This window comes from Vibrio aerogenes (assembly GCF_024346755.1).
Classification (GTDB): domain Bacteria; phylum Pseudomonadota; class Gammaproteobacteria; order Enterobacterales; family Vibrionaceae; genus Vibrio; species Vibrio aerogenes.
Genome location: NZ_AP024862.1, coordinates 807,403 through 922,745, shown reverse-complemented (window position 1 = coordinate 922,745; position 115,343 = coordinate 807,403). Strand labels below are relative to the sequence as shown.

Below are 115,343 nucleotides of genomic sequence, written 5' to 3'. Positions count from 1 at the left end.
TTTTTTTCAATCAGATAATTGGGTGGTAATGCCGAAAGAAACCACTATAAATGATATGGTTTCATCTGGGTTGTTAAATGGTTGTTTGGATTATTCTAATGCATCCTCTTTTGAAAATGATTTGATTTATTCTATTCCTGATAAGAGTAAAATGTGTGAAATTATCAGGTTGACTGTAAGTCGTATCAATATAGATGAATCTTTTGTTTTATACCTTGCGCAAAAAAGATTAGTTAATATTTTATATGAGCATCATCTGTTATTTGGCTTTATAATTGTTGAACAGCCACTTATAGTTAATTATTATAAAACACTTAATCATGATGAATACCTGTGTACCAGCAAAAGTAATTTACTTGATACCGGTAATGATACCTATAAAGGTATTTGGTTAATAGATAAACTAAAAAAGAATTTTGATCGGTTAAGTTATGATGGATATATGGATAGAGTACTATCCAATGAGAATGTTAATGATAGTGTAAAATTAGAGGTTTTAAATGTCTGATTTTTATCATAATTTCTTGTGTTATCCAAAAGCTGTTATGCTATTATTAATCTCAGTTATTGTGATTTTTTGGGTCTTGTTTTTTATTTATAAGCATATTAATAATAATGTTTACTTATCAGAAAAAGGAAATATATATTATATTCTTTATTCAGTTGGATTGTTTATTTGGATTTTAACAAATAGTTACTTTCATTCTAAATATTTGATTATTTTTCCTGAACAGTTTTCTATTATTGTGGCCAGGATATCAAATTTATCTGTTTATATAGGATTTATATGTGCTTTTTTATTTTCTTGTTCCATTAGAGAATATTATATCAAAGAAAAAACAAGTAGATGGAAGTTTGTTTGTTTGTTTATCGTTTCACTTTATTCTATTATCGTCAATATTGTTCCGGGATTGGCAATAAAAGGGATTACTATTCATTCACCAAGTAACTTTATTTTAATTTTTGGTTTTTATTCATATGTTTTTTTCTTTATCTTTTACTTAGTTATACTATCAACACTGGTTAATGTTTTTTTCTTACATAAGCACGGAATTAATAAGTTAAACCAAACGAGAATTAAATACATTGTATCTGGGATGATTATTTTTATGTCTTCAACAATCACCATTCAATTCTCGATGACTTCATTATTAAAAGATTTTTCTTTAACATGGTTACCTCCAACACTTTCTATCAGTGAAATGTTAATGGTCGGTTATGCATTGATTACTTCTCGATTCTATAGTGGTCGTTATGTAATGTATATTTTTTCCTCTGTCATAATTACTTTTTTACTGTTCCTGGAAATATTTAAATTTATTTCATATCTAAATATTGACTCGACATTCATTGTTTTTTCTTATGCGCTTATAGTGGGTTTATTATGGAAAAAAGTATTTAATTTATTAAGAACATATGTAAGTCTTATTTTTTACTCTTCTCGTTTTACTCCAGTTGATAATATTTATTCTCTAATTCATGAGTTTAAAGTTTCTCCTAATACAGCTTTAGAGAAAACTGCTAAACTGTTGAATGTACCAGATAAGCAAATGTTCTTGATGAAAAATAACAAAGACGATGATGTTTTTGATAACTATTTTTCAAATAATAGGGATGTCTTAATTATAGAAGAATTAGTGGATAAGATTAACAGGACTGGAGATGCAAATAATCTGAATCAACTCCATGATGAAATGGATAAAAATGACATGGCTATGGTCATGCCTATGTTTAATACTAATGATAACATTTCTCATTTATTAATTTCTTCTCATAAAAGTAATGGAAGGCTGTTTTCCAACGAAGAAATTGTGGCATTAAAGAAAGTATTTACGGAAGCACAATATTATATTAATGCCGATGTGCGCTTAAAGCAATCTCATGCTCTTGCCCATTCAATTGCCCATGAAATGAAAAATCCCTTAGGTCAGTTACAATTGCATTTAGAACAGATAAAAACATATTCTCAATATCAGGAGACTCAGGGTAAATTACTAAAAGAAGTTGATGATGCACAATCTGCAATTAAACAGGGAAAGCAGTTAATTGAAATGATTCTTACAGAAGTCGCCAATTCTTCATTAGAGCAAGAGCCGATGTCCGTTTCGTCGATTCAGCGGTTAGTACTTCATGCCTTCCATCAATTCAGCTTTTCCACAGAGTTAGAAAAGTCGCGTGTCCATGTCCAGATAGATACTGACTTTTCTATTCGGGTGAACGATACATTATTTAATTTTGTGATCTTTAATTTATTGAGAAATGCGATTTACTACTTTCATGATTATCCTGATAGTGAAGTTGAAATTAAAGGAATCATAGGAAAACAACATAACAGGCTTGTTGTCAAAGATACTGGCCCGGGAATTCCTCCAGAAGTGAAAAGCAAGGTTTTCGAAGATTTCTATAGCCATGGGAAAACGGGAGGTAGCGGTCTTGGCCTTAGCTATTGTATGCGCGTAATGCGCTCTTTTGGTGGAAGTATAGAATGTTATTCTGAGCCTGGTTCATATACCGAATTTCATCTGGTTTTTCCTGCTCTGGAGACTGAGATGATGACTCCTTCATGTCTTCAATTTGTAATTGCCGAACCTGCACCACAAGAAAAAATAGACAACAGCACCGGGTTACAACGAAAAACAGCTCTTGTGGTTGATGACAATAAAGTACAAAGAGCACTCGTTCGCTTGTACCTTTGCCAGCTGGGCTATGATGTGATTGAAGCGGTCAACGGTTTGAAAGGAGTAGAATCTTTTAACCAGCATTCTGTGGACTTTGTTATTATGGATATTCAAATGCCCGTTATGAATGGATTCGAAGCGACGGAACGAATAAAGATATGCAATCCGGAGATACCAGTGATTGCTCTGACGGGGGAGTCTGGAGATGCTGAGCGTGAGTTGATTCAGAAATTGATGGATGCGCATATTGTAAAACCAGCTTCCCGAGCCGATCTTCTCTCTGTATTGAGAGAACTGAATATCATGTCGACTCATTCAGAGAGTACAAACTCAATCGTTTCTCCAGCCATTTGAAAAATTAAGAATAGTTGTTATACCCAAGGTCAGCCCCTAAGCATTCAATACTCAAAAGTATTGAATGCTTAGATTTCTTTAGCTGCCCAAAAACCAACCAGCAACCGCACCAACAATGCAACTCCGGCGAAAAACAAACAGAAAAATAACATTTGACACAAAATGTTACATTATTAAAATGAGAACGGTTATTATAATGAGAATTATTATTATGTTTTTTGTTCCATATTTGATCATGTTGCGTGAAGGGTTGGAAGCCGCTTTGATTGTGGTTCTGATTGTCAGTTATCTGAAAAAAACCGGGCAAACGCAGTGGATGAAATTTGTTTGGATTGGAGTATTTTCAGCCGCTGCTTTATGCCTGATAGCGGGAATTGTGATTGAAAAAACCAGTGGTGAATTTCCTCAGCGGCAGCAGGAGTTATTCGAAGCGATTGTCGGAGTAATTGCGGTGATTATGCTGACATACATGGTGTTCTGGATGCAACGTGCTGCAAAAAATATCCATGTCCAGCTCCGGGAAGCGATGGATCAGGCACTTAGCCGGGAACAGGGAAAAGCGCAGGCGCTAGTCTTGATGGTTTTTCTTGCTGTGGCCCGGGAAGGGCTCGAATCAGTATTCTTTTTGATTGCCGCCTTTTCTCAGGACGTCGGTATTATGGCACCTGCCGGTGCTGTGAGTGGACTCATCTCCGCAGCCTTAATTGGCCTGGTGATTTACCGGGGAAGTATACGTTTGCCGCTTGACGCTTTTTTCCGCTGGACAGCACTATTCATTTTGTTTGTTGCAGCCGGACTGGCGGCAGGTTCTGTGCGTGCTTTTCATGAAGCCGGTTTGTGGAATCACTGGCAGGATGTCGCCTTTAATGCCGGTCGTATTCTGACCACACACTCTTTATTTGGCACATTAATGGAAGGGATGTTCGGCTATCAGGAGGCACCCAGTGTCAGCGAAGTAACCATCTACTTTGCTTATCTTATTCCCGCACTTGTCTGGTTTATGTATCGCTCAACAAAACAAAAAGCGTAAACCCGTCGATAAGCATTACAAAAATATAAATTACATGAAGCAAAACAGGGCAACAACCTGAAAAATATATGAAAACAAGGAATGACCTCTAATGAATTTAAAGTCCAGAAAATCCTTCTTGCCTGCCATGCTGCTGCTCATCTCAGCACCTTATGCCAGTGCAGCTCAGAATACCAGCATGTTGGTTGAACCGATGACTGAGTACAAGCTCTATGTGATTGATGAAGTGAATGAGCTGGTCAGGGACACTCAGGCATTTGCTCAGGCATTTGAGCGTGGTGATTTGAAAAAAGCTGAACAACTTTATGCGCCTGCACGGATTCATTATGAACGGATTGAACCTGTTGCTGAGCTATTCTCTGATCTGGATGCCAGTATTGATGCCCGTGAAGATGATTACGAAAAAGGTGTCAACGATCCAAAATTCACCGGATTCCACCGGCTTGAATATGCAATCTGGCATGAGAAATCAAACCATGGGATGCAGAAATATGCGCAGCAACTGGTTCGTGATGTGAAAGATTTACAGCAACGACTGACCAATCTTGCATTTCCGCCCAACGATGTGGTCGATGGTGCTGCTGGTCTGATCGAAGAAGTTGCATCCAGTAAAATCAGTGGTGAAGAAGATCGTTACAGCCGGACAGACTTATGGGATTTTCAGGCCAATGTTGATGGGTCGAAGAAAATTGTTGATTTGCTTCGCCCGACACTGAAAAAAATGGAACCTGCATTTTTAGCCAAGATCGACAAAAATTTTCATCAGGTTGACAGTATCCTTGCCCGCTATCGTCAGGGAGAAGGATTCATGCCCTACGAAAATCTGACCAAGCATGACCGCAAAGCACTGCAAGGACCTGTGACAACTTTGGCAGAAGATTTGTCGCAGCTGCGTGGTATTTACGGTTTGAAGTAAGCTTTTTTATTCCCGTTGCTATAAAAAAAGATATAGGTCCCCCCACCTGTATCTTTGCGACAGGCCCATGTTAACGGGCTTGTCGCACCCCCATAAAGGAAATCAATTGAATGAAGTTATGGAACCAGGCATTGTCTCTGTTCTCCGGCTGTTTAATCAGTGCACTTGCATATGCAGCAGAAATTCCTCAGATCAAAGTGACCGTGACAGATAAACAGTGTGAACCGATGCAACTGACAGTACCAGCAGGTCAGGTCCGGTTTGTCATTACGAATAAAAGTATGCGTGCGCTTGAGTGGGAAATTCTCAATGGCGTGATGGTTGTTGCTGAGCGGGAAAACATTGCCCCCGGTTTTTATCAGAAGATGACCGTTGATCTCGAGCCCGGAACATACGAGACCACATGTGGCCTGTTAACAAACCCTCATGGTTCACTGGTTGTTCAAAGTCATCATCACAATCCGTATCAACTGAAAGTTCAGGATAAAATACGCATTACTGCTGAGTATAAGTTTTTCCTGATCCAGCTGAGTCGCCAGTTAGACAAAGCGGCTGACAACTGGAACAGAGCATCGATCAACCCGGCACAACGAACTCTGTACTATCAGCTGCAGACGCTGGCCGGTGCTTTTCAACGGGCCGATGATCGGGATCTGGCTGATATGGCCGGAAAGGACCGGCTCAGCCAGATTAAAGCCTGGACACAACTGTTCCGGGGACAGACATTACATCTCGGGATGCTCCTCTCCCGGTTTGAAGCCCTGTTAGGCCAACAGACGCTGAATCATGATCATCAGCAGGCAATTCAAACCAACCTGAATAAGCTGATTGAACTTGTCAAACCTTTGCTCGACAAAGCTGATCCGGATTTATCCGAAAAACTGGCGAAAGATTTTTCCGTTTGGCAATCAGATGATACTCAGAATAACCAGCAAAGACTCCGTCAGGATTTACAGAAATTACACCTCTTCATTGATCAGGGAGAATCATAAAATGTCTTGCCCATTTCACTTTCTGACGAAATCATCGTCAAAAGAAGACGCCACGAATCAAGAACCTCAGCAAGGCAGACGAAGTCTGCTGAAAGGCGCTCTGGGAGTTGCCGGCGGGATGCTTGCATCCGGTGCAGTGGCTCGTACCGCTTCAGCAGAGGAGGCGATGATGCCTTCAATGCATGATGAGCAAGCTTTTACCAGCGAAATGAAAATGCAGCCATTTTATGGCAAACATCAGAGCGGAATCAGCACGCCTCAACAGGCGCATCTTGCGCTGGTTGCCTTTGATGTGATTGCTCAGGATAAGAAAGATCTGCAGCAGCTGTTTCAAACTTTGACAGAACGTTGTGAGTTTCTGATGAAGGGAGGGCGTGCAGAAACAAGAGACAGCCATTATCCACCGATGGATTCCGGAATTCTTGGTCCGGTCATTCATCCGGATAACCTGACAATGACGGTTTCGGTCGGTGAGTCGCTGTTTGATGACCGCTATGGCCTGGCAAAACTGAAACCCAAACAACTGCAGCGAATGGCTGAGTTTCCTAATGATGGCTTGCAGGCAGACTGGTGTCATGGTGATTTGTTGATACAAATTTGTGCAAACAGTGCTGATACTACCTTGCATGCACTCAGAGATATTATCAAACACACGCCTTCATCCCTGATGGTTCGCTGGCGACGGGACGGTTTTATTTCTTCACATGCTGCAGCTTCTGTGGGGCAGCGAACTCCCCGAAATTTACTTGGCTTTAAAGATGGCACGGTTAACCCGAAAGGGTCTGATGAAGCAACTTTTAATCAAATGATCTGGGTTGGTGATCAACACACGGATGAGCCCGACTGGACGAAAGGCGGCAGTTATCAGGCCATCCGTCTGATACGTTTCTTTGTTGAACACTGGGATCGTACACCGTTGCAGGAGCAACAAACTATTTTTGGCCGTAACCGTGATACAGGTGCGCCTTTGGGTAAGCGGTATGAACATGATGACCCAGACTACGCTTCAGATCCAAAAGGTGAACGGATTCCACTGGATGCGCACATGCGGTTAGCTAATCCCCGTACCAAAGACTTCCCTGAATTTCTGCTGCTGAGACGTGGTTATAGTTATTCTTACAACACCAGCCCTTCAGGACAACTGGATGTCGGGCTCGTATTTATTGGGTATCAGGCTGATCTGGAAAAGGGGTTTATTGCAACGCAAAACCGGCTCAATGGTGAGCCACTGGAAGAATATATTAAACCGTTTGGCGGTGGTTACTTTTTCGCTTTGCCGGGGGTAAAAGATAAAGGCCGTTATCTGGCACAGGAACTCTTTGAGTCTGCGTAAATCCGGGTGAAATGGTTTTCAGTCTGAAGAAAAAACAGGGCGCTTCATGAAGAAGCGCCCTGTGATTGATTGAAGCCTTAACAAATGATTGGAAATATCACCGTGCTGGTTCCGAATTGACATCCGGATCTGGTTCGTGAGTGATCCGGTTGCGAAGATCCCGGCGAATAATTTCAATCGACCAGAACCAAATCAAATGGCCGACGATTTCAGACACATGCTCATACCAGGGCAGGCTGAATAGCGGTGGCGTTAATCCCATCAGCGGGAATGAAATCATATGGACAAATAACTGAGCCAGTGCGCCAGCCAGTAACCCCTGCCAGAGCTTAAATTTTGGAAAACGTTCTGTAACCACGCAGTAACCGACAGCAAATACAATCGAAAAGATAATGTGTGTCACGCCAACCCAGTTAAAAGCATGTCCGGCAAATGTATAAACCGCTTGATTGGGGTCTGTCACTCCCAGCCAGTCCCGCAAAAACACGTAAGGCGGGTTCAGAAAATTTCTGGAGCAGTCAATCTGGTTTGCTGCTCTGATCAGCGCTTCCGGCGGACATGCGGCCTGAAAAATATCCGCGGGACTTCGGGGTGGTAATGGATGTTCAGCCCCCCATTTTACAAAAGCAGAGACAATACCAGCAATCAGTCCAATAAATGCAGCCAGGCCATAGCGCCGGCGTGATGGATCAGTTTGGATGAAAAAATTCATAGAATTTCCGTAAAAAGTGTATCAAAAAGAGAATTCAACCCTATCATGCTGAAGCACATAAATTTCGGGTACAGATCAAAGTAAAATTAAATCATGAGATAACAAAGAGTTGACTGACTAATTTTCATTCGACATGTGAACGCTGAGTATATAAGTAATTCCGCCTTAATTTTATTATTACATTCAGCAAATCAATCACTCAATAAAAAGCGCCTTTGCAGGCGCTTTGAGTACACGGGAATATATTGGCATAGTTGGTTGTTTAAAGTTTTGAAACGTCAGATTCAGAGACGTTACAGCTGGTGCTATTCCATGCTTCCCCGATTTTTTCAGATTTACCGTCACCTTTTTCAACGCCAATGTATTCAACACAGACTTTCGGACTGCCTGATTTATAATCTTTGATTTTCAGATTTCTGATTTTTGCCACATCGCCATAGTTGGTGTTGACGCCGACTATGCTATCGATATCTGCATCGACTTCGACATCATCAATCACAACTTTTCTTGGGCCACCGTTATTGGTACAGTCACCACAGGAACGCCACAATTTGCCGTGAACGCCTTCCAGTGTGAATCCGCCTTTGATGGTGGTCGTTGTGCTGTTTTTTGCATTGTGCTGGAATACTTTGTCCGGTTTTCCGCCAGGACCATTTTTACTGTTGTATGCCATACCACCGACAATTGTCAGAGATTTGGCTGTTTTCGTCAGAGTGGCAGCATCTTCACAGATGTCTTCCCAGATCACGTTTTTAATTGTACAGCTGCCTTCTTTACAGTGAATCCCATCGGCACCACCATCTTCGGCAATGCGCAGGTTTTTCACGGTTGCATTTTTGAGGGTGATGATTGGATCCTGATCTTCATCATCGCCGTCACAGCTCGTTCCCAGCGTAATACCGCCACAATCAACGGTTTCATCTTCGAATGTTGCACCAGCAACACATTTACTGGAAGCCGACGTGCTCACCAGTGCATCAAGTTGTGGCAGAGTGCTGGATGCATTGGACAGGATAGTTTCACCATTATCTTTGTAAACTTTGACCCAGTACCAGTAATCTTTTTGTTCTGCGTTTTCATCTTCAACAACAAAGCGTTTTGATCCGACAGCGGAAATTTGCTTTGCATCTGCAAATGAACTGGTTTCACTCCGGTAGACTTCCTGACGGGAAACAGAATCAGCTTCCGTTGACCATGTTAAGAAATTGTGACCTTCTTTTTGAGTTAACATGAGGAAAGCGGAATCAGCGGCAAAGGTTGCTGCTGAAGCCGACATTGCCACGATAAGTGAAGCAACTTGAACTGACGTTTTTAATAGTTTCATTGGTTATACCTCCATTTGAGAAACGTTCTCAATATGAAAGATTGATCGTGTCAATGTAAAGCTGTTTTTTATTTAAATAAATAAATTTGTGGATACACAAAGTAAAAATATTCATTCATATTGATAAAGATAAATATAATAATGTGCGGATGATCAAATTATTATATTTAACCTATTTTTGTATGCGCTTTTAGAATATTTACTCAATAATTAAAATGATTTTTTAAACTTTTTGTTAAATATGAACAAAAAGAATTCATATTATTTGTATAGACATGATTATATATTTTAATCAATATTAAAATAACAACATACCAAAACTTATCAATCAATTATTTATTTTATTTTTGTTTTAAATCAATATCTTATGTATTTTGTTCTCATTGTTGTTTTATGTTTTATCTGATTGTTTTTATTCGCGAATAAAAATAACCTGACAACTGTGTAAGTTTTATGATGCCACTGATATTTATTTTTTCAGTATTGTGTGTTTTTTTGTTTTCATGATTTCAATTTTGATGTGATGTTTTTATTTATATTTCATCTGTGAAAAATACCTTGTGTAAATTAATGTAAAGATTAAGAGTTAATAAAGTCATTAAATTTATTAACTTCATGAATATCTTATTGGATTTATTCACAGAATGCACCGGAGCCAGTGAGAAAATCACCGGATGTAAATTTGTATGATTCCGAAACCAGACAGCGGTTTGATGGCATTTTCATTCTGCCCGGATAAAGATAAATATACCCACATATGGGTATAAGTACCGGAAAGGTGCATGATTGAGATTGTTTGAGTACAATCACTGTGGTCAATGTTCCGGTGAAAAGCCTGAGCAACGCCGGATAAAATCATGGATATAAGTGATTTCCGGATAACAATTCACATCATATAAACGAATATACAACACGACAGAGGCAGTTATGCGTCGTTATTTATTGATTTTTTTTGGTGTTTTCTTATCTGGCTGTGCTGCAGGGCCGGGTTATAAGTACTATGTCGAGCCCACACCACTGAAGCAGAATGTCACCAGATATCGTCTTGGTGACGTGAAAGTTGTACTCACACGTACCGGCTATATCAAACCTGATTCCCGTTTTGCTTCTGCATCGGAACTTCAGCAGACGTTTATGGCTGATATCCGGTCCGGAATGCAGCGGGCAGGTATTCTTGCTGGTCCGGAGATGACTGAGAGTCCTGTAGTTAGAGTGACCGTTGATTATACCAGACACATCAATCTGGGAGGGGTCTCTTTATATAAGTCCAAGGTTTCACATTATGTGGTAGTTTCTCTGGGAGGGAAAGAGCTGGCAGAATTCCGGACAGATACTTATTCCCCTCAGTATCCTTATCTGGAAGAGCCAGGGGTGAATCTCAAAATGGCTGCTTTTTTGTGGAATGAAAAAGATGAGCCCAGAGATGTTGCACTCATCTCTGGTGTGATTGTCAAAGATCTGGCGAAGTTAGGCCATTAACTCATCGTTGAATAAAGCTGTGACTCTATAAGAAGCTTTTGTCCCGGACTGGTCGTTTGTCTGCTTTCTTTGGCGGTTTACGCCGGGTGTTCATCTTGTAAAGACCTGAAAACAGAGACGATATTTTTATGGCATTTGTGCTCAGGGCAGGTACACTCAGTTGGATATAAGATTCAGAAAGCGAAAGGGAAAATCATGCTGAACACACGTTATCTGGCGAAAATCCGGCACAGAATTGATCAAAAAACCAAACCCGCCGGTTCTTTAGGCGCACTGGAAGATATCGCACAACAACTGGCTTTGATTCAGTCGCAGGGAAAAGAAGACGCGGTGACTCAACTGGAGATCCATCAACCGACTGTGATCGTTTTTGCCGGCGATCATGGTGTTGCTGATGAAGGTGTGAGTATCGCACCGAGCGAAGTCACTTATCAGATGGTGATGAATTTTCTGGCAGGCGGGGCAGGCGTAAACTGTTTTTGTCGCAGTGCCGGGGTCGGAATGAAAGTCGTGGACTGCGGTATTATGATTCCGGTGGAAGCACCGCATCCTGACTGCTTTATCCAGCAGCGTCTTGGCAGCAGAACCAATAATTTTCACCTTGAACCGGCGATGACAGAAGCGCAGGTTACTCAGGGAATTAAATATGGTCAAAATGTGGTGACAAAGACGATTGAGGCGGGTTCGAATCTGGTGATGTTCGGGGAAATGGGGATTGGAAATACGACCAGTGCAGCTGCGATTCTTGCCTCGCTGACCCAGATAGATCCGCAGATGTGTGTTGGTCACGGAACCGGTATTCAGCCGGAGCAATTCATGAAGAAAACCGCGATCGTGCGCCAGTGTGCTGAAAAACTCCGGGGTGAAAACGCAATGACAGTGCTGGCTGGTGCCGGAGGTTTTGAGATTGTGCAGATGGTCGGGGCATTTATTGGTGCGGCACAACGGGGTGTGCCTGTGATTGTCGACGGGTTTATTGTCACCGTTGCGGCGTATGTAGCGACTTTGCTGGAGCCAGCCTGCAGAGACTATATGATTTTTGCCCATCAGTCGGAGGAACCCGGACACCAGCGGGTTCTTGAAGTCTTGTATGCCAAACCATTACTCCACCTGGGGTTACGTTTGGGAGAAGGCACGGGTGCCGTACTTGCTGTACCACTGATTCAGGCGGCCTGTGAGTTTTACAACACCATGGCCAGTTTTGATGAAGCCGGGGTGACCGTTTAATGTTTGCCCGGCTTAAATATCAGCTGGAACTGTTTTGGCTCTCTCTGAGTTTCTTTTCCAGAATTCCTGTACCACGTTCGACCCCCTATTCAGAAGTACGGATGAATCAGTCTTCCCGGTATTTTTCGGCGGTTGGCCTGTGTATTGGTGCGCTTTGCCTGGTCATTTTCTGGTTGATGGCGAGGGTGGTGCCTGAAGATATTGCTGTCTTTTGTATGATGTGTTTCAGTCTGATGCTGACGGGGGCATTTCATGAAGATGGTCTGGCTGATATGGCAGACGGAATCGGTGGCGGGATGACAGTGGAAAAGCGGCTGAATATCATGAAAGACAGCCGGATTGGTACCTATGGGACGGCTTCTCTGATGATGGCTTTGCTGGGTAAGTATCTGTTGCTGACACATCTTGCCGCTTCTGCAGTCTTTGTTCCTGTTGTATTACTGGGCCACAGCCTGAGCCGGGTACTGGCAGGATCGGTCATTTTCGATACCCCTTATGTCACGGATTTAAATCAGAGTAAAAGTAAACCACTTGCGTCTGAGCAGGCGACAAAAGAATTAGTGATTCTGAGTGTGATCGGGCTGATTCCGGTGATCTTTCTGCCATTCGGCTTGAGTGTGATACTGATAGTTTTGTGTCTGGGCCTCCGGTCTTTGTTCCGGCGTTGGCTGATAAGTCGTTTGGGAGGATTTACCGGGGACACATTAGGCGGGATTCAGCAATGTTTTGAGTTGTTCATTTATCTCTTTTTTCTGGCCTGTATTCATCTGGGCTTAAACGTTCAAGGAGGATAAATGAAGTCTTTGACGAAATCTGATGTCTGGCTGCTTCGTCACGGGAAAACCACCGGGCCTGCAGCATTGAACGGGCAGACTGATGCTTGTGTGGCACCACAGACTCAAACGCAAATCACACAGGTTTTGGCCCGGCAGAACTTGCCTTACCGGCAGGTGATTAGTTCACCCTTATCGCGGTGTCTGGATTTGGCCACACGTCTGACAGATGACGATAAAGTGATGATTCAGCCGGACTGGAAAGAGATGAATTTCGGTGATTTTGATGGTGTGCCTTTTGAGCAGATCCCGCCGGAACGCTGGGCAGAACTCGAGAAATTCTGGGAGAATCCGGTGCAATACCCGCTTACTGGCGCAGAGACTCTCGCAGCATTTTACCAACGGGTTTCGGCATGCTGGACACGTTTTACCGGTGACCTGCAAACCGATACCCTGGTGGTGACTCACGGTGGTGTGATCCGGATGATACTGGCACAGGTGCTTAATTTAGACTGGAGAAATCCTGCGTTATTTACCCGGCTCAATATTGCGAATCAGAGCCTGACTCATTTAGAAGTCGTGACGGGTGAGTATGATTTTGTTACGGTAAAATCGGTTGGAGTACAGTTAGCGAAATAGTGGTCTGTTTCGGGGCTGATGACCTTTGGTTTTTTCACAGAAGGAAGATGAAATGAGTGACTATGGATGTCAAAATATGGCCGGGAAAATGACGCGGGTGCTGATGCGCCGTCCGGCGCAAAGTCTGAGAAATGCTGACCCAAAGCAGTGGCATTATAATCACTTATTTGATGCAGAGCAGGCGATTGAAGAGTATGAAGCATTTGTGGGTTTGATTGAAACATCAGGTGCAGATATCGTCTGGATACCGGATGATAACGATGATTTAGCCGATGCGATGTTTACCCGCGATGCGTCGCTGATTACCAAAGCAGGGGCGATATTACTGAATATGGGGAAGCCCCTGCGGGCAGAAGAACCTCAGTTGCATGGCAAAATTCTGACTCAGGCCGGTATACCTGTGCTGGGTCATTTAAGTGGTGATGCCCGGATTGAAGGGGGCGATATCATCTGGCTGGATGAGAATACGCTGATTGTTGGCCTTGGATTTCGTTCTAACCGCACTGGTGTTGAAGTGTTGCAGACGTTACTGAATCCGCATGGGGTCGAGGTACTGGGATTTGACATGCCGTACTGGACCGGTGAAGCGGCTTGTTTACACCTGATGTCGGTGATATCGCCTTTGACTGAAACCAAGTATCTGGTTCATCCGCCTTTGATTCCCGCAGCGTTGTGGACATTGATGAAATCCCGTGGCATTGACATGGTGATTGCTCCGGCTGATGAATTTGAAGCTTCGTTTGGTCTGAATCTGAATGTATTACCAACACAGCCGGATCGCTGCATTATGATCGATGGGTTTCCCAAAACCAAAGCCGTGATGGAAGCGCATGGCACTCATGTTGATGTCTTTCCGGGAAATGCACTATGCATGGCATGTGAGGGCGGCCCGACCTGTCTGACCAATCCGGTGATGCGTCAGGCTATTCAGGAGAGATATTGATACTCATGTATGGGCATCATGCATCCGGATACAGGATATAAAAGGGAAACCCGGTGATTTCCCTTTTCCTTTTCCGGATAACTGAATTGACGCGGACCTAAGCTTTATTGACGCGGGCCTAAGCTTTGGCAAAGCAGTAAGTCCGGTAACCACCAATCAAATTTCTTGCCTTGTAACCATGATTCACCAGTTGCCGGTAAGCCACATTGCCACGTAAACCCACCTGACAATAGATGATGATCTCCTTGTCTTTCGGCAGTTCATGCATCCGCTGGCGAAGTTCATCGACCGGGATATTGACTGCACCCTCAATGTAGCCCACGTTTTCCAGTTCGCCAGGGTTACGGACATCCAGCAGCAACTGATTGTCAGACAAATGGTCAATTTCATCAAAGTGAATCGGGGTTGCATCACCTTTCATGATGTTGGTTGCGACAAATGCGGCCTGATTGATAACATCTTTGGCACTGCCATACGGTGGTGCATAGGTCAGCTCCAGATGTTGTAACTGCGCAACGGTCATCCCCGCTCTTTGTGCAACGGCAATCACATCGATTCGTTTATCGATGCCATCTTTTCCGGCTGCCTGAGCACCAAAAATCTGACCGGATTGTGGATCAAACAGCAGTTTGAATGAAACAATTTCGGCCCCTGGATAATATCCGGCATGACTGGCTGTGTGGACGAAGACTTTTTCATAAACAGTACCGTCACGCCGGAGCTGTTTTTCATTTTTACCGGTTGATGCAATGGCAAGATCGAATATCTTACAAATTGCGGTGCCTTGTGTTCCCTGATAGGTTTCGTTTCTGCCCAGCATATTGTCTGCTGCCATGCGGCCCTGACGGTTGGCCGGGCCAGCCAGTGGTACCAGCGTGGGTTGACCGGTGACAAAATCAGCGTCTTCAATTGCATCACCGACGGCATAAATAGACGGGTCACTGGTTTGCATCGATGGATTGACCTGAATGCCACCCAGCGGACCGGTTTCCAGCCCGGCTTCTGTCACCAGCCGGGTTTCCGGGCGGACACCAATTGCCATGATCAGAATGTCCGTGGTGAGCAAGTCGCCGCTACTGAGGGTCAGATTTAATTTACCTTCCAGATGCTGGTGTTGGTCAGACTGCCCGGCATCTTCGCTGGCGACGGTCATGTTCGGAATAAATTCAGCAGCACTTAAAGCTGTTTTTAAACGTAAATCGATCCCTTTGTGACGGATTTCGGCATGGGCAAATCCTGCCATTTCCCTGTCTGTCGGGGTCATGACCTGATCGGCCATTTCCAGCAGGGTGGTTGGAATACCAAGCCGGTGAAAGGCTTCTGCCATTTCCAGGCCGATAAACCCACCCCCGACAACCGTGGCATGTTCTGGTTTATTCATCTGGATCGTTTGGATTATTTTATCCATGTCCGGAATATTGCGCAGCGTATGCGTCAGAGGGTTGTCGAGCCCCGGAATGGGGGGAACGACCGGAGCTGCGCCCGGACTGAGCAGTAAAAAGTCATAATTTTCAGTATATTCACTGCCATCTGTCAGCCGTTTGACTGTGACAGTTTTTGCTGTTTTGTCGATGTGCGTGACTTCGTTCATGACCCGGACATCGACATTAAAGCGGGCAAGGAAACTGTCCGGGGTTTGCAGTAACAGTTTACTTCTTTCCTGTATTTCTCCACCGATATGATAAGGCAGGCCACAGTTGGCGAATGAAACAAAATTACCCCGTTCCAGTATAATAATTTCAGCCTCTTCACTCAGGCGCCGGGCCCGGGCAGCGGCAGATGCGCCACCGGCTACACCACCGACAATCACGATTTTGGTCATAAAATAAGCCTTTTTTCAGTCTTGGTCATATTTATCCGGGTTTACATTGATCCGGTTATAGCCGCGCAGGCAGACAATATGACGGCCTGCGCGGCTGCGATGTTGGGGATGATTTTATGGTGTCATCCCCATTTTTTTCAACACCATCCCGGCAGGACAAAAGCCGGTGAATGCACTTTGAATCAGGTTCAGGCCAACAAATACGGTAAGCCACACAAAGCCGGGATGAACGAAGTAAGTCAGAATGACAGAGAGAAGAACCATGCTCCCTGCGACGATTCGGATACCATTATCTACTTTCATATCATATTCCTTTTGATGAGCTGATCTGTGTCAACCGGAAGTTACTATAGAATGAATTATTAGAAATGTCTAATTTAATTAAATCTAAATTTGTTATTGCTAAATAAGAAAAATCTAATATTATATGGAAGTATCTCGTGATAAATGGTCAGGGGGAAGTGTGACAAATGAAACAATGACAGAGATTGAGCAGATGCAGAAGCACGCACAGGAAGCTGCTGATTTTCTCAAGTTGATGGCGCATCCTGCCCGATTAATGGTGCTATGTCAGCTTGCTGACGGAGAAGTGAGCGTTGCTATGTTACAACGTCACTCTGAGCTGAGTCAGTCTGCTTTCTCTCAGCATTTGAAAGTACTGCGCGAGCATGGACTGGTTGTCGTGAGAAAATCATCTCAGCAGGTGTTTTACTCTCTGGCTGATCATCGGGCAACTGCGATTATCTCAAGCTTACAGCAATTGTTTTGTCACGAATCACCGACCTTATCGTAAGGTTCAAACGACCTGAATCATACATCGTCAGGTCGTTTGGGTATCAAGGCATTGGTCGAATATAAGGAGAGATTAATTTTATGTGGACACACATACCGTGGTTTTCACTGACAGGTGGCATGTTCATTGGTTTATCAGCGCTGATGTTACTGTTTTTAAACGGAAAAATTGCAGGGATCAGTGGCATTCTGACCGGCATATTCCGCCCGCAGCATCCGGATGCCGGGTGGCGGTTATTATTTGCACTCGGGTTGATTGCCGGTGGTGCTGGTGCGTCATACGGGCTCGGTTTTGAGATGCCGGACACACTGAATATCTCTGGAATTGATCTGATGACGGCTGGTTTGCTGGTCGGCATTGGGACTCGTCTGGCCAATGGCTGTACCAGTGGTCATGGAATCTGTGGTGTCGGACGTTTGTCTCTGCGTTCAATCGTTGCCACGGTGACTTTTATGCTTGTTGCTGCTGTCACTGTGTATTTCCGTTTACACGGATAAGGGAAATCATCATGAAAAATAAAATGGTTGCATTACTGTCCGGGGTCTTGTTTGGGGCGGGATTAACGATATCCGGCATGGTGTTACCCGCTAAAGTCGTCGGATTTCTTGATGTTGCCGGAGACTGGGATATGAGTTTGGCTTTTGTGATGGGCGGAGCGCTTCTGATATTCATGCCGGGCTATTTTTATCTGGTCAAACCGCGTTCCCGGTCTGTTTCTGGCGGAGAATTTATGTTGCCGTCTTATCAGAAAATTGATCTGAGATTGATCACCGGTGCTTCTGTATTTGGTGTCGGCTGGGGGCTGGCTGGTATTTGTCCCGGACCGGCGATTGTAAATTTAGTCACCGGACAGACAGGTATCTGGATGTTTTTTGCTGCGATGATGGTTGGGTTGGGTGGAACCAGCTTCGTGCTATGTAAGTTACAGACAGATAAAACGGCCAAACAAACGGCATAAAGACATCCGGTTGTTTCGGTATATAAGCTGCCAGCCGAATACCGGTATTGCAGGAGGCATGTATGAGTAAAGTTTCGGTTTGGATTGTGATTGGGTTGAATGGGTTACTGTGTACTCCGGTTTTTGCGCAAGAAAGCTATACCGTATCTGAAACGACGATACCTGTTGTGGTTACGTTTGATGGTGTGGTTGAACCTGTGAACCAGGGGACCGTTGCTGCACAGACATCTGGCCGGGTAGTGGGCGTCTATGCCGGGGTGAATGATTATGTCAAAGCCGGATCGGTATTGTTAGAAATCAGTGCGACGCAGCAAACCGCCGCATTCGATGCAGCGAACGCACAGCTTAGTCAGGCGGTGGCACAAAATCGTGAAGCTCAGGCGCAACTGCAACGATATCAGCGCTTGTCAGATCAGGGCGTTGTGACGCAGGATCAACTGGACTCTGCCGATGCCAGAGCCCGTTCTTCTGCTGCATTAGTTAAATCTGCACAGGCTGCTGTGACAAAAGCAAAAGATGCATTGGGCTACACCCGTATCCGGGCGCCTTATGATGGTATCGTGACAGCCCGTCACGTTGAATTGGGCGAAACGGTTTCTCCTGGTACGTTATTATTCAGTGGTTACGGGCTGGATTCACTGCGGGTGAAAGCCGGGATACCACAGCGCTACCGGACGCGGGTAAAAATGCTCAATCAGTTTCGTGTTGAAACGCCGGACGGCATTCTCAGGCAACCTGCTTCTTTCTCTTTATTCCGTTATCTGGATCCACAAACTCATACCTCGACGGTCCGTTTATATTTATCTGATACGGACAGCCGGGAACTGACACCGGGGATGTGGGTGAAGATCCGCTTTGAATCCGGTAAAAAAACGGTCATTACCGTACCGCAGCAAGCCATTTTTTTCCGCGGAGAGCTCAGTGCTGTTTACCGGAAAACAGTAGAAGGTTTGATGCTGACACCTGTCCGGCTTGGGCCGGTGTCTGGCCATCAGGTTGAAGTTCTGGCCGGGCTGGAAGTGGGTGATCAGGTTTCGCTGAACACTTCTCTGTTCAAAGGAGAATGATATGGAACCAAAAATGGGCATCTCCGGCCGTATAGCCGCACTGTTTCAGCGGTCGGCAATGACACCATTGCTGGCTTTGATTGGTATGCTCATGGGCATCTTTGCTGTGATAGTGACGCCAAAAGAGGAAGAACCACAAATCGATGTGACATTTGCCGATGTATTGATTCCTTTTCCCGGTGCTTCGCCAGCGGAAGTTGAACATCTGGTCACAACGCCGGCGGAGCAGGTGCTATCAGAAATGCAGGGTGTTGATCAGATTTATTCTTTTTCCCGGCCTGACGGGGCACTTATTGTGGTGGTTTTTAATGTAGGCGTTTCCCGAAATGATGCCGTTGTGCGCACCTATAATAAACTCTATTCAAATAAGGATTGGCTGCCTGCTGGAACCGGGGTGGGTGAGCCGGTCATCAAATCAAGGGGAATTGAAGATGTCCCGGTGGTGACACTGACGCTGAGTGATACAGACGGTAAGGTTTCAGTACAACAGTTAACGCAGATTGCCCACGGGCTGGAAACCGAGCTGAAAAAAATCGAAGGTACCCGTGATATTTATACCGTTGGCGGGCAGAATCAGGTGATTGATGTCCGTCTGGATCCGGTAAAAATGAACAGCTATGGGGTGACCATTGACCACTTAAACCAGATACTCCGATCAGAAAATACCCGTTCCACTTTATTGTCTTTGACGTCAAACAATCAACGGATTCCGCTGCGTATCGGGCAATTTTTAACCCGGACAGAAGAGATCGGGCATCTTGTGGTTGGTTTACACCAGAATGCTCCCGTTTATTTTGCTGATATTGCCACGATTTCATCAGGGATAGATACCCCGGTGCAGCGGGTCTGGACGAACCGGTTGCATGATATGTCTCAGCCGGTGCCTGCGGTCACTATTGCTGTTGCAAAGAAAGCCGGTGAAAATGCAGTCGATGTTGCCAGAGAAATCAATCAGCATCTGATCGGGCTGAAGAATCAAATGATTCCTCCGGGGGTGGATGTGGAAGTGACCCGAAACTATGGACAAACAGCCGCAGAAAAAAGCCGGACCCTCATCGGCAAGTTGATTTTTGCCACGCTGGCCGTGGTGGTGCTGGTCGCGGTGACAATGGGCTGGCGGGAAGCGATAGTCGTCGGGGTTGCTGTTACGATCACTCTGATGGTCACACTGTTTGCCTCGTGGGCATGGGGGTTTACCATCAATCGGGTATCCTTGTTTGCTTTGATCTTCTCCATTGGGATTTTGGTGGATGACGCGATTGTAGTGGTGGAAAATATCCACCGGCATATGTCTTCCCGGACATCTTCGCTGTCTGTGCCAGCCGCTGTCGATGAAGTGGGCGGGCCGACAATTCTTGCGACGTTGACTGTGATTGCAGCATTGCTGCCAATGGCTTTTGTCAGCGGACTGATGGGGCCATATATGAGTCCGATTCCAATCAATGCCTCAATGGGAATGCTGATCTCGCTGATGGTCGCCTTTGTGCTGACGCCCTGGCTGGCGGTAAAACTGCTGCGTCCACATGATATGGTTCAGCATCATACCAGCGATAATCTCCGGCCGTCCGGCAGCTCGTTTGTTGAACGAATCATGACACCTTTTATTTTATCGTCAAAGCAACGTCGATACCGCTGGTTGCTTGGCACCGGAATTCTGGTGCTGATTGGCGGTTCATTGTTATTACCGGCTTATCAGGCAGTGGTGTTGAAAATGTTGCCTTTTGATAATAAATCTGAGTTTCAGGTGGTTCTGGATATGCCGGATGATACAGCGCTGGAAAAAACGGAACGGGTCTTGTTTGAGATGGGCCAGGCGCTGACGAAAGTGCCGGAGGTTCGCAGTTATCAAATTTATGCCGGCACTGCGGCACCCATGAATTTCAACGGATTAGTCCGGCATTATTATATTCGCTCCGGGGCTTATCAGGGCGATATTCAGGTGAACCTGAAGCCAAAACATGAACGCGGCAGAAACAGCCATCAAATAGCAGCGGCTATCCGGCCGGTTTTAAATCAGATTGCCAGCCGTTCCGGCGGGAAAGTCAAAGTGGTTGAAGTGCCGCCGGGGCCACCGGTCTGGTCACCGATTGTGGCCGAAGTATACGGGCCTGACCATCAGAGCCGGACGGAAGCAGCCCGGCAGATCCGCCAGATATTTCAGACCAGCCAAGATATTGTCGACGTCGATATCTATTTGCCGGAGCCACGTCAGCAATGGCAGGTGACGATTGATCGCAGTAGAGCGGCGCAATGGCAGGTGCCTTATCAGTCGATTGTTCAGACACTGGCGGTGGCAATCGGCGGGCAGCCTGCAACTTATCTCCATTCAGAACATCATAAATATCCGGTGCCGGTGCTGATTCAGGCCCAGGAACCGGCCAAAGCCGGGATGGAACAGCTTCTGATGATGCAGGTTTCCGGCCGGAACGGGCAACATTATCCGCTGGCTGATTTAGTCACCCTCCACAAAACAGCGGCAGAAGATTATATCGTTCATAAAAACCTGAGACCGATGGTGATGGTGGTTGGTGACATGACCGGTGACACCGATAGTCCACTCTATGGTATGGCTGAAATAGCCTCAAATTTCAGCCAGCTGTCTTACCCTGTGGCACAGTATCTGATTCATCAGCCAGTCACATCGCAGGGAATTTCTGTGCTCTGGGACGGGGAATGGAAAATTACTTATGAGACCTTCAGGGATATGGGGATTGCTTATGCTGTTGGCATGGTTCTCATCTATTTGCTGGTTGTCGCGCATTTTAAATCCTATTTAACGCCGTTGATCATTATGGCGCCGATTCCGTTGACAATCATTGGTGTGATGCCGGGACACGCGTTGCTGGGGGCTCAGTTCACGGCGACATCGATGATTGGCATGATTGCCCTGGCTGGTATTATTGTGCGGAATTCGATTTTATTGGTGGATTTTATTCATCTGCAGGTGGCTGAAGGGGAAGCATTTTTCGCAGCGGTGATCAATTCAGTGAAGGTCAGGGCGAGGCCGATCATTCTGACGGCACTGGCGGCGATGATTGGTTCTCTGTTTATTTTAGATGATCCAATTTTTAATGGTTTGGCGATCAGTCTGATTTTTGGTGTGTTCGTCTCGACCCTGCTGACGCTGATCGTGATACCGGTGCTTTATTATGCAATGATGAAGCAACGATTTATCCGCACTGAGCATTAGTTTTCGCATTTGCGTTGATGCATTATCATTTGACTCTTTTACCTTTCCGGTTTCCTGAAAACAGCAGGAAACCGGTTCGTTTTTATCCGGTTGCATAGATATTATCCGAACCGGATGAAGTGTTTTTTCTTATCTGTTTATCCAAGCCTGTTCTGTTCAGGGATGTGATAATTTCAAGTCATTTTTTCGCGTAAAAAACAAATATTTTTCTTGCATCGGGATAAATGAGATCTGCTGATAAATATCGTAGTTATCTTGGTCACGGGGGATGTTTTATTGATTTGGATCAAAACATTTGACCGATGCTTCTCGTTTAATGCCCTACAATATATTGTGTCTGATACGTAACTATAAGCCCTATATCATGTGTTTTGTGCGAATTTGCATATGAGTCCGGGTTAAGGAGATAACATGAAGCCCATCGTAATTAAACGTGATGGTTCAAGAGCAGTATTTCATCGCGACAGGATTCAGGCAGCGGTCGAAGCGGCAGCTGAGCATGTTGATAAGGAAATCGCTATTTATGCATTAAATGTAGCGTTGGCTGTTGAACTGAAACTGAAAGATTACGAGGAAGTTCATATCGCTGAAATTCAGACGATTGTCGAAAATGAATTGATGCAGGGTCCGTACAAATCTCTGGCACGTTCTTATATTGAATATCGTCATGATCGTGATATAGCCCGCGAAAAACAGAGTGCATTAACCAAAGAGATCGAAGGACTGATTAATGAAAGTAATGCAGATTTACTGAATGAAAATGCAAATAAAGATGGTAAGGTTATTCCAACTCAGCGTGATTTATTAGCAGGGATTGTCGCTAAACATTATGCAAAAACCCGGATTTTACCAAGAGATGTTGTTCAGGCGCATGAAGCTGGTGATATTCACTATCATGATCTGGATTATGCGCCATTTTTCCCGATGTTTAACTGTATGTTGATTGACCTTAAAGGTATGTTAACGCATGGCTTTAAGATGGGAAATGCTGAAATTGATACACCGAAGTCAATTTCAACAGCAACGGCAGTAACCGCACAGATTATTGCGCAGGTTGCCAGCCATATTTATGGTGGAACAACCATTAACCGGATTGATGAAATTCTGGAACCTTATGTTCAGACCAGCTATGACAAACATCTGGCCGTTGCGCGGGAATGGGATATTCACGATCCGGAATCTTTCGCCAAAGCACGCACAGAAAAAGAGTGTTATGACGCATTTCAGTCGCTGGAATACGAAGTCAATACCCTGCATACCGCAAATGGTCAGACTCCCTTTGTAACCTTTGGTTTTGGTCTGGGGACGAGTTGGGCATCACGCCTGATTCAGCAATCAATTCTGAAAAACCGGATTGCCGGCTTGGGTAAGAATCATAAAACAGCAGTATTCCCGAAACTGGTTTTTGCGATTAAAGATGGTCTGAACCATCAGCAGGATGATCCGAACTACGATATTAAACAGTTAGCACTTGAATGTGCGACGAAGCGGATGTATCCGGATATTTTGAATTATGATCGCGTGGTTGAGGTGACCGGTTCGTTTAAAACCCCGATGGGTTGCCGGAGTTTTCTGTCTGTCTATGAAGAAAACGGCGAAATTGTTCATGATGGGCGGAATAACCTTGGTGTTGTCAGTCTGAACCTGCCACGGATTGCGATTCAGTCTGGTGGTGATGTCGGCAAATTTTATGAAATTCTGGATGACAAGCTGGCACTGGCACGCCGTGCGCTCGAAACCCGGATTAGTCGTTTGGAAAAAGTACGGGCCCGCGTTGCGCCAATCTTGTATATGGAAGGTGCGTGCGGAGTTCGCCTGAAAGCCAATGATCCGATTTCTCACATCTTTAAGAATGGCCGGGCTTCTATCTCTCTCGGCTATATTGGGGTTCACGAGACAGTCAATGCATTATTCGGGATTCAGAAGCATCTGTACGATGATCAAATGCTTCGTGATGAAGCGCTGAAAATTATTCAGCATCTGAAGGATGCGACGACGCGTTGGGCTGAGGAAACTGGCTACGGCTTCAGCCTGTATGCAACTCCAAGTGAGAACCTGTGTAATCGCTTTTGCCGGATCGATGCGAAAGAGTTTGGTGTGATTGATGGCGTGACAGATAAAGGCTATTACACCAACAGCTTCCATCTGGATGTTGAGAAGAAGGTCAATCCGTACGATAAAATTGATTTTGAGATGCCATATCCGGAAATCTCCAGTGGTGGTTTTATCTGTTATGGTGAATTCCCGAATATGCAGCGTAACGTTGAAGCGTTGGAAAATGTGTGGGATTACAGCTATCAACGTGTGCCTTATTACGGTACAAACACACCGATAGATGAATGCTATGAATGTGGCTATACCGGTGAATTTGAATGTACCAGCAAAGGCTTTACCTGTCCGAAATGTGGCAATCACGATACCACCAAAGTGTCCGTCACACGCCGGGTGTGTGGTTATCTGGGCAGCCCGGATGCCAGACCATTTAATTTCGGAAAACAGGAAGAAGTGAAGCGCCGGGTCAAACACTTGTAATATCTGGAGAAGCCCTCTTAAATCAGGGGATTAAGGCTGATGAACTATCATAAATATTATCCAATTGATGTGGTCAATGGTCCCGGAACGCGTTGTACACTTTTTGTGTCTGGGTGTGAACACCAATGCAAAGGCTGCTATAACCAGAGTACCTGGTCTTTAAACTCTGGCTTTCCTTTTACGGATGAGATGGCCGATCAGATTATCAGCGACCTGAATGATACACGTATCTACCGACGGGGCTTGTCCTTGTCTGGCGGGGATCCACTGCACCCGGCGAATATTGAGTCTGTACTGGCTCTGGTCAAACGTGTGAAAGATGAGTGTTCCGGTAAAGATATCTGGCTCTGGACCGGATATCTTCTGGATGAATTAAGTGCAGCGCAGCGCGAAGTTCTGGCATGGATCGACGTCCTGATTGATGGCAAGTTTGAGCAGGACAAAGCCGATCCGTCACTGGAGTGGCGGGGCAGTGCCAATCAGCTTATCCATAAATTTCATTTGAATTAACACAAACAGTTTGACTTGTCATCAGGTGATTTGGGCTGTCTCAGGCACAAATCACCTCAATTCAGGCGCGCATCCTGGCTACTTTCCTTTATATCAAAAAATATCATTTCCTGGCCCTCATCTTCAGGAAATATCCATATATTGGCTGGATTAGGTCTATCTCTGAAATATACAAAATCAGCTATTTTTTAAACAATCTGACACGTTTATCCACTGTATTTAATGGTGTAATAATGCTGGTTTCACCTGATTTAATTTTATTCCAGGGTATAAAAACATACATAAATTCTGAATTATTTGAGAATTTAAATATAAATTACATTCTGAGTCTGATTTTGCAGATTAATTATTTAAATCAATTTAATTGTAGTCATTTATATTGAATGGTTAATTTTAAAATGGTATTTTAATTTTGATTTTCAATATAACTCATTGATAAATCATCATTTTAGTGCGTAGTGACACATTTTGGTGCAATTTTAATTGATTGTTTTATTGAAAGCATTTGATGCAGGTCGTTTATTTGACTTGTTTATTTTTTATATTGTTAGGTTAAAAAATTAAAGATGTGATGCTTATTTTTTGCTCAGTCTGGATGAGCTTGATTTAACAGTATCTCGTTTTTTTCACAGATGGAATGAATAGAAATATGGAAATAAAAAAACGTGTAATAGCAACATGGATTGGTTTATCACTTGTGAGTATGGGAGCCGTCTCAGGAGAATTGAAATCATTGACCAGTGAAGTTCAGCAGCGTGAATTCAGAGATGGTTCAGCACATACGGAATGGACTCTTGGCAAGGGCTCTTACACGATCAACGATGATTACAGATTCTGGTTTGATGTGGATAAAGATTATTTTGATAACAACGATTCAGCAAATCAGGACGGCTGGGATACAGAATTTGGCATTGGACAAAAAGTTGGTGAGCTTGCCGGGTATGATGTGACCCTGAATTATATTTACCGGTACGATGCCAGATGGGAACACGGCAATAGCAACAAAGGCTGGAACCAGGGGCAGTATATTTTTTCTCCTTTTCTGGATAAAACAGTTTCTCTGTTTGGCAAAGAAATGGACTTTGGCATTGAGCTATGGACTCAGGTGGGGACTGTTGATGAAAACAGCCTGCAAGATATCAGCGGCTGGGAAACAAACTTTTATCTCTCCGGTGATTTATCAGACTCCTGGAACTTAAGTCTGGCATTGTACAACTTAAATTATTACGACAAGGCTGAAGATGAGTACGACTATCAGGCCGGTACTGAAAACTATCTGACCTACTCGTTACCGCTTGGCGCTGGCTTCACCTTTAAAATAGAGAACTATATTGAGGCATATTATACGCCCGATTCTGAATATACATGGGTAAGTGCTCATATTGAACCCGCGCTTCACTTTAAAGAGAGCTTTAATGAGCATGTTTCATTCCATGCGAAAGTCTCATATGAAGTGGTTGACTGGGAATACAACAGTGTGAACAACGTGACGGCTTACAATGATACCAGCAATAATGAAATGCAGGTGCTGATAGGCATTCATGTCAAGTAATTACAACGCTGTTCCCACAGATTCAAGGGTGAAGACGGCAGAAGACAACTGACGCAAACCCGGGGAATTGAAATGACCGGCAGATGCCATCAAAGGGGGAAATCAATGATCGCATCTGCCGGAATGAGTCGGCCCGGCGTCATACAATGCAGTCGCAGATGACTTGCAAAACAGCGCAGGGGAGTGGTTACCTGAGCGCTGACAACAAAAAATACTTTTGGTTTTTTAAAATCTGGTGTTTACTTGAGAATTCAGTGATAAGTAATCAGAGGTTGTGTGTCCCATGTTTTCTCATCTTCCGGATCCGGTTCTGGATCCTATTCTCTCTCTTTCTTCTGCATTCCGTGAGGACAACCGTCCGGATAAAGTCGATCTTGGTATTGGTGTATATCGTAATAATCAGGGGCAGACGCCGATCATGCGTGCGATCCGTTCTGCAGAATCCCGTCTGATGGAAACACAGACCACCAAATCCTATGTCGGGCTGGCCGGGGATGAGGTTTTCAATCAATGTATTGCCAGACTGGTGCTTGGCGAAGCGACGCCTGTCTCTGACAGACTTGTGGCAGTACAAACACCAGGTGCCAGTGGTGCTTTGCGAATGCTGGGCGATCTGATTCATACCGCACAGCCGGGCTCGACCGTTTGGTTGAGTGACCCCAGCTATGTCAATCATCGTCCGGTGATGGAAGCCGCGGGGCTGAAAGTGAAACAGTATCAGTATTTCTGCCGGGAAACCAAGCGTGTCGATATCCCGCGTATGCTTGACGATTTGTCAAAAGCGGGATCTGAGGATATTGTTTTACTGCATGGATGTTGTCACAATCCTACGGGCGCAGATATTGATTTTGCTGCATGGCAGGCAGTGACGGAGCTGGCTCAGAAGAATGGCTTCACTCCATTTGTGGACCTTGCTTACCAGGGCTTTGGTGATGGCCTTGAAGAAGATGTAAAAGGTCTGCGCTGGATGGCTGAACGGGTTGAAGAGATGATGATTACGTCATCCTGCTCGAAAAATTTTGGTCTTTACCGGGAGCGGACCGGTGCTGCCATTGTGATCGGGAAGAATGCGTCTGATGCAACGAATGCCAAAGGAAAAATCCTGACACTTGCCCGGGCAACGTACACAATGCCACCAGATCACGGCGCGGCTTTGGTGCGCACTGTGCTTCAGGACCCGGATTTGAAACAGTCCTGGCATCAGGAACTGGCAGAAATGCAGCAGCGTTTATTGAATCTGCGACAAATGTTGTGTAAAACATTAAGAGATGAGCAGGGCACTCAAGCGTTTGATTTTATTGAATCTCATAAGGGAATGTTTACCGTAATCGGCTTTTCAGCGTTGCAAATGGGTCAACTGAGAAATGACTATGGTATCTATGGTGTGAACGATGGCCGGATTAATATTGCCGGGTTGAGTGAATCCGATATTTCCTATGTCGCGAAGGCAATTGCTCAGGTTGCGAATCAAAAAATATAAACTGGTGACTGAATGATACGACAATGGAAGCGTAGTGTTCCTCTGGTATTGGCTGGTGGGTTGGCAGCCTGTAGCTCAACTGTACCTGTGCATCATACCAGGCTGGATAGCCTGACGCTTCCTCCGGGAGGAACACAAGAAATTGTGCATCCTCAGCTTCTGGAGGAGAGCCAGCCGCTGATTCAACGGACAGCGCCTCCCCATGGCGCTGCTATTGATCAATCAGTTCATCATCGATCAGTCACGCAGGAACAAGCCACCCTTCAAGAAGCAATACCGGATTTTGTTCAGCCAGAAATAAAACCGCAACCCCGCAAGCAACCCCAGTTAAAGCAACAGCATAAGAAAGAAATACCCCACTATACAATGATGGGAGACGGGCGGTTACTTCTGGGACAGACTGAGTGGATATGGCTTCCGGGCATTGATTTGCCCCTGAAAGCCAATATGGCGACAGATCAGCAGTTATCTTCGATTTATGCTGCGGAAGTTCATTATTTCAAACGCAATGGACAGCAGTGGGTCACTTTCCATTTGTTGCCGAAAAAGCCACAAGCGGCAATGAGTTTGCCGGTGAATTACTGGATAAAGGAGAAAGCTGATCGCTCAGTGGAGCGTATTCCTGTGATTATCAGCTGGATCGAAATCGGGGAAGTGAAGGAGCCGGTTGAGTTTAAACTCTACCATGAACAGCGTGTATCACCAGTGACAATTGGCCGTAATTTCCTGAAAGATAATGCTGTTGTGGATCAGGGGCGTCGTTATGTTCAGCCAAAGCCGGAGATTCCGGAGACTGAACAGTAGAAGCAGGTCATCCCCGCTTGCATTTTGTCACGGGGAATAACAGTCTGCCTGAAGTGAAAATAAGAAAAGCCGGATTATCTGTCCGGCTTTTCTTATTCAGGGTTTTCTAAATCATGGCTTTTTAATACCATTCTAAGTCATTTTCTGATCCGGATATATCTGGTTCCGCAAACCGCTCAAGCCATCCATGGGCGCTTCAACAAGGGCATTCATGCCCTTGTATGTTTGCTCCACCAGACACATCCAGATGATCAGTTTATTTTCCAGATTGGTATAAATCATGGCCTGGGGGTGTTGTTCAAATAAAAAAGCCAGTGGGGGTAAACACTGGCAAATGAGGCCCATCAATGACAGACCTCATTAACAGGGCTTATGCTGCTGCTTTTTCTGCGCGAGGCTTAAACAGGGCGTAACCAAAGCCTGTGACTGCTGTACCCACAGCAATTGCAACCAGATACATCAGGACTGGTGAAATTGCATTCGGGATGAACAGAACAAACAGACCGCCGTGAGGTGCCATCAGCTTCGCACCGAACAGCATTGACAATGCACCTGTGATTGCGCCACCAACCATACATGATGGAATCACACGCATTGGATCTCTTGCCGCAAAAGGAATTGCACCTTCAGAGATAAAGCACAGACCCAGCACAAAGGATGCTTTACCGGCTTCACGTTCACTGTTATCGAATTTGTCTTTCGCAATGAAGGTTGCTAGGCCCATACCCAGGGCAGGAACCATACCCGCAGCCATGATTGCAGCCATTGGCAGATACTGTTGAGAGGCAAGCAGACCCACGCCAAATGTGTAAGCTGCTTTGTTCACCGGACCACCCAGATCGAAACACATCATTGCGCCAAGGATAATACCCAGCAGAATCGCGTTTGCAGAGCCCATGCTGTTCAGGAAGTCAGTCATTGCACTCATCACTGAAGCAACAGGTTCGCCCACAATGTAGATCATGACCAGACCGGTAAACAGGGTTGCAATAAACGGAATGATCAGGATAGGTTTCAGGGCTTCCATGGACTGTGGCAGCTGTACTTTATCGGCAATAAGTTTTGCAGAGTAACCGGCAATGAAACCGGCAGCGATACCACCAAGGAAACCAGAACCGATAGAACTCGCCAGCATACCACCGACCAGACCTGGTGCCAGCCCCGGACGGTCAGCAATCGAGAAGGCAATATAACCAGCCAGTACAGGAATCATTAATGCGAAGGCTGAACCACCACCAATCTTCATTAATGCCGCTGCCATCGTGCCTTCTTCTTTAAAGGCTTCGATACCAAAGACGAAAGACAGTGCGATGATTAAACCACCGGCAACCACAACCGGCAGCATGTGAGAAACACCGGTCATCAGATGTTTATAGACGCCTTTTTTCTCTTCTGTTGCAGGTTGTGCTGAATCCCCACCCTGAGCTGCGTAGACAGTTGCTTGTGCGAAAGCTTTTTCAATCTCTTCCTGAGTTTTCTTCAAAGCCGGGCCTGTTTTGGTCTTATACAGCTTTTTACCATTGAAGCGATCCAGAGGTACATCAATATCCGCTGCGATAATAACCAGATCAGCGGCTGCAATTTCTTCTGCTGTCAGCTGGTTTTTCGCACCAACGGAACCCCGGGTTTCAACTTTGATTTCATGGCCCAGTTTTTTCGCTGTATCTTCCAGTGCTTCCGCAGCCATAAAGGTATGCGCAACACCCGTCGGGCAGGCTGTGATTGCCACAATTTTCTGAGCGCCGGAGGAAGGTGCAGTCGCTGCCGGTGCTGCTGTAGTCACCTGATCCTGAGACAGCGGCTGAGCTTTTTCTGCCGCAGATTTCAGGTAATCAGCAGGGGAAGCTGTACATTCTGAAATATTGCTTTGATATACTTTTTTGCCGACAAAACGGGAGGTATCAACCGGGCAGTTTGCAGCAATCACCACGGCATCTGCTTCAGCAATATCATTGTCAGTGAGCGTGTAGCCATCAACAACAGAAGAGTGACATTCAACAGTTGCTGACCAGTTCAAGGATTTTGCCGCCTGTTCTAACAGACCGGCAGCGAGAACGCTATTTGCAACGCCGCTTGGGCATGCGGTAATAATGGCAATTTTCATAGTTACGACCTTTGTCCTTAATTACTAGCCTGAGGGCTATACGGTTGTAATTGGATTTTCTGTTGTAGGGTTGCTAATTCATTTCTGTCCGGAACGCCGACACCGACCTGCGTTACCGCGAGTGCAGATAAAGCAGTTGCAAATGTAAGCAGTTCCTGTTTTTTCATTTCCTGCATGTGGCCCCAGCACAAACCGGCAACCAGTGTATCTCCTGCACCAACCGTACTGATAACTTCCATACGGGGTGGTTTAGCATGCAGCCATTCATTGTTATGAAGCCACATCACACCATCTGCACCCATCGACACCACGATATTTTCAATCTGTCTCGAAGCGAGCTCCGATGCTGCACTCTGGCACTCAGATACTGTGCTTAGTGTTTGACCAACAAAGTGAGAAAGTTCTTCATCATTTGGTTTGATTAGCCATGGATGTGCATCGAGACCAGCGGCCAGCGCATCTCTGCTGCTGTCAAACAAAACTTTTTTACCCAGTTGATGGAGTTGCTTTATCCAGCCAGCACATTGCTGGGGTGAAACGCCTTTCGGCAGGCTGCCGGCAAGGACGAAATATTCGTGATCTCCGGCCAGCCTGAACAGCGTTTTTTCAAAAGCTGCAATCGCTTCTGATGAAACTTCTACACCCGGAAAATTGATATCACTGACATCCCCTGAAGATTCAACCAGTTTGACATTAATTCTGGTTGCACCAGCAACGCGGATGAATTCATCCTTTGCGCCGATAGTTTCAAAGAGTTGGCAAAAGACATCCTGATTTTCCTGGCCTAAAAAGCCCGTGACTGTCACTTCAGCACCTAAATCACTCAGCACCTGAGCAACGTTGACGCCTTTTCCGGCTGCATGTAGCGATCCTTCGCGGACCAGACTCACAGAGCCCTGATTGAGAGTGTCAAGGCTGCCGGTTAAATCAAGGGCAGGATTGAGCGTGATTGTGACTACTTTCTTCGTCATCCTGATGCTCCTTAGCTTTCACCCAGACCGGCTTCAATAGCAGCCCCAATTGCTTCAACAGCCTGTGCTGCATCTGCACCTTCGGCCGTGAATTCAAGCTGGTGACCACATTTCACGCCCAGAGCAATGACTTTCATCAGACTTTTCGCATTGACAGCTTTACCGTCACCGTCCAGATTCGCAATCTTGATTGTTGCATCGAATTTTTTGGCTTCAGCAACTAACATTGCGCCAGGACGGGCATGTAACCCATGTGGATTTTTTACTTTGAATATGGCTTTTACGACACCTGCAGCGTCTGAAGGTGCAGTTTCTTCAGCCAGACCGAACTGAGCCAGTACACCATTTTTATCTGCTGACAGCAGGTTTGCCTGTTGTTGGTTCAATACGAATTCAGACAGTTTAGTCATCAATGGCTGGTGAGATTTGTTGCATGCTGCAACGACGATTAATCCCTTCACCGGTTGTCCCTGATGGTTGAAACTTTCCTCAGCAGTGATAAATGCTAATCCAGTCCGGGAAACCGCAGTTTGGCTGCCTGCAAGCCATAAACCCTGACCAATATGTGTCGCTTCTTTGGCAACAATATCAGTGACAAATTCACTTTGAACGCATGCTTTGTTTTTCAGCAGACCGGCAGCAACAGCCAGTAGCGGTGCTATTTCAGTTGCCGGGAAGTTGAGCTGAATCAGTGACTCATCGAAATCAGCTTCCAGCTGAACATCACCGTTCAGTAATGCAATGATGTCTGTTGCCTGTTTAGCTTGCTTCAGGTTTTGTTCGACGCCATCAGCAGATAAAACTTTGGTCAGTTGTTTCAGAATGCCCAAATGCTCATCGGATTTTGCTGCAATACCAATTGCAACGTAGACGGTATTACCATCACCCCAGTCGACTCCTTCAGGGAAATGATGGATTGCAACGCCTGTCTCTTTGACCAGAGAGCGGGTATCTGTTGTGCCGTGAGGAATCGCGATACCGTTACCCAGAAAAGTTGAGTTCTGGGCTTCGCGGCTTAGCATTCCTTCTACATAGCCGGCATCAACCAGACCTTTCGTATTCAGGTGCGTGGCTATTGCCCGAATGGCTTCTTGTTTATTTGGTTGGGATTGTCCTAGTTGAATGTCATTAGGAGTTAGTTGCAACATATTTAGCCCCTTTGCCATAAAAATGGCTTAATTTATTATCCGGACACAGGCTGTTGTTTTCTAAAGGAAACCTGACAGTCTAAGTGATGTGTCCTGTGATGCTGAATCGTTTCAGTTTGTGATTGAAAAAAACTCAGCAAAATGTCTTCAAAATTCATAAAATATGAAGATAAATAATGAATAGCTCATAAATATATGTTTTGCCATTATTTGACATTCTGCTGAATCATTTCAGCTTTTATAGTGAATCGATTCAGCATATAATGCAACTTCACTGTAGAGCAAAATGTGTATTTCTTTGAACCGACGCACATTAAAAAGGGCAATAATATGACACTGGATGAAGTGGCGAAGTTAGCTGGTGTATCTAAAACGACGGCGAGTTATGTCATCAACGGGAAAGCGCAAAAATACCGTATTAGTGAAAAGACTCAGCAAAAAGTGATGGAAGTTGTTAATGCATATGATTATCGTCCGGATCACACCGCTTCGGCACTAAGAGCCGGAAACAGCCGCTCTTTCGGGTTAATTATTCCTGATCTCGAAAATACCAGTTATGCCCGCTTATCCAAGTTGCTGGAGCAAAATTCAAGACAGGCCGGATATCAGATATTAATGGCTTGTTCTGATGATAATCCTGACACTGAAAAAACAGTCGTGAATGCTCTGGTAGCCAGGCGAATTGATGCGCTGTTTGTGGCAAGCGCCATTCCCCAGGCCAGTGAATACTATATGCGGCTACAAAAGACGGGAACACCGGTGATTGCGATTGACCGCCCGTTGGATGATGAATATTTTGCATGTGTTGTGAGTGAAGATTATACCGCCGCACATGATTTGACTAATTCAGTTTTAGAGGGCTCAGTGACTTCGGTCGGATTAATAGGTGCGCTGCCTGAGCTGAGTATTTCTAAAGATCGTCAGCTTGGTTTCGAATCTGCGATTAAATCAAAAGATATTGAAGTGATACAAGGATATGGCCGTCATTTTAACCGGAGTGAAGGACGACGCGTTTTTCAGCAATGGGTGGAAAAAGGAACGGTGCCTGATGCCGTTGTTGTCACTTCATATACCTTACTTGAAGGGGTGCTGGATGTTTTGCTTGAAAACATTGAACTGATGGGACAGATTCAGCTGGCAACGTTTGGTGACAATCGCTTACTTGATTTTCTGCCACTTAAAATCAATTCTATGCCACAGCAATTTGAGTTGATCGCCGATAGCGCTTTGGCAACTGCATTGAATGCGACAGCAAAACGGTATCAGCCCGGTATTGAACTGGTTCCCAGAAAATTGATTGTACGCTCAGCCTGAACAGCCAAAGGTTTGGTTTAGCTGACTTTATTTGGGTTATTTGGCTTCAAGGAAGGGGCGCATTTGTCTGGTTCAGCCATTCAGCAGAAAAACATTCAGCAGAAAAACGTAGAGGATTGGTGTCTCTGATTTGAGACACCAATCCTGTTATTTGCTATCAGATTATTGGTTATCAGAAAAATTTTAATGTCGTACTTGATTATGTCAAAACGTCGTGACAGGTTCTTTCAACATCAGATCCGGGTGTTCAAATAAAGCGACGGTTTCTAATAATTGTTTGCTGAGTTTATTCTTTTTCTTAAATAATAAAACAAATTTAGGTAATATACAGATTCGTTTTATTAATTTATTTATTTTTAATAAGCTTTCCCAGTTCTCATCTGAAACCTCAGATTTCCATATCAGTAATGCATTGACTTTTTGTTGAATATTAATGTCTTCTCTTCGGTAAAGTTCCATTAACAGGATATAAATATCTCTCGCTTGTAATGTCGGATTTGCATCCATCATTGATTCTTCAAAATCAATGAGTGTCGGGATATTATGATCATTAATAATAATATCCCGGAGAGCAGGCCGGCCATGCGCAATGTTCTTTTTGTGTAATTGTGCAAATGTCAGAAAAACTTTATTTAAAAGTGTCTGACTAACCCGTGTATTATCCAGTTGATTTAATGGGATGCCCTCATCATGAGTGACAAAGTATCCCGGCCCCTCAAGATCAATATCGGGTACACGAAAATTTTGTTGTTTCAGATAGTGCAACATCGCTTTCTCATGTTCAAAGCGCTCCAGACTGTCTATCACTGATTGCGTATGAAAGAGTGAAAATAAGCTGATTCTTGAGATGACCGAAGATAATTTTCTGATCACCGTTGATTTATTCTCGCCATGAATTTTTAGCCAGTATGTATTCCCATCAACAATAAGTTTTTTTACTCCAGGCTCACTTTCTGAAATAATTTTATTACATTCATCTGTTAGCATGACTGTGATCCCTTTTCAAATTTTCAGAAATTTTAATGATCACTATTTTCTATTTCAAGTCATAAAATGTCAGAGAAAATAAAAATTTATCTAAAAATTATAATAAATTCTCTGATTCACCCTATGATTTATAATGTCAGGTTAAATGTATTAATTAAATAAATAAAAACAGATGTGTTATTGATCGCAAATAAGTAATTAGTCGATTATCATAAAAGAGCTTCAGGTTAAGAATTTTATCAATTCTGTTTTGTAGACATACCCAGATGACCTCAAGTGACATGTTTGTTGAGAAATGCTCAGAAACCAATCAATTTCTTCCTTCGGTAGCCTGCCATCCGGTTTATTTTTGCGCCTTGATCGAGCGATTTGCAGGCGGCTACAGGTCAGGCAGTAGAAGATAAACACATCCCAGCCATCCCTTCGGTCTGCCGCATCGGTTTTTGTACCGGTTTTTTCAGGTCTTCATCACTAAAAAATTATTTTATATTGAAGTTGTCACCTGAAAAATAACAGGATAGCGACTAAACTAAACCATAGAATTATTGAATACATGAGTTGTAATCAATTAATTTTATCATTAAAAGTATTATTTACCGGTTGTTTTATGAAGGCTTGGTGTCTCATGCGGCTTAAAAGCTTAATTTTGTAAGGGATAGATAAATAGGTGTCTGCATGTTTTTCAACAAAATACGACAAGAAAATGTTCATTTGCAAGAACAACTGGAGTTAGTCAACTCAGTGCTCGCTTCGATTAGTCAAAGTATGGCTACAATAGAATTTAGTGTTGACGGGCATATTCTCGAAGCAAATGAGTTGCTTTTGAGTTGTATGGAATATCAAAAATCCGAAATTATCGGGCAGCATCACCGGATTTTTTGTTTTGATGAAGATAGTTTTTCATCCGAATATAAGGCTTTCTGGAGTAATCTGGCCCGTGGAGAACCGCAGAAAGGGACATTTCGCCGAAAGAAGAAATCCGGAGAACTGGTCTGGCTTGAGGCGACATACTTTCCTGTAAAAGTGGATGGCAAAGTTGAGAAAGTGATGAAAATTGCCAGTGATGTTACTGAGCAAACTGAATCCCGTCATTACATGGAAAGTGTGCTATCTGCATTGGATCGCTCATTAGCAATTATCGAGTTTCAACCGGACGGAAAAATTATCAGAGCAAATGATAACTTCCTGAATACGGTTGGGTACAGAGCAGAGCAGCTTCGGGGACAGCATCACCGGATGTTTTGTGATCAGACTTTTATTGATGAAAATCCGACTTTCTGGGCTGATTTGGCGCGCGGTGAAACGAAAAGTGGCCGGTTCTTGCGTCTGAATAGTTACGGTGAGCAGCTGTGGCTGGAAGCAACATATAATCCTATTTTGGATCAGCACGGTAAAGTGACAAAAGTCATCAAATTTGCTTCTGATGTCTCTGAACAGGAGAAAAAGAATATTGCAGTGAACCAGGCAACTGAAATCGCTTATTCTACCTCGGTGGAAACCGCTCAGATTGCCAAAGAAGGCGCGCAAAAGCTTTCTGATTCTGTTGCTGTTTCTGAGCAGATTTCCGGTCAGGTTCAGGATACCGCGACAAAAATCAGGCAATTGAATGATAAGTCACAAAGTATTGAAGAAATCGTCTCAACTATCCAGGCGATTGCAGAGCAAACAAATCTGCTGGCACTGAATGCGGCAATCGAGGCTGCAAGGGCGGGCGATCAGGGCAGAGGATTTGCCGTCGTTGCTGATGAAGTCCGGCAACTTGCTTCCCGCACGGCAGAGTCGACAGCAGAAATCACCGAAGTCGTGACCGAGAATAAGCAGTTGACCCAGTCTGTGACCACATCAATGGAAGAGGTGATTGAGATCTCAGACAGAGGGGTAAACATGATTGTGGAGGCTTCTTCTGTGATGGATGAAATCTATAAAGGGGCTGAGAATGTTTCTCAGACAGTGAACTCCCTGAGTGACTCATAAGCACGGCTTGATACTAAATACATGATAAAGTAAATGAAAACCACCTGACTCAGGTTCAGGTGGTTTTTCAGTTATAATAGCAGTGAAACCAACGGGTTACTGTTGGTTAATAAACTTTTTGAAGCGGGCTTTAGCTGCTTCATCAGCCTGCTCATACCAGTAGTGCAACATTGTTTCCGGAGTTGTTGCACCTTTTGGTGCTGGTTTGCCGGGTTGAGTTGTCCGGACCGGTTGATATGACTGGACTTGTGGATTTTGCGGAGCGTATGCAGCAACTGCGGCTGGTGCCTGAGACTGATTATACACAGCAATTTCTGTCAGATAGTTTCGGCCAATCTGCATGCCTTCTTTCAGCAGTTTATCTTCTTTGAGCTTTACCTGATTATTTTGTTTGTCGACCAGTGACCACTGAAGATTTTTGATATATTTTTGCGCGTCTTTCGCATGTCTGTATTTAGGTAGTTTGAAAGACAGATCCTTATCAGCTGCAGTAAAGCTGGCGACAATGGCATCACTTTCCACACCAATATTATCTTTTCCCTGAGCAAAATATGGCTTATATCTGAAAACAATTTGCTGCTGTCCATCTGCAAGGCTTAATGTTTTTTCATTATCAAATACGCCACCGGTCAGATGAGGCTTGATGGCATTTGCAACCAGAATTTCAACGTCACCCGGAACTGAAATGTTCACTTGAGCCAGAGATGATGCACTCAATACCATTAAACCAATGAATGAAGTTGCCCTTAATATATTCACGCTGTGTATCCTTTATTTTCAGATGTTTAACTGTACCTGGGCGATGAAAGATAAACACGCCCTCAATCATGTTAGCCGAATTGTTGCTTCCGGTATATGCTGATGATTGATTTTGACAAAATGATGATTAACGAACGGTTAACTGATTCCGGCATCCCAGTAGGGGATATCCTGACCATATTTTTGCTGTAGAAATTCAATGAACATCCGGACTTTATTCGGCAGATATTTTCGGTCCGGATAAACAGCATAAACTGCGTGCTCCGGTAAATGGTAGCCGGTCATTAACGGTTGCAGTTTTTTTTGTGCAAGGTCTTTACCCACAATAAATGTGGGGAGCTGTGCAATGCCGAGGCCATCAAGTGTTGCTTTCCGGATTCCCTCACTGTTGTTGATGATCAGGTTACCTCGCGGCAATACTTTAAACTCTTTATCTTTTTGATAAAAACGCCATTCGCTGCCGCGAAAATAAGCATAAGTCAGGCAGTTGTGGGACCGTAGATCTGAAGGATGCCGGGGCTCTGGATTGCTGGACATATAATGCGGAGCTGCGCAGAGAACGCTTTTACAGACAACCAGCCTTTTCGCAATCAGGTTTGAAACCGGTAAATGCCCGATCCGGATCGCCATATCGAACCCGCCCTGAACCAGATCCACCATTTGATCTTCAAGCTGTAAGTCGATCTCAATTTTCGGATATAAACGCATGAACTCTGCGATATAAGGGGCGATATGACGAACACCGAAAGACATGGGGGCGGTGATTTTCAGCACTCCCTGTGGCTGCCCCTGAAGTTCAGCGACAGCATCCATGCCCAGTTGTGCGCACTGATATGCCTGTGAGGCATGAAAGTAGTATCGCTGACCAGCTTCCGTCAGGTGAATGGTTCGGGTTGTTCTGTGAAAAAGTCTGACGCCAAGGACACTTTCAAGCTGTGTTAAACGTTTACTGACCGCTGATTTAGTAATATTCAGCCTTTGTGCGGCTGCTGACAGGCTGCCAGATTCGACGACAGCAATAAAAACCGGCAATGATGAAAATGGATGACTTAGCATAGATTGTAAACTTTCAGGAAACAGTTAGTTTCATTTTTAAGAGATTATATCAAAATAAAAAACAGTATAAACTCTTATCTGATAGCAGGATCTGATGATCCGGAAATAATTGATAAATTGGATGTGTTTATGAAATATGATTGGATATTGTTTGATGCGGATGAGACTTTGTTTCGGTTTGATAATTTTTCTGGTTTGAAAACCATGTTTTCCCGGTTAGGGATTCACTTTGGACAGGAAGAATATCTGGAATACCAACGCTTGAATAAACAGTTATGGATTGATTACCAGGATGGAAAAATTGATTCGGCGACCCTGAAGCATCAGCGTTTTATCCGCTGGGCTGAGCAGTTGTCGGTCACGACGGAAGAGCTGAATCTGCGTTTTCTGGATGCAATGGCTGAAATATCGGCGTTGCTTCCCGGAGCTAAAAATCTTTTAGAGTCTCTGTATGGGCGGGTAAAACTTGGCTTAATTACCAACGGAATGGTGCACTTACAATCGCAACGTTTGGAAAAGCATCAGGTCCGGCACTTTTTCGACCATGTTGTGATTTCTGAAGCGGTGGGGAAAGCCAAACCTGATCCTGCAATATTTGATTATGCTTATCAGCAGATGGGACAGCCCGACAAGTCCAAAGTGCTGATGGTGGGTGATAATGTTCAGTCTGATATTCTTGGTGGTTCCCGTTTTGGCTTTATGACCTGTTGGCTGAATCCGGCTCAGGATGCGGTGCCGGAAAATATTGTTGTGGATTATCAAATACAACACTTGTCTGAATTACATGATATGCTTTCAGTATCTGCCTGAATGTGTTGTGATTCGCGGGAATTCTGGCTTTAGCACCTGCGCTATCAGAGAAGCTGACACAGGCATGCCATACCGGATATTTTTCAGATGAAGGTTATATGTGCAATATATAAAAATTAAAGAAACGATAGAAGAACAAATTCTGCAGGGAACGTTATCCGCCGGTCAGAAATTGCCATCTGAAAGACAGCTTGCAGAATCATTTCATACAACCAGAGTAACACTCAGAGAAGCACTGTCTTTGCTTGAATCCGATGGCCTGATATATCGTGAAGACCGGCGGGGATGGTTTATTTCCCCTCCGCGTTTGCGGGTCCCTATCTCAAGCGCCAGCACTTTCCGGGCGTTAGCAACAGCGCAGGAACGTCAGCCGGATATCCATCTGTTGAAGCGTGAAAAAAGACTGGCGGATAAACATGCGATTCAATTGATGAAGCTGCCGCCATTTAGTGAACTCTACTATATTCAAACATTAAGACTGTTGGAAACCCGGCCGGTTGCTTTGGTCACTTACTGGATGAATTTACAAATTTGCCGACATATTGTTGAAAATGAGAGCTTTTACGATTTTTTTGAAGCTCAGGCGCAGGATCCGCTCATCACAGTTTCTGATATCCATGATAGTATTTCTCTTGGCAGTTTAGTTGGTGAAACGGCATTCAGCCTGAGAGCAACAGCAGGAACACCTGCTATTTTTCAACAGCGCCGTATTTTTTGCGGTTCAGATGTCATTGCACTTGAATTATCAACCTGGCGACATGATGCGTTGCTACTGGAATCTCTGGTTGAGTGATGGCAGAAAAGCAACAACGGTCTGAAAAGGGAACTAAACCCATGATCGTGAGTCATTTTTACAGAGTGGACCTTTTTCAATGATCAGAAAATACAGAACGTGGGATTGAACATATCGCGGTGTCCGGGATAAAGGGGATAAACAGGGATCTTTTTTATGGGAAAAATTAAGTCAGTTATTTTGGGCTGTACATTATTATTGCTAAGTACAGCAGGCTTTAGCAAAGTGATTACAACCACACATCTGGTTGGTTTCGGTCAGGCAAAATATGCGCCGGGTTTTGAGCATTTTGATTATGTCAATCCTGATGCCCCCAAATATGGAAAGGTTGTTTTTGGTGTGATCGGTACTTTTGATAACTTTAATCGCTATGCTTCCAGAGGGGTTGCAGCGGTTGACTCCGAAACACTTTATGACGCACTGATGTATTCCCCCAGTGATGAAATTGATGCTTACTATCCACTGATCGCAACAAAAATCCGTTATTCCGATGATTATTCATGGCTCGAAGTGGATATCAACCCGAAGGCGCGTTTTCATGATGGTGTCCCGATTACTGCGCATGATGTGGCGTTTAGTTTTCAGAAATTCATGAAGGAAGGTGTCGCACAATTCCGGGTTTTGTATAAAAACTTTACGGTGAAAGCCTTGAATGACCATACGGCCAGGTTTGAAATGAAGAACCCTGACAGAGATAAGTTATTTGGTCTGGTCGAAAGTTTGCCGGTGCTGCCTGAACACTTCTGGAAAGATAAGAATTTTTCTGAGCCACTTAGTAAGCCACCTGTCGGCAGTGGGCCTTATAAAATTGTCAGTTATAAAATGGGTCAGAGTGTGACTTATGGGTTAGTTGATGATTACTGGGCCAAAGATCTGCCCGTCAACGTCGGACGAAATAACTTCAAATTAATGCAGTACGATTATTACCGGGACGATACGGTGATGTTGGAAGCTTTCAAAGCGGGTGAATTTGATTTCAGGCTTGAAGGACAGGCAAAACTTTGGGCCACGGCGTATACCGGACCAAACTTTGAGAATGGCTCTATTGTGAAAGAAAGCATTGAGCATCACAAACCCGCTGCGACTCAGGGGTTTATCTTCAATACGACCCGTCCTGTATTTCAGGATCCAAAAGTTCGTGAGGCGCTGACTTATGCGATGGATTTTGAGTGGATGAATAAGAATCTTTTTTTCAGCCAGTACAAACGAACCCGGAGCTATTTTGGTAATACGGAGTTTGAAGCAAAGGGGCTGCCTTCTGAAGCGGAACAGGAAGTTTTGGCACCGTTTAAAGATCAATTACCGCCTCGTTTATATACACAGGAATTTAATCCGCCGGTTACGGATGGCTCTGGCCGGATTCGTCAGCAGATTCGTCAGGCTTTCCGGTTGTTGAAACAAGCAGGCTGGGCGGTGAAAGATGGCGTGATGACCAATCAAAAAACAGGAAAACCTTTATCGTTTGAGTTGTTGATTACGAGTCCGGCAACGGAACGAATTGCGATCCCCTTGCAGAAAAACCTCAGGAAAATGGGAATTGAAATGAAAATCCGTACCGTGGATACCACTCAGTATACGAAGCGTATGCGGGATCGGGATTTTGATATGATTTCTTCTGTGTATGGGGCGCATGCATTTCCGGATCATAGTCTCATGATTATCTGGAATTCCCGTTACCTCGACTCAACTTATAACCGGGCGGGTGTGACGTCACCAGTGGTGGATCAACTGACAGAACAAATTGCTGCCAGTCAACAAGATCCGGATAAACTATTAGTGCTGGGCCGTGCTTTTGACCGGGTATTGCAATGGAATTTCTATATGATTCCACAGTGGTATTCAAATCAGTACCGGGTTGCAATGTGGGATAAGTTTGAGCGCCCATCTGTGACGCCACAATACGATCTCGGGCTGGATACCTGGTGGATTTCCAAACAGAAAGAGAAAGCATTAAAGCAGAAAAAGGATCGCTGATTAGATTATGGCTGCATACATTATCCGTCGTTTGCTGCTGGTGATCCCGACATTATGGGCCATTATCACCATTAACTTTTTTATTATTCAGATAGCCCCCGGTGGCCCGGTTGAACAAGCGATTGCACAGGCTCAGGGGCTCGGCTCTGGTATCATGGAACGTTTTACCGGCGGGAGAGATGATATCGCCGGGGATACGTTACAAAAAAGTGAGCCAGGTACAGGATATAAAGGTTCCCGCGGATTAGATCCGGAAGTTGTTGAAGCGATTAAACACCAGTTTGGCTTTGATAAGCCGATTCTGGAACGATATACCGATATGCTGAAGAACTACGTCACTTTCCACTTTGGTGAAAGCTTGTTCAGAGGCGGCAATGTCATTGATTTAATCAAGGACCGGTTACCTGTTTCTGTGTCTTTGGGGGTGTGGAGTACGCTGATTATCTATCTGGTGTCGATTCCTATGGGTATTGTAAAGGCGATTCACCATGGTTCCCGGTTTGATGTCTGGTCGAGCGCCTTAGTGATTATTGGTTATGCTATTCCGGGCTTCTTGTTTGCGATTCTTCTGATCATTGTGTTTGCCAGCGGAAACTACCTGGACTGGTTCCCGCTCCGGGGACTGGTTTCGGATAATTTTGATCAGCTAACCTGGTATCAACAGATCGGGGATTATTTCTGGCATCTTGCACTGCCGGTTACAGCCATGGTCATTGGCGGATTTGCAACACTCAGCATGCTGACGAAGAACTCTTTTCTGGATGAAATTAATAAGCAATATGTGGTGACAGCCAGAGCGAAAGGGTTAGATGAAAGAAGCATTCTTTATAAACATGTATTCCGCAATGCTATGTTAATTATTATTGCTGGTTTCCCCAGCGCTTTTATCAGCATGTTTTTTACCGGCTCGATGTTAATTGAAGTGATGTTTTCACTCGATGGTATCGGATTACTTGGTTTCGAATCGACAATTCAGCGCGATTATCCGGTGGTATTCAGTTCTTTATATATCATGACGTTACTGGGACTGATTTTAGGCATTATTTCTGATTTAACTTATACATGGGTTGATCCCCGTATCGATTTTGAGGCTCGTTAGTTCCATGTTTGCAAAAATTATCCGGACGAATCCGGTTTATGCAGAGCGCTGGCACCGGTTTAAAAACCATAAAAGGGGTTATTGGTCGCTGTGGATATTCAGTTTACTGTTTTTGCTGAGTCTGTTTGCTGAAGTGATTGCAAACGACAAACCACTGCTGGTTTCTTACGATCATCACTTCTATTTTCCTGTGGTGCACTCCTACCCGGAAACAACTTTTGGCGGTGAATTTCCGACGGAGGCTGATTATACCGATCCTTATGTGTTGGAGTTGATTCAGGAGAAAGGCTATGTGATCTGGCCTTTAATCCGTTTCAGTTACAATACGATTAATTTCAATGTGACGAGTGGGAGTGTGCCGTCTGCCCCTGATGCCGTAAACTGGCTGGGCACTGATGATAAAGGGCGGGATGTGTTGGCCCGGATTATTTATGGTTTCCGGATTTCAGTGTTGTTTGGGTTTGTGCTGACGATCATCTCTTCTGTGATTGGTGTTTTTGTCGGGGCAACGCAGGGATATTATGGGGGATGGATTGATCTGCTCGGCCAGCGTTTTATTGAAGTATGGTCCGGAATGCCAACACTGTTTCTGCTGATCATTTTGTCCAGTTTTGTCGAGCCAGACTTTTGGTGGCTGCTGGGTATTATGGTGCTGTTTAGCTGGATGAGTCTGGTTGGTGTGGTCCGGGCTGAGTTTCTTCGCTGCCGGAATTTTGAATATGTGAAAGCGGCACAGGCGCTGGGTGTGTCTGACAAACGAATTATCTGGCGGCATATGTTACCCAATGCAATGGTTGCTTCATTAACAATGATGCCTTTTATTTTGTCTGGCTCGGTGACAACACTGACCTCGCTGGACTTTCTGGGATTTGGTTTACCTGCGGGGTCTCCTTCTCTGGGCGAGCTGTTGGCCCAGGGGAAAGCGAATTTACAGGCGCCGTGGCTGGGTATCTCAGCATTTGTTGTGTTGTCGGTGATGCTGACTTTGCTGGTTTTTATTGGCGAGGCTGTTCGTGATGCCTTTGACCCACACCAGTCCGGGAGAAAATCATGACTCAGGTACTAAAGATTGAAAATCTCTCGGTCGGATTTGAACGCCGCGGAAGCATAGAGCAGGTCACTCATCAGGTTTCTCTGGCCGTGAATCAGGGAGAAACTCTGGCGCTGGTGGGAGAGAGTGGTTCAGGGAAGTCGGTGACCGCCAATGCGATCTTAAGGTTGCTGCCCGCGAAGGCTGCCCACTATCTGGAAGGTGATATTCAGTTCGGTGATGTCAATACACTGACATGCTCTTTACGGCAGTTAAGAGGGATTCGTGGCGGCAGAATCGGGATGATATTTCAGGAACCAATGGTGTCGCTAAATCCGTTGCACCCTGTTGGTCGTCAGCTGGTTGAAACGCTTTCTATTCACAAGGGCCTTCGTCAGAAGCAGGCTGAGTCAGTTGCTGTTTCATGGCTGGAGAAAGTTGGAATCCGGAATCCGGCACAGAAAATATCTGCCTATCCGCATGAGTTATCCGGTGGTGAACGCCAGCGGGTGATGATTGCGATGGCGTTGATTAATGAACCGGAGCTGTTAATTGCCGATGAGCCAACCACAGCACTTGATGTTTCTGTTCAGGCGCAGATCCTTGATTTACTCAAAGCGCTGCAAAAAGAACTGGGTATGGCCATGTTGTTTATCACGCATGACCTGAGTATTGTGCGGAAAATTGCTGATCGGGTTGCGGTGATGCAACAGGGGCGGTTAGTTGAAACACAAGAGACTTCACTTCTGTTTCACGCGCCGGAGCATCCTTATACACGTCAGTTGATTGACTCTGATCCGAAAGGCGGCCCGGTTCCTGTGTCTCAGGAATCGCAGATGTTGCTTCAGGCCCGGCATTTAAAAGTCTGGTTTGAGATTCGCAGCGGTGTTTTTCGCCGGGTGACTGACCATGTCAAAGCGGTCACCGATGTCGGCTTTGATTTAAAAGAAGGACATACAATTGGTATTGTCGGAGAAAGTGGGTCGGGTAAATCGACCACGGGTATGGCGATACTGCGGTTAGTCAATTGCGAAGGGATGATTCGCTATCAGAATACAGAACTGCAAGCACTCGACCGGAAAGCGATGCTGCCATTCCGGAGCCGGATGCAGGTCGTATTTCAGGATCCGTTTTCTGCATTGAATCCGCGAATGTCTGTGGCAGAGGTGATTGGTGAAGGCCTGTATGTGCATCAGCAACTGAGTAAAGATGAAGCTGAAATCCGTATTTGTCAGGTGATGGAAGAAGTGGGACTGGATCCACAAACCCGTCACCGTTATCCCAATGAGTTTTCCGGAGGACAAAGACAACGGATTGCGATTGCAAGGGCGTTGGTCTTAAAGCCGAAATTTATTCTTCTGGATGAGCCGACATCCTCACTGGATCGAACGGTTCAGGCGCAGGTTCTGGAATTACTGAAGTCTTTGCAGAAGAAGTATGGGCTGTCTTATCTGTTCATCAGCCATGATCTGAGTGTCATCAAGTCATTGTGCCATTACACGATTGTGATGCGGCAGGGGCAGATTGTCGAACAGGGAAATACCAGTCAGTTATTTTCTGCCCCACAACATCCATATACCCAAGAACTTGTTGCACTTTCTTCCGTGTGATAATTATTTCCCTCTGTCACAGCGGTCTTTTGAGCCGGAATCTTTGGGATTCCGGCATCCTCTTCCTGCATCGTATCTTTCCTGAATCAGTCTTTGATCTCAAAATCTGGTACTGCAAACCACGCAAGACATCCGTTTTTCGTTTATAAAAAAGGCGCTTAGGCATTGGTATTCATACCATTCTAAGTAACTTTCTGATCTGGATATATCTGGTTCCGCAAACCGCTCAAGCCATCCATGGGCGCTTAAACAAGGGCATCCATGCCCTTGTATGTTTGCTCCACCAAACACATCCAGATGATCAGTTTATTTTCCAGATTGGTATCAATTCTTCGTCTGGATTTTACGCACTGTATTATGTTAAAAGTATGTAAATGAATGTAAACAAACTTGTTTCATATTGGCTGGTGATTATTCTTATCGATGAATCTCAACAACAAACATAAGGAAAGAAAATGAATAATAATGATGAGAAATGTCAGCTGGAACGTCGTAAGGCGATGAAAACGATAGCGTCACTGGCTGCCGTCGCAGTTGCTCCTGTTGTCATCGGGCGTGTGAACGCAAATGAATTTCTTGCCGGACCTCCGGGGAAACCTGATCGTCCTGATCGTCCTGATCGCCCTGACGGACCTCCGGGCGGACAATCCGGTGAAACTGCTGAACCCGCAGAAGGGGGCGATAATCCATCAGCAGACTGGTTGTCCGGCGGGACTCAGGCTATGACCGCAGGGTTTCCGGATGACAGTATCTTTACCTCTGCAGCAGCATGCACCGTGGCTTTGACTGAAGAACGAACTGAAGGGCCCTGCTACTTCGACAGTGTTTATCGTGAGGATATTTCAGAGGGGCTGAGCGGATTACCGATGCAGCTTTGTTTTCAACTGACGGATGAAAGTTGTGAGCCTTTAGCCGGTTATGAAATTGAAGTCTGGCACTGTAATGTTGAAGGTGTTTATTCTGGTGATACTTCAGATGCTTCGGATACCGGCAGATTTAACAGCAGCTATTGTACAGGAGATGCTGAAGATGCTTTGGCTTCTCAGTGGTTTCGCGGGATCGCGGTCACTGACAGTTCGGGAAGAGTGAACTTTAAAACATGTTTCCCGGGTTGGTACAGCAGCCGGGTCATTCATATTCATTTCAGAGTCCGGACTAATAATTCAGATTCTGTTGTATCCCAGTTTGGCTTCAGCGACTATTTCTGCCAGAACATTTGTACGACGCATGAAGACTATATCAGCCGGGGTGAACCAGATACGTACATGAACAATGATACGGTCTTTGATGGGCCTGATGAGACATATATGTTCCGTTTGCAGGCCAACAGTGACGGTTCTCTGCTTGCTTACAAGCGCCTGATGATCAGTGAGTCTTAATGATTACCAGACATTAAAAATCCCCCTGACTTCTGAAGCCGGGGGGACTGAAAGGTTCTGTTAACCGAATTGTTCAGCAGTGGGATGGATTATCAGAACCAGGTTTCCATTTGAAGGGCAAAGAATGCTTCTCCGCCATCACCCAGTGTTTTGGTCGCACCATTGATCGAATAACTGCCATCCAGTTCATTACTCCAGTCAACATAGCTGACGGCAAAACGTAATTCAGGACGGTCAAAGAATCCACCGGCGGTTGATAGTTTGAATGTCGGCGCTACAGTAGCTTTGTAGAAGCTGCCCTTCGCTTCATCAGAAGCATTGTCCAAATCCATATACTGATAAGTCCCTTCATAGACCATTTCAAAGTTATCAGTAAACTCCTGAGCTAAACGGACGTTCAGTGTTGCCCAGACAAACTTGTCATTTTCCTGATATTGATCTTTGCTGTATTGCGTCATGAATGCCGGTGCAATACGCCAGTTATCCGCGAAACGGGTCACGCCGTATGTGAAGAAACGAACAGATTTTGCATCATCAGTCAGGTTGCCATCTGAACCAATATTTTTGACTTCAGCACCTAAACCATGTCCGGCAATCACACCTGTTTTAGAAAAACCATCACTGATACCATAGAAACTGTCAGCATGGTAGGCGAGCAGGGCATGCAAACCATTTTCAGCATCATTTGTACCATTCTCTTCATTATCTTTTGCGATAATGCCATTGACCATCAACTGCCATTGGCCAATGTGGTTATTCATTGTGACCGTATAACTTTCAATATCATTACCATCGACATCGCTGAAGTCGTGGCCATAGACAGAAAAGTTTGATTTCCAGTTATCACCAAGTTGTACGTCGTAAATACCTGCTCCCGTACCTGCCAGATAAACTATGTCAGAGTCCAGAAAGTGAATGTCAAAGTTATCTCTGTCGAATCGTTTACCAGCCCAGATTTTTGCATCTTTAAAGGCGCCGGAGAAAGAACTCAGGTTAGAAAATTCAGCAAATGCCTGCCTTACGTTGACTTGCGAACTGTCAGCTGTCCATGGATTTTTACTTTCCTGTCCATCTGCCAGCATGATTTTGTAATAAGCTGAAGAGCCGTTATCTGCAGTCCGGCGATGAATCAGATTTGCTTCAACATAGGTATCATCTTCCACACCCAACCGGCCGATGTGACCACCCAGCCCGCCAACGGGTGTCATACCGACACCGGTGCCCTGTGCACCATTAAAATCATCGTTTGCAATTAAACCGCTTCGTGCATAGCCAGTGAATTCAAATGCGGCTGCATCCTGCTGAGCTTCCTGTGCCGTTTTTTCAGCAGAAGCAACACGGCTTTCCAGTTCATTAATTCTGGCTTCCAGGGCCGATAAGTCTGATTGTGCCATCGCGAAATGCGCTGGTAACAGAATACTGGTGATCGTTATTGCTAGCTTGGTTCTTTGTCTCATCTTGTTACTCCACGTAAGAATGAATTTAAATATTTGCAAACGTTCTCAATCTTTATTTGTGTGTTAATAAACACATATAAGTATTATTGTGATTGAAAAATACTCTTATTTAGGTGTCGTTAAATAATATATCGTCTTTTTGTTGGGAACGATCCCATTAATGTTTGTTTTTCTAATTTGATCACAAAGACTCCCGCTCTTTTAATGAGTTTTTATGATAAATATCTCACTTTTATACCTAACTGAACTCAAGAGGAATGGTGAGGGTCAACAGACCCTAGAGCGTGTGCATCTTTCAGGCGACTACAGGTTAGGCTATGAAAGATAAACACGCTCTGAGACTATCCCAAATATGAAGTGATCTGTTTAACGGGCAGCTTATAATTTACTGTAATACGGTATAGAGCTGAATGTACCTGCGAACCAATTGCTGATCTTTTGAACGTTTTAAGGGGTGAGTGTATTTGATATAGCAAGGGGTAAAATCGTGAATCGACTCAAGGCTTTTCAGAAGTTTCGAATCACTTTTGTGTAGTGCGATGCCCTGTGCATTGTATGCATCCATTTCATCCGGCAGCTTTCCTGTCCACCAGTAAAGCAGCTCCCGGCTTTTGGAATCACGTGTCATCCAGTGATCAGCCAGCAGGAGCAAAATATCCGTTGGCTGAATTGCATATCCATACTCATTTTTCCACAGAGTAATATCACGGAAAATCTTATCTTTGGAAGCCTTGTTTGCACTGACCATGTGATGCGTTAATATCCAGACGGTACCGATGTCAGAAGAAACCCGGAAGTGATGCGGCAGTTCAGCAGCAATATGTAACTCAACCGGATGTGACTCACATGTATGTCCGAATTCCACAAGTGTTCGTTCAAGTCTTCTGGAAAAAGCTTTTCCCAGATGATGCTCCGTCATGCCCTGATTATGAATCGCAGGATAATGTTTGTTACATAATGCCATACAGTCAGACTGGAACTCATTCACGCTTTGGATCAGGATATCTAATAACAAGAGAGTTCTCCGGTTAAATAATGGCTTTCTTTAAGTTTCCGTATTACTACTTTTTTTTGTCTTTGTCTAATATATAGTACAAATTTTTCAACATCTTAGAGCATGGTTCATAGTGACAGGCCGATACGATACATATTCTTCTTAATCGGAATCACGATCGATTTGCTGAAAAAAACACGCTCTGGGTTATCAGAGTCCAAACATATTCAAAATTTTAGAACAAGTTCATCAATCTGATCAGGTACCAGTAATATAAATTATAATGAATACTCAAAGAATTATTATTTAAATGCAATTAATCCCTTATCTGCCAGATTTGAGGAGGAAGTTTAAGAGTAAGAGGTGTAGCAATGGGCAATGCTGTAAAAAATTATAACCTGATTGCAAGGTTAATGCACTGGCTCTCGGCCATTATTGTATTCGGGATGTTTGGTGTCGGAATTTGGATGGTTGATTTGTCTTACTACAGCCACTGGTATCACGAAGCGCCGTTTATCCATAAGTCAGTGGGTATTCTTTTTGCGTTATTAACTATTTTCAGGGTGATCTGGAAAGCATCTACTTTATCACCCAAAGTTGAAGGATCCCGCTTTGAGCAGGTCGCTGCAACGGCGGTTCATCACGCAATATATCTTGATCTATTCATTATTTTTATTTCCGGATATCTCATTTCTACGGCTGATGGCCGGGGGATTGAAGTATTTAACTTGTTTACGATTCCCGGGGCCGGAGAACTTTTTGAGGGGCAGGCTGATTTGGCCGGTACCATTCATACAATTGCCGCATGGTCATTAATCATTATGGCTGTCTTACATGCACTGGCGGCATTAAAACATCACTTTATCTCTAAAGATGATACCTTACGTAAAATGATAGGAGCTTCAAAATGAAGAAAACATTAATTGCTGCAGGACTAGCACTGTCAGCGTCATTGTCTTTTAGTGCTGTAGCAGCAGACTATGTGATTGATACGGAAGGCGGACATGCTTCCATAAACTTTGAAGTGAGTCATTTGGGATATAGCCATATTATTGGTCGTTTTAATTCATTCGAAGGCGGTTTTTCCTACGATCCAAAAAATATCTCAGCTTCTGAAGTTCATGTAAAAGTCGATACCTCAAGTCTGGATTCAAACCATGCCGAACGTGATAAGCATTTACGGAGTGGTGATTTTATCAATACCGGTAAGTATCCTTCTGCTGAGTTTACCAGTACTAAGGTGATTGATAAGGGGCAGGGTAACTTTACAATTGAGGGGAACCTGAATTTGTATGGAAAAACCAAACCAATCAGTATCGATGCGCATTTAGTGGGTGCCGGAAAGGACCCGTGGGGTGGTGAACGTGCCGGTTTTGAAGGAAAAACCCGTTTAACACTGGCTGATTTTGGTATTAAAGCCAAAGGTATCGTTCAGTATGTTGATATGAACTTGCAGGTTGAAGGGATTAAAAAGTAATTTTTGCTTTTCACTTCTAATTAGAAAAACACCCGGAAAATTCAATCCGGGTGTTTTTTTATCAGATGAATATTTACAGACTATGGGTCGGATTATTTGATTGCTGCGAATCAACCTTTGCAGCCTGTTTCTTTTTTGGGTAACTGAAGACAAACCAGTTCGACATACCAACCAGGAATGCACCGCCAACGATATTGCCCAGTGTTACCGGAACAAGATTTTTCAGCACAAAATTTGCGATGGTCAGGTCGGCATAGTGACTGGCGTGAACACCTGTGTCGTGCCAGAAAGAAGCGGGCGCAAAGCTGTGAATTGTGATACCCAGCGGAATCATAAACATATTTGCCACACAGTGCTCGAAGCCTGATGAAACAAACAGTGTAACAGGCATAATTGTCATCAGTGCTTTGGTTGCAGCGTTATGAGAACTGAAAGTCAGCCATACAGCCAGGCAAACCAGTAAGTTACACAGAATACCCAGTGCAAAGGCCTGAATAAAAGTGTGGTGTAGCTTATGTTGAGCGATATTCAGTGCATTCAGACCCCATTGGCCATGTGCACCAGAATAAAGACCTGCTGCCGCAACCAGGACGAGTAACAGCATCGCGCCAAGAAAGTTTCCAATATAGACTTTGCCCCAGATGGAAAGCATTTTAGTGGTTGTGATTTGTTTATTGGCTCTTGCGAGAATGGTCAAAACAGAGCTGGTAAACAGTTCACCACCGCAGATAACGACAAAGATCAGGCCAAGACTGAAAGCAACGCCGCCTGCCAGCTTACTCAGCCCCCAGGCAACATTAGAAGAGCCGGTGGTTACTGTAATATAGAAAATAAATGCAAGACCGATGAAAAGGCCAGCCATCATCGCCAGACCAAGTATGGTACCGGTTGATTTCTTTGTTTTACCACTGGCATATTTCTCTGCCTCAACCATCATCTCGGCTGGATTAAAGTAGTCTGTATTTTGAGTCATTTGCGCTCTCCACTACTGTATGAAGCGAATTATAAATCTGGTGCTTTTGTTGTCGCACATTATTAACGTGTAGAATAACGGATTTTACTTTGTACGGTAAAATGGGAAATTCTGAATTTAAGTATCAATTATATTGATACTTAAACCGGGTAAAGTAGAATGAGAACGAATTACCTTTCAGGACGATAGTAAATCAGGATCATCTGTGAGATATACGCTTAAACAGATTGCAGTATTTGATGCAATTGCTGAATGTGGCAGTGTCAGCCTGGCTGCAGATAAGCTTGCTCTGACCCAATCCGCGACAAGTATGTCGCTTTCTCAGCTCGAAAAGGTGATGGGACGGCCTTTGTTCGAGCGTCAGGGAAAGCGGATGTCACTGACTCACTGGGGGCTATGGCTGAGGCCCCGGGCCAAACGCCTGTTGCAGGATGCCCGGCAAATCGAAGCAGGATTTTTTGCTCAGCAAAGTCTGAGCGGGGAGTTATCGGTATGCGCCAGTCAGACACCGGCAGAACATCTCTTACCCGAACTCGTCAGCCGTCTCGATCAGACTTTTCCTGAAGTTCAGGTGAAGGTTTCGGTCAAGAGTTCTCACTCCGTGCTGGAAGATGTGCTGAGTTATCGTTGTGATATCGGTATCATCGAAGGACGTTGTGATGATCATCGTCTCCGGCAGGAAGTCTGGTGCAACGATCACTTAACGATAGTTGCTGGTGCCGATCATCCATATACCCAATTGCCTTTCGTTGATTTCAAGCAGCTTGAACAGGCACGCTGGGTGCTGAGGGAAAGTGGCTCCGGGACAAGAGCTGTGTTTGAAAGTGCAATTCATCCGTACCTGCAACAACTGGATGTCTGGCGGGAATATGATTTTGTGCCGGTGTTAACCCGTTTGGTGATGAATGGAAATTATCTGAGTTGTCTGCCTTATCTTGAAGTGAAACCACTCATAGAAAAAGGTGTGCTGGCAGAGTTGAATGTCCCTGAGCTGATGATGAACCGCACTTTATCATTCATCTGGCGTAATGATATGAATGACTATCCTCTGGTTGATTGTGTCATTAAAGAGGGACTCGATATGATGAAAGGACGTTCAGTACTCACCTAAATACCTGTTCCTAATTGTAGGTCACTCAGGCAGATATCGAACACAGACACGCATAAACCCATAAACCCATCCTTGAGGCTCTGCCGCGCCTTCCCTGGCGCGGAAGGTCTGCTTATCGATATCTGCCTCGTTGCCAAAAGTGGAGCATATTTAGGAACAGGTAGTTTTACATCCTTTCTTTTTCACTCAGGTATTCTCTTTCGCCATTAAAACGACCCGTTTAATCGTTTTTCGCAGCAAGGGAGGAATGACGTCGGTGCCCTGCTGCTCACAGTAAGATAATATTGCCAGTGCCAGATCCGGTTTGGCATATTTTTTCAGAACCTTGATGACGACTTTTTTGGCCGGAATCGGGTGGTTATGCGGGATTTTCAGTAAATCTTTAAAGAAGAACTCAAAACCATTGTCATAAAGGTAATGCTCGATATCTCTGTCCGGCAACGTCGTCAGCCTGTGGCTTTCAAGATCCTGACTCAGCTGCTTTCTGACTGTGGTCGCATATTTTTTACCGGCTGAATCTCCGTCGGTAATGACATGCCAGTCAATCGCAAGCGCTTTGGCTATTTTTATCAGAGGCCGGAGACCTGACTGGGCAAATTCAATAATCTGAATGCCTTCTGCCATCAGGTTGTAGCCACATTGTCTCGCTAATTCGCTGAATAACCAGACTTCGGTTTCTCCTTCAACCAGCAGCCAGCACCGGGCAAACAAGGCATTAGAACGGTGAAACCGGATATGAAAGCCAATCCGTCGCAGCTCATCGGGTGACAAAATATTGTCCGGAATGGCCAGCGTATGAGTTTTATCCGCATAGCGGACCAGGCGACGAATCGAGTTGATTGGCACAGCAGCGAGCAGCTCACCACTGTTTGTTGTCAGGATCTTCTGCATGGGTAAAAACTGAAGCAGACTCCAGGCTCTGGCAAGATGTGTCGGGTGGAGCCGCCCTTCGGGGTCTTCAATAATTAAAACCGGTCTTGCACAGCGTCGCAGATCTGTGGGTCCTTTGGCCTGCAGATAAGCATTCATCAGAATCATCAGTAAAAGCCGGGTCTGCCGGTTTTTGGTTTCCTCAACAAACTGGCTGAATGTTTTTTCGCTGGAAGGGCTGGCGTAAATCAGGCTGGTATAATCCTGTGGTGCCGGCTTATTACTACGGTTTTTAAATGAAAAATAATGCCCGACCAGAGCACTGACAGCATTCAGACTGCTCTTCATTTCCCCTTTATTAACATGTCCGGGAATCGCCAGCAGCCGGCGGCATGTATTGTTGATTCGTTTTTCAGTGCGGACATTCTGGCTGGTATTTTTTTTATCAGAAACCAAATACTTTTTATCAGCAACCGAATGAAAGCGGCGTGAGTCTTTCATCCTGAGTACCGGATGCAAACTACTCAGTTCCTGAGCCAGTTTTTCTGAAGCATGCAGTGCGAGCTTATCACCGTTTAGATCCATGAAACTATACTGAGTCCGGATATGTTCATCTTCACGTGTCCCGGTGATACGGTAGATAATCCGCGATTGTCCGTTTGCCAGCTTTTGCCAGACAGGCTTGAGTTTTTTGTATCGGCCGGAATGAATTTCACCTTTCTCTGTTGTGATAAAACTGAGCACAATCTGCAGAGATTGTGTTTGAGGAAGTGAAATGGAGTAATCAACATGAAAATCCCGGATCGTAAACTCGTACAAGGCGCCATCCGGTGGCAAGGCAATAGTCAGTGCATCAAGTAAAGATGATTTCCCCCAGGTATTCTCACCAATGAGTGTTGTGAGTTCATTAAAGTTTAATGATAAACGGCGGATACCACGAAATCCGGATATCTCAATGCGTTCCAACTGCATAAACAGTTCTCCTGAGTAGATGATAAATTAAGAATAATACAAAAAGCCTTTATATTCTCGTTGCTTACCCTCATTTACCGGTTTTAAATTTCTTTGAAACCAGCGGCATACTTGATTTATCTCAGAAGAGGGCGCATCCTGACGGGTCTTTATGATTGCGTAAGCAATGAATGTGATTATCCCCGGTCGAATGTCATATGCCTGTCATGCTTGAGTGACTATGATCTGAAGAAAGTGGAAAAAAGAGGTGTCATGTCTAATACGAACCATCCCCTGTCTGTAACGATTGCCCATCTGAATGATACCCATTCATATTTTGAACCTTCATCATTACAACTGAATCTGACGATTGATGGAGAATCAGTCTCACCTTATGTCAGTGCCGGAGGTTTTGCCCGTATCGCTTCGCGTGCAGGGCAGCTCAGAGCCGAAGCCGCTGAGCGTCAACGGGGGTTTTTACTACTTCATGCCGGTGATTGTTTTCAGGGCACTTTATATTTTTCTCTGTTTAAAGGTGAAGCCAATGCTGAATTGTTAAATGCACTCGGTATTGATGCCATGACTGTTGGTAATCACGAATTGGATCTGGGGAATCAGAGTGTTGCCCGGTTTGCCCGGCGGATTCATTTCCCGCTGTTGTCAGGTAACTGGGACTTGAGTCAGGAAGACCCTGAAAAAACTGATCCGCTGGCATCTTGTCCGAATGTATACAGCTATGATGATACGGCTCAGACTGCGCGGTGGATGGTTAAAACAATCGATCAGGAACCCGTTGCTATTTTTGGCTTATCTCTGGATCGGATGGATGAAATTTCGAACCCGGACCCGGACACGCCATTTGTCCTCTCAACTCAGGTCGCTGAAAACACCGTGAAAGCTATCCGTGAACAGGGGATCAATAAGATTATTTTGCTGAGTCATCTGGGTTATGAAGCGGACTTACAGCTGGCAGAATCTGTTTCAGGAATCAGCTTAATTATCGGCGGACATTCTCATATCCTGCAGGGTGATTATTCAGATATCGGACTGGATAAAGCCGATCCCTATGGTGTCCGTATCGGGCAGACATATATTGTCCAGTCGGGTCTTCATTCTCTGGCGCTCGGGCACTGTCATATTGATTTTGATGCTGATGGACAGGTTATCCGTTTTGAAGGTAAAAATGAGCTATTGATTGGTCGCCGGTTATTTGTTGATGCTGCCCGCGAATCTACGATTGATGAACAGGTGTATGCAAAAGCGGAAGCGTATTTAGCCCAACATCCTCTGATTGCAACATGCCCGAAACACCCTGAAATTCAGGATATTTTGCACCGACGTTATCTGCCGGTGGTCAGACAACAGGAAGTGGAAAAAATCACTATTCTGGAAAATGCGCTGCATCATACCAGAATTCCGGATGCAGAAGGCGGCAGCGAGATAGCTCCCTTAGTTGCAGAGTCTTTTGTTTATGTCATGAAACAGCAGGGATTCCCTGTTGATTTCGCGATTCATAACGCAGGGGGTGTCCGGTGTTCTTTACCTGCCGGAAATATTACGGTCGCCGATGTTGCCGGTAAATTATTGCCATTTGCGATTCCGATTGGCGTTTATTTTATTACGGGTGAAACATTGTTAAATACGCTCGAAGGCGCAATTGATAACGCGTTAGATAATGGTGTTATAGGAACCGGAACGGGAAGCTACCCGTATTGTTATGGGCTGGACTTTCACTATGACCCGGATCAACCTGCAGGAAAGCGGATTTACGGTTTAAAGATATATCGGGATAATCAATGGATAAATGTTGAAAAATCAGATATTTATTGTGGAACGTCATCCGCTTATACGATGAAAGGCAAAGAAGGATATGATGCGATCGTCAATGTGGTCAGGCCGAAATATATTTCTCAGTATTCAATGGCGGATGCGTTTATCGAATGGTTAAAAGATTGTGCCGGTTCACTGGCTGTGAGTGAACCAAGGGAGATATCCCGGTCATCTTAAGATTATGATACTGGTATAAAAATTGCTTTGTTCTGTGGTGATTTCTCTTCTGCAAACAGGAGGAGCTGTGGGACATCATAACTGGTTAGATATATTTGCCATCATCAGCTGGATTGGTATCTGGTCTTTGCTGGCTTACCTGCTTCCTTATTTAACACTTTGAATAAGGACCTATTGTCGTATGAACCGGCAATATTTGACAGATTATCGTGAGGGCTGTGCAGACACTCTGTATGGCTCTCAACCTGTTCATCCATTTGTTTGATTCATCAATCATTTTCCTGTCATCTTTTGTTGTATTTTAAGCTTTCTTCCGGCTCATATAGGGTGTGGTTTGACTATCTTATGTTGAATCGCTAACATGCTGTCGCTTTCGGTCAACTTTGAGAGAGACATCATAAAAGCCGGGGTTTCCGGTATTGTCCGGATGTGACCGGAAAGAAGGCAAAAGACCATCAAAGAGACTGAGTATTCTGTATTGGTCAGTTCATATATATCCGTTTATCAGATGATACGGATGTATGATTACTTTCGTTAGCTAGGTTATTAAATAACAATGAATATATTAAAGATGAATAAATGGATGACACTGTTTTTTCAGGTCGGCATAGCACTCGGAACAATATCATTTTTATCATATTGCTCCATCGTTGACTTTTATCCGCAAAATATACAGTTTGGCGACGGAATCTTTTTGCTGTTTATTTTGACAGTTGCGGGAATTCTTGTCGTATTAAATATTGCCGTTTTTTCAATATCCGCTTCTGCGCTGGTCAATTCAGTTGTTATTTTATACCGGTTACCTGCATTTTTACTGAAGTCTCTTTCAGTCACAAAGAAAGAGAAACAGTTACGCTGGATGGTATTGTCCGGCATGATTAATAAATTCATCAAAGACAATTCAATTTCTTCAGTTTATCTGGCTGGCCTAATCAGTTTCATCATCCTGACCCCCTTTATTTATCATTATGCAGTGATTCAGGAACTGAATGCTTTCTCAATTGTTAAAATTGTTCTCTGCTTCATGTATACCGGAGTAGCCTGCAGAATATATGCAGCCTATAAACATAAAAATATTCCGGTTACATTAGTGGCGATGGCTATTTTGATCTCCCCTTATTTTGTGGTGAATCATGTTTTTCATCATGCACTCATCACAATGATGGAACATACAGGCATCAGAAATACCAATGTTTCCTTAATTGTCGATCAGAAATATTTGCCGGTTGTGAATGAGGCAATTCAAGAGAATGAGCTATCAAAGTACACGGTGAAGTCCTCGAGCCAGGGCTTTGGCCGGTTGGATCATGTCGATGTACTCTTCACTGGTGTTGGTGATACAAGCTTGATCAGCATGAAAGACCAGGACCGTAAAGTCAGTTTGGTACTACCGTCAAAAGGTTTTCATATGGAAAAAATGCAGCTCAACCAGGATGTCAGCGATCTGATTGATGATATCCAGTCTGCTTGTGCTGCTGTCTTCGAAAAAGAGAACGTGATTTTTGATAAGTCGCTCATGCAACTGAATTACCATGGCGCTTATGGCAATTTTAAAGTGGGTGAATATGAGGTTTCCCCGAAGTATAAGAGTGTACTTACCTCAACGTTGCAACCTCTGTTTAAGGTATTGTCTGAACATGATGATCTGGTTCAGTCTGTTGAAATTATCGGGCTTTCAAGTGAAGAGTGGAAAGGTTCCAAAGATGATTCAGATGCTTACCGTTACAATTATGATCTGTCTGTAAAACGGGCCTTAGCTGTATCAGATGTAATTTTTGAAAACCCGGCACTGAAAACTTATGCCTCCTGGCTGGGTAAGAAAATGATCATTCGTGGAGAGTTATCCAACCATGAAAGTGACAGCCGGAAAGTCATGATCAGAGTTAATTTGCAGCACTAACCTAACCCATATTCTGCCGGCAATAAAAAAGCAGCCACCTGAACTGGCTGCTTTTTTTGTATCTGTTTCCGGATGTGTTGCCGGTTTTCCTCAAGAGAATTGAGTTCTGATAACAAGCCGTGAAAGACGGTGGATAACACTTTGATTTTATATTGAACGCTGACTACGCTTTAGCTGAGTATCGAATATAGCCATGCTTCCTGCGGTCATTTGATATAGATAACCGATGAAGAACAATCTGAATGCAGTATTTTCAGGTTGTTTGTGTATATCCCGACTGCATATCAGTTTGGGCCTCCGGTGATATCTCATCAGTGAAAAATCTATCATTTACAGAGGATCTTTTGTGATAAGAAAAAGTGTTTACCGGAGATTTATACTTTATTTCATCATGTTTGGCATGTGTATTATCACTCTTTTTTTATTTCTGATTAGCCAGAGTGAGAAACCTATACTGGAAAACTCAATCAGAGATGCTGTTGCTTTCCAGCAGAAACACATTTTTTCTGTTCTGCAAAAATTCTCCTTTTCTGCAACACACGTTGTGGATACATTAGTCAATAGCCGTGAAATTAATAACTATTTATCGGATCCTGAAAAAGCTGAGTTAGTACCGGTCAATCGTTTGATAAAGAATATTATCGGTATTGACCCGTCTTTTTACCGGGCTGAGTTACTTGATAGAAATAATGAGGTATTACTATCGGTCTACCGTCAGGATCCGCGCCTTCAGGTTCAGGACGATATAACCCGCAAAGGTGTGTCACTTCAATTTATTCCCAAACTGTCTTCTAAAGTCAGCCATCAAATCTGGTTTTCAGAAATCATCGCCAGTCAACATCTTTTCAGCGATAGTGCTTTTTTTCATTTGCTGTATGCCAGTTACCCCTTGTATACCAATCATCAATATGCGGGGAGTGTCGTGGTTTATTTCAACATTGATAACCTGCTGAATTTTTTAACTTCAGATGATCGCCTTGATATCTATATAACGGACCAAAAAGGGAAAATTTTATTTTCTTCAGATCAAATGGACTCGGTGACTCAGGGAGAAACTCAATTTTTTCAGAGTACATTTGAGGTCAGTGATATTCGTTCAGAACAACAGCTAAAGCAGAAAGGTTTTTCTTTCATGCCATTGGGTGCTTTGTACAATGGACAGGGACTGCTGCTTTTTTGCCGGGCAAGCTCGTCATTTCTTCAGGAAAAATCTGACTGGTACAACGCTGTCGTGGTTGAAATCTTTGTGATTGTGATAATTTTCTCGTTTTGTTTTGGAATCATTATTGCGATTGGTCCGTCTCGCACGGTTGAAAAGTTAAAGACGGTTTCAAAAGAGAAAAATAAGTATATGCGGTTATTGGATCAGTATGTGCCGGTTTTTGAAACAGACAGGCATGGTGTGATTACCCGCTGTAACCAGGCGTTTTGTTTACTCAGCCAGTTTAGTGAATCTGAGTTGATCGGAAAACCATCAACGATACTGAATTTTAATCAGGCAGATTCCAGTATAGCGCATATCAAAAGTATTTTAGACGCGGGCTTACCATGGCAGGGGGAAGTGCACTATATTTCTAAACGCGGAAAAGAATTCTGGCTGTTCAGCACGGTTATTCCGATTTACGGCAATCACCGTGAATTGATGGGATATATGTCTATCTCAACTGATAAAACAGATAAAAAACAGCTTGAAGTCATGCTGGAAATCGATTCTCTGACAGAAATTTACAACCGGTCAAAACTCAATAAATGCTTAAGTCATGAGTTTGAACGAACGAAACGATACGGAACTGTCTGTTCTGTGATCATGATTGATATTGATTTTTTCAAACAGGTCAATGATAACTTCGGACATTTTATGGGTGACAAAGTACTTTATCAATTGGCGATTCTTCTGAATCAGTCGACCCGGATGATAGATGAGGTGGGCCGCTGGGGCGGGGAAGAGTTCATGATTGTCTGTCCGGAAACGACTTTAGAAGATGCACTGATACTTGCCGAAAAAATCAGAGCGACGATTGCATCCCATGACTTTTCTGATGTGGGCCGGCTGACGGTGAGTCTCGGGGTCGCAGAAATGGAGCCGGAGAAAACGTTGCAAAGCATTTTAGAGCAAGCCGATTACTATCTGTATGAAGCGAAAAATAAAGGCAGAAATTGTGTGATGAGCCGGATGGGGTACTTTCAGATTGCTGATAAAAACACCATTTAAAATTATTGGTTTTCTTATGATTTGACAATGTTATTATTGCGGCGCATATGACTTTTGCTGCCGTAAAAACCGGTAGTGATTCACTTCAATTTTCTTCTCCCTGTACTGAGGTTATTTATGGGAAAGCGTATTTGCGCCTGTTTTACCTGGCTTATCCTTTTTTTATCATGTCTTGCTTCAGCCCGGACAGAGCCACCAAAAGTGACATTTATTGGTCCTTACAATTATCAGGGAAAATCTGCCTTAATGATTCAGTTTGACCGGCAGATACAGACAACAAAAATTGCCCGGATTTTTTCTCTTCAGGGAGATCATGATGACCTTCACGAGGTCCGGCAGGATGGCCGCTGGTTTTTCAATGAATCGCATACGGCTGTGATTTATGATCAGGTGAAGGTGAATCAGCGATACCGGATTCGTTTATTACCGGAAATTAAATCTGCTGATGACATTGACCGGGAAAAAGATGTGACCGTTTATGAACGTCAGCCTCAGGTTCATCTGATTGGACGGGGGCCTGTGGTTCCTTCGGGAGGCAGCCGGACCGTACCGGTTTCTGTCATCAATGCCAGCCAGTTAACGGTCGAAGTTTTAAGAGTACAAAAGCCCGCACGTCTGCTGAGTCAAATCTACTACAGCTCAGGGACAGACAGCTGGGCGCTGGGACGTCAGCAAAAAAATTATCAGGCTGTCACGACACTCAGTTTTGATGTGCCGGAAGCAGACATGAACCAGGAAGTCCGGACAGCAATTCAGTTGCCGGAAACGCTGACGGATGGCTGGTATATTCTGCTGATTAAAATTACCGGTGATGTTTACCAGAGCAATCAGGTTGTTGCGCATGTATTACTGACGGATACAGGTATTCAGGCAAAAGTATTCCGCAATCGCTTAAGTGTGCTGTTGAATTCGCTTTCTGGTAACACTGTGATGACCGGTGCACAGGTCAGTATTTTACGTGATGATAAAAGTATTGAGCTGGGAGTGATGAATGCTTCACAGCACACTTTTGATTATCAGGTTCGTAAAGACGATATTTTGGTTGTCCGGCAGGGAGCCCGGATGAGTGTGCTGCCACTGAAAGAAGTACCGCTTGATTTGTCTGACTTTCAGGTGACCGGGCGGGACTGGCAGCAGACGGAAGCGTTTGTCTACTCAAACCGGACATTGTTTAAACCCGGAGAAGAACTGCCCCTGAATATTGTGTTGCGGGATCAGGATGGTCAGTTGCTGAAAAAACAACGGCTCTATGTTGAATACCGGCAGCCAGATGGCAACGTTGCCGGTTCCCGCTGGTTAGACCCAATCAACCAGACGGATGGTTTCTATCAGAACCGGTTCCGTATTCCGACCAGTGCACCATTAGGACAGTGGACCGTTTACATTAAGTCAAACAAAAACGCTGAACGGGCGATAAATCAGTTTTCATTTAATGTCAGTGAGTTTGTCCCGGAACGGATGGATATGACCGTCGATCTGGCTGGTGGGCTGCAAAATAAGACCGAATCATTACCTGTATCCGTTGATGGTAAATATTTATTCGGCGCGCCGGCAGCCGGTCATCAGGTCAATCTTTCGGCTTATTATCAGGTTCAGCATCATTTTGACGGCGCATATCAAGATTTTTATGTCGGTCAACCATTCAGAATTAGCAGCTGGAAAGATTTGCCGGAGCTGAAGTCATTTAAACTGGATGAGAACGGTCATTCTCAGTTTCAGTTGCCGCTGATCCGGCAGGCTCTGTTACAAGCTCCGGTTTTGGCTAAATTTAATTTTGAATTGCTGGAAACAGGTGGTGCCAGCATCCAGAGAAATAAACCTGTCATGTTATGGACCGGAAAGTCTTTGCCGGGCATCCGTGCGAAAACCGATGAGATAAATGCATTCAGTCAGGCTCAGTTTGATGTTGGTCTGATTGGTGGTCATGGAAAACAGCTGCAGGCAGGGCGTATCCAATATTTACTGGAAAGAAACCGTGGTGGTTATTACTGGACATATACAGAAGCGGATGGATGGCAGCTGAAACATGATAATGACTGGCAACCGGTTCAGTCAGACTTTATTCAGGTTCAGAAGGGCAACACCAGTCCACTGGCCGTTGATGTTGAGTGGGGACGGTATCGTTTAATTTTGAAGCACGGAGAAAACCAGGTCACCCGCTATGAATTTCGTGCCGGCTGGGACGACAACGATGGTCAGTTAAAACCGGTTAAACCGGATCAGCTGACGATGACTCTGGATAAAAAAGCGTATCATGACGGAGACGAAGTTCAGGTCACAATCAAAACGGATGTCGCCGGGAAACTTCATCTTGCTTTAGAGTCTGATCACGTTGAATGGCATCAGGAACAGCAGATTCAGAAAGGGGAGCACCAGTTTCATGTCCCGCTGAGTCAGCTGACCCGTCATGATTTGTATATTTCAGCGACATTAATCAGCCCGGGGCATGGCAGTCCCCGCCGGTTATTTGCTGTTGAGCCTGTTAAACTGGACAGAGAATCGCGGCGCCTGAATGTAGAGATAGAACCTTTGCCGGTATTGCTGCCCTCTGAAGGTACAGATATTACCGTCAGGCTGAAGCAGCCGGTGAAGCAACCGACATGGGTGACGTTGTCGCTCGTGGATAAAGGCATTATTAACTTGTCCCGCTATCAGGTGCCGGATATTCATGAGTGGTTTTTTGGTCAGCGCCGGTATCATGCTGATGTGATTGATTTGTATTCGCGGTTATACCAACAGCGCCCGGATTCATTTCTGACTCACAGATACGGAGGGGATACAGAACTCAGTGTCAACGGACACCTTGATCAGACTGTTGAAGCGAAGACGATTACTCTGATGTCTCGTCCGGTTGCTTTTGATCCGGATGGAAAAGCGGTCATTCATGTTGATATTCCTGATTATAATGGTCAGGCGCAGGTGGTCGCTATGGTTTTTAATCCCAACCATTATGGTCAGGCTGTCACGGATGTCAGAATTGCGTCGCCTGTTATCTCAGAACTTGCGGTGCCGCGTTTTTTGACGCCGGGAGATACCAGCCAGACCTTACTGGAAGTGTTCAATCAGACTGATGTGATGCAAAACATCACGGCTGAAGTATCGCTTGCTTCACCGCTTTCTACGCAGCAGCCAACCCGCAAGACATTTCATCTTTCCCCCGGGCAGCGGGACTTTGTCGCCATCAATTATCATGTTGATGCGATTCAAACGGCCACAGTCATGACAGCGCTGAATCTGAACGTCCACGCGCAGGGGGCGGACGGAAAAATATTTAACCAACAGCGACGCTGGCAGGTGCCTGTTCGCCAGGCCCGTCCTGTTATCAGTAAGCAGACTTTGAAAACGCTGCCAGCCAGAGCGGAAAACGATCAGTCCGGACTTCCTCAAATCAGGCTTACAGAAGCTTTCTGGAAGGGGCTTTCATACCAACAGCCTGGCCCGGCGCTGATGACATATTCGTATGCGCCCCAGTTGGGTATTGCTGAATATGCTGATCACCTGTTTGGCTATCCATACGGGTGTGCAGAACAGACAACCAGCAAAGCGGTTCCCTGGTTGTTGAAGGACGACTCGCTTCAATCACTGAAGAAGAGCGTTTCGGACGGGCGTTCTGACCGGAACATGCTAAAAAAAGCAGTCACCCGGCTGGCTACGATGCAGAAAGGAAACGGAAGTTTTGCCTTGTGGGACAAACACGGTCGTGAACGTCCGTGGGTCAGTGTTTATGTGACCGAATTTCTGATCCAGACTGCGCAGTTGTATCCGGGGCTGGTGCCGGAACAAATGCTGAAAAAAGCACAGGCAAATATCGCCCGTTATCCGTTGAAATCATCCCTGAATGCCACCCGGTACTATGCTGCCTGGGTGAGCGCCAAAATGAAAAAGCTGGATTACAGTACGTTATGGCAGTTGCATCATGACGCTGAACATCATCAGTTTCAATCACCTTTATCAGCGGCTTATCTGGGCGCAGCCTGGCTGTTGCAGGGATCAAAAGAAAAAGGTGAAAAATTCCTGCTGCAATCAGAATGGATAAAACGGGAATACCGGTACGATGACTATGATTATGGTTCTCAGTTGCGTGATCAGGCTAAAATACTTGCCTTACTGTCTGAACTGGAAAAGGTCATTCAGTTCAGCACAGAGCTGACAGATTTCCGTAACCGGCTGGCCAAAAGAGTCATGATCAGGGCGACCCGTGATTCGTATCTCAGCACACAGGAAAGAATCGCACTGGTGCAGGCAGGAATTGCGCTGAAAACGCTCAACCAGAAACCTGTAGAAGTGGTTGTTGAACATGAAGGACATCGGCGCGGGTTGAAAGCGAGCGGAAGCGGACACTTCACTGTGATGAGTGGAGATATTGTGAAAAATCCGAATAAATCGCCGCTTTTTGTACAGGTGACGACAACGGGCCTTGCCGGGCCTGAAAATCTTCATTCATCGATTGAAACAAAAACAGTCCGGCGGGAATACCGGCGTAGTGACGGGAAGGTGTATCAGGGTGAAGCGCTGAAGATGGGTGAAAAGTTAATCGTGACTGTGACCTATCATCTCAAAGAGCGAATCAGGAATGCGATGATTGTGGAATATTTGCCGACCGGATTCGTTCTGGAAAATCCAGCCCGGAGTAATAGTGATGATCTGATTCGCCGGGCAGGTCTGAAATCGTCCTCCCGCGCAGAAAAAACGGAATATCGTCATGATCGTTTGATGGCTGCACTTGATATGAACAGTGATGAGATCTATCGTTTTAATTATGTCATCCGGGCTGAAACACCCGGAAAAGCGATAGTACCGGCTTTGTATATGGAAGATATGTATCATCCGGAATGGTTTATTTATCAGCCTTCATCGTTGAAAAACCTGACTATCAAGAGTCAGTTGTAATCAGATGATGAAAAGGTTTTGTCAGATTTGTTTGATAACAGTGGGCAGTTTGTGCGGACTGTTTGTTGTGCTGAATCTGGTTTACCCGCTGGATATTAACCGGCAGGCTGGTCCGACGGTTTCAGTGTACTCTGCAGAAGGTGATGTGCTGCGTCAGTTTGCCAGTCAGGATGGTGTGTTCCGGATTCCGGTGACACGCAGTCACGTTTCTCCTCTGTATTTGGCGGCCTTACTTGAGTATGAAGATAAATATTTTTTCTCCCATCCCGGATTTAATCCGTTCTCTTTAGTCCGTGCGCTGGTTCAGCAGATATATTATGGCCGGGTGATCTCCGGTGGTTCAACACTGACGATGCAGGTGGCCCGGAAGTTTTATCCGCACCCCCGGACTTACCGGGGAAAACTGATGCAGATTTTCAGGGCGTTGCAACTGGAACTGCATTATTCCAAAGAAGAAATTTTGTCACTTTATCTGACCTACGCTCCGATGGGAGGTAATATCGAGGGGGTGGAAGCAGCCAGTCAGCGTTACTTTGGTAAGCACGCCAGTGAATTATCCCTGACAGAAGCCGTGATGTTGGTTGTCGTGCCGCAGCGTCCCAGTTTGTACCGGCCCGATCGTTTTCCACAGCGGGCCAGAAAAGCAAGAAATAAAGTACTGAAACGGGTCGCAAAGATTTTTCCTCTCTCCGGCGCTGAGCTGGAGAGGATGGTTCGTTCCCCCATGCTGGCGGGTTATTATCCGGCACCTTTACATGCGCCTCTGCTTGCCCGTCGTTTACAACAGCAACATCCGGAGCAGTCAGATATCCATACGTTTATTGATTACACGGTTGAGTCTGATCTGGAGTCGATTATCGGACAAAGAACAGCGCGTTGGTCTACGCCACTTTCTGCCGCTGTGATGGTGATGGATAATCTGAGCGGGAAAGTGATCGCCTATAAAGGGTCGGCTGATATGAATGACCCGCTTCGGTATGGCTATGTTGATATGGTGCATGCATTACGTTCTCCCGGCTCTGCTTTGAAACCATTTATCTACGGTCTGGCGCTTGACCAGGGACTGGTCCATTCTGCCAGTCTGCTGACCGATGTTCCCCGGCAGTTCGGTGATTACAGTCCACATAATTTTGATCATCTTTTTCAGGGTCCGGTTCGTTTGGATCATGCATTGCAAACGTCCCGTAATGTCCCGGCGGTTCAGTTGTTGAGCCATATCGGCCCTGAAAGATTTCTGCAATGGCTGACAAATGCCGGTATTCATCTTCATGTACCAGAAGCGAACCTCGCGCTGGCTTTGGGAGGAGAAGGGATTCGGCTGAAAGATCTGGTGACCCTGTTTTCGGCTCTGGGCAGAACCGGTGATATGATTTTTCCGCGCTTTTCCTCTGATGATGATGTCCGGACTGTGCCTCTGTTTTCACCGGCAGCCAGCTGGATTATCCGCTCTATGCTGATGGATATAGCCCCGCCTGACCGGGTCAAAGCCGCTCACAACCGTCCTGTGGCATGGAAAACCGGTACCAGTTACGGCTACCGGGATGCATGGGCGATTGGTACCAGCGCTGATTATACGGTGGGCGTCTGGGTCGGACGTCCGGATGGTGCACCATTTGTAGGACAAACCGGTGCAAATCAGGCCGGGCCACTGATGTTTGATGTATTCGATTTATTACCGGAAGATCAGCGGACTTTAAGCCGTCCGGATAGTGTGACGACTTCGGTGATCTGCTGGCCCGGTGGTATCGATGTTTCTCTGGTCCGGCCGCAGGACTGTTTACAACATCAGCAGGCATTGACCATCAACCATTTCACACCGGCGACACTCAAGCATGAACAGGAATTAGCTGCTTTGCATCAGTGGCCGCAGCCGTTGCTGGACTGGTCAAGAAAAACGGGTCATACACTGGTGAATGAACCTGAATCACAGGAAACGGGCAGGTTAAGAATACTTGTACCGAGGCAGGGGACTCAGCTGTTTCCTTATCCGGGGCAAATGTTGAATCTGATGGCTACAAAGCCTTCGGTGTCTTGGTTTTTGAATGATCAGCCACTTCACGGCAGTCAGATCCCTTTAGATACCTTATCGGCCGGAAACTATCGCCTGACTGCTTGTATCACCCGGTGTGATACCATTGACTTCGCTGTTTACTGAATCCCATACGTTTTTCGAAAATGTCTCTTCCAAACCAAACCAAACCAAACCGAATCATGCCTCTTCATGCGATTTAAGATATACGTGGCTGGATTTAAAATCTGACGCACTATAACTTATTGGTTTTGTCACTGATAGTGAAAGACGGTAATCAGCCCAAATTATACCGTGTTTTTTGTGAAACATTCATACCGGCACAGTTTCGAAGTTCAGCGCCCATTGCTACAATGTCGACTAAAGCAATTTACAATCGTGCCGCTATTAGTGAATACAGGCGAATCGCATTGCGGAATTCATCAGATACAACCGGAGATAAACAAAGAGTGGTCGGGTATGTCAGCTACCTCATTTCTGAAGCCTAGTCATCAGGAACTATTAATGTTGTTAGGCGTTGCCCGTGACGCAATTCACAGCATATTCAACAGCGGTCGCATGCAGCCACCGGAGCTGTCTCAATATGATGATCATCTGATTCGTCGCGGTGCTTGTTTTGTGACGCTCGAAGTCAATGGTGTATTGCAGGGATGTATCGGTTCTGTGGCTCCCAGGGAGCCATTGGTGCTGGATGTCTATGAAAAAGCTTATGCGAGTGCTTTACAGGATCGCCGCTTCATGCCATTGACCGAAGATCTGCTTGAGGGTTTGACGATTGAAGTCTCTGTGCTGAATCCACCGGAAATTGTCAGGGTTGAGACTGAGCAGGCTCTGCTTGAGCATTTGCAGTCTTATCCTGAAAACGAAAGACCCGGTTTGATCATGGCTGAATTCTTATCCGGATGTCCCCGGCAGGCCGTATTTTTACCGCAGGTCTGGTCACATCTGCCAGAGCCAAAGGATTTTGTCCGCCAGCTGAAATTTAAAGCAGGGTGGGATGAAGATTACTGGTCCTCCGGATTGGTCGTGAAAATTTTTACTGTCAGCAGTGTAAAAGCACCTTATCAGGAGGGCGTGTAAATTCTGAGCTGTTGTATTTATTTTGTTAAAAAATAGCAAAAAACTTCCATTTTAATGGCTTAGCAGTTATAAGATTGATTAAGTATATGTTAATTGACTGATCTGTCATATTAAGGTGGGATAAATCACACTTTATTCATATCCGTTCTTTAAATCTATGTATCCTTCTGAAATGTATACTATAAATTAATTAATTCGGGTCAATGTGCAGGCGGATAATGTCAATTCATAAAAGTCATCAGTTTCTGTTTTTATGGTTCATATTTCAGTTGGTGTTTGTTGTTGCCTTGTATTACTTCACCGAGGAACAGGTACACAAGATCTATATTGAATCCAAAAAAGGTGAAATCGGCAATATTCTTGATATGGTGCATCATCACGCCGAGTTGATTATCCATCAATCTGATCAGGGCAGTCCTGAAGCCCGAAAAATTGCTGAGCAAAAAATTATCAACTATCTTGAAGGTTTTCATTCCGGAGATTTGTATTTTTGGGCGAATGATCATAATGCAATTGCCAGAGTTCATCCCAGAGACAGTGTTGTTGGGCAATTTCAGAATTCATATCTCCGGCACTTGAACCAACTTGAATCGCATGACTTATTTTTTGAAACCCGGCTTAATTTGAATCCGGTGACTGACGAGTTACAGGTCAAAATTAACGGTATTATGTTGCTGAAACCATGGAAGTGGGTTGTGGGCTATGGCAGTTACATCGACAGGTATCAGATTATGGAAAAAACGATGTATCTGATGATTATCCCGGTTGCTGGTTTATTGTTGTGCAATGGATTCATTGTGCTTTACGTTCGGCGGATGACAAACAGTAAGATGTCTTAATTGTTCGATTGAAACAGGTTTACTGAAATAATAGCCCTGGCCGTAGGCGCCGGGAATTTTATGGGTCAGGAATTTACACTGGGATTCTGTTTCCACACCTTCGAATACTTTTTTGACATCCAGTCCGGAGAGAAAGTCGATAATATTTTCCAGGACGTTATTGGCGATAGAGTTGGTTGAAATAGACAGAGTAAACATTTTATCAACTTTCACTTCATCCGGGTTGAGCAAGCTTATTCCGGATAAATTGGACATGCCGGTTCCGAAATCATCAATGGATATTCTGTAGCCACTTTCTTTCAGGTGCTTAATCGCTTCCATCATGGGTTCCGGCTTGCCTGATGTTCTTTCTGTAATCTCAAGCATTATCTGACAAGGATTAAATTTGTATTTGGCTATTTCCTGATCCAGATATTGTCTGAGTTCAGGATTCATCAGCGATGACGATGCGACGTTTACTGAGGCGGTTAAGGCTGTATTCTGTTCCAGTAATTCAGAAAGCTCTGCAAATGATTTTTCTATGACGACTTTGGTTAAGTCATCTATCAAATGGTTCATTTCGCATAACTGGATAAAAATATCCGGGGGTACATAACCGTAGAATTTACTGCGCCACCTTGCCAGAACTTCAATGCCAACTACCGAATGATCGCTCAGTTTATATTGCGGCTGGTATACAACCGAAATGTGCTTCTTGTTGATAGCGGTTCTGAGTTGTCTGACAAAACCATTGAGTCCGGTTTTACTGAGCCAGCCAATATAACAAATCAGTAATCCGGCAAACAGACCGATTGTCAGCGACATAACGACAGCCGTTTTGGTCATACTGAAAAGGCCTGTTTGTGTGTCTACCACCGTGGTACAGATATGGAATAATGAACTACACCGGGTTTCAGTAATCATTGCATGACCATGTGGAAAGTAATCAATCCAGGATGATTTGTGAGCCAGTGCCTTTTTGGCAATCGTATTATTAATATCACCAAAAATTCTGTAAATATTTTCCTTATCTTCATTGTGAATAATTGTACCAATACCATCTTTTTTCATTGCGCTGAGCTCAATATCTGCGGTGTAAGCTTTATCAATAAATACGATGATGTCGTGATTCACAAATGCCAGATCGCTGTGCCTGACCTGCAAATGACGTTCAAAATTTAAGCTATATGTCTGGTGGCCGAAATTCCCGGAACGATTTGTGCGGTCAAGGGAAAATGGTTGAGTTTCTAAAATACTGCATTGAACCTGATGACCTGCTATTCTGCCAATATCGCTGATGTAAATGTAGTCTTTGATCAATGAGCGGAATTGGGCAAGGTCTGCTTCCTGACAGGGCATTGCTTCACTTTTTTCTATCCGTTTGAAACTTCGTTCAACCTGAAAGATGATGCGCCTGGAGAGTTTAAACCGTTCATCTAAATAATTATCCAGCGACGGTTTATCTAAATAGATAACCAGCAAATGAGAGGAGATGAGACTCAGTACACAAGTGATCAGACAAACAATGGCAATTTGAATGGCCGAGAGGCGCCTCTTGTCATTGACGGTCATAAACTGAATAATACTGCTTGCATCGTTATTCATATGAATCCACCTCTGGTTACATCAGCTTAAAATATAGGCACAGATTCTGATATCTGTATAACAAATACCAGGTGTAGTATTGTTTCTGTTGTTAATATAACCGAATTCCTCTGACAAAGGACAGCGTGACTGGTCTGATCAGATGTGGTTTAAGTTGTTAAACTGAAGACAGGCCTGCTCACAATCTTACGTTAAATGATCTTCACGGGCTTTCTGTCTGAACTTTTCTGCTATCCCTACAAAATAATTCATTGGTCACCCTTTGTATTCTGCCTGATTTAACGCAATACGTTTCACTTGTCCCAATTTGGCTATTTGATTGAAATCCGGCATTTTTTTTAAGAGATGGCGTTATATGCTTGAGCTGTCCGCGGCATAACTTACCGGACAAATGAAAACAACTTTATGAGAAATCAACGTTATGAGAAATAGCTGGGCTGAGCTGAGGTTGGTTGCCGGAGGTAAACGATGAAATGTCAGGCCAGCTTTGGCGAAAGGATAATTTTATGAAAATTTTACCTCTGACTCTGCTCGGACTGACTGCAATCAGTACCGTGACTCAGGCTGAATGGTTTTTTCGTGGCACTCCCAATGAGTGGGGGGCGACAGCACTGACCGGGGTGAGCAATACACAATATCAGACTTGTCAGAAATTTACGGCAGGTGATAACAATGGCGGCCCCAGATTCAAGATTGATAAAAATGGTGACTGGAATGAAAGCTATCCGGCGAGTGATTATCAGGTCGATGCAAATCAGAGTTATCTGATTACGTTTTCTGCTGATACACATTCGATTGATGTAGAATCAGTCAGTCAGTGTCAGGATGATACCAGCGAGAATGAATGGTTTTTCCGTGGCACCCCCAATCAATGGCAGACGACAGCAATGTTGACTTCAGATGGTGTGAATTATTGTCTGGATCAGCCATTTGGCAGTGATGACCCCCGCTTTAAGATTGATCGCTATGGTGATTGGAAAACATCTTATCCATCAGAAGATTACCGGGTCGAGGCAAATACGACTTATCACATCTGCATCGATACCCAGACCAATAAAGTAACCGCTGTCAAAGAAGGTAGTCATGGTGAGGATACACAGGCCCCGATTGTGACAGCAAGCCCTGCTGCCGGAAACTATACTGACAGTCAGTCTGTCACCTTATCTGTCTCCGATGATCAGGATGATGCCCCCATATTGTATTACACAACGGATGGTTCCGTACCAACAACCCAGTCTGCAAAATATCAGGGAGAGACACTGGCTGCCAATGATAATGGTAACAGTGCAGATCTGGTCATTAAAACACTGGCCGTCGATGCCAGCGGTAATCAGCAGCAGCAAAGTTTCAGTTATTACATTGGTTCAGTGCCGGTATCCGGTGACTTCCGTGAAGAAACGATTTATTTTCTGCTGACAGCCCGTTTTTATGACGGTGACAGCAGTAATAATTACTACAACCGGGACCGGATTAAAATCGGTGATCCGCAGTGGCGGGGAGATTTTAAGGGGTTGATTAACCATCTGGATTATATCAAAGACCTTGGCTTTACAGCCATCTGGATAACGCCACCGGTAGAAAACCGTTCAGGTTTGGATTATCACGGCTATCATGCTTATGACTTCTATCGTGTTGATCCCCGGCTGGAGTCAGATAATGTGACTTATCAGGATTTTATCAATGCCGCGCATGAAAAGGGTTTGAAGGTGATTCAGGACGTGGTGATTAATCATTCCAGTCAGTATGGATTACGGGATCAGGTCTGGATTAATCATCTGCCGGTGAAATACTATGTCCCGGCAGGAAGCGAGCAGGGCAGTATCAGCAATGACCCATACTTCGGCAATCTGGGAGATTATCAGTCAGCGAACCGGGATGATAATGATAACAGTGTTGCGCCCGACTGGTTTAAAGAGCGTCATGCCTCTGATCCGGAAGGTATCAAGCCCTTGGTTGATCCGGTAACAGGGGAAACGGTACCCAAGGCCGGATATAACCCAAATCGTTTCTTTGGTATTGATGCGCAGAATCTGGATCCAAAGTGGTATCATCAGGATGGTTTTATGTCTGGTGGTGACTGGGAAAATCCGGAATCACTGCATAACAAACATATGGCGGGTGACTGTATTGATTTGGCAACTGAAAACCAGAATGTGAAAGACTATATCAACGGTGCGATTCACAAGTACCTCGATATGGGAATTGATGCGATCCGTCTGGATACACTCAAGCATATTGAACGCAATGAGGTGCTTGAATATGTCAATGACTGGAAAGCTTACAAGCCCGGATTATTTGTTTTTGGTGAAGATTTGGTAAAAGGTGCCGGATTTGGTTCTGAACTAGGCAATGACAATGCTTCAGCAGTCATTCGGCCATGGTGGTATACCAGAACGACGTCTGACCCATCGAATCCGTCTGGCGGAGGTGACTCTGGTTTATCTGTACTGGATTTTCCACTGTTTTCTACATTTCGTGACAACCTGACCAAAGGCAGTTTTGGTGGGTTAGGCAGTATACTCGGCTGGGACTGGGTCTACGGTGATGCGACCAAACTGGTCACCTTCTTCCAAAATCATGACGTTGGCCCGGACAATGATTTTAAATATCGTTACGGGGGAGAAGAAGGTAACGCCGCCGTGGCTTATAACTTCATGTGGACAATCCGGGGCATCCCGACATTGTATTACGGGGAAGAAGTGATGTTTCAGGGCGGTAAGCCTCAGGATATTTCCGGAAATAATGATACGCTGGATATGACAGGCCGGGCTTATTACGGGGATTATCTTGATAATATTCAGCAGACTCAAAGTCACCCTTTATACCAGCACATTCAGCGTCTGAACCAGATTCGTCATGCGATTCCTGCTCTGCAAAAAGCACCGACGACTCAGGTCAGTGAATGGGGCAGCGGCATGAGTTATGTCCGGGATTATAATCATGGACAGAGCTATGCGGTGATCGGTCTGGCAAATGCCGGAGAGCAAACTATCACCGTGAATGATGTTCGTAATGGCACTTATACTGATGCGGTAACAGGACATGCAATTACGGTGACGAATGGGACGCTGAGTTTTACCGTGAAAAGTGACAGTGCCGGGATTTATGTGCTGGACGGTCCGGGAAAAATTGGTACGGATGGTAAATATTTACGTTGATCCAGATTTTTACACGAATCGCTGACAATCCTGCCGGTTTCCGGCGAAAAGACCTGCTTTCCGGCAGGTCTTTCACTTCTCTGATGTCACTTCTTTTTCTCAGGGGCGGTGATAAGTCTTTTGGCAGTGACCGCCTCTTCGGATGAGCGTGATAAACTTAATGAATTTCAAGAAGTTTGATTTCAAAAATAAGGCAAGAGCCTGGTGGTATTTTGCCAACCTTACGCAGTCCATAAGCGAGTTTGTAAGGGATATAAAAACGGGCCTTCTGTCCCACTACCATCAATTGCAATCCTTCCTGCCAACCGGAAATAACCTGTTTCACCCCAAAATCGATTGGCTGGTTTCGTGTATAAGAGCTGTTAAAAACTTCACCATTGATCAGCTTGCCTTCGTAATGCACTTTGACTTTGTTCGACAGTGTCGGATGATTTTCACCGGTGCCTTCTTCAAGGATCAGATACTGCAAACCGCTCTTGGTGGTTATCACTCCCTCTTCTTTGGCATTTTTTTCCAGGAATTCTGAGCCTTCCTCAATATGCTCTTTAGCGATTTTATGCCGTCGGTGATTGGTATAAAACAGAATGCCGGCAAAGATAAACAGCAATACGGCAAAAATATAGTTATTCTCCATGAATGGTTCCTCAGTCAATTAGTTGTTACGGCGCCGGATGAGGGGAAGGGCGCTGTGTTTGTTTGGATATACCCGGATATGGGATATTGGACAGAATATTAACAGGATTGGCAATATTTCTGATGCGATACTGTCTACAATAGTCTAATGAATAAGCGATAATCTTAAAGTTTCCGTAAGTTAGCCGATAACTTGGATGATATCAGGTGAACAAGTGGCAGAATAATGAAGTATATAACATGTCTTCTTTTAACTTTATTTCTTTCAGGATGCGGGACGTTAGTATCAACTGAACGATTATTTGATGATAATTTATTGAATACCGCACCAAAAACAGACCGGGATGTCAGATACCCGGATTGGGGACGTGCATCTGATGCATCGGAGGCAACACAGGTTGGGAATGCTTCTTCCCGGACGACGACAATGCAGCGTCGTATGCAGACACAAAGCTATTTGCAGCTGGAAGAGTTTTTGAGCGCAAACGGTATTGATTATGAAGTGTTGCCGGGCAAGTATCTGATTATCCGTGTCAAGAGAACGATTAAGTTTGAAACAGGGTCCAGCAGAGTCTCTGTGAGTTCCAGAATGTGGTTAGGCAAAATTCGTCGTTATCTTGAGACAGAAGCCTCCCGTGATTTAGAAGTTGTGATTGACGGTCATACGGATGATATGGGCAGCACCCGGCTGAACGAACAGTTGTCGAAGAAAAGGGCTGATTCAGTAAAAGCTTTGCTGGTGAGTGGCCGGGTGTTTGTGGATTCAATTTATACGCGGGGTTATGGGGCCGTGGTTCCTGCATGTTCAAACCAAACCCGTCAGGGGAAAGCGTGTAACCGTCGGGTTGAGCTGTTTTTCATTTTGCCTTCTTAGCAGACCTTCCGGGATAAATTTTGATCAAGAAAAACGCCAGCAATTTGAGCTGGCGTTTGAGTAGGGAAAACATTTTAGTTGGGAAAACGTGAGAAAATATTCGAAATCAGGCGCGCAACACCGACTTCGCCACCTCAACCACATTGTCAACCGTAAAGCCAAACAGCTTGAACAGCTCGCCAGCCGGCGCTGATTCACCGAAGCTGTGCATACCAATCACCTGACCGTTCAGGCCGGTATACTTATACCAGTAGTCCGCAATACCTGCTTCAATTGCTACACGGGCTGTCACTGCCGAAGGCAGAACGGATTCACGATACGCTGCATCCTGTTTGTCGAACACGTCAGTGGCCGGCATAGAAACCACACGCACCTGCTTGCCTTCTTCTGTTAATACAGCCGCAGCCTGAACTGCCAGTTCCACTTCAGAGCCAGTCGCAATCAGGATCAGTTCCGGTGTCCCCGCACAGTCTTTCAGGATATAACCCCCTTTGGCGATATCAGCCACCTGTGCCGCTGTCCGCGCTTGCTGAGCCAGATTCTGACGCGAGAAAATCAGTGACGTCGGACCGTCCTGACGCTCAATCGCCAGTTTCCATGCCATCGCAGATTCCACCTGATCACACGGACGCCATGTACTCATATTCGGTGTTAAACGCAGCGAAGCGATTTGTTCAACCGGCTGGTGCGTCGGGCCATCTTCACCCAGACCAATCGAGTCATGGGTATAAACCTGAATGTTTTGCACTTTCATCAGTGCAGCCATCCGCATCGCATTGCGGGCGTATTCCATAAACATCAGGAAAGTGGCGCCATAAGGAATGAAACCACCATGCAGCGCAATCCCGTTGATGATTGCCGTCATGCCAAATTCACGCACACCGTAATGAATGTAGTTCCCGGATGCATCGTCAGCCGTCAGTGATTTCGAACCAGACCACATGGTCAGATTTGATGGTGCCAAATCCGCTGAGCCGCCCATCAATTCAGGCAGCAGTTTGCCCAAGGCTTCCAGGGCATTCTGAGACGCTTTACGTGAAGCGATATTCGCTGGGTTCGCCTGCAAATCTGCAATGATTGCGCTGGCTTTCTCTTCCCATGCTGCAGGCAGTTCACCGCTGACCCGGCGCTTGAATTCGGCCGCCAGCTCCGGATGTGCTGCTTCATAAGCGGCCAGTTTTTCCTGCCAGGCTGATTCTTTGGCTGCGCCGCTTGCTTTCGCATCCCATGCTTCATACACATCGGCAGGAATATCAAAAGGACCATGTTCCCAGCCAAGGAATTCACGGGCTGCTGCGACTTCATCATGACCCAGCGGTGCACCATGACAATCATGAGAGCCGGATTTATTCGGCGAGCCGAAGCCAATAATTGTTTTCGCACAGATCAGGGTTGGGCGCCCTGTTTCCGCTTTTGCGGCCTGAATTGCGGCATCAATCGCTTCCGGATCGTGGCCGTCAACCGCCGGGATGACATGCCAGCCGTAGGCTTCAAACCGTTTGGGTGTATCGTCGCTGAACCAGCCTTCGACATGACCATCAATCGAAATGCCATTGTCATCCCAGAATGCGATCAGTTTGCCCAGTCCAAGGGTTCCCGCCAGCGAGCAGGCTTCATGAGAAATCCCTTCCATCAGACAGCCATCACCTAAGAAAGCGTAGGTGTAGTGGTCAACAATGTCGTGGTTTTCACGGTTAAACTGCGCAGCCAGTGCTTTTTCAGCCAGTGCCATCCCAACCGCATTGGTAATGCCCTGACCCAGCGGACCTGTGGTGGTTTCAACACCCGCGGTGTAACCATATTCCGGGTGACCCGGTGTTTTTGAGTGAAGCTGACGGAAGTTTTTCAGCTCTTCAATTGGCAGATCATACCCCGTCAGATGCAGCAATGAATAAATCAGCATAGAGCCATGACCATTGGATAAAACAAACCGGTCACGGTCAGCCCAGTCGGGGTTTTGCGGGTTATGATTGAGGTGAGAGCGCCAGAGCACTTCTGCAATATCCGCCATCCCCATTGGGGCACCAGGGTGGCCGGAATTAGCCTGTTGAACACCATCCATGCTCAGTGCACGAATTGCATTAGCAAGATATTTACGTTCCATAATAAGTCCAGATAAAAATTGAGTCAGAGTGATTGAATCACGGTTATTGAATGATAACGTGACTGAATAAAGCAGAAGAGGACGCTGTGCGTCCTCTTAGTCCGGTTTTTATAGTTGTTCTTTGATCATGGTTTCCAGTTTGCCCTGATCAATGGCGAAGTTGCGAATCCCTTCAGCCAGTTTTTCCACGGCCATTGCATCCTGATTGTGCTCCCACAAAAATTCAGCGTGTGTCATTGCTGCAGGTGCTGGCTGGGTTTCAGTTGCAGGGCGTAGTTTTTTCTCAACCGTTCCTTCAGCTTCTTCCAGTGCCTGTAATAGCTGCGGACTGATTGTTAAACGGTCACACCCGGCAAGTTCCAGAATTTCTCCTGTATTACGGAAGCTGGCGCCCATGACGACGGTGCTGTAACCATAGGTTTTGTAATAGTTGTAAATCTTAGTGACTGACAATACACCCGGATCTTCATCTGCTGCAAAGTCACGGCCTTCTTTTGCTTTGTACCAGTCCATAATCCGGCCAACAAACGGCGAAATCAGATAAGCGCCGGCTTCAGCACAGGCTCGTGCCTGTGCAAATGAGAACAACAGTGTCAGGTTACAGTTAATCCCTTCTTTCTCGAGGACTTCAGCCGCACGAATCCCTTCCCAGGTTGATGCAATCTTGATCAGAATCCGATCGTTCTGAATCCCTGCTTCATTGTAGAGGCGGATGAGTTTCCGTGCTTTTTCAATTGTTTTTTCAGTATCGAAAGACAGACGCGCATCTACCTCAGTAGAAATACGGCCAGGAATAGTTTTCAGTATTTCTTTACCAATCGTCACAGCCAGCATGTCGCAGGTATCTTCCAGCTGCTGAGATTTCTCGTTGCTCTGAGATTGAGCATAGGTGATGGCCTGCTGAATAAAAGGGGCATATTCAGGCAACTGAGCGGCTTTCAAAATCAGTGATGGGTTTGTTGTTGCATCTTGAGGCTGGTATTTTTTGATGGCGTCTATTTCGCCGGTATCAGCGACTACAGTTGTGTATTGACGGAGTTGATCTAATTTGTTGCTCATGTTCTGTCATCCTCTTTTGGATCGGTCAGGCTGTCCGGAGCACCGGTATTTATGTTTTTATCCGGTCTGCTGTGTACTCTGAACATTTGTTCAATATGTGAGTAAATGATAAGTCCATATTTATCTGAACTTTCGGTAATGTCAATCGATAAGAATGAATTATTTTAGGTGATGTCGCTAATTGTATGATTCCTTGTAAACCAATGCCAAAAAACACCAAAGGCGAGTAAAAAATATGCATCTTTCCGGAAGAAACAGGGCAAGAAGGACATTGAACATTTGTTTTGATTGTGAGCAAATGTTTAGTTGTCGCTGCAAATGCTTTATGATGCAACGTCAAGTATTGACGAAAAATTGAATGGGTGCCTGATGAACTCAAAACATATCTCAGTTGAAGATTCTGATTTGCTGACTGAAATTTCGGTCGCTTACTATCAGGATGGGGCGACACAGGAAGAAATCTCCCGAAAGTTTTCTGTCTCACGGGCAAAGGTTGGGCGTATGCTCAAACAGGCCAGGGATGAAGGTATCGTTGAGATTACCGTCAAGTATCACCCGGTGTTTAGTGCCAAAGTTGAACAGCGGTTGATTGACCGTTTCGGTATCCGGCGTGCGTTGATTGCTCTCGATGAACCGAATGAAGAGAAACAACGGGATCAGGTGGCCGGACTGGTGTCCCGCTATTTGTCAGGAAGTTTGAAAAATGGTCAGGTGGTTGCTGTCGGTCAGGGACGGAATGTCTCCGCTGTGGCGCATCATGTGGGAGTGATTCCTGAAAGAGATGTCAAATTTGTTTGTAGTATTGGTGGTATTCACCCGAGAGGCGGGATGTTTAATGCCGATCATATTTGTCGGCAAATGGCGAAAAAATATGGCGGAACATCAGAGACGTTGTATGCACCGGCTTATGCAGAGAACCGTGCTCAGAAACTGGTTTTCATGGAAAATGAAACCGTTAAGCAGACATTGGATCTGGCCCGGAAAGCTGATGTGGCACTGGTGGGTGTTGGTGACATGAGCGAGCACAGTTATATGGTTGATCTGGGGTGGTTTACACCTGAAGAAGTTGTTCAGTCCCGCTTGCAGCAAGGTGTGGTCGGAGATTTTGCCGGTTATGATTTTTTTGATGTTCAGGGAAAGATCGCACAGACAATGATGAGTGACCGGATTATCGGGCTGAGTATTGATGAATTCAGGCCGATTGCTGAAGTCATTGCGATTGCGGCTGAGAACAGTAAGCCACTGGCATTGCTGGGAGCATTAAGGACAGGTGCGGTGGATGTGATTGCAACCAGTGTTTCGAATGCACTGACGGTTCTGAATCTGGATGAGCAGATGTCGGTCGTCAGTGCCCGTTGATTTTGGTTATGCGGTTTCCAGTGGGTGCTGGCTTTGGCCCCATTCGGTCCATGAGCCATCATATACGCTCAGCCTGTCATATCCGCAAATATATGCTGCCAGCAGGATGATGCAGGCCGTGACGCCGGAACCACAACTAAAAATATATTCACTGGCGTGGTCTGACAAGACAGAGGAAACAACAGGTTTCAGTGACTCAGCTGATTTGAAACAGTGTTGATCCATGACCTGAACGAAAGGAAAGTTTGTGGCACCGGGAATATGTCCGCTTCGTAGTCCTTCCCGGGGTTCCGGGATTTGTCCGGCGAAACGTTCAAAGCTGCGCGCGTCAAGTGTCTGGCTGGATTGATCACTGATTTGTTGCAGCACATAGTCCGTATTCACGAAATATGTCTGGTCTAACCGGCCGGAAAAATTTCCGGGTGCTGCTGGCGCTTCATAAGTTTGAGAGAGCGGCATATTCTGTTTTTTCCATTCTGTCAGTCCGCCATTCAGTACATAAACTTCCTGATGTCCCATTGCTTTGAGCATCCACCATGCTCGCGGAGATGCGAATGTGCCACAGTTATCGTAGACGACAATCAGGGAGTCCTGATTGAGCCCGAGTGCTTTGGCCTGTTGGTTGAATCGCACTTCATCAGGCATCATGTGGGGCAGGGGATTATCCGGGTCACAAAACACATGATCGTAATCAAAGCGTCTGGCACCTGCGATAACGTTGGTTGTATCTTTTTCCGGTGCGGCTGGAATCTGGAATTCAATGCTGGCATCCAGAATAACGAGGCGCGGGTCAAACCGGTTTTGATACAGCCATGAGCAGGAAACAATCGGGGACATTTTCAATTTCCTCTTGAATAAGTTGATAATCAGGAATTCGATTCGAATCGTTCTGAATTTATTGCTGAGCACATACCGGGCATGCCGGGTTTTGCGGTAGTTTCATTTCCCGCCAGCTCATTTTAAATGCATCGAACAATAATACTTTTTGCCGGAGTGGCTGCCCGTAATTTGTCAGCACCTTAATGACTTCGAGCGCCTGCATACTGCCGATGATACCAACCACGGGAGAGAGCACGCCATTCTCGGCACAAGTTGGGGCGTGGGCACCAAAGAGATGACTGAAACATTGATAACACGGTTCATCATCATGATAAGTGAAGACACTGAGAAATCCTTCCATCCGGATTGCTGCCCCTGAAATCAGGGGCGTTTGATGGCGGTAGCATTGTTGATTAATTTGATTCCGGGTATCCAGATTATCACTGGCATCAATGACGGCATCATGTCTCTGAATCAGCTCAGATAGTTCCCCGCTGGATAAACGTTGCGCCACTGTCCTGATATCGATATGCGGGTTTAACTGTTGAAGTGAGGCTTTAGCCGATTCAACTTTCAGCCGGCCAATGTCATTGTCAGTATGCAATACCTGACGCTGTAGATTGGATAATTCAACCTGATCGTCATCGACCAGCGTGATTACACCAATTCCGGCACATGCGAGGTATTGGCTGGAAGCACATCCAAGACCGCCGGCACCAATGATCAAAACGCGGCTGCTTTTCAGTGATTCCTGTCCGGAAAAGTCGAAGCCTTTCAGGCTGATGTGTCGGTTATACCGGAGAATCTCTTCATCTGAAAGTTCAGCGATGTCCTGCTCCGGGGTTTTCTGTTTTTTCATGGGTTCCTTTTTCCTTCCGGCAAATCGTGCTCAATAATATAAGCTGGTATCAAAAGGCTGAATCTGAACGGTTTCTCCGGGTTCAACGCTTGCCCGTTCCCGTTCGAGAATGATAAAACAGTTGGCGACACTCATGGCCTTAAAAGCACCTGAACTCTGGTTGCCTGCATTCCCGACACAGACCTGGCCGTCCTCAATCGTATAAATTCCCCGCTGATAATCCGTTCTGCCCGGCGTTTTTTTCAGACGGGACTTTGTGATTGCCGGTAATTGTGGTTCTGCCTGCCACTGGCTCCAGCCGGAAAGTTTGGCCAGCATCGGGCGCACCAGTGCATGCAGGGTATTGACCGCTGAAACCGGATTGCCGGGCAGACCGCAGAATAGTGCATTCTCTAATTGACCAAACGCAAAAGGCTTGCCGGGCTTCATCGCAATTTTCCAGAAATTGATTTCTCCCAGTGATTTGAGAACCAGCTTGGTATAATCCGCTTCTCCAACACTCACGCCACCGGAAGTAATGACAACGTCAGCTTCTGACTGTGCTTGTTGAAAGGTTGCGGTTAACTGCTCAGGATCATCCGGCATGATACCCAAATCAATCGCTTCGCAGCCAAAGCGTTCCAGCATCGGGCGGATTGCGTAACGATTGCTGTCATAGATCTGACCTGCTTTTAAGGGATGTCCCGGCGGACATAATTCATCACCCGTGGAGAAGAAGGCGACTTTGGGTTTTTCAAAGACCCTGACTTCACAGATTCCCAGAGACGCCAGAACCGGTAAGTGGCGCACTGTCAGTTTTGTTCCGGCCGGAAAAATTTCCTGTCCGGCCTGCATGTCGTCTCCCTTTGGACGAATGTTGGCCTGAGGTTTTACCTGAGTGGTCAGAAATCTGATTTTATCGCCAATGACTTCTGTTTTTTCCTGCATGATGACGGCATCGCACGCTTCCGGCACCGGTGCTCCGGTCATAATCCGGATACATGTGCCTGAAGGCCAGTGACCTTCATAGGGTCTTCCGGCATAGGCTTTACCACATAGTGATAGTGTATCCGATATGTCTAAGTCACTGCGCCGGACAGCATAACCATCCATCGCAGAGTTATTAAATGGCGGTACATCACAGGGAGAATAAACAGAGTCGGAAAGAACAAATCCCAGTGCAGCCTGAAGAGGCAAGGTTTGAATGCGGTTGACGGGAGAAACTGAGCTCAGCATGAGCTGAATGGCATCTTCGACAGGAAGCATACCGTTGGTATCACAACACCCCATATCTGAAAATCCTGTTTTAATGTTGATATTTCAGCCGGCACTTTACCATGAATTGCGTTGCACGATAATGCCCGGTCGTAAAATGTGGATGTAATTATGACAAATTGCGAGTATTCTTGTCAGCCATCCGGGAAGGATAGAGGTAACAGAGAGGTAATGTAATGTCAGGTCTGAGCGAGGCAGCGCTGCTCGTTAAAAATGCACTTGAGAGTCGTGGACTTGAAACTCCTATGTGTCCGAATACTGTGGGCCGGAGTGAGAAAAAAGATAAAATTGAATACCATATGCGCGAGATTCTTCATTTACTGGGGCTGGACCTGACGGATGACAGTCTTGAAGAAACACCGCATCGTATCGCCAAAATGTATGTGGATGAGGTGTTTTCCGGGCTGGATTACCATAATTTCCCTAAGATCACTGTGATTGAAAATAAAATGAATGTCAGTGAAATGGTCCGGGTAAAAGATATTACCGTGACCAGTACCTGTGAACATCATTTAGTGACTATTGACGGGAAAGCTGCGGTAGCTTATATCCCACGCGGAAAGATTATCGGGCTGTCCAAAATCAACCGGATTGTTCGTTTTTTTGCTCAACGACCTCAGGTTCAGGAGCGGATGACACAACAAATTCTGGTCGCTTTACAGACTTTACTTGAGTCGGATGATGTTGCGGTGACGATGGATGCCACGCACTATTGTGTTAAATCCCGCGGTGTGATGGATGCAACCAGTGAGACAACAACAACAGCACTGGGTGGCTTGTTCAAAACAAACCCGGCGACTCGTGCTGAGTTTTTACACGGACTTAAAAGTTAAAACAATTTTACGCCACTAAATCATCAGGCCTCTGAATTTATTCAGGGGTCTTTTATTTATATAGTTAATGATTATGCGAATAATGCCAAATGTATATATTCCGCTAATTATAATTTTAGATCATAAAATTCATATGAATTATGTTTAATTTAATTCCATTTTATGCAATTTTTTGCATCGCCGTCAGACTTTGACAATCATAATTTGCATCTCCCAGTGGCTTAATGCGAAATAAATTCAGCAATAAGCGTTTTTCTCCTGTGCACAGATACAGTGCGTCATATTGTTTAACATACTGAATATACTTTGTTTTTTGACAATCAGCTTGTTGAAAAACATGGTGCAATCTGACAGCCTGATTGTTTATCAAAACAATGAAGTGTGTACTTGTATGCAAGAGAATTGCCGGGAGAAAAGGCGCTTATTGTCTGATGATATCTGCAGGGAAAACAGATCGGGATTTGACATTTCCATCTGCACTTCCGGGCGGATGTCCGTTCGTTGGCTAAATTTATATGAAAGGAAAGGTTATGTTCGCGAATAAGATAAAAAGATGTTTGTTTCCGCTTAAGTCCGGCGGGCTTATGCTGGCAGCTGCATTATTTTCATCTCAGGCACTGGCAGTTCAGTGTGATTACACGGTGAAAAGTGATTGGGGAGCCGGATTTGTCAGTGCAGTGACAATTACGAATGACACAGATACAGCGATCAACGGCTGGGATTTGGAGTTATCTTATACAGGTGATACCACAATCACCAGTATCTGGAGTGCTAAATTGTCTGGAACGAACCCATATACGATCAGTGATATGGGCTGGAACGGCACCATTGAGCCAGGTAAATCTGTTGAATTTGGTTTTCAGGGTGATGGGGAAAACTCGGCAGCTGCGATAACCCGCTGTTTGACCGAAGACACCGGCAGTACTGATGATGGTACAACGACAGGTGGAGATGACGGCACGTCGACAGGCGATGACGGGACTTCAACCGGTGGTGATAATGGTGGTACAACGGGCGGTGATGATGGTTCGACAACCGGTGGTGATGATTCAACATCCGGAAAAGCGTCAGATGCTGTTGCTTTGACTGAGCTGATGGGTGTTGGCTGGAATGCGGGTAATACGCTGGATGCCATTGGTGGGGAAACTGCCTGGGGAAATCCAAAACTGACTCAAAAATTATTTGATGCTGTCAAAGCTGCTGGTTTCAAAACAGTCCGTTTACCTGTTGCATGGAGTAAATTTTCTGACGAGTCGACATTCACAATTAAAGATGAATGGATGACGCGTGTGGAAGAGGTTGTTAACTATGCACTGAAAGATGACTTATATGTTCTTCTGAATATTCACTGGGATGGCGGCTGGATGCAGCCAACTTATGAGAAACAAGAGTATGTGAATAATCGTCTGGCAGTGATGTGGAAACAAATTGCAACACACTTTAAAGATTATGATCACCGTTTGCTGTTTGCAGGAACAAATGAAGTGATGGTTGATGGTGACTATAGTACACCGAAAGAAGAGTACTATACGGTTCAGAACAGTTTTAACCAGACTTTTGTTGATACGGTTCGTGCAACTGGCGGTAAAAACGCAGACCGTTTCCTTGTCGTTCAGGGCTTTAATACCAATATCGATCACGCGGTTAATTTTGCGACTATCCCAACAGACACAGTGACTGATCATTTGTTGATGGAAGTTCACTATTATGACCCATATAACTTTACGCTGAACGAAAACAGCAATATCACTCAATGGGGTAAAGACGCAACTGACAGCAGCAAAACAGAAACATGGGCAAATGAATCTTATGTTGATACACAGTTCCAGAAAATGAACGATAAGTTTGTTGCCAAAGGTGTGGGTGTCATTATGGGTGAGTACGGTGCTATCTCCCGTCTCAGTGTCGATGACCATAAAAAATACCGTGTGTACTGGGACAAATACATCACTCAGTCTGCACTTGAGCATCAGATGGTTCCTGTATACTGGGATAACGGTGTGACGGGTGATAAAGGATTTGCAATCTTTGACCGTAATAGTGGCGCACAATTACAGCCTGAAGTCATCCAGGCCATTGTTAACTCAGCAGAAGAGTAAAATGACCTGCTGAAACAATCGATTCAATCCGGCCAGTCATTCACTGGCCGGATTTTTTATACCATAAATAAAAAAGGCGGCTGTGTCAGCCGCCGGTTCGTGATAAAGCGATTTAATTCGCTTCAACGAAGAAAGGTTCCATGCTGATAACCGCATTATTTGATGAACAGTGGAAGTCATTATAAGTTTTGCCACGCTCAAGCGTGTAACAAGCATCGATGAAGTCATCATCGTCGGTAAATACAGAGTCAGGCATTGCAGTAATGACACGGTTGGTAATTTCTGCCACGGCGGCTGAAGGCGCCCAGCCAGCAAGAGAGCCTGCTGCGCCAACTGCAGTCACCAGAACTTTGACAAGCTCTTTATAATTAGTACCTGAGTCATGCTCGTACATCAGCATATCAACAGCGCGATAGTTATATTTTGACCAGTTGATGACAATCTGATTTGGGTAATAGTCTGTTTTACCATAGTCAAGGTAAGGCATTTCAACAGCGATGACTTGTGGTTCGTTGCCTGTCAGAACACCAGTGACCAGGCTGTAAGCTTCAGCAGGGCCTTTGATCCAGTTTTCATGGACATCTTTTGCTCTGACTTTTGTCAGTTTGGTTGAATCAAAACCTGCGGCAGCACTTGCCTGAGTGCTTAACAGAGAGTCCAGTGATGCTTTTTTCTGCAAGCCATTTTTTTGTAACAGTGTATTCAGTTTATTAACACTGTCTTTCATGGCGTAATAGCCGTTGTCATCAACGACAAGCACCGGAACACTGGGTTCCTGATCAACATCCAGTGACACTTTTTCACCACTGAGCGTGTAACCTTCGATGTCAGTCCATGAGTCTTCATCACCTGATGGCGGATAAGCGACAACCAGATCAGACATATCATCACCCAAAGCACGGTCATTAGGCAGATAAAGCCACATTTCAGTGGTTGTCCCGATAGACTGAGTTGAGAGAACGTTTTGAGACGATAAAAATGTGTTTACCAGAACCGGTGTATGTGATCTTTCAATCTGTTGTATTTGCTGATTTAAGTTTGCTGAAGCATGTAACTGAGATGCCAACTGTTCTGCGATAACATCCTTATCGACTGCGAAAGCACTCACGGATGCAAAAGAAGCCGCAGTACATAATGCGACGGATATAGTATTTTTTAATTTCATGATTTCTCCAAATAGTTGAATAATATATGACTCATTGTTCATATATTGCCCAAACCATATCATGATGAATTTTTTTCTGTAAAGCATTTGATGAAAAATAGGAAGAATGCGAAAGATATTAATCTATAAGCATATGGTGTGGCATGTTGATTGGATTTATATTCTGAAATTTTAAATTTTACGTTTTTTTATTCTGCTCAAATGGAGAGGAGATGGTCAGGATTAATGGAATTAATCTCTCACCTATTGTGTAAGCGCTTGCCGGAACGACATTGATTCTGAGAATAATTCATATTTTTTACTACAGGAGGGCAGCATCAACGCCTCTGTGTGATGAGGCGCAGCCTTGTGACTGCGCCTGAATCATGAACTATCTGGATAAGATTATGAAATAAATTTAAAGACTAATTTGCATCGACATAGAATGGTTCCATATCAAATTTTACATTTTGGCTGGCGCAAATTTTATCTTTATAAGTTTTACCTTTTAGCATGGTGTAGCAGGAGTCAGCGAAGTCATCCTGATCGGTGTACCATGAATCAGGCATCGCTGCGATAACACGGTTAGTGATTTCTGCGATTGCACTTGCCGGTGGCCAGCCTGCAAGAGAACCCGCAGCACCCACTGCTGTGACCAGCGCCTGTACGATCTGTTTATAGTTCGTATCGTTATCATGTTCGTAGAACAACATATCGACAGCTGCATAATCGTAGATAGACCAGTTAATGAAGATTTGATCCGGATAATAAGTGGTTTCATTGTAATCGAGATAGGGCATTTCTACGGCAACAATCTGCGGGTCATTCTTTGACAAAACACCGGTGACCAGGGCATACATTTCAGCTGCGCCTTTGAGCCAGCTCTCTTTTGTGTCAGCAAATTTTATTTTGGTGATTTTAGATGACTCAAATCCGGTTGCGGCTGCTGTTGTGACGGAAGGTAATGGCATGTCTTTCTGTAAACCACTTTTCTTCAGCATTTTGTTCAGGTGATTGACCTTATCTTTCATTGCGTAATAGCCATGATCATCAATCACAACCACAGGTATATCCGGTGCATGATTGACATCCAGCTGAACTTTATCGCCATCGAGCGCATAGCCTTCTGCTTCTGTCCAGCTTTTTTCATCACCGGCAGGTGGATAAGAAACAACTAAATCAGATAAGTCATCACTTAAAGCCCGGTCTTTTGGTAAATACAACCACATTTCTGTGTTTTCACCAATATCATCTGCAGAGAGTTTGTGTTCAGAATTTAAGAAGGCATTGACAAGAACAGGCGTATGAGATCGCTCAATATTTTGAATATCGTTATTTAAATTGGCTGATTCTTGTAACTGAGACGCGATCTGTTCAGCAATCGCAGACTTATCTATCGCAAAAGCCTGAAGAGATGTGAGCGCAGCGGCTGTACAAAGTGCTGTAGATAGCATACTGTTTAATTTCAACATAATATCTCCAAATATCAATTGTTGAATGAGGGTATAGCCAACATATAAAACGAGTTTCATATGTTGGTGTAGGATTGAAATTAGTTGAATATATTCTGGATGTAAAGCTTGGGATGAATCAGACATTTCAGGTCGTTATGTAAATAATAATTTACATATAACCCAAAAACCTCAGGATGTGGCAAAATTTAACCCCGGTTCAGGTTGTTCCGGGGTCAGATGAGAAATGAAAAAATATCAGAGAAAAAAAGGGTCAGGCAATAGAGATTAACTTCCTGATCAGTTTGTCGATTCCTTCGGCAGCTTCGGAAATATTACCTGCCAGCATGTAAGCTGGTGTGGACAACACGTGGTAACGCTCGTCGTAGACAATATCATCGACATCACAGTCAATATGCTCACCGCCCATTTGATTAAATGCAGCAGCGGTGTCTGTGTCATGCCCTATCGTTCCTTTCACACCTTTCTCATAAATCATCGGAATGATGGTTGGGGCTATACATAAATAACCTGCTGGTTTCCCGGCATGAGCAAAGGCCCGGCAAGCCGATGCGACGTGTGTATTGATACTGCACTGAGCACCGTTTACGGCAAAGTCAGTTAAATTTTTTGCTGCACCAAATCCGCCGGGAACCAGTAAAGCGTCATATTTTTCAGGATTCAAAGTCGCCAGATCTTCGATCTCTCCTCTGGCAATCCGTGCGGCTTCGGTGAGTACGTTTCTTGTTTCTTCTGTGACCTCTCCGGTTCTGTGGTCGATGACATGAAGCTGATCAATATCCGGTGCAAAGCAGTGCCAACTGCCACCATGACGTTCTACTGAAAGCAGGGAGAGAATACTTTCGTGAATTTCAGCGCCATCAAATACGCCACATCCACTTAAAATAACAGCGACTCTTTTCATTGTTTATTCCTTTTTTTAGCAGGGTCATATCTGGGAAGTTTAGCATGATCCGGGAAAGGAGAATAAAAAAGATAAACCTGGCGGGGAAGAAATACGGAAAAAATATTCCGGAGCAGGGAATCCCCGGAATATTTGTCTTGATGACCGATGAGCCGGATTACAGAGATAAATGCCCTGCGCCAGCGTGTGCAGTCAGATATTTATCCATGCTTTTCGCATAATGAAGTGTATAGCTGTAAGGAACACTCCATGTTACGTTGCTTGAAGGACCGCATTTGGACAGACTGACTGTTTTACCGTTATACAGTGAATTTGAGTCAACCAATGTGCTGTTTTTCTTCTTCACATCAACGAATTTACAAATATCTTTTAGATTATTGATATGGTAGTCGTTGTTTTCTGAACGAATTGAACCTTTCTGGCCAAGTCCGTATCCGGCTTTAAAAGCGTAAACACTTGCTTTGGCATCACCTTTGAATACGTTATTGAATGAGTGAATTTTACCGAATCTGACCCGTGGTGTACGCTGTTCAATTTTGTGGAAGATATTATCTGCCAGTGTCACACGCAGGTGGCCTGCATCTTCTTTACTGTTACTTGCACTGTGACCGATCAACATTGTTTTGTCGTGGTTTTTAAATACAGAGTAGGAAACTGTTACGAAGTCACTACCGTGTTTGATGTCCAGCTCACCATCATGCTGAACATATTTCCAGCCATCTTTGGTTTTATATTGATTGTCAGTAAATGAACCATCATCAAACGTCATATGGTCAACCCAGACATTCGTTGATTTGATAATGTTCATACCATCCCATTCTGCATTCCAGCCATCACCTTTTTCAAAATGAGGTGCAACATCAACAGGAGATTCAACATACAGGTTACGGACAATGACATTTTTTGCATTTTTAATGATCAAAGAACCTTTTTTGAAACCTGAATTGCTGGTGATACCGATGACTGTTGTATTTGATGGAATCTGTAACTGAGAACGTTTTTTCTGATCATTAAAGCTGGAGTAAGCTTTACCGCCACTTACATCGATGATGCCTTTAACCTGAATAATACGTGGCTGACCTTTATTGGCTTTTAATGCAGCCTTAAACTGACTGATATTTTTTACAGTAAAGATATTTTTACTGCTGGCCTTCGCACCGCCGGTGGTGCCTCCGTTTTGTGTTGCAAAGCCGATATCTGCACGTTCAAGTGCTGCATTTGTTGCAACAGAGCCTGCCAGTGCAGGTGTAGCAACAACACCAGCCAGTACAGCGCTGATGGCTAATCCCAGAGATGATTTATAGATTGTTTTTAATTTCATTTTTTTATTTCTCTATGATGTATTTTACAGACACGTATATCCTGCTGTTGATGAAGTCATGACCTCAGTGATTGGGGGGATATACTACTTATAGTTAAATATTTCTGGTAAATTGAATAATAGAAACAATTTACATCCTTACTACTTATACTTTTATCACACAGGTTTTGTTAAATACGTCTATCTCATTTGATGTGATTATTATTTATGTTTAAACTTAACATAAATTGAAATATCGTTTCAAAACCATGGTCATAATTTATATTGCATTAATTTACATGTCCAGAGAAATAATTATCGAATGTTTTTCGAATAAATAATGCCTGATTATTAATTATATTTTTATTTTTAGTGACTCATTGAATGGGTGATATATATCAATAAATATGAGTTATGAATGACGTTCATTTTGTTTTTGGTAAACATAAGTTTCATTTTTAAGTGCATTCTAATGCATATTTTTGTGGAAAGTATATAGGATATTAATTATTAATACTAATGATTTGAAATGTTTTTATATAGATTGTAAATGGTGTTAATTTTGTTTTATAGGGAAATGATATACCTCTTTGAATAGAATATAAGCACAATTAATCATGTTGATATATAGAGCTTATATTCTAATATGAGAGATTGTTTAAATAAATTAAATTAATTATTTCAATAATTTTATTTCAGCTTTAATATCTGCTGGCTTTCCATGATATGGAAATGAGGTATTGATCACATCAGCTCCGGTTTTTGTATAATCTTCAATATTTTCAATATTAATGTTACCGGTTGCAATCACAATTATATTCTTGTTGATGTGTTTTGCTTTCTCTATAAATGTTGCTGTGGATTGAATATCAAATTTATCCAGCTGAACAAAATCGATACCTGCATGAACAAGTTGAATTCCTGCTTCAAAAGAATGCGCTTCGGCACCAATTTTTTTCTCAATCATTCTGGTCTTAATTTCGGGTAAACGTTCGATAAAGGTATCGAGCCCACCCATCATCGTCATGTGTTCTCCAAAAACCAGTACAGTCTCTGAAAGCCCTAATCTGTGTGGAATTGCGCCACCACATATAATGGACTTAATTGCCATTTTTTTAGTGCCGGGGATATTTTTCCGGGTTGTAGCGATGGTCACCTTCGGATTTATTTTCCGGGCCATTGTGACCATATGATGCGTTCTTGTGGCAACGCCTGAAAAATATTCCAGTGTTTTACTGCATGTCCGCCATGCGATCTGAATCGCTGAAGACATACCTTGTGCCTGAATAAAAGACTCTCCCGGTTGGATGAGAGTACCTGATGGCTTAAAGCTGGTTACAGTCAGATTGAGCTTCTTCAGAATCGTGACAACTTCTTCAACGGCGCTGATCATCGTCAGGTGTCTGGCCTGAAAAGTGATGGATGCAGGCTCATCTTTGAGTGACAGTGCTAAAGATGTTAAATCTATCGTGGAGATATCTTCTTCCAGTATTTTCTCTACTTCGGTATCAGAGATATAAAAATTCATCATATTTCCTCATCATATTTGTGATTTTCAGCGATGGAGGACATCAGTTATTCGCGGGTATAAATACATTGACCATGAACATAAGTGCGGCGAATGACGCGATCATCTCCGAGAATCATAAGTGCGAACAGTTTTTCTGTAAGAGATTTCGCTTGTTTTGTGCGCTGTGAAAGCATTGGCAGAGCGGAGAAATCCAGCTCAACAAAGTCAGCCTCGGTTCCGGGGTTCAGGTTGCCGATCTTATCAGACAGACGCATGGTATCGGCAGCTCCCTGCGTACATAAATAAAGTGCTTCAAGAGGATTCAGATTCTGCTTTTGCAGTTGCAAAATCTTGTAAGCTTCAGCCTGATTGGTCAACAGACTCAGGCTTGTCCCTGCGCCAACATCACTGGCAATTGCGACCGGGATATTTTTATCTTTGACATCGAAGTAGGGGAACAGTCCGCTGCCTATGAATAAATTCGATGTCGGGCAAAAAATAATTCCGGCCTGTTCCCGTTTTAAAACCTGATATTCACGGGATTCAAGGTGAATACAATGACCAAATAAAGCTCTTTCCCGGACCAAATCGTATTTTTCATACACTCCCAGATAATCGGGAGACTCCGGATATAATGACTTGACCCATTCAATTTCCTGAATGTTTTCACTGAGGTGAGTCTGGATAAATGTATCCGGGTGCTGTTTGGCTAATTGTCCGGCTTTTTTCAACTGTTCTGGCGAGCTGGTCGGGGCAAACCGAGGTGTAATGGCATATAAAGATCGCCCTTGCTTATGCCATTGTTCAATGAGTTGTCTGGTCTGAGCATAACCTGATTCGGCAGTGTCTTTGAGATTATCAGGGCAGTTGCGATCCATCATGACTTTACCGCAAATCATTCTGGCCTGACAGGCCTCGGCGGCACTGAAAAATGCATTCACTGATTCGGGATGAACGGTTGCAAATACACTGGCTGTTGTCGTGCCATGTGCGAATAGCTGCTCAATAAACTGCTTTGCCTGCTTCGCCGCGTATTCACTGTTGCAGAATTTTGCTTCTGCCGGAAATGTATATTCATTCAGCCAGTCCAGTAATTGTGTACCATAGCTGGCGATCATTTCCATTTGAGGGTAGTGAACATGGCTGTCAATCATACCGGGAATCAGTAACCCTTTATGGTGAATCATTCCGGGTAAAACATGAGAAAGTTCTTGTTCTGAAAGGCTGTTCAGGAACGTTTGTGCATCGGCTAAGGCCGTGATCAAGCCATTTTCAGTGATTAAAATACCATCTTGCAGGTATTCATGGTTTTGTTCAGGATTAGAAGTAGTTGCGGGGAAATGTAATATTTCACCGCGATGTATCGATTGTGTCATAGTCATGTCATTGCAGCAGATCGGATGTCATCCGCAGTTTTAAAGGTTTGAAATAATAACAGAATGGTGTTCAGGGCGTTACCTGAATATCAACAGACCCTATGTATATAAACGGATAAAACTGTTGATGGCGCGGTTAACGACCTGTTCGATTTTCTCATCATCAGGTTTATCAATGACCCCGAATTCGTAGGGTTCTACTAATTCTGCATCAAGTAACGCTTTTAGCTGTGCTGTAGCAATTTCTGTATTACATGGGATCAGGTTGCCACTTTCAACTTGTGAAGCAATGAATCGTTCAACAGTTCTCCAGCCTTTTTTAGGCCCGTTTTCATAAAAGAAACACCCGATATCAGAACGTTCTGACTCTGACAGAGCGAGTTTACGAATAGCCGTAACTTCCGGGTTCAGAATAGATTTCAGATAGATAACCCCCATTTCACTCAGGGTTACTTCCAGCCCCTCTTTTTCTGATAAGCCATGAAATGCTTTGACGAGTTGATCCGAAATTGAAGCGCGCATGACTGCCAGAAATATTGCTTCCTTTGAATTGAAATAATTGTAAAGCGTCGCTTTTGAACCACCGAGCTTTTTCGCAATTGCAGACATGGATGTTTGTTCGAATCCCTGTTTGATAAATGCTTCTTTTGCAATATCCAGAATAGCCTGACGGCGTGCTTCGCTTTTTACCCGCATGAAATGAACTCCAACTGAAAAACCGCAAAGAGTTTCGCTTGACTTTGTCCTCCTGTCAAGAGTATAACTGTACGGTACAGTTTAGTTATAACTTTTTATATACAACAGATGTAATGAAGGCAATGCATGATGAGTAAGCCAGTTTTCCGGTCAGGTCTGACACTAATAGCAAGTACACTCTTGCTCAGCGGCTGTATGACGCCGCCGGATGAAACCCTGACATCCGTCAAGTCAGCAGATGAGGCAGGGTATACAAAAACATTTCAGGAAATTTCAGCCATTGACTGGCCGGATGATCATTGGTGGACGCGTTATCAGGATCACCAGTTAACTCAGTTGATTGAAACAGCGCTTTCAGATTCTCCGACAATGCAGGTCGCCAGAGCCCGGCTGAGAAATTATGAGGGGATTGCACAGCAGACTGGTGCACTGAGAAAAATTCAGGCAGGTTTGTCCGCAAATGCTTCTCAGACCAAAGTCAGCTATCGCTACCAGTCTTATGCGCCGCCTGCAAACTGGAATGACTATGGATCTTTGACACTGAATTTTTCTTACGATCTTGATTTCTGGGGAAAAAATAAAGCGTCTGTTGCCGCTGCCGTTTCTGAGCTGGCTGCTGCAAAAGCAGAGCAGGCTGCGACACGCCTGATGCTATCGACATCGATTGCTCAGGCTTATGCTGAACTGGCGAGATTATATGCTAATGAAGATACTGTTGCTGCTGCGGTCCATGTCAGACGTCAAACGGCGGAGTTATTGACTAAACGTTACCGGAATGGCCTGGAAACCAAAGGTGCTGTCAGTCAGGCAAAATCTGCTGTTGCCAGTGTTGAAGCTGAATTACTGAGTCTCAAAGAATCCGTTCAGCTACAGAAAAATGCCATTGCAGCCCTGGTTGGCGATGGTCCGGATAAAGCTTTATCTGTCACACGGCCTGATGTGCATTTATCCCGGACATTTGGACTTCCCGGTGATCTGGGCGTTGGACTTTTGGGGCATCGGCCTGATGTCTCTGCAGCACGCTGGCGTGCAGAAGCAGCAGCCCAGAGAATCGGGGTTGCACGCGCGCAGTTCTACCCGGATGTCAGTCTTTCTGCCTTTATCGGTTACCAGGCTTTTGGGCTGGATAACCTTTTCCGGACCGGCAATGATGCCGGCAGTATCGGCCCGGCTATTTATTTACCCATTTTTTCCGGTGGCCGGCTGGAAGGTCAGCTGACTTCAGCTGAAGCCAACTATGAAACGGCCGTTGGTCAGTACAATGACACGTTGATTCAGGCATTACATGATGTTGCAGATGTTGTTACAAGTACAAAAGCACTTGATTCTCAAATAGAAAAATCCCGTCAGGCTGTTGAAGCTGCAAGAGAGGCACATCAGATCGCCAGTAACCGCTATCAAGGTGGGCTGGCCACTTATCTGGATGTATTAAGTGCTGAAAATGCATTGATTAATAGTGAGAGAGCATTAGTGAATGTCCGGGCAAGAGCATTCACATTGGATCTGACACTGATTCATGCGCTGGGAGGTGGATATCAGGCAGACAAGAGTTAAAACGCTGAATGATGTCATACCCACACTATTAGTTTTACGATGAAAGGATTAAATAAATGAGTCATACCAACGAAACAGAACAACATGATCAAAAAGAATTTGATCAGAATAAAGCCAGCAAATCCCGTAAGAAGGGCTTTATCGGACTGGCTGCGGCAATTGTAATCGCAGCTGCGGGATACGGTAGTTATTGGTACCTGATTGGTTCCCGTTATGTATCAACGGATAATGCTTATGCCTCGGTTGAAATTGCATCGGTTACTCCAGCTGTAGGCGGTATTGTTTCCAAAGTGAATGTTGTTGATACCCAATACGTGAAAAAAGGAGAGGTTCTGGTTGTCATTGATGATACCGATGCCCGTCTTGCGCTGCAGCAGGCAAAAGCTGATTTTGCCTTAGCACAGCGCCGGGTCAGAAGTTACCTTGCCAATGATGAAGGATTGACAGCACTGGTCAATGCCCGATCGGAAGATGAGAAAAGATCCCGGGCTCAGCTGGCTTCCGCTCAGGCCAGTTTTGAGCAGGCGAAAATTGATTTGCGACGCCGGGAAGATTTGGTCCGTTCCGGATCGGTGTCCGGAGAAGAACTGACAAATGCGAAAACCGCATATACGCAGGCTGAAGCTCAGTTAAATGCAGCAAAAGCTGCCGTCAATCAATCCGTTGCAAACCGGCTGTCAACCATTGGAAATCAAAAGGCTAATCACGCGCTGATTGATAACACGACGGTTGATACCAACCCGGAAGTATTATTGGCGAAAGCCCGTTATGAACAGGCAAAAGTCAACCTGCAAAGAACGGTTATTCGTGCGCCGGTCAGTGGTGTTATTGCGAAGCGACAGGTTCAGATTGGACGGCGGATTCAGACCGGTGAGCCTTTGATGACGATTGTGCCACTCAGCCGGATGCACGTTGATGCTAATTTTAAAGAGGTTCAGCTAGCGCATGTAGAAGTCGGGCAGATGGTCGAAGTGAAGTCAGATTTTTATGGTGACAGTGTCACATATCATGGTGTAATTACCGGACTGTCGGGTGGTACAGGGTCCGCATTTTCTATGATTCCGGCACAAAATGCGACCGGTAACTGGATTAAAGTCGTTCAGCGATTGCCTGTAAGAATTGAATTAGATCCAAAAGAGCTGGCTGCGTATCCGCTTCAGGTCGGATTATCGATGGAAGTGACGATAGATACACAATCTCATGTGACCAGGGAAATACTGGCTCAATACAGAACCGCAGCGGTGAGCGAACAGGGCTAAAGGTGATATGAAATGAGTTTATCTGATGAACAGATACAACCTCAGCCATTAACCGGATTTGCTCTCTTTCTGGGGGTTATTTGTCTGGCCATGGCAAACTTTCTGGCAATACTGGATACAACAATTGCGAACGTTTCTATTTCCAGTATCGCCGGTAGTCTGGGGACTTCAACCAGTCAGGGAACCTACGTCATTACATCTTACGCAGTTGCTGAAGCGATATCGGTACCGTTAACCGGGTGGTTATCTTCCCGGTTTGGTTCAGTCAGAGTGTTTGTCACCTGTTTCCTGTTATTTGGTGTATTTTCATTATTATGTGGTCTGGCAAACAGCATGACGACACTGGTGTTATTCCGGGTATTACTGGGTTTCTCCGGTGGTCCGCTGATGCCGCTGTCACAGACTCTGATGATTCGTATTTTTCCTAAAAATAAAAGTCACGCTGCGATTGGGATCTGGAGTATGACGACTCTGGTCGCACCCATCATGGGACCGATTATTGGTGGTATCTTGTGTGACCAGTATAGTTGGCCATATATTTTCTTCTGCAAAGTGCCTTTTGCACTGGTTGCTGCTTATGCTTGCTGGCACCTCCTGCGCAAATTTGAAACCAAAGCTGAGAAATCGGGCATCGATATTGTTGGATTGATCATGCTGGTTGTCTGGGTGGCTGCATTGCAGATTATGCTGGACGAGGGGAAAGATCATGACTGGTTTGAATCAAACAGAATTGTTGTACTTGGGATTATAGCCGCGATTGGATTTGTCTCTTTTCTTATCTGGGAGCTGACTGCGCGGAATCCGGTGGTCGATCTCCGGGTTTTTCGTCACAGAGGTTTCTCTATGTCGATGATGACTCTGTCGCTTGGATTTGGTGCTTTTTTTGCAATTTCGGTCATTACGCCGCTGTGGCTACAGATATATATGGGATATACCGCAACGATATCCGGTTATGCGACCGCATCTATGGGTATTTTGGCTTTTTTCCTTGCACCGGTGATCGCGGAGATGTCCAGTAAATTTGACCCGAGACCTTTTGTTTTTGTAGGCGTTTTATGGCTGGGAATATGGACGTTTATCCGGAGTTACGCCAATCTGGATATGACGTTCTTTCAGGTGAGCTGGCCGATATTTTTCCAGGGCATTGGGATGCCGCTGTTTTTCGTTCCGCTGACAGCGATTGCGTTGGGATGTGTCAGAGAAAGTGAGATAAATTCTGCGGCCGGGCTGATGAATTTTATCCGGACGCTGTCAGGTGCCTTTGCCACATCGATGGTCAATACCTCATGGGAAAGAGAGACCCGTTATGTACATTCTGAACTGGCGGGGCTGACCGATCAGCATGGTGTTGCCACCCATGTCATGCAGTCGGGAGGCATGTCGCTGGGGCAGGTAAGAAGCTCCATCGACTGGCTGGTTCAGAAGCAAAGTGTCATGGTTGCGACCAATCAGCTGTTTATGCTAATCGCTGCTATTTTTATTGTGGCAGCATGTATTATCTGGCTGGCTCCGAAACCCAAACATGCGGTTGATTCTTCTGCAGCACATTAAATCTGACAGATCGGCTGAAAAAATTGTACTTTTCAGATGATTAAAACCCATCCAATGCATTGGATGGGTTTTTTCTTTTGCCTGCTCATATCCTTACTTTCTGTACGTTATTTCAATGGTTTTTTCGATAAAAAACAACCAACTGCATATGTTAACTTAATATAAATTTAATTTTGATAAAGTTAACTATTGATATGACTATTAAATTAGGTATTGTTAGTTTGCTCTGCATTAGAAATATTCAAGCAGTATGAAGCAGGGACTATACACTTAACTTATGTGAGATAGAGTTTATATCCGATCAATTCATCATAAAATCTATATTGTGATTCGGATATGGCGTTGCACTTTTACATTTAGTTGGTCAGGAGCTCACTATGCAATGGGTTAAAAATCGTTCGGTTACAACCAAAATGGTATTTCTTGTCAGTGTTATGCTATTGCTTACGTTGATCCTTTCTGTATTCGGATTAACGAAGATGAATAAAATTTCTGATGAAATCAAGGAGGTCGCTCATCAGCACATTCCTCTGATTCAGCTCATCAGTGACGTGACTGTCAAACAGCTTCAAAGCACTTTAATTGTTGAAAAGGCACTACGCGCCTCAGATTTTGCCAAAACGGTAGAGCAATCTGAAGTGCATCAACTCAAGCAGGTGTTCCATCAGCTATCCCGTGGTTTTGATCAGGAAATTCTGGAAGCGAAACAGTTGTTAGACTCTTCTACGTCTCATTCTGTGATGGAGAATATCCGGGAACAGGAAAAAAGGCTTTCAGCCCAGCTGATGACGATCATGCAGCTTCATCAGCATTATGAAAAATCTGCCGGAGAAATTCTTGATGCGATTCTTGCGGATGAAACCGGGGAAACTTTGACTTTAAAAGCGACTGAGCTGGAAAGACAGCAGGACGATCATAATCAGTTGCTGGCAACGTTTCTCAAACAGGTGGAAAATATGACTCAATCTGCGGTCAATACCACCGAGCAGGAAGAGCAGCACGCGATTTTCGGGATGATTTTACTGATGATAATTGCGCTGGTTGTCGGGATATTTATCGGGCTCTGGATTAGCCGGCAAATCGTCAAATCTTTGAGTCATGCCTGCCATATCGCAGAAGAAATGGCTCAGGGGCATTTTGATGTTGATATCCGTATCGAAGGACGTGATGAAGTCGGCCGGGTATTACAGTCAATGAAGCTGATGTCGGAATCTCTGGGTCAGGTTGTTTCGAAAGTCATGAGAAGTGCAGATGCGATTGGTGGGGCAGTCACTGAGTTATCTGTGGTGGCGGCAAGAAACAGCGAATCTGTTGAAGAACAACAGCAAAATACAGAACAGGTTGCAACCGCGATGACCGAAATGGCTGCAACGATTACCCAGATTGCAGCCAGTGCCGAAGGCGCGTCAGAAACGTCTCATCGTGCTGACAAAAGTCTGCAGAGTGGGTGCCGGACGATGTCGCAGACCGAATCTCTTTCCGGATCACTGGTTGAGAGTGTGAAAACATCAAGTTTTCTGATTACGGATCTGCAAAAGAGTACAGAACAGATTCAGGATTTTGTTTCCGTCGTGAATGGCATTGCCGAGCAGACAAATCTACTCGCTTTAAATGCGTCGATTGAAGCTGCAAGAGCCGGAGAACAAGGCAGAGGCTTTGCTGTCGTTGCTGATGAGGTCAGGGCATTGGCATCACGAAGTCAGGAAGCGACACAGGAAATAGACGCCTTAATTGAGTCTCTGGTTTCGAATGCCGGAGATGCTGTCAGTTCTATCGGACAAAGTGGTGATAAGGTATCTGAAACATCGGGTTTGATTCTTTCAGCCAAGGAACAAATGGACGTGATTGCGCAAGCTTTAACCGAATTAAGCGATGGTAATACACAGGTTGCGGCAGCCTGTGAAGAACAATCGGTTGCGGCAGAACAAATCAGTCAGAATATGGTCCATATCAGGGATGTGGGTCACTCGGTCCTGATGAGTGTCGATGAAACGAAAAGAGCCAGTGAAGATCTATCCATACAAGCTGATGATTTACGGGTTCTGATGTCCAGATTCAGAGTGAAACAGGCGACAAACCCTCATTGACAAAAGGTGAATATCATTGACAAGGGGTGAATACGGGCCGGTTATCCGGTGCTTGTGGTGATGGCCTGATTTCAGCCTGCTCTCGTTCAGAATCTATACTCGTTTGCAAATGTCAGACGAGGCAGTGAACGCTGTCTCGTTGCAGAACTCCCTCTTTCTTGTCAGCTCTTTATTATGTAACCTATTGTATTGTCGTTGAAACAGGCGCATGATGTTCGGTGGTTTGCGTATTCAATGGTGATTTAGGGAGAATGTTGAAGATGAGAGCTCGTTTCGTGATTCTTTTGTCCGGGTGCATACTTGGGTCTGCGGCGGTACAGGCCGATGAAGCGGTCGTTGCTGTTGCGAATAATTTTTTTGGTCCGATGAAAGAACTTCGTCAGGATTTTGAATCGGTTTCTCCGCATCATTTATCAGTCAGTACCGGCTCAACGGGGCAGCTTTATGTTCAGATTCTTCAGGGGGCTCCTTTTGACCTGTTTTTTGCAGCAGATACAATTCGCCCACAGAAACTGGTGAAATCCGGCATGGCATCGGGTGAATTTACTTATGCGAAAGGAACGCTGGTTCTTTGGGCTGAACACCCGGGGCTGAAAGCGAAGAAAGCTCTTTCCGCGGGTCAGTTTCATCATTTAGCAATAGCGAATCCCAAAGTAGCGCCTTATGGTGTGGCGGCCAAAGAGACTCTTGAGAAACTGGGCTTATATGCTCAGCTTCAGGACAAACTGGTGATGGGAAAAGGCTTGAACCCGACTTACCAGTTTATTGCCACCGGCAATGCAGAGCTGGGATTTGTCGCGAAATCGCAGGTTTATAAAAACCACTACAAAGCGGGTTCATACTGGGAAGTTCCCCGGAATTATTATTCAGAAATCAAACAAGATGCTGTAACACTGCCTTCCGGTGTTCAGAATAAAGCTGTCATCGATTTTCTGAAGTATCTTCAGTCTGACCGGGCACAGGCCATTATCAAAAATTATGGTTATGCCGCAGGTAACAGTTAACAGAAGGCAGTTCAGGCCGCAAGGGATTCAAGGGATTCAAGGGATATAGTGCTGTGGGAATAGATACTCTGGTCATTGTGACAACATTAAAACTGGCCTTTGTTGTCACCATCTTCCTTTTATTATTGGGTGTACCGGTTGCATGGTGGCTTTCAGGAACTGAATGTCGTTACAAAGGCGTGATTGAAACTGTGTTGTCTTTGCCTTTGGTGCTGCCGCCCACAGTTTTAGGATTTTATTTACTTATCCTGTTTTCGCCCACAGGTATGATTGGCCATATTCTGCAGGAGATGAATTTAGGGCAACTGCCATTTTCCTTTGCCGGAATCGCTGTTGCCTGTGTCATTCACTCTTTTCCATTTGTGCTTCAGCCGTTGAAAAATTCCTTTCAGGCGATCGGTCAGCTACCGGTTGAAGTTGCGGCGACATTAAGAGCATCTCCGGTGGATCGTTTTTTCTCTGTCATCCTTCCTTTGGCCTGGCCGGGTGTGTTTTCGGCTGCCATTATGGGGTTTTGTCATACACTGGGAGAGTTTGGGGTTGTATTAATGATTGGCGGTAATATTCCCGGAAAGACGAGAGTAATGTCGGTTGAAATTTATAATTATGTCGAAGCTCTGGAGTTCGGTAAAGCGCATATGCTGGCCGGTGGGCTGGTTGCTTTCTCATTTATCTCCCTGCTGCTCATGCATTGGATGAATCGTAAGTACCAATATCAATCGAGGTCGGTTTGAACGATATTCACGCACAATTTTCAATTGATTATCCCGGCTTCTCTTTAGCATTGGACCTGAAGCTTCCTGCGAGTGGTATCACTGTATTATTTGGCCCTTCGGGATCAGGAAAAACGACCTGTCTGAGGGCGATTGCCGGGTTGCAAACCCTGAAGTCGGGTTATTTATCTGTCGCGGGGGAAATATGGCAATCTGCTGAGCCTCCGGTGTTTGTCCCGACTCATCAGCGGGATATTGGCTATGTATTTCAGGAAGCGGGTCTGTTTCCTCATATGTCGGTGAAGAAGAACCTGGAGTACGGTTACCGGCGAATCGCGCCGGAAAAAAGAAAAATTTCCGTGCAGGACATTTGCCAGCTGGTTGGTATTGAGCATTTGCTTGAGCGCTCGGTTCATTTACTTTCCGGTGGTGAGAAACAGCGAATTGCAATTGCCAGAGCACTGCTGACCTGCCCAACATTATTGTTGATGGACGAGCCTTTGTCGGCTCTGGATGTGCGCTTGAAAGCTGAAATTCTGCCTTATCTGGAAAAGATCCATACTGAGTTATCGATTCCGGTTATTTATGTCACTCATTCGGTGAAAGAACTCGCCAGACTGGCAGATCACGTGGTGCTGTTTAATCAGGGACGGGTTGTTGCCAGCGGGAATGCACAAGAGATTATGTCTGACCCGAAATATGCTGAAATGTTCGGTGATGAAGTCGGTAGTATTTTTGATACCAGCGTGGTTGGACATCATCCTCATCATTTAACTGAACTCGATATGGATGGTGTGACTATTTGGGTTCCCGGGCATGCCGGTTCTGACTCTCAGACATATCGCTGCCGGATTCTTGCTTCTGACGTCAGTATTACCTTGCACGAACCGTCTCACACAACCATGCTTAACCGTTTACCTGTGGTCATCGATGTCATCGATAAACATCAGGCAAATGAAGGCCAGGTGATGGTTGTATTACTGCTTGAAAATGGTGCCAGATTGCTGGCCCGGATTACATTAAAATCCTGTATTGATCTGAATTTGCATCCAGGTATGCATGTTTGGGCACAAATCAAGTCGGTAGCACTGTCCTGAAATCAATTTTTCACAGAGAACTCCGTGATCTGGGAAACAGGGCCGGTTATCCGGATATACAAACACCCTGAACACTACATTTTCAGGGTGTTTGGGAATCACCGTTGGGTGATGACAGTTCAGTTATAACGTCTGGCCATATATTTAGGCTGGATAAAATTATCGGTATTTAAAATCTGGTTCAGTTCTTCTTCTGTCAGCAATTTTCTTTGTAAAACAACCTCCCGGACAGATTGCCCTGTTTCTGCACATATTTTCCCGACAATATCGCCTTCATGGTGCCCGATATAAGGGACGAGATAAGTGACAATTCCAATAGAGTTGAATACATAGTTTTCGCAGGCGGTTTGATTGACGGTAATACCATCAATACACTTTTCTTTTAATGTCTGGCAGGCTTGTGAGAGTAAAGCGACGGACTCAAACAAACACTGGGCAATCACCGGCTCCATGACATTCAGCTGTAACTGACCTGCTTCAGCTGCGAATGCAATGGTTGTATCATTGCCGATCACCTTGTAGCAGACCTGATTCACCACTTCGGGTATGACCGGGTTGACTTTCGCAGGCATGATCGATGAGCCGGCCTGCATTTCCGGCAGATTGAGTTCATTCAGTCCGGCACGTGGACCTGAAGAGAGCAGGCGCAGATCATTACACACTTTAGAAAGCTTAATTGCGAGGCGCTTTAATGCACCATGAATCATCACATATGCTCCACAGTCCGATGTCGCTTCAATTAAATCCTCAGCAGGAACAACCGGTAATCCGGTGACTTTCGCCAGATATTTGATTGCCAACAGCTGGTAGCCGGGCGCGGTATTAATACCCGTACCGATCGCTGTTGCACCGAGGTTAACCTCAAGCAGCAGTCTGGAAATATATTTGAGATTGGTTATTTCTTCAGCCATAGTCACTGCCCAGGCCCGGAATTCCTGCCCGACAGTCATCGGTACTGCATCCTGCAGCTGAGTTCGTCCCATTTTCAGTACCGAGGAATAATGATCCGCTTTGCTCTTAAAGCCTTGTATCAAATTGTCGATATGGCCGATGAGATCCTGTGTACTGTTATAAACCGCAATCCGGAATCCGGTTGGATAGGCACAATTGGTTGACTGGCTTTTGTTCACGTCATCATTCGGGTGAATAAACTGATATGCCCCTTTGGGGTGATTCATCAATTCAAGCGCAATATTTGCGATGACTTCGTTGGTGTTCATATTGAGAGACGTTCCGGCCCCGCCCTGATAGAGATCAACCGGAAACTGAGTTAAGTATTGATTGTTGGACAGAATCTGATCACATGCTGCGATAATATAGTGTGCTTTGTCTTCAGGTATCACGCCAAGTTCCCGGTTCGCTAATGCTGCCGCTTTTTTGGTCATGACCATACCACGGACTAATGCCGGTACATCGGATACCCGGGAACTTGATAAGGAGAAATTCTCAATTGCCCGCTGTGTATGGATGCCATAATAAGCCTCACACGGAATTTGTTTTTTACCGAGTAAATCTTCTTCTGTCCGGGTTTTTCCTGTATTGCTGATCGGTTTTTCTGAAACTTGCGCTTCTGATAGCGACGCCATCATAAAAGGTTCCTCAATTTATCTTCATGACTCATGGTGATTTTGATAAGAACCCGTTCTTTTTAAAGTTACCTGAAATCCGCTCTCAGGTTAAAGCCGTAAGCAGGCCGAATAAAACAGAACATACTTACGTTTATCTGACACATAGCCAGATATTTTTCTCAGAAAAAATCTGATTTTATAATTTTAAATTCGTGTTAAACGTTTGCTAATTGTTTTTTGTTTAATCAGATGCCGATTTTAGTTTTTTATTATGGGTAAAATCAATATAAAAATTAAAAATATTTAAAATAAGATCTATGGGTTTCTCTGTGTAATGATCAGCAAAAATGAGGATAAAATCAGGTGCTCCGGAATGAAGCCTGCTCATCTGTATATGAGCAGGCTTATCGTTGATTTAACGCCATTCATCTTCTGAAAAATAGATATGCTCCAGAGTCTCATCGGTCAGCGGTTGCTCCATAAAACCCTGAAGTTGTTCCAACTGTTGTTCCAGGCGATTGAAGGTTTGTTCATCCCCCTCAGAACATGCAACATAGATTTGTTGCTCAAGTGATTCAATACGATCTTTGATGCTCATATTGCCCCTCCTGTGATGTTCAAAGGTCCTCAGACCTTAATGACAGTGTAGTCAAAACAGAGAAGAGTCATCAATTTTTTGTCCGGAGACAGACCGGTTTGGCGATATCCGGATGCCGGTTTCAGAACTTCATCAACAGATGCAGTTCAGGCAAAATAAACATCTGATTATGCACTGATTATGAAGTGTGCAAACGATTTGTTTTTTTACAGATAGGGCTTTTCTTTTTCATTATTTATGGCATAGTAGCCACATCTTCACGATGCGCGGGCATCGTATAATGGCTATTACCTCAGCCTTCCAAGCTGATGATGCGGGTTCGATTCCCGCTGCCCGCTCCAGTTTTTTCACTTCATCCTGTTTATTTCTTCTTGTATGATTATTGTCAGAGATGTTGACAATACTTCGCTGCTATCCTTTGAAATGATCAGTATTTCTCTAAAATTTATCCGTTTGACTCAAACATCCATTACAAAAAGCTGCGGTTTGTAAAAGCAGTCGGTTTTTATCAACGATCGGTTTCTGAAAATGCTCAGTCGCCAAAAATGTACCCGAAAGATCAACAGTCCCTAAAAACTGTCCCGCCGGATGAAATCATATCCAAGATGGATCATTTTTTTGACTTTGCGACCATTGACCAGCTCCAGAAACAGCTCGACAGCTGTTTCCCCCATTTCCATCGGATACAGCCGCATTGTCGACAGGCCCGGATTCATATGAGCTGAGGTTGAGATATCATTCATGCCGACAACTTTAATGTCTCCCGGAATGTTCAGGTCTTTTTCATAGATGGCCCGGTAAACACCAACAGCAATAATATCCGTTGCCGCAAAGACAACATCAGGGCATTGATTGCTGCCTAATATCTTCAGCATTGCCTGATACCCCGATTCGATACAGAACTCTTTGCTGATAACACAATGATCGTCACGGTATAGCTGGTGTTGCTTGGTCAGCTCGCGGAACACATGAAGCCTGGCTTCATCATTACCAATAAAAGCAGGGTACTTTGAGCCACTATCTATAATATAACCCACCAGTTCCTTTGCCGCTGCATAGCGGTCGAACAGGACGGCATCACTATGTCTGCCAAGCGGGTTTGAATCAATAAAAATCAGATTGCGATTATAGTGATACATCAGCAGGACTTCTTCTTCAGTGAAGTGACCGACTGCAATCACAGCTTTAGGCCGGCTTATGATATGCCCGCTTTTGGCGATTTGATCCCGTCTTAATGTTCTGACAGAAATTTTATTGTGAAAACAACAATTTTCGATGCCGACACGAATGGAAGTAAAATAAGGGTCGTTGATTTCTCCTACGGGATCAAGAAAATTGACGACCACCAGCTCCAGCGGCGCGGATGATATATGATGGTTTCCCGATTCGTCGTGCTTTTCTGAATGTTCTTTTTGCGCTTTTCGCTGTTTGGGAGAAACATATTCCAGTTTCTGCACTGCCCGCAGTATTTCGTTTCTTTTTGATTGAGAAATAGAGAGCGTTGGATCCTGATTTATCACCCGGGAAATGGTTGAAGTGGAAACCTGAGTCAACGCTGCAATATCTTTTAAAGTAGCCAATCTGTATCCTTGCTATAAGATGTTGTACTGAAAAGCCAGAGCACATCACTGTTTTGATCGTGGAGGTTCTCCTGAACGGTAAGGTGCTTCTGGCTAAAATGAACGATTAAACTGCTTTACTAAATTTTTCCCTGACAATTGCCAGTCCGTCCTGATTAAAAATATGAATCATATCGGTTGCTGCATACAGGTTCAGCGAACTGTTCGGTTCCACAATACAGTCACCCTGATGCAGGAACTTAAAGTTATCCACGCCACAGCACTGTCCGAAAATATACGTACTGTTGCCTAGCCGTTCAATCACTTCTGTATCAAATTTCAGCGCAATATCATTTTCTTCGCGGGAAAGGTGTTCCGGCCGGATACCGATAGTCAGTTTATCTCCGCTGTTCATCGGGGGAACTGCAACCGGGAGAGTCATGGTCTGATTTTGATGGTCTAACTCAATTGTGATCTGATCTGTTTCCCAGGTCAGCAGTTTACCGGGAGTGAAGTTCATTTTGGGTGAGCCGATAAAACCGGCCACAAACAGATTCTGCGGCTGGTAATAGAGGCTCATCGGTGAACCAACCTGTTCAACACGACCGTCACGTAACACAACGATTTTATCGGCCAGTGTCATCGCTTCGACTTGATCATGGGTAACATAAACCATTGTGGACTGAAGTTCGCGATGAAGTTTTGCAATATGTAAACGCATTTCAACCCGTAATTCAGCGTCAAGGTTAGAGAGGGGTTCATCGAACAAAAACACATCCGGATCCCGGATAATGGCGCGTCCTATGGCGACCCGTTGTCGCTGGCCTCCTGATAATTGTGCTGGTTTTCGCTCCAGCAGAGGCTCTAGCTGCAGGGCTTTTGCGACCAGCCTGACTTTACGATCTATTTCTTCTTGCGGGACTTTTTTTACTTTCAGTGAGTAGCCCATATTCCCGGCAACCGTCATATGAGGATAAAGCGCATATGACTGAAATACCATGGCGACCCCTCGTTGTGAGGGGGGAATGTCATTCATGACTTCATCTTTAATTTTCAGTTCACCGCTGGTGATGTCTTCCAGACCGGCGATCATCCTGAGTAGTGTGGATTTACCACAGCCGGATGGACCGACAAAAACGACAAATTCACCACTGTCGATAGAAAGATTAACGTCATGAATCGTTTGTGTATCACCAAAACGTTTGATGATGTGAGAAAGGTTAATTGAAGCCATTCGGGTAACCTATTGTTTTCAGAGTCAGTTGACCCTGGTCATACTGATTAAATGAACAATTGTGACAAACTTATCAGTAACAGGTAAATATTTACTAGCCTTGTACTAAATTAATCACAGATCCATTACATTCCAGTGATTGATATCACAAATACTTCGCAATTGTATGGATGGAGCCACTTGCTGAAGCATATTTTATATATCGGACAGAGCAGCTTCATTGATAAATTTAGTTTAACGACTATTAATTAATAAAATCAAGGAAAAATATGAAAAATAATAAATTAAAAAAAGCAATATATTGTTCGGCAATATATATTGCACTGGTCGGTTCTTCCTCTGTATTTGCGAAAGATAAACTCCTTGTATGGGAAGATATTCAAAAATCATTTGGTAATAAAAAAGCAGTTGAATTATTTGAAAATAAATATGATGTCGATGTTCAGGTGAAAGAACTGCCTTATGGTGGCCAGGTCGAAGCCCTGAGAATGGATGGCCCTGCAGGAACTGGCCCGGACGTCATTCTTATCCCGCATGACCAAATTGGCAGTGCCGTAATTCAGGGCTTAATTTCCCCGATAAACCCAGATAAAAGAGTGCTGGAAACATTTACCGATTCATCCCTGAGTGCATTGACATATAAAGGGAAACTTTATGGAATTCCCAAATCCGTTGAAACTGTCGTGATGGTTTATAATAAAGATCTAATCGATAAACTGCCGGATAATATTGAAGATATATATAAACTATCGAAGCAATTTGTTAAACAAGGAAAATATGGCCTGTTAGCAAAATGGGATGAACTCTATTACAGCTATGGCATTATTCAGGGAATGGGTGGCGATATTTTTGCCAAATCAGCGGATGGTTCTGATGACCCGGATAAAATTTTACTAAATACTGATGGTGCCGTTCAGGGAGCCAGCTACATTCAGAAATTCTATCATGATGGCCTGTTTCCGACCGGTATTGTCGGCAATAACGGACTGAATGCCATTGATTCACTGTTCACTTCCGGCCGGGCCGCCATTGTTGAAACGGGACCATGGTCTTTTAAACCTTATGAAGAGGCTGGAATTCACTACGGTGTCGCGCCTTTACCAAAACTGCCTAACGGACAGCCCATGGGCTCTCTTATGGGGGTGAAGAGTTACAGCATTTCAACTTATTCAAAAAATAAAGCTTTAGCAGAAAAGTATATCGAGTTTATTAATAACTACGACAATGCAAAACGCCGGTTTGAGCTGACAGGTGAAGTCCCAGCAGTGAAGCAACTCGCCGATGATCCGGTAATCAAAAATAACAAAGGCGCAAGAGCGGTTGCACTGCAGTCTGCAAACGCAACATCCATGCCTTCCATTCCAGAGATGAATGAAGTCTGGACTCCGGCAAATAATGCGCTTCAGCTTATTGCCACTGGTAAACAGGATCCCAAAGGTGCTTTGGATGGCGCCGTCGAAGCCATCAATATGCAGATAGAAGCAAACCATGCAATGATGGGAAATTAGAATCGGTGGTGTTAGTCCGCCAGCGACTGGCGGAGCTAACCATCTGAAGTGTGGAGTTTTGGCGATGTCAGAATTATATGGAGAGCCTTCTCAGGTGATGAAAAAAGAAGGGACTCACCGGTATATTGCTGCCTTGTGCGGATTCATTCCGGGATGTGGTCAGTTTTATAATAAGCAATATGCGAAAGGACTCATTTTTTCAGTTTTATTATTCAGCTTTTATGGCGCCAGTCATGAGTTTCTTCAATACGGCTTTTGGGGACTCGTTACTTTAGGTGAGAAATTACCTGAAGATAATTCAATTTTTTTGCTGGCCAAGGGCATTATTGCCCTGATAGTTGCGCTGTTCGGTCTGTCAGTTTATGTCTTCAGCATCCGTGATGCTTACCGGAATGGTCAGTTGAGAGATGAAGGAAAGCCACTGAATTCCGTCAGAAAACAGTTCAGGAATATCGTTGAATCCGGTTTTCCTTATCTGATGACAACACCAGCATTTATTCTGTTAGTGTTCGTGGTTATTTTTCCGATTGTATTTGGTTTTGCCATCGGTTTTACCAACTACAACCTGTACAACACACCGCCTGCAAAACTGGTGGATTGGGTGGCGCTGAAAAATTTTATCAACATTTTTAAGGTCAATCTTTGGCGTAAAACCTTTCTTGATGTCCTGCAATGGACGGTGATCTGGACATTAATGGCAACCACACTTCAGTGTGCGGTTGGTATTCTGCTGGCTATTTTGGTGAACCAGAAAGATCTCAAATTCAAGCCACTGATTCGAACTATTTTCATTTTGCCATGGGCGGTGCCTGGGTTTGTGACCATTCTGATCTTTACCGGCATGTTCAATGACACTTTTGGGGTGATCAACAATGTGATTCTTCATTTCTTCGGGATTGATCCCAAACCCTGGCTGACGGATCCGTTCTGGACCAAAACCGCTTTGATTATGATTCAGACCTGGCTTGGATTTCCGTTTGTGTTTGCGATGACAACCGGTGTGTTACAGGCAATCCCCGGTGATCTCTACGAAGCAGCAACGATGGATGGTGCAAGTAAATTTCAGCAGCTGAGAACCATTACTTTACCTTTGGTGCTTTACTCTATTGCGCCAATCCTGATCACGCAATACACATTTAATTTCAACAATTTCAATATTATTTATCTGTTTAATAACGGGGAACCCGCCGTGATTGGCAGTAATGCCGGGGGGACAGATATTTTGGTGTCATGGATCTATAAGCTGACGATGTCGTCGTCTCAATATTCAATTGCATCGGCAATTACTTTGCTGCTTTCGGTTTTTGTTGTCGGTATTGCGTTGTGGCAGTTCCGGATGACCAAATCTTTTAAAGAAGAGGGGAGATAACGGGCCATGATGAGTATTAAACGTAGCAACCGAATCCGCCTGACACTCAGTTATCTCCTGATTTTCACTGTGTGTGTGATTATCATTTATCCGCTGGTCTGGACCGTAGGCGCTTCATTTTATCCGGGGAACAGTATTATGGGAGACTCAGTGATTCCTGAGCATCCCACCTGGTCACACTACCTGACATTGTTTGCCAACAGTAAAGTTTCTTATCTGACATGGTACTGGAACAGCCTGAAAATCAGTGTCCTGACGATGATTCTGACGCTGATTAGTGTCTGCTGCACCGCTTATTCTTTCTCCAGATTTCGTTTTAAAGGCAGAAATAACGGGTTGATGTTGTTCTTGCTGCTGCAAATGATCCCTCAGTTTTCGGCTTTAATTGCCATCTTTGTTCTGGCGCAGATGATGGGGTTGATTAACAGCCATCTGGCTCTGGTGTTGGTATATGTCGGTGGCATGATTCCGATGAATACATATTTGATGAAAGGGTATCTGGATGCGATACCTAAAGATTTGGATGAATCGGCAAAAATGGATGGTGCCGGTAATTTCCGTATCTTTATTGAAATCATATTACCGGTTTCTAAACCGATAATTGCCGTCGTTGCGCTGTTTTCTTTCACCGGACCGCTGGGAGATTTTATTCTGGCGACCACCATTCTCAGATCTCCGGAGTATTACACACTGCCGATTGGGTTATATAACCTGGTGGTAGAGAAAATGGGTGCAAGTTATACCACCTATGCAGCGGGGGCGGTGCTGATCTCGATACCAGTCGCTCTGCTTTATTTGTCTTTGCAAAAATATTTTGTTTCCGGCCTGACAGCAGGCAGTACAAAAGGTTAATCATTCAGGGAAAATACAATGAAAAAATCTTCTATCATATGGGCTGTTTTGGGTCTGGGGGCTGCGCTGGCCGGCTGTCAGTCGGCAAGCGCAGATCATTCAACACAAGACACAGATTATTCTGTTCAGCCTGTCAGGGTTCATCAGGGGTTTATCAAGGGGATGGATATTTCCATGCTGCCTGAGCTTGAATCGCTCGGCGCTGAATATTACGACCATGGTGTGCCGACAGATCTGGTTAAAATTCTGAAAGATCATGGAGTGAATTATATCCGGGCTCGTTTATGGGTTGATCCTGAATCAGTGGATGGTCTGGCGTTTGGTGGCGGTAATTCTACGCTGGAACGGGCGATTGAACTGGGTCAGCGTGCCCATCAGCAAGGGATGAAGTATCTGCTGGACATTCACTATAGTGACTTTTGGACTGATCCGGGAAAACAATTTAAGCCCAAAAGCTGGGAAAAACTCTCATTTGAACAGCTGGTTCAGCGGGTTTATGACTATACCGATCACGTGATGAAAGCACACCGCGGAGCTGGCGTTATACCAGATATGGTGCAGGTTGGTAATGAGCTGAACAGCGGGATGTTATGGCCTGAAGGAAAAAGCTGGGGGGGGAGATGGCAAGGAATTTGACCGCTTATCAGCATTGCTGAAGTCCGGTATCCGGGGGGTGAAAGAAAATACCAGAGCGGGTGAGAAGATACCGGTTGTGTTACACCTGGCAAAAGCAGGTGATAACGGCGCATTTCGCTGGTGGTTTGATGAAATCACCAAACATCATGTCGACTATGACATTATCGGGATGTCCTACTATCCGTTCTGGCATGGTCCGGTGGCAAAAGTGAAAGCAAATATCGATGATGTTATCAGTCGTTATCACAAACCTGTTTTGCTGGTTGAAACTGCATTTCCCTTTACCACCAAAAACGGAGATTCGCTGGCGAATGGTTATTCAGGAGAGGGGGATATTCAGGGATATGAAGTCTCTGTCAAAGGTCAGGCGCATTATCTGAGTGACATGATGAAAATGATGAATGATATACCCGATAGAATGGGACTGGGCATCGTGTACTGGGAACCCGCATGGCTGCCGGTCAACGGGGCAACCTGGGCAACACAGTCCGGGATGGACTACATCAATGACCATTGGGGTGAAGGGAACTCATGGGAAAACGAAGCACTGTTTGATTTTGATGGTGAGTCGTTGCCATCACTCGATGTATTTAATTCAAAATAAAGGTTATTTGTCATGTTGCAGTATTCATCAATGATTCCGGATATTCATCATTTTCTTCACGGGGCTGATTACAACCCTGAACAATGGCTTGACCGGCCGGATATTCTGGAAGCCGATATTCAGCTGATGAAACAGACACATTGTAATGTCATGTCTGTCGGTATTTTCAGCTGGTCAGCGCTGGAGCCTTCTGAAGGCGAATTCCGG

At 44.6% G+C, this 115,343-nt stretch carries 90 protein-coding genes, 1 tRNA gene and 1 pseudogene (2 of these 92 only partly in view); 59 read left to right on the top strand and 33 right to left on the bottom strand.

All coding sequences use genetic code 11. The features are described from left to right. The 6 genes from OCV29_RS21620 to efeB form a co-directional block, all read left to right on the top strand. Positions 1 to 508: the final stretch of an acyl-homoserine-lactone synthase gene (locus OCV29_RS21620; RefSeq protein ID WP_073604888.1), read on the top strand. It extends 686 nt beyond the left edge of the window; only the last 508 of its 1,194 coding nucleotides appear in the window; its start codon lies off the left edge, out of view; its stop codon occupies positions 506 to 508. Further along, a complete protein-coding gene (locus tag OCV29_RS21615) occupies positions 501 to 3,032 on the top strand; it encodes a hybrid sensor histidine kinase/response regulator (RefSeq protein ID WP_073604887.1) in 2,532 nt (843 codons plus the stop codon). The genes OCV29_RS21620 and OCV29_RS21615 overlap by 8 nt, the downstream gene beginning before the upstream one ends. Before the next feature lie 196 nt (positions 3,033 to 3,228). Further along, complete coding sequence (gene efeU, locus OCV29_RS21610) at positions 3,229 to 4,062, top strand: iron uptake transporter permease EfeU (protein ID WP_217653320.1); 834 nt, start codon at positions 3,229 to 3,231, stop codon at positions 4,060 to 4,062. Between the two features lie 91 nt (positions 4,063 to 4,153). After that, positions 4,154 to 4,978, top strand: coding sequence for an iron uptake system protein EfeO (gene efeO, locus OCV29_RS21605; RefSeq protein ID WP_073604886.1), 825 nt, complete (start codon positions 4,154 to 4,156; stop codon positions 4,976 to 4,978). Between the two features lie 110 nt (positions 4,979 to 5,088). Next, a complete protein-coding gene (locus tag OCV29_RS21600) occupies positions 5,089 to 5,970 on the top strand; it encodes a cupredoxin domain-containing protein (protein WP_073604885.1) in 882 nt (293 codons plus the stop codon). 1 nt (position 5,971) lies between these two features. Then, complete coding sequence (gene efeB / locus OCV29_RS21595) at positions 5,972 to 7,303, top strand: iron uptake transporter deferrochelatase/peroxidase subunit (RefSeq protein WP_084193425.1); 1,332 nt, start codon at positions 5,972 to 5,974, stop codon at positions 7,301 to 7,303. A gap of 97 nt (positions 7,304 to 7,400) precedes the next feature. On the opposite strand, the gene OCV29_RS21590 is transcribed toward efeB, so the two are convergent. Then, entirely contained in the window at positions 7,401 to 8,015 is a 615-nt protein-coding gene (locus OCV29_RS21590; RefSeq protein ID WP_073604884.1) for a YagU family protein, read from the bottom strand. A 262-nt stretch (positions 8,016 to 8,277) separates the two neighbouring features. Then, a complete protein-coding gene (locus OCV29_RS21585) occupies positions 8,278 to 9,339 on the bottom strand; it encodes a pectate lyase (RefSeq protein WP_073604883.1) in 1,062 nt (353 codons plus the stop codon). Between the two features lie 927 nt (positions 9,340 to 10,266). Here OCV29_RS21585 and OCV29_RS21580 point away from each other — a divergent pair. From OCV29_RS21580 to OCV29_RS21560, 5 genes are all read left to right on the top strand, one after another. Next, positions 10,267 to 10,818, top strand: a complete 552-nt coding sequence (locus tag OCV29_RS21580) for a hypothetical protein (protein ID WP_073604881.1) — start codon at positions 10,267 to 10,269, stop codon at positions 10,816 to 10,818. Between the two features lie 195 nt (positions 10,819 to 11,013). Beyond that, positions 11,014 to 12,045 carry a nicotinate-nucleotide--dimethylbenzimidazole phosphoribosyltransferase gene (cobT, locus tag OCV29_RS21575; RefSeq protein ID WP_073604880.1) on the top strand — a complete coding sequence of 344 codons (1,032 nt, stop codon included), beginning with the start codon at positions 11,014 to 11,016 and terminating at the stop codon, positions 12,043 to 12,045. Next, a complete protein-coding gene (locus tag OCV29_RS21570) occupies positions 12,045 to 12,839 on the top strand; it encodes an adenosylcobinamide-GDP ribazoletransferase (protein WP_073604879.1) in 795 nt (264 codons plus the stop codon). The genes cobT and OCV29_RS21570 overlap by 1 nt, the downstream gene beginning before the upstream one ends. Further along, a complete protein-coding gene (locus OCV29_RS21565; RefSeq protein ID WP_073604878.1) occupies positions 12,840 to 13,457 on the top strand; it encodes a histidine phosphatase family protein in 618 nt (205 codons plus the stop codon). A gap of 52 nt (positions 13,458 to 13,509) precedes the next feature. Beyond that, the gene (locus OCV29_RS21560; protein ID WP_073604877.1) at positions 13,510 to 14,400 is read left to right on the top strand and encodes a dimethylarginine dimethylaminohydrolase family protein; all 891 of its coding nucleotides are present in this window, start codon (positions 13,510 to 13,512) and stop codon (positions 14,398 to 14,400) included. Positions 14,401 to 14,518: 118 nt separating this feature from the next. On the opposite strand, the gene OCV29_RS21555 is transcribed toward OCV29_RS21560, so the two are convergent. Both OCV29_RS21555 and OCV29_RS21550 read right to left on the bottom strand, forming a co-directional pair. After that, positions 14,519 to 16,222, bottom strand: a complete 1,704-nt coding sequence (locus tag OCV29_RS21555) for an FAD-dependent oxidoreductase (RefSeq protein WP_073604876.1) — start codon at positions 16,220 to 16,222, stop codon at positions 14,519 to 14,521. A 114-nt stretch (positions 16,223 to 16,336) separates the two neighbouring features. Beyond that, positions 16,337 to 16,525, bottom strand: a complete 189-nt coding sequence (locus tag OCV29_RS21550; protein WP_073604875.1) for a YgaP family membrane protein — start codon at positions 16,523 to 16,525, stop codon at positions 16,337 to 16,339. A 175-nt stretch (positions 16,526 to 16,700) separates the two neighbouring features. On the opposite strand from OCV29_RS21550, the gene OCV29_RS21545 reads away from it, so the two are divergent. From OCV29_RS21545 to OCV29_RS21500, 10 genes are all read left to right on the top strand, one after another. Continuing rightward, a complete protein-coding gene (locus OCV29_RS21545) occupies positions 16,701 to 17,015 on the top strand; it encodes an ArsR/SmtB family transcription factor (protein ID WP_139281646.1) in 315 nt (104 codons plus the stop codon). 80 nt (positions 17,016 to 17,095) lie between these two features. After that, a complete protein-coding gene (locus tag OCV29_RS21540; RefSeq protein WP_073604873.1) occupies positions 17,096 to 17,512 on the top strand; it encodes a YeeE/YedE family protein in 417 nt (138 codons plus the stop codon). Between the two features lie 11 nt (positions 17,513 to 17,523). Beyond that, positions 17,524 to 17,973, top strand: coding sequence for a YeeE/YedE family protein (locus OCV29_RS21535; protein WP_073604872.1), 450 nt, complete (start codon positions 17,524 to 17,526; stop codon positions 17,971 to 17,973). A gap of 62 nt (positions 17,974 to 18,035) precedes the next feature. Then, the gene (locus OCV29_RS21530) at positions 18,036 to 19,040 is read left to right on the top strand and encodes an efflux RND transporter periplasmic adaptor subunit (RefSeq protein WP_073604871.1); all 1,005 of its coding nucleotides are present in this window, start codon (positions 18,036 to 18,038) and stop codon (positions 19,038 to 19,040) included. Between the two features lies 1 nt (position 19,041). Then, on the top strand, positions 19,042 to 22,230 hold the full coding sequence (locus OCV29_RS21525) for an efflux RND transporter permease subunit (RefSeq protein ID WP_073604870.1): 3,189 nt from the start codon (positions 19,042 to 19,044) through the stop codon (positions 22,228 to 22,230). A gap of 411 nt (positions 22,231 to 22,641) precedes the next feature. After that, on the top strand, positions 22,642 to 24,762 hold the full coding sequence (nrdD, locus tag OCV29_RS21520; protein ID WP_073604869.1) for an anaerobic ribonucleoside-triphosphate reductase: 2,121 nt from the start codon (positions 22,642 to 22,644) through the stop codon (positions 24,760 to 24,762). A 39-nt stretch (positions 24,763 to 24,801) separates the two neighbouring features. Then, positions 24,802 to 25,272, top strand: coding sequence for an anaerobic ribonucleoside-triphosphate reductase-activating protein (nrdG, locus tag OCV29_RS21515; protein WP_073604868.1), 471 nt, complete (start codon positions 24,802 to 24,804; stop codon positions 25,270 to 25,272). A 649-nt stretch (positions 25,273 to 25,921) separates the two neighbouring features. Continuing rightward, a complete protein-coding gene (locus tag OCV29_RS21510; RefSeq protein WP_073604867.1) occupies positions 25,922 to 26,824 on the top strand; it encodes a hypothetical protein in 903 nt (300 codons plus the stop codon). 283 nt (positions 26,825 to 27,107) lie between these two features. Beyond that, positions 27,108 to 28,304: an amino acid aminotransferase gene (locus OCV29_RS21505; protein ID WP_073604866.1), complete on the top strand. Its 1,197-nt coding sequence runs from the start codon at positions 27,108 to 27,110 to the stop codon at positions 28,302 to 28,304. 12 nt (positions 28,305 to 28,316) lie between these two features. Then, positions 28,317 to 29,108 (top strand): putative ATP-dependent zinc protease, encoded by a 792-nt coding sequence (locus OCV29_RS21500; protein WP_084193424.1) that lies wholly within the window; start codon positions 28,317 to 28,319, stop codon positions 29,106 to 29,108. A 132-nt stretch (positions 29,109 to 29,240) separates the two neighbouring features. Here OCV29_RS21500 and OCV29_RS21495 read toward each other — a convergent pair whose 3' ends face one another. From OCV29_RS21495 to fruB, 4 genes are read right to left on the bottom strand one after another with little or no spacing between them, the layout of a single operon-like run. Further along, positions 29,241 to 29,456 (bottom strand): hypothetical protein, encoded by a 216-nt coding sequence (locus OCV29_RS21495; protein ID WP_139281641.1) that lies wholly within the window; start codon positions 29,454 to 29,456, stop codon positions 29,241 to 29,243. Positions 29,457 to 29,478: 22 nt separating this feature from the next. Further along, positions 29,479 to 31,212: a PTS fructose transporter subunit IIBC gene (gene fruA, locus OCV29_RS21490; protein ID WP_073604863.1), complete on the bottom strand. Its 1,734-nt coding sequence runs from the start codon at positions 31,210 to 31,212 to the stop codon at positions 29,479 to 29,481. Positions 31,213 to 31,229: 17 nt separating this feature from the next. After that, positions 31,230 to 32,183, bottom strand: coding sequence for a 1-phosphofructokinase (pfkB, locus tag OCV29_RS21485; RefSeq protein ID WP_073604862.1), 954 nt, complete (start codon positions 32,181 to 32,183; stop codon positions 31,230 to 31,232). 11 nt (positions 32,184 to 32,194) lie between these two features. Continuing rightward, positions 32,195 to 33,331 (bottom strand): fused PTS fructose transporter subunit IIA/HPr protein, encoded by a 1,137-nt coding sequence (fruB, locus tag OCV29_RS21480; RefSeq protein ID WP_073604861.1) that lies wholly within the window; start codon positions 33,329 to 33,331, stop codon positions 32,195 to 32,197. Positions 33,332 to 33,661: 330 nt separating this feature from the next. Between fruB and cra the strand changes: the two genes are divergently transcribed. Beyond that, the gene (gene cra / locus OCV29_RS21475) at positions 33,662 to 34,645 is read left to right on the top strand and encodes a catabolite repressor/activator (protein ID WP_073604860.1); all 984 of its coding nucleotides are present in this window, start codon (positions 33,662 to 33,664) and stop codon (positions 34,643 to 34,645) included. 204 nt (positions 34,646 to 34,849) lie between these two features. Here the strand turns inward: cra and OCV29_RS21470 are convergent, their stop codons facing one another. Continuing rightward, on the bottom strand, positions 34,850 to 35,632 hold the full coding sequence (locus tag OCV29_RS21470; RefSeq protein WP_073604859.1) for a BUD32 family EKC/KEOPS complex subunit: 783 nt from the start codon (positions 35,630 to 35,632) through the stop codon (positions 34,850 to 34,852). Positions 35,633 to 36,307: 675 nt separating this feature from the next. Between OCV29_RS21470 and OCV29_RS21465 the strand changes: the two genes are divergently transcribed. After that, complete coding sequence (locus OCV29_RS21465) at positions 36,308 to 37,606, top strand: methyl-accepting chemotaxis protein (RefSeq protein WP_073604858.1); 1,299 nt, start codon at positions 36,308 to 36,310, stop codon at positions 37,604 to 37,606. Between the two features lie 96 nt (positions 37,607 to 37,702). Here the strand turns inward: OCV29_RS21465 and OCV29_RS21460 are convergent, their stop codons facing one another. Next, entirely contained in the window at positions 37,703 to 38,365 is a 663-nt protein-coding gene (locus OCV29_RS21460) for a DUF2057 family protein (protein WP_073604857.1), read from the bottom strand. A 138-nt stretch (positions 38,366 to 38,503) separates the two neighbouring features. After that, positions 38,504 to 39,421, bottom strand: a complete 918-nt coding sequence (locus OCV29_RS21455) for a LysR family transcriptional regulator (RefSeq protein ID WP_073604856.1) — start codon at positions 39,419 to 39,421, stop codon at positions 38,504 to 38,506. A gap of 129 nt (positions 39,422 to 39,550) precedes the next feature. Between OCV29_RS21455 and yjjG the strand changes: the two genes are divergently transcribed. The 7 genes from yjjG to OCV29_RS21420 all read left to right on the top strand — a co-directional run bounded on the left by yjjG (position 39,551) and on the right by OCV29_RS21420 (position 48,116). Beyond that, positions 39,551 to 40,231 carry a pyrimidine 5'-nucleotidase gene (yjjG, locus tag OCV29_RS21450; RefSeq protein ID WP_073604855.1) on the top strand — a complete coding sequence of 227 codons (681 nt, stop codon included), beginning with the start codon at positions 39,551 to 39,553 and terminating at the stop codon, positions 40,229 to 40,231. A gap of 100 nt (positions 40,232 to 40,331) precedes the next feature. Further along, entirely contained in the window at positions 40,332 to 41,024 is a 693-nt protein-coding gene (locus OCV29_RS21445) for a GntR family transcriptional regulator (RefSeq protein WP_073604854.1), read from the top strand. 156 nt (positions 41,025 to 41,180) lie between these two features. Continuing rightward, entirely contained in the window at positions 41,181 to 42,998 is a 1,818-nt protein-coding gene (locus tag OCV29_RS21440) for an extracellular solute-binding protein (protein ID WP_073604853.1), read from the top strand. A 7-nt stretch (positions 42,999 to 43,005) separates the two neighbouring features. Continuing rightward, positions 43,006 to 44,097, top strand: coding sequence for a microcin C ABC transporter permease YejB (locus tag OCV29_RS21435; RefSeq protein ID WP_073604852.1), 1,092 nt, complete (start codon positions 43,006 to 43,008; stop codon positions 44,095 to 44,097). A 4-nt stretch (positions 44,098 to 44,101) separates the two neighbouring features. Further along, positions 44,102 to 45,151 carry an ABC transporter permease gene (locus OCV29_RS21430; RefSeq protein ID WP_073604851.1) on the top strand — a complete coding sequence of 350 codons (1,050 nt, stop codon included), beginning with the start codon at positions 44,102 to 44,104 and terminating at the stop codon, positions 45,149 to 45,151. Continuing rightward, on the top strand, positions 45,148 to 46,737 hold the full coding sequence (locus tag OCV29_RS21425; protein WP_073604850.1) for an ABC transporter ATP-binding protein: 1,590 nt from the start codon (positions 45,148 to 45,150) through the stop codon (positions 46,735 to 46,737). The genes OCV29_RS21430 and OCV29_RS21425 overlap by 4 nt, the downstream gene beginning before the upstream one ends. Positions 46,738 to 47,192: 455 nt before the next feature. Continuing rightward, complete coding sequence (locus OCV29_RS21420) at positions 47,193 to 48,116, top strand: dioxygenase family protein (RefSeq protein ID WP_073604849.1); 924 nt, start codon at positions 47,193 to 47,195, stop codon at positions 48,114 to 48,116. A gap of 92 nt (positions 48,117 to 48,208) precedes the next feature. Here the strand turns inward: OCV29_RS21420 and OCV29_RS21415 are convergent, their stop codons facing one another. Beyond that, complete coding sequence (locus OCV29_RS21415) at positions 48,209 to 49,573, bottom strand: carbohydrate porin (RefSeq protein WP_073604848.1); 1,365 nt, start codon at positions 49,571 to 49,573, stop codon at positions 48,209 to 48,211. A 385-nt stretch (positions 49,574 to 49,958) separates the two neighbouring features. After that, positions 49,959 to 50,588: a hypothetical protein gene (locus tag OCV29_RS21410; protein ID WP_073604847.1), complete on the bottom strand. Its 630-nt coding sequence runs from the start codon at positions 50,586 to 50,588 to the stop codon at positions 49,959 to 49,961. Positions 50,589 to 50,938: 350 nt separating this feature from the next. Here OCV29_RS21410 and OCV29_RS21405 point away from each other — a divergent pair, with 350 nt between their 5' ends. Next, on the top strand, positions 50,939 to 51,478 hold the full coding sequence (locus tag OCV29_RS21405; protein WP_073604846.1) for a cytochrome b: 540 nt from the start codon (positions 50,939 to 50,941) through the stop codon (positions 51,476 to 51,478). Continuing rightward, positions 51,475 to 52,044: a YceI family protein gene (locus OCV29_RS21400; protein WP_073604845.1), complete on the top strand. Its 570-nt coding sequence runs from the start codon at positions 51,475 to 51,477 to the stop codon at positions 52,042 to 52,044. The genes OCV29_RS21405 and OCV29_RS21400 overlap by 4 nt, the downstream gene beginning before the upstream one ends. A 121-nt stretch (positions 52,045 to 52,165) precedes the next feature. Here OCV29_RS21400 and focA read toward each other — a convergent pair. Next, positions 52,166 to 53,017: pseudogene (gene focA / locus OCV29_RS21395) on the bottom strand (formate transporter FocA); the annotation flags it as partial. Between the two features lie 205 nt (positions 53,018 to 53,222). On the opposite strand from focA, the gene OCV29_RS21390 reads away from it, so the two are divergent. After that, positions 53,223 to 54,128 carry a LysR substrate-binding domain-containing protein gene (locus OCV29_RS21390; RefSeq protein ID WP_073604844.1) on the top strand — a complete coding sequence of 302 codons (906 nt, stop codon included), beginning with the start codon at positions 53,223 to 53,225 and terminating at the stop codon, positions 54,126 to 54,128. Positions 54,129 to 54,314: 186 nt separating this feature from the next. On the opposite strand, the gene OCV29_RS21385 is transcribed toward OCV29_RS21390, so the two are convergent. Then, on the bottom strand, positions 54,315 to 55,970 hold the full coding sequence (locus OCV29_RS21385) for an ATP-dependent endonuclease (protein ID WP_073604843.1): 1,656 nt from the start codon (positions 55,968 to 55,970) through the stop codon (positions 54,315 to 54,317). 252 nt (positions 55,971 to 56,222) lie between these two features. On the opposite strand from OCV29_RS21385, the gene OCV29_RS21380 reads away from it, so the two are divergent. From OCV29_RS21380 to OCV29_RS21350, 7 genes are all read left to right on the top strand, one after another. Then, entirely contained in the window at positions 56,223 to 57,956 is a 1,734-nt protein-coding gene (locus OCV29_RS21380; RefSeq protein ID WP_073604565.1) for a bifunctional metallophosphatase/5'-nucleotidase, read from the top strand. A gap of 571 nt (positions 57,957 to 58,527) precedes the next feature. Beyond that, positions 58,528 to 59,856, top strand: a complete 1,329-nt coding sequence (locus OCV29_RS21375) for an OmpA family protein (RefSeq protein ID WP_073604483.1) — start codon at positions 58,528 to 58,530, stop codon at positions 59,854 to 59,856. 346 nt (positions 59,857 to 60,202) lie between these two features. Continuing rightward, the gene (locus tag OCV29_RS21370) at positions 60,203 to 62,068 is read left to right on the top strand and encodes a sensor domain-containing diguanylate cyclase (protein ID WP_139281617.1); all 1,866 of its coding nucleotides are present in this window, start codon (positions 60,203 to 60,205) and stop codon (positions 62,066 to 62,068) included. 117 nt (positions 62,069 to 62,185) lie between these two features. Further along, positions 62,186 to 66,958: an alpha-2-macroglobulin family protein gene (locus OCV29_RS21365; protein ID WP_073604485.1), complete on the top strand. Its 4,773-nt coding sequence runs from the start codon at positions 62,186 to 62,188 to the stop codon at positions 66,956 to 66,958. Between the two features lie 4 nt (positions 66,959 to 66,962). Beyond that, positions 66,963 to 69,113: a penicillin-binding protein 1C gene (gene pbpC / locus OCV29_RS21360; RefSeq protein WP_084193378.1), complete on the top strand. Its 2,151-nt coding sequence runs from the start codon at positions 66,963 to 66,965 to the stop codon at positions 69,111 to 69,113. A 333-nt stretch (positions 69,114 to 69,446) separates the two neighbouring features. After that, entirely contained in the window at positions 69,447 to 70,067 is a 621-nt protein-coding gene (gene amrA, locus OCV29_RS21355) for an AmmeMemoRadiSam system protein A (RefSeq protein ID WP_073604486.1), read from the top strand. A 218-nt stretch (positions 70,068 to 70,285) separates the two neighbouring features. After that, the gene (locus OCV29_RS21350; RefSeq protein ID WP_073604487.1) at positions 70,286 to 70,906 is read left to right on the top strand and encodes a cache domain-containing protein; all 621 of its coding nucleotides are present in this window, start codon (positions 70,286 to 70,288) and stop codon (positions 70,904 to 70,906) included. On the opposite strand, the gene OCV29_RS21345 is transcribed toward OCV29_RS21350, so the two are convergent. Next, positions 70,841 to 72,490 (bottom strand): EAL domain-containing protein, encoded by a 1,650-nt coding sequence (locus tag OCV29_RS21345; RefSeq protein ID WP_073604488.1) that lies wholly within the window; start codon positions 72,488 to 72,490, stop codon positions 70,841 to 70,843. The two genes, OCV29_RS21350 and OCV29_RS21345, sit on opposite strands and share 66 nt — an antisense overlap. Before the next feature lie 506 nt (positions 72,491 to 72,996). Here OCV29_RS21345 and OCV29_RS21340 point away from each other — a divergent pair. Then, positions 72,997 to 75,648 (top strand): alpha-amylase family glycosyl hydrolase, encoded by a 2,652-nt coding sequence (locus OCV29_RS21340; protein WP_084193380.1) that lies wholly within the window; start codon positions 72,997 to 72,999, stop codon positions 75,646 to 75,648. A gap of 157 nt (positions 75,649 to 75,805) precedes the next feature. Here the strand turns inward: OCV29_RS21340 and OCV29_RS21335 are convergent, their stop codons facing one another. Next, complete coding sequence (locus tag OCV29_RS21335) at positions 75,806 to 76,282, bottom strand: FKBP-type peptidyl-prolyl cis-trans isomerase (RefSeq protein ID WP_073604489.1); 477 nt, start codon at positions 76,280 to 76,282, stop codon at positions 75,806 to 75,808. Between the two features lie 225 nt (positions 76,283 to 76,507). On the opposite strand from OCV29_RS21335, the gene OCV29_RS21330 reads away from it, so the two are divergent. After that, positions 76,508 to 77,155, top strand: a complete 648-nt coding sequence (locus OCV29_RS21330; RefSeq protein ID WP_073604490.1) for an OmpA family protein — start codon at positions 76,508 to 76,510, stop codon at positions 77,153 to 77,155. A gap of 106 nt (positions 77,156 to 77,261) precedes the next feature. Here OCV29_RS21330 and tkt read toward each other — a convergent pair whose 3' ends face one another. Both tkt and tal read right to left on the bottom strand, forming a co-directional pair. Continuing rightward, the gene (gene tkt / locus OCV29_RS21325) at positions 77,262 to 79,259 is read right to left on the bottom strand and encodes a transketolase (RefSeq protein WP_073604491.1); all 1,998 of its coding nucleotides are present in this window, start codon (positions 79,257 to 79,259) and stop codon (positions 77,262 to 77,264) included. Between the two features lie 108 nt (positions 79,260 to 79,367). Continuing rightward, on the bottom strand, positions 79,368 to 80,318 hold the full coding sequence (gene tal / locus OCV29_RS21320) for a transaldolase (protein ID WP_073604492.1): 951 nt from the start codon (positions 80,316 to 80,318) through the stop codon (positions 79,368 to 79,370). A 369-nt stretch (positions 80,319 to 80,687) separates the two neighbouring features. Here tal and OCV29_RS21315 point away from each other — a divergent pair, with 369 nt between their 5' ends. After that, entirely contained in the window at positions 80,688 to 81,677 is a 990-nt protein-coding gene (locus OCV29_RS21315; RefSeq protein WP_073604568.1) for a sugar-binding transcriptional regulator, read from the top strand. Positions 81,678 to 81,683: 6 nt separating this feature from the next. Here the strand turns inward: OCV29_RS21315 and OCV29_RS21310 are convergent, their stop codons facing one another. Genes OCV29_RS21310 through moeA form a run of 3 tightly spaced genes read right to left on the bottom strand, consistent with a single transcriptional unit; the run spans position 81,684 to position 84,624 of the window. Beyond that, positions 81,684 to 82,514 carry a sulfurtransferase gene (locus tag OCV29_RS21310; protein ID WP_073604493.1) on the bottom strand — a complete coding sequence of 277 codons (831 nt, stop codon included), beginning with the start codon at positions 82,512 to 82,514 and terminating at the stop codon, positions 81,684 to 81,686. Between the two features lie 58 nt (positions 82,515 to 82,572). Further along, positions 82,573 to 83,355 carry a molybdopterin-synthase adenylyltransferase MoeB gene (moeB, locus tag OCV29_RS21305; RefSeq protein ID WP_073604494.1) on the bottom strand — a complete coding sequence of 261 codons (783 nt, stop codon included), beginning with the start codon at positions 83,353 to 83,355 and terminating at the stop codon, positions 82,573 to 82,575. Between the two features lie 30 nt (positions 83,356 to 83,385). Further along, positions 83,386 to 84,624, bottom strand: a complete 1,239-nt coding sequence (moeA, locus tag OCV29_RS21300; protein WP_073604495.1) for a molybdopterin molybdotransferase MoeA — start codon at positions 84,622 to 84,624, stop codon at positions 83,386 to 83,388. 161 nt (positions 84,625 to 84,785) lie between these two features. On the opposite strand from moeA, the gene folE reads away from it, so the two are divergent. Next, entirely contained in the window at positions 84,786 to 85,442 is a 657-nt protein-coding gene (gene folE, locus OCV29_RS21295) for a GTP cyclohydrolase I FolE (RefSeq protein ID WP_073604496.1), read from the top strand. 530 nt (positions 85,443 to 85,972) lie between these two features. Then, entirely contained in the window at positions 85,973 to 87,541 is a 1,569-nt protein-coding gene (locus OCV29_RS21290; protein ID WP_073604498.1) for a cellulase family glycosylhydrolase, read from the top strand. 112 nt (positions 87,542 to 87,653) lie between these two features. Here OCV29_RS21290 and OCV29_RS21285 read toward each other — a convergent pair whose 3' ends face one another. From OCV29_RS21285 to OCV29_RS21255, 7 genes are all read right to left on the bottom strand, one after another. Next, a complete protein-coding gene (locus tag OCV29_RS21285; protein ID WP_175561558.1) occupies positions 87,654 to 88,706 on the bottom strand; it encodes a DUF3103 family protein in 1,053 nt (350 codons plus the stop codon). 404 nt (positions 88,707 to 89,110) lie between these two features. Then, positions 89,111 to 90,157, bottom strand: a complete 1,047-nt coding sequence (locus OCV29_RS21280; RefSeq protein WP_175561559.1) for a DUF3103 family protein — start codon at positions 90,155 to 90,157, stop codon at positions 89,111 to 89,113. A gap of 253 nt (positions 90,158 to 90,410) precedes the next feature. After that, positions 90,411 to 91,061: an isoprenoid biosynthesis glyoxalase ElbB gene (gene elbB / locus OCV29_RS21275; RefSeq protein ID WP_073604501.1), complete on the bottom strand. Its 651-nt coding sequence runs from the start codon at positions 91,059 to 91,061 to the stop codon at positions 90,411 to 90,413. A 157-nt stretch (positions 91,062 to 91,218) separates the two neighbouring features. Further along, complete coding sequence (locus tag OCV29_RS21270) at positions 91,219 to 92,382, bottom strand: pectate lyase family protein (RefSeq protein WP_073604502.1); 1,164 nt, start codon at positions 92,380 to 92,382, stop codon at positions 91,219 to 91,221. 655 nt (positions 92,383 to 93,037) lie between these two features. Next, positions 93,038 to 93,892, bottom strand: coding sequence for a ModD protein (gene modD / locus OCV29_RS21265; protein ID WP_084193383.1), 855 nt, complete (start codon positions 93,890 to 93,892; stop codon positions 93,038 to 93,040). Between the two features lie 44 nt (positions 93,893 to 93,936). Beyond that, positions 93,937 to 95,253 (bottom strand): guanine deaminase, encoded by a 1,317-nt coding sequence (gene guaD / locus OCV29_RS21260; protein ID WP_073604504.1) that lies wholly within the window; start codon positions 95,251 to 95,253, stop codon positions 93,937 to 93,939. A 93-nt stretch (positions 95,254 to 95,346) separates the two neighbouring features. Continuing rightward, positions 95,347 to 95,943 carry a TetR/AcrR family transcriptional regulator gene (locus tag OCV29_RS21255; protein WP_073604505.1) on the bottom strand — a complete coding sequence of 199 codons (597 nt, stop codon included), beginning with the start codon at positions 95,941 to 95,943 and terminating at the stop codon, positions 95,347 to 95,349. 126 nt (positions 95,944 to 96,069) lie between these two features. Here OCV29_RS21255 and OCV29_RS21250 point away from each other — a divergent pair, with 126 nt between their 5' ends. From OCV29_RS21250 to modC, 7 genes are all read left to right on the top strand, one after another. Continuing rightward, entirely contained in the window at positions 96,070 to 97,497 is a 1,428-nt protein-coding gene (locus tag OCV29_RS21250; RefSeq protein ID WP_073604506.1) for an efflux transporter outer membrane subunit, read from the top strand. Positions 97,498 to 97,553: 56 nt separating this feature from the next. After that, positions 97,554 to 98,756 carry an HlyD family secretion protein gene (locus OCV29_RS21245; protein WP_073604507.1) on the top strand — a complete coding sequence of 401 codons (1,203 nt, stop codon included), beginning with the start codon at positions 97,554 to 97,556 and terminating at the stop codon, positions 98,754 to 98,756. Between the two features lie 12 nt (positions 98,757 to 98,768). Further along, complete coding sequence (locus OCV29_RS21240) at positions 98,769 to 100,307, top strand: DHA2 family efflux MFS transporter permease subunit (RefSeq protein ID WP_073604508.1); 1,539 nt, start codon at positions 98,769 to 98,771, stop codon at positions 100,305 to 100,307. 377 nt (positions 100,308 to 100,684) lie between these two features. Next, on the top strand, positions 100,685 to 102,394 hold the full coding sequence (locus tag OCV29_RS21235; protein ID WP_073604509.1) for a methyl-accepting chemotaxis protein: 1,710 nt from the start codon (positions 100,685 to 100,687) through the stop codon (positions 102,392 to 102,394). Positions 102,395 to 102,654: 260 nt separating this feature from the next. Continuing rightward, positions 102,655 to 103,398, top strand: coding sequence for a molybdate ABC transporter substrate-binding protein (gene modA, locus OCV29_RS21230; protein ID WP_139281618.1), 744 nt, complete (start codon positions 102,655 to 102,657; stop codon positions 103,396 to 103,398). Positions 103,399 to 103,451: 53 nt separating this feature from the next. After that, complete coding sequence (modB, locus tag OCV29_RS21225) at positions 103,452 to 104,132, top strand: molybdate ABC transporter permease subunit (RefSeq protein WP_245796904.1); 681 nt, start codon at positions 103,452 to 103,454, stop codon at positions 104,130 to 104,132. Then, on the top strand, positions 104,129 to 105,208 hold the full coding sequence (modC, locus tag OCV29_RS21220; RefSeq protein ID WP_073604511.1) for a molybdenum ABC transporter ATP-binding protein: 1,080 nt from the start codon (positions 104,129 to 104,131) through the stop codon (positions 105,206 to 105,208). The genes modB and modC overlap by 4 nt, the downstream gene beginning before the upstream one ends. A 119-nt stretch (positions 105,209 to 105,327) precedes the next feature. Here modC and aspA read toward each other — a convergent pair whose 3' ends face one another. Continuing rightward, positions 105,328 to 106,794 carry an aspartate ammonia-lyase gene (aspA, locus tag OCV29_RS21215; protein WP_073604570.1) on the bottom strand — a complete coding sequence of 489 codons (1,467 nt, stop codon included), beginning with the start codon at positions 106,792 to 106,794 and terminating at the stop codon, positions 105,328 to 105,330. A 397-nt stretch (positions 106,795 to 107,191) separates the two neighbouring features. Further along, positions 107,192 to 107,374 carry a hypothetical protein gene (locus OCV29_RS21210; RefSeq protein ID WP_073604512.1) on the bottom strand — a complete coding sequence of 61 codons (183 nt, stop codon included), beginning with the start codon at positions 107,372 to 107,374 and terminating at the stop codon, positions 107,192 to 107,194. Between the two features lie 266 nt (positions 107,375 to 107,640). Here OCV29_RS21210 and OCV29_RS21205 point away from each other — a divergent pair. Further along, positions 107,641 to 107,715 (top strand) — tRNA-Gly (locus OCV29_RS21205). 228 nt (positions 107,716 to 107,943) lie between these two features. On the opposite strand, the gene OCV29_RS21200 is transcribed toward OCV29_RS21205, so the two are convergent. After that, positions 107,944 to 108,954 (bottom strand): LacI family DNA-binding transcriptional regulator, encoded by a 1,011-nt coding sequence (locus OCV29_RS21200; protein ID WP_073604513.1) that lies wholly within the window; start codon positions 108,952 to 108,954, stop codon positions 107,944 to 107,946. Positions 108,955 to 109,060: 106 nt separating this feature from the next. Further along, positions 109,061 to 110,167 (bottom strand): ABC transporter ATP-binding protein, encoded by a 1,107-nt coding sequence (locus OCV29_RS21195; protein WP_073604514.1) that lies wholly within the window; start codon positions 110,165 to 110,167, stop codon positions 109,061 to 109,063. Between the two features lie 269 nt (positions 110,168 to 110,436). Between OCV29_RS21195 and OCV29_RS21190 the strand changes: the two genes are divergently transcribed. The 6 genes from OCV29_RS21190 to OCV29_RS21165 all read left to right on the top strand — a co-directional run. Beyond that, the gene (locus OCV29_RS21190; protein ID WP_261887404.1) at positions 110,437 to 111,675 is read left to right on the top strand and encodes an extracellular solute-binding protein; all 1,239 of its coding nucleotides are present in this window, start codon (positions 110,437 to 110,439) and stop codon (positions 111,673 to 111,675) included. A gap of 64 nt (positions 111,676 to 111,739) precedes the next feature. Next, entirely contained in the window at positions 111,740 to 113,044 is a 1,305-nt protein-coding gene (locus OCV29_RS21185) for a carbohydrate ABC transporter permease (protein ID WP_084193384.1), read from the top strand. A gap of 6 nt (positions 113,045 to 113,050) precedes the next feature. Beyond that, the gene (locus tag OCV29_RS21180; RefSeq protein ID WP_073604516.1) at positions 113,051 to 113,896 is read left to right on the top strand and encodes a sugar ABC transporter permease; all 846 of its coding nucleotides are present in this window, start codon (positions 113,051 to 113,053) and stop codon (positions 113,894 to 113,896) included. A gap of 18 nt (positions 113,897 to 113,914) precedes the next feature. Then, complete coding sequence (locus OCV29_RS21175) at positions 113,915 to 114,532, top strand: glycosyl hydrolase 53 family protein (protein ID WP_261887403.1); 618 nt, start codon at positions 113,915 to 113,917, stop codon at positions 114,530 to 114,532. 37 nt (positions 114,533 to 114,569) lie between these two features. Further along, the gene (locus tag OCV29_RS21170; protein WP_261887402.1) at positions 114,570 to 115,136 is read left to right on the top strand and encodes a glycosyl hydrolase 53 family protein; all 567 of its coding nucleotides are present in this window, start codon (positions 114,570 to 114,572) and stop codon (positions 115,134 to 115,136) included. Positions 115,137 to 115,148: 12 nt separating this feature from the next. Continuing rightward, positions 115,149 to 115,343, top strand: the beginning of a protein-coding gene (locus tag OCV29_RS21165) for a beta-galactosidase (RefSeq protein WP_073604517.1). 1,881 nt of this gene lie beyond the right edge of the window; 195 of the gene's 2,076 nt are visible here — the first part of the coding sequence; its start codon is at positions 115,149 to 115,151; its stop codon lies off the right edge, out of view.

Bases quoted from the DNA above. Each gene is read 5' to 3' on its own strand.
- OCV29_RS21405 (WP_073604846.1), top strand. From the start codon at position 50,939: ATGGGCAATGCTGTAAAAAATTATAACCTGATTGCAAGGTTAATGCAC.
- OCV29_RS21500 (WP_084193424.1), top strand. From the start codon at position 28,317: ATGATACGACAATGGAAGCGTAGTGTTCCTCTGGTATTGGCTGGTGGG.
- pfkB (WP_073604862.1), bottom strand. From the start codon at position 32,183: ATGACGAAGAAAGTAGTCACAATCACGCTCAATCCTGCCCTTGATTTA.
- efeO (WP_073604886.1), top strand. From the start codon at position 4,154: ATGAATTTAAAGTCCAGAAAATCCTTCTTGCCTGCCATGCTGCTGCTC.
- OCV29_RS21270 (WP_073604502.1), bottom strand. From the start codon at position 92,382: ATGAAATTAAAAACAATCTATAAATCATCTCTGGGATTAGCCATCAGC.
- OCV29_RS21190 (WP_261887404.1), top strand. From the start codon at position 110,437: ATGAAAAATAATAAATTAAAAAAAGCAATATATTGTTCGGCAATATAT.
- OCV29_RS21335 (WP_073604489.1), bottom strand. From the start codon at position 76,282: ATGGAGAATAACTATATTTTTGCCGTATTGCTGTTTATCTTTGCCGGC.
- OCV29_RS21195 (WP_073604514.1), bottom strand. From the start codon at position 110,167: ATGGCTTCAATTAACCTTTCTCACATCATCAAACGTTTTGGTGATACA.
- OCV29_RS21565 (WP_073604878.1), top strand. From the start codon at position 12,840: ATGAAGTCTTTGACGAAATCTGATGTCTGGCTGCTTCGTCACGGGAAA.
- OCV29_RS21255 (WP_073604505.1), bottom strand. From the start codon at position 95,943: ATGCGGGTAAAAAGCGAAGCACGCCGTCAGGCTATTCTGGATATTGCA.
- OCV29_RS21570 (WP_073604879.1), top strand. From the start codon at position 12,045: ATGTTTGCCCGGCTTAAATATCAGCTGGAACTGTTTTGGCTCTCTCTG.
- fruA (WP_073604863.1), bottom strand. From the start codon at position 31,212: ATGAAAATTGCCATTATTACCGCATGCCCAAGCGGCGTTGCAAATAGC.
- OCV29_RS21310 (WP_073604493.1), bottom strand. From the start codon at position 82,514: ATGTCCCCGATTGTTTCCTGCTCATGGCTGTATCAAAACCGGTTTGAC.
- OCV29_RS21525 (WP_073604870.1), top strand. From the start codon at position 19,042: ATGGAACCAAAAATGGGCATCTCCGGCCGTATAGCCGCACTGTTTCAG.
- OCV29_RS21510 (WP_073604867.1), top strand. From the start codon at position 25,922: ATGGAAATAAAAAAACGTGTAATAGCAACATGGATTGGTTTATCACTT.
- OCV29_RS21250 (WP_073604506.1), top strand. From the start codon at position 96,070: ATGATGAGTAAGCCAGTTTTCCGGTCAGGTCTGACACTAATAGCAAGT.
- OCV29_RS21240 (WP_073604508.1), top strand. From the start codon at position 98,769: ATGAGTTTATCTGATGAACAGATACAACCTCAGCCATTAACCGGATTT.
- cra (WP_073604860.1), top strand. From the start codon at position 33,662: ATGACACTGGATGAAGTGGCGAAGTTAGCTGGTGTATCTAAAACGACG.
- OCV29_RS21465 (WP_073604858.1), top strand. From the start codon at position 36,308: ATGTTTTTCAACAAAATACGACAAGAAAATGTTCATTTGCAAGAACAA.
- OCV29_RS21400 (WP_073604845.1), top strand. From the start codon at position 51,475: ATGAAGAAAACATTAATTGCTGCAGGACTAGCACTGTCAGCGTCATTG.
- OCV29_RS21210 (WP_073604512.1), bottom strand. From the start codon at position 107,374: ATGAGCATCAAAGATCGTATTGAATCACTTGAGCAACAAATCTATGTT.
- modD (WP_084193383.1), bottom strand. From the start codon at position 93,892: ATGATGAATTTTTATATCTCTGATACCGAAGTAGAGAAAATACTGGAA.
- OCV29_RS21435 (WP_073604852.1), top strand. From the start codon at position 43,006: ATGGCTGCATACATTATCCGTCGTTTGCTGCTGGTGATCCCGACATTA.
- OCV29_RS21330 (WP_073604490.1), top strand. From the start codon at position 76,508: ATGAAGTATATAACATGTCTTCTTTTAACTTTATTTCTTTCAGGATGC.
- OCV29_RS21505 (WP_073604866.1), top strand. From the start codon at position 27,108: ATGTTTTCTCATCTTCCGGATCCGGTTCTGGATCCTATTCTCTCTCTT.
- nrdD (WP_073604869.1), top strand. From the start codon at position 22,642: ATGAAGCCCATCGTAATTAAACGTGATGGTTCAAGAGCAGTATTTCAT.
- OCV29_RS21350 (WP_073604487.1), top strand. From the start codon at position 70,286: ATGTCAATTCATAAAAGTCATCAGTTTCTGTTTTTATGGTTCATATTT.
- OCV29_RS21540 (WP_073604873.1), top strand. From the start codon at position 17,096: ATGTGGACACACATACCGTGGTTTTCACTGACAGGTGGCATGTTCATT.
- OCV29_RS21180 (WP_073604516.1), top strand. From the start codon at position 113,051: ATGATGAGTATTAAACGTAGCAACCGAATCCGCCTGACACTCAGTTAT.
- OCV29_RS21580 (WP_073604881.1), top strand. From the start codon at position 10,267: ATGCGTCGTTATTTATTGATTTTTTTTGGTGTTTTCTTATCTGGCTGT.
- OCV29_RS21185 (WP_084193384.1), top strand. From the start codon at position 111,740: ATGTCAGAATTATATGGAGAGCCTTCTCAGGTGATGAAAAAAGAAGGG.
- OCV29_RS21470 (WP_073604859.1), bottom strand. From the start codon at position 35,632: ATGCTAACAGATGAATGTAATAAAATTATTTCAGAAAGTGAGCCTGGA.
- OCV29_RS21440 (WP_073604853.1), top strand. From the start codon at position 41,181: ATGGGAAAAATTAAGTCAGTTATTTTGGGCTGTACATTATTATTGCTA.
- folE (WP_073604496.1), top strand. From the start codon at position 84,786: ATGTCAGGTCTGAGCGAGGCAGCGCTGCTCGTTAAAAATGCACTTGAG.
- yjjG (WP_073604855.1), top strand. From the start codon at position 39,551: ATGAAATATGATTGGATATTGTTTGATGCGGATGAGACTTTGTTTCGG.
- OCV29_RS21455 (WP_073604856.1), bottom strand. From the start codon at position 39,421: ATGCTAAGTCATCCATTTTCATCATTGCCGGTTTTTATTGCTGTCGTC.
- moeA (WP_073604495.1), bottom strand. From the start codon at position 84,624: ATGGGGTGTTGTGATACCAACGGTATGCTTCCTGTCGAAGATGCCATT.
- OCV29_RS21415 (WP_073604848.1), bottom strand. From the start codon at position 49,573: ATGAGACAAAGAACCAAGCTAGCAATAACGATCACCAGTATTCTGTTA.
- fruB (WP_073604861.1), bottom strand. From the start codon at position 33,331: ATGTTGCAACTAACTCCTAATGACATTCAACTAGGACAATCCCAACCA.
- OCV29_RS21365 (WP_073604485.1), top strand. From the start codon at position 62,186: ATGGGAAAGCGTATTTGCGCCTGTTTTACCTGGCTTATCCTTTTTTTA.
- OCV29_RS21615 (WP_073604887.1), top strand. From the start codon at position 501: ATGTCTGATTTTTATCATAATTTCTTGTGTTATCCAAAAGCTGTTATG.
- OCV29_RS21585 (WP_073604883.1), bottom strand. From the start codon at position 9,339: ATGAAACTATTAAAAACGTCAGTTCAAGTTGCTTCACTTATCGTGGCA.
- OCV29_RS21430 (WP_073604851.1), top strand. From the start codon at position 44,102: ATGTTTGCAAAAATTATCCGGACGAATCCGGTTTATGCAGAGCGCTGG.
- nrdG (WP_073604868.1), top strand. From the start codon at position 24,802: ATGAACTATCATAAATATTATCCAATTGATGTGGTCAATGGTCCCGGA.
- OCV29_RS21380 (WP_073604565.1), top strand. From the start codon at position 56,223: ATGTCTAATACGAACCATCCCCTGTCTGTAACGATTGCCCATCTGAAT.
- tkt (WP_073604491.1), bottom strand. From the start codon at position 79,259: ATGGAACGTAAATATCTTGCTAATGCAATTCGTGCACTGAGCATGGAT.
- OCV29_RS21425 (WP_073604850.1), top strand. From the start codon at position 45,148: ATGACTCAGGTACTAAAGATTGAAAATCTCTCGGTCGGATTTGAACGC.
- pbpC (WP_084193378.1), top strand. From the start codon at position 66,963: ATGATGAAAAGGTTTTGTCAGATTTGTTTGATAACAGTGGGCAGTTTG.
- guaD (WP_073604504.1), bottom strand. From the start codon at position 95,253: ATGACTATGACACAATCGATACATCGCGGTGAAATATTACATTTCCCC.
- OCV29_RS21560 (WP_073604877.1), top strand. From the start codon at position 13,510: ATGAGTGACTATGGATGTCAAAATATGGCCGGGAAAATGACGCGGGTG.
- efeU (WP_217653320.1), top strand. From the start codon at position 3,229: ATGAGAATTATTATTATGTTTTTTGTTCCATATTTGATCATGTTGCGT.
- OCV29_RS21535 (WP_073604872.1), top strand. From the start codon at position 17,524: ATGAAAAATAAAATGGTTGCATTACTGTCCGGGGTCTTGTTTGGGGCG.
- OCV29_RS21590 (WP_073604884.1), bottom strand. From the start codon at position 8,015: ATGAATTTTTTCATCCAAACTGATCCATCACGCCGGCGCTATGGCCTG.
- aspA (WP_073604570.1), bottom strand. From the start codon at position 106,794: ATGGCGTCGCTATCAGAAGCGCAAGTTTCAGAAAAACCGATCAGCAAT.
- OCV29_RS21235 (WP_073604509.1), top strand. From the start codon at position 100,685: ATGCAATGGGTTAAAAATCGTTCGGTTACAACCAAAATGGTATTTCTT.
- OCV29_RS21345 (WP_073604488.1), bottom strand. From the start codon at position 72,490: ATGAATAACGATGCAAGCAGTATTATTCAGTTTATGACCGTCAATGAC.
- amrA (WP_073604486.1), top strand. From the start codon at position 69,447: ATGTCAGCTACCTCATTTCTGAAGCCTAGTCATCAGGAACTATTAATG.
- OCV29_RS21315 (WP_073604568.1), top strand. From the start codon at position 80,688: ATGAACTCAAAACATATCTCAGTTGAAGATTCTGATTTGCTGACTGAA.
- tal (WP_073604492.1), bottom strand. From the start codon at position 80,318: ATGAGCAACAAATTAGATCAACTCCGTCAATACACAACTGTAGTCGCT.
- OCV29_RS21245 (WP_073604507.1), top strand. From the start codon at position 97,554: ATGAGTCATACCAACGAAACAGAACAACATGATCAAAAAGAATTTGAT.
- OCV29_RS21280 (WP_175561559.1), bottom strand. From the start codon at position 90,157: ATGTTGAAATTAAACAGTATGCTATCTACAGCACTTTGTACAGCCGCT.
- OCV29_RS21385 (WP_073604843.1), bottom strand. From the start codon at position 55,970: ATGCAGTTGGAACGCATTGAGATATCCGGATTTCGTGGTATCCGCCGT.
- OCV29_RS21285 (WP_175561558.1), bottom strand. From the start codon at position 88,706: ATGAAATTAAAAAATACTATATCCGTCGCATTATGTACTGCGGCTTCT.
- OCV29_RS21600 (WP_073604885.1), top strand. From the start codon at position 5,089: ATGAAGTTATGGAACCAGGCATTGTCTCTGTTCTCCGGCTGTTTAATC.
- OCV29_RS21340 (WP_084193380.1), top strand. From the start codon at position 72,997: ATGAAAATTTTACCTCTGACTCTGCTCGGACTGACTGCAATCAGTACC.
- OCV29_RS21550 (WP_073604875.1), bottom strand. From the start codon at position 16,525: ATGAAAGTAGATAATGGTATCCGAATCGTCGCAGGGAGCATGGTTCTT.
- elbB (WP_073604501.1), bottom strand. From the start codon at position 91,061: ATGAAAAGAGTCGCTGTTATTTTAAGTGGATGTGGCGTATTTGATGGC.
- OCV29_RS21530 (WP_073604871.1), top strand. From the start codon at position 18,036: ATGAGTAAAGTTTCGGTTTGGATTGTGATTGGGTTGAATGGGTTACTG.
- OCV29_RS21290 (WP_073604498.1), top strand. From the start codon at position 85,973: ATGTTCGCGAATAAGATAAAAAGATGTTTGTTTCCGCTTAAGTCCGGC.
- OCV29_RS21175 (WP_261887403.1), top strand. From the start codon at position 113,915: ATGAAAAAATCTTCTATCATATGGGCTGTTTTGGGTCTGGGGGCTGCG.
- OCV29_RS21375 (WP_073604483.1), top strand. From the start codon at position 58,528: ATGAATAAATGGATGACACTGTTTTTTCAGGTCGGCATAGCACTCGGA.
- moeB (WP_073604494.1), bottom strand. From the start codon at position 83,355: ATGAAAAAACAGAAAACCCCGGAGCAGGACATCGCTGAACTTTCAGAT.
- OCV29_RS21545 (WP_139281646.1), top strand. From the start codon at position 16,701: ATGACAGAGATTGAGCAGATGCAGAAGCACGCACAGGAAGCTGCTGAT.
- cobT (WP_073604880.1), top strand. From the start codon at position 11,014: ATGCTGAACACACGTTATCTGGCGAAAATCCGGCACAGAATTGATCAA.
- OCV29_RS21555 (WP_073604876.1), bottom strand. From the start codon at position 16,222: ATGACCAAAATCGTGATTGTCGGTGGTGTAGCCGGTGGCGCATCTGCC.
- modA (WP_139281618.1), top strand. From the start codon at position 102,655: ATGAGAGCTCGTTTCGTGATTCTTTTGTCCGGGTGCATACTTGGGTCT.
- efeB (WP_084193425.1), top strand. From the start codon at position 5,972: ATGTCTTGCCCATTTCACTTTCTGACGAAATCATCGTCAAAAGAAGAC.
- OCV29_RS21420 (WP_073604849.1), top strand. From the start codon at position 47,193: ATGAATAATAATGATGAGAAATGTCAGCTGGAACGTCGTAAGGCGATG.